We start from the raw sequence: 112,195 nt of genomic DNA on the forward strand, positions 1-112,195 counted from the left end.
CCGAGGGTAGCACGGTGCCGTCGCGCAGCACATCGGCGCCGCGGCCGGGGGCGGCGAGACCCATCGCCTCGTAGACCAGCAGTTCGGCGATGGTGAAGCAGTCATGGACCTCGGCGACGTCGATGTCGCTGACCTTGATCCCGGCGCTGGCATAGGCGCGCTGGAAGGCGGCGCGCGGGCCTTCGAAGGCGGTCAGGTTGCGGCGCGACATCGGCAGCAGGTCGTTGACCTGCTCGGCGGCGCGGAAGGCGACCGCGCGCGGGGCGGTCTTGGCCACGTCGGCCGAGGTGATGACCAGCGCGGCGGCGCCGTCGGAGACCAGCGAACAATCCGAGACCTTGAGCGGCGCGGCCACCATCGGGTTCTTCTCGCTCACCGCGCTGCAATGCTCGACGGTCAGCGGCTTGTGCATCTGCGCCAGCGGGTTGGCCATCGCGTTGCGGTGGTTCTTGGCGGCGATCATCGCCAGCGCCTCGGTGGCGTCACCGAATTCCTCGAAATAGGCCCGGGCGAAGCCGGCGAAGACCTGCGGGAAGGTCAGCCCGGCCTCCTCGGCCTGGTAGGAGGCGTGGCCGAGCGCGGTGCCGACATCGGCGGTGCCCAGATGGGTCATCTTCTCGGCCCCGATCACCAGCGCGACCCTTGCCTGGCCGGCGAGGATGGCGTTGCGGGCGGCATGGACGGCGGCCGAGCCCGAGGCACAGGCGTTTTCCAGCCGCGTCGCCGGCTTGAAGCGCAGGTCGGGATGGATGTTCAGCGCCAGCGAGGACGGAAAGCCGTCGCCGACCATGCCGCCGTTGAAATGGCCGACGTAGATCGCGTCGACGTCCGCGGGCGCGATGCCGGCATGGGCCAGCGCCTCGCCGCCGGCCTCGACGATCAGATCCTCGAGCGTCTTGTCGGAAAGGCGGCCGAACTGGGTATGCCCCCAGCCGATGATGCGTGTCATGGATGTCTCCTCCGTTTGCATGGTGATGCCGCGTTGGCGCGCGCCGATCAATTGGTAGAACTACGAAGGGCATCGGGCTGGGGGCTTGGCCTTCGCCGCCGGACGGGCCAAGGTTCGGCATGGATATCGCCACGCTCGCCTTCACCCACGCCCCGGTCGGCCTGGCCTATGCCGAGGACCGGACCATTCGGCGCTGCAACCTGCGTTTCGCCGAGATCTTCGGCGGGGCGCCGGAGGATTTCGCCGACCTGCCGCTGAAGCGGCTCTACCCCAGCGCCGAGGACTATGAACGGATCGGGGCGCAGGGGCTGGAGGTCATGCGGGCGACCGGGCGCTACGACGACGAGCGGATCATGCAGCGGCTGACGGGCGTCGCGTTCTGGTGCCGGGTACGCGGCGAGTCGCTGACCCCGGAGGCGCCGTTCCGGCGCTCGGTCTGGTCGTTCTCGGACCTGTCGGCGGCGCGGCCGGTGGTCGAGTTGACGGCGCGCGAGCGCGAGGTGGCGATGCTGACGGCGCAGGGCCGGACCTCGAAGGAGATCGGCCGCGAGATCGGGCTGTCCTACCGCACGGTCGAGCTCTATCGGGCGCGGCTGCAGGAGAAGTTCGGGGCGAGGAACCTGGCCGACCTGGTGGCCAAGTTCTCGGGCCTGCCCCATTAGGGCGCGCACCGCGCGGCTCCATCCGCGGCACGCGATGCCTCGAAGGCGGGCACGTATTGGCCCGGAATCAAGGGCGTAGCCCGCCGGGCCGCGCCCTCCCTTCCCCTTGGGAGGGCGTAATGGCGATGTCGTTTGCCGTTCAAGCGTGGTTCGGGGTGTCGGGATAGTGCGCGGACCACCAGCGGCGCGGGCGCCCCCCCGAGGGAGGGCACGGCCCTCTGTTGGGAACCTCCTGACGGGCGCCGCCCCGTCACGGTCCCGAAACGCAAACGGGCGCCCGAAGGCGCCCGCGCGGTCCACCGAGAGGCAGAGATCAGATCAGCTTGCCCATCGCCACGGCGGTGTCGCCCATGCGGTTCGAGAAGCCCCATTCGTTGTCGTACCAGCTCAGGATCCGGCACATGTTGCCTTCCATCACCTTGGTCTGGTCCATGTGGAAGATCGACGAATGGCTGTCGTGGTTGAAGTCCATCGACACGTTGGGCTGGTCGGTATAGCCGAGGATACCCTTGAGCGGGCCGTCGGCCGCGGCGCGGATGGCGGCGTTGATCTCCTCGACGGTGGTGTCGCGGGCGGCCTCGAACACCAGGTCGACGACCGAGACGTTCGGCGTCGGCACCCGGATCGAGACGCCGTCCAGCCTGCCGTTCAGCTCGGGCAGCACCAGGCCGACGGCCTTGGCGGCGCCGGTCGAGGTCGGGATCATGCTCAGCGCCGCGGCGCGGGCGCGGTAGAGATCCTTGTGCATCGTGTCCAGCGTCGGCTGGTCGCCGGTATAGCTGTGGATCGTGGTCATGAAGCCCTTGGCGATGCCGATCGAATCGTTCAGCACCTTGGCCACCGGCGACAGGCAGTTGGTGGTGCAGGAGGCGTTCGAGACCACCAGGTCGTCCTTGGTCAGCGTGTCGTGGTTGACGCCGTAGACGATGGTCTTGTCGGCACCCTTCGACGGCGCCGAGACCAGCACCCGGCTGGCGCCGTTCTCGAGATGGATCTTGGCCTTCTCCTTGTCGGTGAAGATGCCGGTGCATTCCATCGCGATGTCGATGTGATCCCAGGGCAGCTCGGCCGGGTTGCGGATCGCGCTCACCTCGATCGGGCCGCGGCCGACATCGATGGTGTTGCCCTTGACGGTCACCTCGGCCGGGAAGCGACCGTGCACGGAGTCGAAGCGCAGCAGGTGGGCGTTGGTCTCGACCGGGCCGAGATCGTTGATCGCCACGACCTCGATATCGTCGCGGCCCGACTCGATGATCGCCCGCAGAACATTGCGCCCGATGCGCCCGAACCCGTTGATGGCTACTTTGACAGTCATTCTCTCTCCCTCTGGCAAGGTGGCCCGAAAAAGGGCCGTTGTGGCACCCGAATTCGGCGCGCGACAGCGCGTCATCTGGGTGTTTGACGCCAGACTAGGGAAAAGATCAACCGCTGGGGATGCGACCTAACGCCAAAATTCCAGATAATCGACCAGATCGGCGACTTTCCGGAGCAGGAAGATGGTGGCGTCCCCGTGGTTCAGGCCGAAATCGAGCCCGAAGGCGGCCAGGACCACGATGGCGAGGATGAGGGCGAGGCGATCGGTAATGAAACTGCTCCGTTACTGCGCAAGCCTCCCCATTGCGCCGGCCACGTCGGCCATGCGGCAGGAAAAGCCCCATTCGTTGTCGTACCAGGCCAGCACCCGGACGGTGCGGCCGCCGACCACCTTGGTCTGGTCGGGGGCGAAGATAGACGAATGCGGCGTATGGTTGAAGTCGATCGAGACCTTGGGTTCCGGGTCGTAGGCCAGCACCGCGCCCATGTGGCCGGCGGCGGCCTCGGCGACGATCTCGTTGACATCGGCGACGGTGACGTCGCGGCCGGCCTCGAAGGTCAGGTCGACGGCCGAGACGTTCGGCGTCGGCACACGCATCGCGGTGCCGTCGAGCCGCCCGGACAGTTCCGGCAGCACCTCGCCCAGGGCCTTGGCGGCGCCGGTCGAGGTCGGGATCATCGCCATCGCGGCCGAGCGGGCGCGGTAGAGATCGTTGTGGCGCCGGTCCAGCGTCGGCTGGTCGCCGGTATAGCTGTGGATCGTGGTCATGATGCCGCGCTCGATGCCGATGGCGTCGTTGAGCACCTTGGCCAGCGGCGCGAGGCAGTTGGTGGTGCAGGAGCCGTTCGAGACGACAAGGTGCTCGACGCCCAGGTCGCGGTGGTTGACGCCGTAGACCACGGTCTTGTCGGCGTTCTTGGCCGGGGCCGAGACCAGCACCCGCTTGGCGCCGCGGCCGAGGTGGACGGCGGCCTTGTCGCGGGCGTTGAACTTGCCGGTGCATTCGAGGACGACGTCGACGCCGTCCCAGTCGAGTTCTTCCGGGTCGTAGGTCGACATCATCTCGATCGGGCCGCGGCCGAGGTCGAGGGCGCCGTCGCGAACGCTGACCTCGCCGGCGAAGCGGCCATGGATGCTGTCGTATTTCAGCAGGTGGGCATTGGTCTCGACCGGGCCGGTGGCGTTGATCTTGACGACCTGGACGTCGTTGCGCGCCGCTTCCGCGATATGGGCGAGGGTGCAGCGCCCGATGCGGCCGAAGCCATTGATGCCGAGGGTGACGGTCATGTTCGCTCTCCGTAATGCGGAGGCCACGCGGGCCGGGTCGGTTTTCGGCGGTATACGCAGGCATACCGTTTAGGGAAAGCCCAAAAATCGCTTGTTATCAGCATGTTAGCGATAACATGCGGTGATGGCGCTAACGGGGCGCCAGGGCGTTCTGCCCCTTGCCTTGGCGCCGGGAAGCGGCGACCCTGCGACAGGGAACACAGGACGGACAGGCATGAGCGGATTGCTGGCATTGCTGGACGACGTGGCGACGATCGCCAAGGTGGCGGCGACCTCGGTCGACGACATCGCCGGTCAGGCGGCCAAGGCCGGGGCCAAGGCGGCGGGGGCGGTGATCGACGACGCGGCGGTGACGCCGCGCTACCTGCACGGCTTTCCCGCGGCGCGCGAATTGCCGATCGTCGGCCGCATTGCGATGGGCTCGGTACGCAACAAGTTGGTGATCCTGCTGCCGCTGGCGCTTCTGCTCTCCGCCTTCGCGCCGGGCGCGATCCAGCCGCTGCTGATGCTGGGCGGGCTCTATCTCAGCTACGAGGGGGCCGAGAAGCTCGCCCATGCCTTCTCCGGCGGCGGACACGCGGCGGGGCACGGCGGCAAGCCGGCCGATGCCGCCCATCTCGAAGAGGCCAAGGTGGCCGGCGCGATCAAGACCGATTTCATCCTCTCGGCCGAGATCATGACCATCATCCTCGCCGCGCTGCCCAAGAGCAATTTCTGGTACGAGGCGGGGGGGCTGGCGCTGGCCGGGCTCGGCATCACCGCGGTGGTCTATGGCGGCGTCGCGCTGATCGTGAAGGCCGACGATGTCGGGCTCTACATGGCGCAGACCGGCCGCTTCGCCGTCACTCGCAGGGTGGGCCGTGCCGTCGTGCGCGGGATGCCGCATTTCCTGACCACCCTGGCCAATGTCGGCACGGCGGCGATGCTCTGGGTCGGCGGCGCCATCATCGTCCACGGACTGGAAAGCTTCGGCCTCACCGCCCCGGGGCATGTCATCGAGACCTGGGCCGAGGCCGCCGCCCATCTGGGGCCGGAGATGCTGGCCGGGACGGTGCACTGGACCGTCACCGCCGTTTGCGACGGGGCGATCGGCGTGGTGCTGGGCTTCGTGCTGCTGCCGGTGGTCGGTTTGGCCGGCCGGGGCTGGCGGGCGCTGCGCGGGCAGGGCGGCGCCGGGCACTGAGGGGGGCGAGCGCAACAGGGGGCGCGGCCCGGCGGGCGACGCCCCTGGGGCCGGGCCATTGGGGCGCCTCTCCGGCGCCTCGGCAAGGAAAAAGCCGCCGCACCCCTCGGCGCGGCGGCTTTCCGTCTCGCTCAGACCGGGCTCAGCCCAGCAGTTCCTTGACCTTGGCGGCGGCGGCTTCGGCGGTGATGCCGAACTCCTTGTAGAGCGTCGGCGCCGGGGCCGAGGCGCCGAAGCCGTCCATGCCGATGAAGGCCGCCTTCGCCGCCCGGCCGCGTTCGCCGCTCAGCCAGCGGTCCCAGCCGAAGCCGGTCGCCGCCTCGATCGCCACCCGCACCGGGCCGGCGGGCAGCACCCGCTTGCGATAGCTCTCGGGCTGTTCGGCGAAGAGCTCCTGGCACGGCATCGAGACGACGCGGGTGCCGATGCCCTCGGCCTCGAGCAGCGCGCGCGCGGCCAGGGCGATCTCGACCTCCGAACCGGTGGCGATCAGGATCGCCTGGCGCTTGGCCGTCGCCTCGGCCAGGACATAGGCGCCCTGGGCGGTCAGGTTCTTCGTCGTGTGCTTGGTGCGCACCGTCGGCAGGCCCTGGCGGCTGAGCGCCAGCACCGAAGGCGTCTTGGTCGAAGTCAGCGCCAGTTCCCAGGCCTCGGCGGTCTCGACCGTGTCGGCGGGGCGGAACACCCAGGTGTTCGGCGTCGCCCGGCTGATCGCCAGGTGCTCGACCGGCTGGTGGGTCGGGCCGTCCTCGCCCAGGCCGATCGAGTCATGGGTCATGACATAGACCGTCGGCACGCCCATCAGCGCCGACAGCCGCATCGCGCCGCGGGCATAGTCGGTGAAGCACATGAAGGTGCCGCCATAGGGCCGGATGCCGCCATGCAGGGCGAGACCGTTCATCGCCGCGGCCATGCCGTGCTCGCGGATGCCGTAATGGATGTAGCGTCCCTTGCGGTCCTCGGGGCCGAAGATGCCGAGATCGGCGGTCTTGGTGTTGTTCGAGCCGGTCAGGTCGGCCGAGCCGCCCATGGTCTCGGGCATGATCGGGTTGACGACCTCCAGCACCAGCTCCGACGACTTGCGCGTCGCCACCTTGGGCGCGGCTTCCGAGATCTGCTTCTTCAGCGCGCGGATCGTCGGCGCCAGCTTCTTCGGCGCCTCGCCGGCCATCATCCGGGCGAACTGCTTCCGGCGCATGTCCGACAGCCCGGCCAGCCGGGCCTCCCACTCGGCCCGGGCGGCGGCGCCGCGGCTGCCGATCGCTTCCCACTGGCCCTTGATCTCGGCCGGGATCTCGAAGGCCGGGTAGGGCCAGCCGTAGATCTCGCGCACCTTGGCGATCTCTTCCGGGCCCAGCGGCGAGCCGTGGGCGCCCGAACTGTCCTGCTTGGCCGGCGAGCCGAAGCCGATATGGGTCTTGCAGTCGATCAGCACCGGGCGGGCGGATTTCTTGGCCTCGGTCAGGGCGCGGTCGATATCGGCCGGGTCATGGCCGTCACAGGACAGCACTTTCCAGCCCGAGGCGGCGAAGCGCGCCCGCTGGTCGGTGACGTCGGACAGGCTGATCGAGCCGTCGATCGAGATGTCGTTGTTGTCCCACAGCACGATCAGCTTCGACAGCTTCTGCTTGCCGGCAAGGCCGATGGCCTCCTGGCTGATGCCCTCCATCAGGCAGCCGTCGCCGGCGATGACATAGGTGTAGTGATCGACCAGTTTCCTGCCGAAGCGCGCCCGCAGCGCCTCTTCCGCCATCGCGAAGCCGACCGCGTTCGAGATCCCCTGGCCGAGCGGGCCGGTGGTGGTCTCGACGCCCTTGGCATGGCCGTATTCCGGATGACCGGCGGTGATCGCGCCCCATTGGCGGAAGTTCTTGATCTGCTCGATCGTCATGTCCTCGTAGCCGGTCAGATGCAGCAGCGCGTAGAGCAGCATCGAGCCATGGCCGGCCGAGAGGATGAAACGGTCGCGATCAGCCCAGTCGGGATTGGAGGCGTCGAACTTGAGGTGCTTCTCGAACAGCACCGTGGCGACGTCGGCCATGCCCATCGGCATGCCGGGATGGCCCGAATTGGCGGCCTGAACCGCGTCCATGGCAAGCACTCGAATGGCGCAGGCCTTCATCCAGTGATCGGGGTGCGTCTCACGCAGGGTCGCGATATCCAAGGGCTGGCTCCTCCGCTGGTGGTTTTCGCCGTTTCGGGCGGTTTACAGGGCCTGATAGCAGGCCTGAACGATAGATCAAGCGCGCGGGACGCCGCAGGGGCCGATCCGGGACACGTTTTCGGGGGGCGCAATCGGTTTCCGCTTTGGTTTAAGATCGCGGAAGGGGGCGCCGGGCTGCGATTCGCCGCGCGGACGCCCCCGACCTGCGCGAGACAGGGACAGGAGGATCAGGCAGATGACCGAGATTGCCGAGCTCGAGCGGCGCATCACCGCCGCGCTGGAACGGATCGGGCAGGGGGTGGCCGCGCTGTCGGCCACGCCCGGAGAGGCGTCCGCCGGCACGTCCGACGGGGCCGCGATGGCCGAGGCGACCGCCAAGATCGCCGCGCTGGAACAGGCGCTGGCGGCCGAACGCGGCGCCAATGCCCAGCTGACCGAGCGCGTCGGCGCGATCAGGCAGACGCAGGAGACCACCGTTTCCCAGCTCGAACAGCGGGTCCAGGACCTGACCCGCCAGCTCGACGTCCAGGGGCTCGAGCTGCAGCGGATGAAGAAGACCAACGTGCAGTTGCGCGAGACCGCCCGCACCCTGCGCGAGGCGCTGGAAGCCCAGGTCGCCGAGCCGCAGCTGATCAACAAGACCATGGTGGCCGAGCTTGAGGCCCTGCGCGCCTCGCGCCTGTCCGAGATCGCCGAGATGGACGAGATCCTCGACGGGCTGGCGCCGCTGATCGGAGAGGTTGCCGCCGCCGGGTCGCAGACGGGGGAGCAGAGCGATGCCTGACGTCACGATCGCCATCGCCGGGCGCGAATTCGCCGTCGGCTGCCAGGAGGGCGAGGAGCATTTCCTCCAGGCCGCCGCCAAGATGCTGAGCACCGAGGCCGAGGCGCTGGCGGCCCAGACCGGGCGGCTGCCGGAAAGCCGGATGCTGCTGATGGCCGGGCTGATGCTGGCCGACCGCACCGCCGGGGCTGAGGACCAGCTGCGCGCCGCCGAGACCCGGATCTCGCGGCTCGAAGCCGAACTGGCGCAGCTCAAGGCCAAGCCAGCGCCGCCGCCCGAGAAGGTCGAGGTGCCGGTGATCCCGCAAGCGGTGGGCGACACCCTGGCCGAGATCGCCGCCCGTGCCGAGGCGCTGGCCGACGCGGTCGAGGAGAAGGCAGCGGGGTAGGGGACGCACGACACTTGGCAACTTGGGTGCACCGGTCTGCCTTGGAGGGCAGTGCCACTGAATGTCGATGCTGGTACATCTCGGCCACCGCTGCTTCCGAGCGGGGGCTGGTTTAAGGTGATCCGTCTTCGCGAGGCATGACAGTGGGCAGCGGCTTGGCGCGCTTTCCCCTTCTCTGGGTACGGCGATACTGGCTCTGATATTCGCGCCTCTGCTTGGCAACCTCGTAAAGCACGATCCCGGAGCTGGTTCCGAGATTGAGGCTCTCGATCATTCCGAACATCGGGATCGACACGCACATATCGCTGTGATCGACGGCGATCTCGCTGATGCCGCGACGCTCGTTGCCGAACCAGACGGCGAGTTTCGTGTGCTGGGTATAGTCCCCCTCGCTCAAAAGGACGTTGGTCTTTCCCTTGACGTGGGGCGAGGTGACGATCGAGACGAAGCCAAGATTTTCCAGATGAGCAATGCAGGCTTCGGTGCTGTCGAAGCGTTTCACGAATGTCCATTTGCTCGCGGACACGGATGTCCTCGAGAGCGATTTCCATTCGCGCATTTCCTGCCAGTCCTCGGGAAGGGACTGGCGTGGATCAACGACGTACACTCTCTCGACACCGAGCGCGTTTGCGTTTCGGACCACTGTTCCGATGTTCTTGATGTCACTGGGGTCTTCTATGACAGCGATCAGGTTCTTGCAACGAAACGGCTTGATCGCATCGGCACGTTCGCGCACCGAAGACTTGGATTTCTTGTGCTCAACATTGTCCATGATCGTTTCGTAGCACGGGACACATGAGCTTCAAGATACAATCCGGGGTGGAATGCCGAAAGCAGGGCGGAAAATGGCTTTTGGGAAGCACCGCAACGAAAAGGCCCGGCAGGCTCTCGCCCCCGGGCCTTGACCTCGCGCCGCGCGTCCCGCTCAGGCGTTGGCTTCGCGGATCTTGTCGGCGGCGTCCTTGTTGTAGGTCACGCCCTTGCTGTCGAAGAGCTGGTCGAGCTCGCCCGACAGCGTCATCTCGGTGATGATGTCGCAGCCGCCGACAAACTCGCCCTTGACGTAGAGCTGCGGGATCGTCGGCCAGTCCGAGAACTCCTTGATCCCCTGGCGGATCTCCGGATCCTCCAGCACGTTGATATCGGCGAACTCGACGCCCATGAAATTCAGCACCCCGGCGACGCGGCTGGAAAAGCCGCATTGCGGCATCGACTTGGTGCCCTTCATGAACAGCACCACGTCGTTGCTGCCGATGGTCTCGCGGATCTGGTCTTCAGCGCTCATGAGAGCCCCTTTCTGCTTGGCGCGCCGCGGCGGGCGGGCCGGTGTTCGTTGAAATCAGTCGGGCGCCTTGGTGGTCAGCGCCAGCGCGTGCAACTCGCCATGGGCGCCGTCCATCTTGCCCTTCAGGCTGGCATAGACCGCGCGCTGCTGCTGGACCCGGTTCATGCCGCGGAAGCTCTCGTCGATCACCTCCGCCGCCCAGTGATTGCCGTCGCCGGCCAGGTCGGTGATCGTGATCTTGGCCTCGGGAAACTTCTCCCGGATCAGGGCCTCGATGTCATGCGCTTCCATCGCCATGTTCTGCTGCGTCCTCCTGCTGCTGGTGCAAATCTAGGCCGGGCCATCGCCGCCTTCAAGCGGTTCCGAAAACCCGGCCTCTCGGCACTTTCTGTTCGAAAATATCCTCGGGGGTGAATTGGCCGTCAGGCCAAGAGGGGGCAGACAGCCCCCTCCGCCCGCTTTCGGTCAGCCGACCGCCGCTTCGAAGGCGCCGCGGTAGAGCGCCGACAGCTCGGCCAGCGGCGCCTCGCTCGACCCGAACTTGACCACATCGCCGCCGAAGCGGCCGACCATGTGCAGCGGCACCCCGGCCTGGCCGGCGGCGACCATCAGCGCCTCGGCCTGGTCGAAGGAGCAGGCGACGAGGTAGCGCGCCTGGTCCTCGCCGAAGAGCTGGGCCATGTCGTCGCCGTCCAGGGTGACGCCGATCCCGGCGGCCTCGGCCATCTCGAAGGCGGCCAGCGCCAGGCCACCGTCGGAGAGGTCGGTCGCCGCGGTCACAAGGTCGCGATTGGCGCGCAGGAACTCGCCGTTGCGGCGCTCGGCCGCCAGGTCGACCGCGGGGGCGTCGCCCTCTTCGCGGTTGAAGACCTCGGCCAGCAGCGCCGACTGGCCCAGATGGCCCTCGGTGTCGCCGATCACCACCGCCAGGTCGCCCTCGACCGGCAGGCCGGCGATCAGCTCGTCCAGCGTTTCCAGCAGGCCGACGGCGCCGATGGTCGGGGTCGGCAGGATGCCCTCGCCGTCGGTCTCGTTATAGAGCGAGACGTTGCCCGAGACGATCGGCATGTCGAGCGCGATGCAGGCCTCGCCGATGCCTTTGATGGCGCCGACGAACTGGCCCATGATCTCGGGCTTCTCGGGATTGCCGAAATTCATGTTGTCGGTCGAGGCCAGCGGCCGGGCGCCGCAGGCGGTGAGGTTGCGATAGGCCTCGGCCACGGCCTGCTTGCCGCCCTCGAACGGGTTGGCCTTGACGTAGCGCGGGGTGACGTCGGAGGTGAAGGCCAGCGCCTTGCCGGTGTCGTGGACCCGGACGACGCCGGCGCCGAGGCCGGGCGCGCGCACCGTGTCGGCCATCACCGAGGTGTCGTATTGCTCCCAGACCCAGCCCTTCCAGGCGTAGTTGGGCGAGGAGATCAGCGCCTTGAGCCCGTCGATCAGGTCGACCGCCGGCACCGGGGCCAGTTCCTCGGCCGGGGCGGTTTCCTGCCACGGCCGGTCGTATTCCGGCGCGGTGCCCGACAGCGCCTTGAGCGGCAGGTCGGCCTTGGTCTCGTTGCCGTGCAGGATCAGGAAGCGGTCCTCGGCGATGGTCTCGCCGACGATGGCGAAGTCGAGGTCCCACTTGTCGAAGATCGCCTTGGCCTCGGCCTCCTTCTCGGGCTTGAGCACCATGAGCATCCGCTCCTGGCTTTCCGACAGCATCATCTCGTAGGCGGTCATCGCCTCTTCGCGGCAGGGCACGCGGTCGAGGTCGAGACGGATGCCGAGATCGCCCTTGTCGCCCATCTCGACCGCCGAGCAGGTCAGGCCGGCGGCGCCCATGTCCTGGATCGAGATCACCGCGCCCGAGGCCATCAGCTCGAGGCAGGCCTCCAGCAGGCGCTTCTCGGTGAAGGGGTCGCCGACCTGCACCGTCGGGCGTTTCTCCTCGATCGTGTCGTCGAATTCGGCCGAGGCCATCGTCGCCCCGCCGACGCCGTCGCGGCCGGTCTTGGCGCCGAGATAGACCACCGGCATGCCGACGCCCGAAGCGGCGGAATAGAAGATCTTGTCGGCATCGGCGAGGCCGGCAGCGAAGGCGTTGACCAGGCAGTTGCCGTTATAGGCGGGGTGGAAACGGACCTCGCCGCCCACGTTCGGCACGCCGAAGCAGTTACCGTAGCTACCGACGCCCTCGACCACGCCCTTCACCAGATGGGCGGTCTTGGGGTGATCGGGCGCGCCGAAGGACAGGCTGTCCATCGCCGCGATCGGCCGGGCGCCCATGGTGAAGACGTCGCGCAGGATGCCGCCGACGCCGGTCGCCGCGCCCTGGTGCGGCTCGATGTAGCTGGGGTGGTTGTGGCTCTCCATCTTGAAGACCACCGCCTGGCCGTCGCCGATATCGACGACGCCGGCATTCTCGCCCGGGCCGCAGATCACCTGGCTACCCTCGGTCGGCAGCGTCCGCAGCCATTTCTTCGACGACTTGTAGGAGCAGTGCTCGTTCCACATCGCGCTGAAGATGCCCAGCTCGGTGAAGGTGGGCTCACGGCCGATGATCTCGAGGATGCGCTGGTATTCGTCGGGCGTCAGCCCGTGCGCGGCGATCAGATCCTCGGTGATCTTCGGTTCGTCCATCTTCCATCCCCTGGCTGGCCTGCGGCCGGCGCCGGCCGCGCAGATAGGGGCCTCATAAGATATGGGGGCCGCGCGGGAAAGGGTCGAATTGGCGCAAGGGCCGCGAAACGGGCGCCATTCGCCCCGTTCGTGGCCCGTCTGTCCCCCGTCTGTCCCCCGTCTGTCACCCGTCTGGGGCCGCTCTGGGCCCCGGACCCGTCCGCGCGCCGCTCGCTTCTTGGCCGTCGCCGCTCTGCGTTGCGGAAAAAACGGGCAAGAGAGGTCTGGGCGAAAAAAAAGGCCGAGCAAAGCTCGGCCTAAGTCCAACAGGGAGGTAAAAGACGCTAGGAACAGTCTCCGTTGCGCCTTCGAGAGTGCATCTAGGGGCTGGGCCTCATCGGATCAAGAGGAAACATGCTGCGGGCGCAGCATGTCCGCCATGCGTTGCGCGCATGTCTCAATCCTGGTGCCGTTCCTGCTGCCTTTTGCGGTAGGCGAAAATCTCTTCGGTGACGAAATCCCGGAAGGCGGCGATCCGCTTGGAGTGGCGCAATTCCTCGGGATAGGCGAGGAAAACCGGCACCTCGTTCGATTCCACATCCGGCAACACGCGCTGAAGATTGGGAAAATCATGCGTCAGGTAGTCGGGCAACACCCCGATGCCGAGATTGCTGAGCACCGCCTGCAGCACGCCGAAATAGTTGTTCACCGTCAGCGTCGAGGGCACGTCGAAGGCCAGCAGTTGCTGGACCAGCGCGGCGCCGGCGGCGACCTGGTTGGAATTGGTGTTCTGGCAGATCAGCCGGTGATGCGACAGATCGTCCAGCGTCTCGGGGATGCCGCGCTCCTCGAGATATTCATGCGAGGCGTAGAGGCGCATGTTGACCCCCATCAGCCGCTTGCGGATCAGGTCGGCCTGGCTCGGCTCCTTCATCCGGATCGCGACATCGGCCTCGCGCATCGGCAGGTCGAGCACGCGCTCTTCCAGCATCAGGTCGATCTTGAGGTCGGGATACTTGGCATAGAGCGCCGACAGCCGCGGCGCCAGCCACAGGGTGCCGAAGCCGGTCGTCGTCGTCACCCGCAGCTCGCCGAAGACCTCGTCCTCGCTGTCGCGGATGCGGGCGGCAGCGGCGTCGAGCCGTTTGACCATCGCCGAGGTGGCGTCGAACAGCAGCTCGCCCTGCTCGGTGAGAATCAGTCCCCTGGCGTGGCGGTGGAACAGGGTCGCCGAAAGGCTCTCCTCCAGCGCCCGGATCTGGCGCGAGACCGCCGATTGGGACAGGTGCAGCGCCTCGCCGGCATGGGTCAGGCTGCCCGCATCGGCCACCGCGTGAAAGATTCTGAGCTTGTCCCAATCCATTTCGAAACCATTTCACGTTTGGCGGAGCCGTTGCTTTAAGGCTCTTATAAGGGCGCATATCTGGCATGTAAAAGACGCATAGGTAAAAATATTTCTTTGTAGGTCAGTAATTGTGACCTATAATGGGCCATGGCTCAGACAGCGACGGGAGGTGCCCAATGAGCAGGCAGGACGTGAAACTGTCGGATCGTTTCGATCTTGAGAAATCCCCGGTTCTGCTCAACGGAACGCAGGCCCTGGTGCGGCTGATGCTGATGCAGAAGGCGCGCGACAAGGCGGCGGGGCTGAACACGGCCGGCTACGTCACCGGCTATCGCGGCTCTCCGTTGGGCGCGGTCGACCTGCAGATGGGGCGGGCGCAGAAGGTGCTCGAGGCCTCGGACGTGCTGTTCCAGCCCGGCCTCAACGAGGACCTGGCGGCGACCGCGATCTGGGGCAGCCAGCAGGCCGAGCTGCGCGGCGAGGGCAAGTATGACGGCGTCTTCGCGCTGTGGTACGGCAAGGGGCCGGGCGTCGACCGCTCCGGCGACGTGATGCGCCACGCCAACATGGCCGGCACCGCGCCCAATGGCGGCGTGCTGATGGCGATGGGCGACGACCATACCGGCGAAAGCTCGACCACGCTGCACCAGTCCGACTGGGCCATGGTCGATGCCTACATGCCGGTGGTCAGCCCGGCCGGGGTGCAGGAGATCCTCGATCTCGGCCTCTACGGCTGGGCGCTGAGCCGCTTCGCCGGCGTCTGGGTCGGCCTCAAGACGATGAAGGACACGATCGAGGCGACGGCCGTGGTCGACGGCGATCCCTTCCGCCTGAACTTCGTCACCCCCGATTTCAAGATGCCCCAGGGCGGGCTCAACATCCGCCTGGCCGACACCCCGGTCGCCCAGGAAACCCGGATGATCGACTACAAGCGTTTCGCCGCCGAGGCCTTCGCGCGGGCGAACAAGATCGACCGCCGCGTCTTCGGCAAGCCCGGGGCCAAGATCGGCCTCGTCGCCGCCGGCAAGAACTGGCTCGACCTGACCCACGCGCTGTCGCTGCTCGGCATCGACGCGGCCGAGGCCGAGCGGCTGGGCATCACCACCTACAAGGTGGCCCAGACCTTCCCGCTCGACATGGCGTCGTTCCACGAATGGGCCGAGGGGCTCGACCTGGTCATCGTCGTCGAGGAAAAGCGCAAGCTGATCGAGGTCCAGGTCAAGGAGGCGATCTTCGACGACCGCCGCGGCCGCCGCGTCTATGGCTGGCACAAGGGCGACAGCTGGGAGAACGGCCGCCAGGTCGAGCTGTTCCCGACCCGCTACGCGCTCGACCCGATCATGATCGCCGAGAAGCTGGGCCGGATTTTCATCGAGGAGGGCCGCGGCACCGAGCGGATCAAGGCCGGGCTGGAAAGCCTCGACCAGGTCCGCAAGGCCGACAACGCCCAGGATTTCGCCGCCCGGCTGCCCTATTTCTGCTCGGGCTGCCCGCATAACAGCTCGACCAAGGTGCCCGACGGCAGCCGCGCCTATGCCGGCATCGGCTGCCACTACATGGTGCAATGGATGGACCGCAACACGCTGGGCTTCACCCAGATGGGCGGCGAGGGTGCCAACTGGGTCGGCGAGGCGCCGTTCTCGAAACGCGACCACGTCTTCCAGAACCTCGGCGACGGCACCTACAACCATTCCGGCGTCCAGGCGATCCGGGCGGCCTTGGCGGCCGGCACCAACATCACCTTCAAGATCCTGTTCAACGACGCCGTGGCGATGACCGGCGGCCAGCATAACGAGGGCGACCTCTCCGCCGACCGCATCGTGCGCGAGATCCAGGCGATGGGCGTCGAGCACATCGCCGTGGTCTATGACGAGAAGGAAGACGTCGACCCGAAGAAATTCCCCGCCGGGGTCGAGACCCATGAGCGGGCCGAGCTCATGCCGGTGCAGGAGAAGTTCAGCAAGATCAGGGGCGTGTCGGCCATCGTTTACATCCAGACCTGCGCCGCCGAGAAGCGCCGCCGGCGCAAGCGCGGCACCTTCCCGGACCCGGACAAGCGGGTCTTCATCAATACCGATGTCTGCGAGGGCTGCGGCGATTGCGGCGTCCAGTCGAACTGCGTCTCGATCGTCCCGGTCGAGACCGAGCTGGGCCGCAAGCGGGCCATCGACCAGTCGAGCTGCAACAAGGATTTCTCGTGCCTCAAGGGCTTCTGCCCGTCCTTCGTGACGCTGGAGGGGGCCAAGGTGAAGAAGGCGGCGACGGTCGAGATCGACCTGCCGGACCTGCCCGAGCCCGAGCTGCCGAAGATCCACGGCACCCATAACGTGGTCATCACCGGGGTCGGCGGCACCGGCGTCGTCACCATCGGCGCGATCATGGCGATGGCGGCCCATGTCGACGGCAAGGGCGCGGGGATGATGGAGATGGCGGGCCTGGCCCAGAAGGGCGGCGCGGTGCATATCCATTGCCGCATCGCCGAGCGGCCGTCCGACATCAGCGCCATCCGCGTCGCCGTCGGCGAGGCCGATGCGGTGATCGGCGGCGACCTCGTCACCACCGCCGGCTCGAAGACGCTGGGCCTGATGACGACGGGCCGTACCGGCGCCGTGGTCAACAGCCATAGCATCATCACCGGCGAGTTCACCAAGAACACGGAATTCCGTATTCCTGTCGATAGGTTGGAGCTTTCTCTTGAGGCAAAGCTGAAAGCGGATCTGGCGCTGTTCGATGCCTCGGAACTGGCCCGGGCGCTGCTTGGGGACTCGATCTACTCGAACATGATGATCTTCGGCGCCGCCTGGCAGCGCGGGCTGGTCCCGATCAGTCACGAGGCGATCATGACGGCGATCGAGCTCAACAAGGCCGCCGTCGACGGCAACAAGCGCGCCTTCGAGATCGGTCGCTGGGCGGTGACCCATCCCGAGGAGGCCGCGAAGCTGCTGACGCCGAACGTGGTCGAGAAGCCGAAGACGCTGGAGGACAAGATCGCCTTCCGCGCCGACCACCTGACCGCCTACCAGTCCGGCCGGCTGGCCAACCGCTACCGCAAGCTGGTCGACAAGGCTGCCGATCCGCGGCTCAAGGAAGCGGTCGCCAAGGGCTACCACAAGCTGCTGAGCTACAAGGACGAATACGAGGTCGCCCGGCTGCACCTGGAGACCGAGGCCAAGGCGCGGGAGCAGTTCGACGGCGATTTCCGCATGACCTTCCACCTCGCCCCGCCGATCCTGTCGAAGGAGGGCCCCGAGGGCCGTCCGGTGAAGCGCGAATTCGGCCCCGGCGTGATGCGGCTCTACCGCATGTTGGCGAAGATGAAGAAGCTGCGTGGCACGCCGCTCGACATCTTCGGTCGCTCCGAGGAACGCAAGATGGAGCGGGCGCTGATCAGGCAATACGAGGCCGACATGGCCGAGGTGCTGGACAAAGTGACGCCCGAGACCATGGATGTCGCGGTCGCGCTGGCCGAACTGCCGCTGCAGATCCGCGGCTTCGGCCCGGTGAAGATGGCGAACGCGGAAAAGGCCGCCAAGCGCCGCGAGGAGATGCTGGCGACGTTCCGCTCGGGCGGCGCGCCGCTGAAGCAGGCGGCGGAGTAGGGGGCGCCCACAGCGTTCCAGGACGACACTGGCTCCGCCCGGCCTTCGCGCCGGGCGTTGCCTTTGGATGGCACGCTGCAGTGTCCCCGGGGGGGGGCGTCGCGAAACTGTGATCTTCGCTGGCCAGACTCGGCAAAACCCGCTATGGCCGCGCGCGACGGCGGCGGCGCAACGAGGAGCCGGGATGGACAGACGAGCCACGCGCGAGATCAGCTATGCCTATTCGGCGCAGAGCCGCGGCGGCCGGGCGCTGATCCGGGCGATCGAGAACACGACCGGCCGGATCGGCCTGATCCGCCGCGCCGAGGGCTACGAGCACGAGGTCGCGCGGGGCCGCAGCTTCTGGGAGGTGATCGCCGACCGCTACGGGCTGAGCCTCGAAGTCACCGGCGGCGCGCTCGATCACATCCCGGCCAACGGCCCGCTGGTGCTGATCGCCAATCACCCCTACGGCATCCTCGACGGGCTGATGATGGGGCTGCTGCTCGACCGGGTGCGCGGCGATTTTCGCATTCTCGCCCATAACGTCTTCCGCCGCGCCGAGGAACTCGACCGCGTCGTGCTGCCGATCTCCTTCGACGAGACCAAGGAGGCGATGAAGCTCAACCTGCAGACCCGGGCGACGGCGCTGAGCTACCTCGGCGAGGGCGGGGCGATCGGTATTTTCCCGGGCGGCACCGTCTCGACCTCGGCCCGGCCCTTCGGCCGGCCGATGGACCCGGGTTGGCGCAATTTCACCGCCAAGATGATCGCCCGGTCGAACGCCACCGTCGTCCCGGTGTTCTTCGAGGGCCATAACAGCCGGCTGTTCCAGCTGCTCAGCCACCTCCACCCGACGCTGCGGATGGGGCTGCTGATCAAGGAGTTCCGCCGCCGCATCAACCGCCCCGTCCGCATCGTCGTCGGCGCGCCGATCGCCTCGGCCCGGCTCGACGCCTTGAAGCCCGACCCGAAAGCCATGATGGATTTCCTGCGCCGGGCGACGTATGACTTGTCCCCGACTCCCTTGAAGTCCGACGAATACGGCTTCGAGTTCGAGGAGAAATACAAGGCCTGACAGGGTCTTGGCGGATTTTCAGGGGGCGTGGCCCCGGTTTGGCGGGATTGGGCAGATGGCGGTTGGCGTTTTCGATTCTGGCCTCGGCGGGCTGACCGTGCTCGACGCGGTGGCCAAGCGGCTGCCCGAGATCCCCTTCGTCTATTTCGCCGACAGCGCCCATGCGCCCTATGGCGTGCGCGATGCCGACGACATCTTCAACCTGACCTGCGCCGCGGTCGAACGGCTGTGGGACGAGGGCTGCGACCTCGTCATCCTCGCCTGCAACACCGCCTCCGCCGCTGCCCTGCGCCGGATGCAGGAGACCTGGCTGCCCGAGGGCAAGCGCGTGCTCGGCGTCTTCGTGCCGCTGATCGAGGCGCTGACCGAGCGGCAATGGGGCGACAATTCCCCGCCGCGCGAGGTGGCGGTCAAGCATGTCGCGCTGTTCGCCACCCCGGCCACCGTGTCGTCCCGCGCCTTCCAGCGCGAGCTGGCCTTCCGTGCCATCGGCGTCGATGTCGAGGCCCAGCCCTGCGGCGGCGTCGTCGACGCGATCGAGGAGGGCGACGAGATCCTGGCCGAGGCGCTGGTGCGATCCCATGTCGAGGCGCTCAAGCGGCGGATGCCGACGCCCGAGGCGGCGATCCTCGGCTGCACCCATTACCCGCTGATGAAGGCACAGTTCCAGGATGCGCTGGGGCCGGAAGTCACCCTGTTCTCGCAGGCCGACCTGGTGGCCGACAGCCTGGCCGATTACCTCGACCGCCATCCCGACATGCTGGGCAGCGGCACCGAGTCGAAGTTCCTGACCACCGGCGATCCGCGCCGGGTGTCGGACAAGGCGGTGCAGTTCCTGCGACGAAAGATCGAGTTCCAGGCCGCCTGATTGCCGCGGCCGCCGCTTTGATCTAAACAACACCCCGACTTTGCAGAGGGCATGAGATGACCCACAAGATCGCCATTCTTGGCGCCTCCGGCTATACCGGCGCCGAACTCGTCCGGCTGATTGCCACCCACCCGTCGATGGAGATCGTCGCGCTGACCGGCGACCGCAAGGCCGGGATGGCAATGGCCGAGGTCTTCCCCTTCCTGCGCCACCTCGACCTGCCGACGCTGTGCAAGATCGAGGAGGTCGATTTCTCGGGCGTCGACCTCGCCTTCTGCGCCCTGCCGCATGCCACCAGCCAGGCGGTGATCTCCAAGCTGCCGCGCGACCTCAAGGTCGTCGACCTGTCGGCCGATTTCCGGCTGCGCGATCCGGCGGAATATCAGAAATGGTACGGCAAGCCTCATTCGGCGGTCGAGCTGCAGAAAGAGGCCGTCTACGGCCTGACCGAGTTCTACCGCGACGAGATCCGCGCCGCCCGGCTGGTCGCGGGGACGGGCTGCAACGCCGCCACCGGCCAATATGCGCTGCGGCCGCTGATCGCGGCCGGTGTCATCGACCTCGACCAGATCACCATCGACCTCAAGGCCGGGGTCTCGGGCGCGGGCCGCAGCCTGAAGGAGAACCTGCTCCATGCCGAGCTCTCCGAGGGCACCCATGCCTATGCCGCCGGCGGCAAGCACCGGCATCTGGGCGAGTTCGACCAGGAGTTTTCCAAGGTCGCCGGCCGGCCGGTGCTGGTCCAGTTCACCCCGCACCTGCTGCCGATGAACCGGGGCATCCTGGCGACGGTCTATGTCCACGGCGATGCCGAGGAGATCCACGCCACCCTGGCCGCGGCCTACGAGCGCGAGACCTTCCTCGAGGTGCTGCCTTTTGGCGCACTCCCCTCGACACGGGATGTCCGCGGCTCCAATTTCGTTCATATCGGTGTGACTGCGGACCGGATCCCGGGCCGTGCCATCGTGGTCGCCGCGCTTGACAACCTTGCCAAGGGGTCGTCAGGTCAAGCGATCCAGAACGCGAACCTTATGCTGGGGGCGGAGGAGACCGCGGGCCTGATGCTGGCGCCGGTGTTCCCGTGAGGAGGCCATGAAGGGACTGAAGAAGAAACGGCGGGTGCAGATCATCATCGTCGCGGCGGTGGCGCTGGTCCTGTCGACGGCGATGATCGGCTACGCGATGCGCGACGGGATCAATTTCTTCCGCTCGCCGACCCAGGTGGCCGAACACATGCCGCCCGCCAACGAGGTGTTCCGCATCGGCGGGCTGGTCGAGAAGGGCAGCCTGGTGCGCGGCCAGGGCAAGACGATCACCTTCCGCGTCACCGACACCAAGTCCTCGATCCCGGTCCATTACACCGGTGTGCTGCCCGACCTGTTCTCGGAAGGCACCGGCATGGTGGCGACCGGCCGGATGCAGGACGGCGTCTTCAACGCGACCGAGATCCTTGCCAAGCATGACGAGAACTACATGCCCAAGGAAGTCATCGACGCGCTGAAGGAGCAGGGCGTCTACGAGGCGCCGGGCGGCTCGAGCTGAGTCCGCGGATCAGCTGAGAAATCGAATAGTGAAGGGGGTGCGGGAAACCGCGCCCCTTTTTCATCTTCACCCAAATATCCCCGCCGGAGGCATCCGGCCTCTTCGCCGCGCCGCCGCCTGGCCACCGCACGCCGCTCTCAGCTGATCTTAACCGTCGCGCCGCAGCCTTCCCCGCAGCCACCAGCCGGGGAAGCCCATGCAGACCGTCCAGGACATCGCCGCCGAAATCGTCGCCCGCGAGGGCGGCTACGTCAACGATCCCGCCGATCCCGGCGGGGCGACGAAATACGGGGTAACGCTGGCGACGATGCGCCGGCTCGGCATCGACCTGACCGGCGACGGCCAGGTGACCGAGGCCGATGTCCAGCGCCTCAGCCGCGGCCGGGCGACCGAGATCTTCGTCGATCACTATTACAAGGGACCGCATCTCGACGCGCTGCCGCCGGTGCTGCAGCCCTCGGTCTTCGACATGTATGTCAATGCCGGTGCCAACGCGGTGCGCATCCTGCAGCGGCTGGTGACGCGGATGGGTTATGCCTGCGCCGATGATGGGGCGATCGGGCCGAAGACGACCGCCGCCGTGCAGGCGGCGGCGCGGGCGGCGCCGGATCACATCGCCGACGCCTATGCCATCGCGAGGCGCAACTACTACTTCCGCCTCGCCGATGCCCGCCCGGCGAGCCGCAAATACGCCCGCACCAGGGCGGGCGGCAAGGGCGGGTGGATCACCCGGGCCGAAACCTTCATGGCGCCGAAATACCGCCTGACCGCGGCCCAGTTCCAGGAAAGGACAGCGCAATGGGGCTGATCTCGCGCCTTTTCGGCGGCCCGGCCGCCACCGCCGCCCTCGGCAACGCGATCACCGGTGTCGCCGAGACCTTCACCCCCAGCGCCACCAAGCGCATGGAGTTGAGCCAGCAGGCCTATCTGGCGGCACAGCAGGAGGCCGGGGCCGAGTTCGCCAGCCCCGGCGCCGGCGGTTTCGACCGCTTCGTCAACGGCCTCAACCGCCTGCCGCGGCCGCTGCTCGCCTTCGGCACGCTCGGCCTGTTTGTCGACGCGATGGTCGATCCGGCCGGCTTCGCCACCCGCATGACCGGGCTCGCCGCGGTGCCGCAGCCGCTGTGGTGGCTGCTCGGCGCCATCGTCTCGTTCTATTTCGGCGCCCGCGAGGCGCATTACTTCCGCCTCGACCGCAGCGCGCGCCCCGGCGTGCCGGCCTCCGCCGCCTCGCGCCCCGTCGCGGAAGACGAGCCAAACGCCGCCCTCGACAACTGGCGCAACGACCAGGGGCGCTGAGCTCTCTCTTCCAACCCCTTTCATCTTCATGCAAATATCCCGCGGGGGCCCGGGGGTGCGAACCCCCCGGCGCCCTCCGCCGGCGCCACCGGCAGTCCTTGTCAATCACCCCGACAAAATCGTGATCCGAGCCTTGCGACATCGGCGCGCAGGGATATTGGCGGGATGCGCGAGAACGAATATGATCGCCGCATGTTTACAGAACTCGGCCACTTCGCCCTCGCCCTGGCGCTCGTCGTAGCGATCGTCCAGACCATCGTTCCCCTGATCGGCGCCCACAAGGGGTGGTCGGGCTGGATGGCGGTGGCCGATCCCGCCGCCACCACGCAGTTCCTGCTGGTCGCCTTCTCCTTCGTCGCGCTGACCTGGGCCTTCGTCAGCGACGACTTCTCGCTCAAGCTGGTGGCCGACAACTCGCACACGCTCAAGCCGTTGATCTACAAGATTTCCGGCGTCTGGGGGAACCACGAGGGCTCGATGCTGCTCTGGGTGCTGATCCTGTCGATGTTCGGCGCCTGCGCAAGCTGGTTCGGCGGCAACCTGCCGCCGTCGCTCAAGGCCCGCGTGCTCTCGGTCCAGGCGCTGATCGGGGTGGCCTTCTACTTCTTCATCCTGCTGACCTCGAACCCGTTCCTGCGCCTCGCCGTGCCGCCGATGAACGGGCAGGGGATGAACCCGCTGCTGCAGGACCCGGGCCTCGCCTTCCACCCGCCCTTCCTCTATCTCGGCTATGTCGGCCTCTCGATGTCCTTCTCCTTCGCCATCGCGGCGCTGATCGAGGGCCGGGTCGACGCCGCCTGGGCGCGCTGGGTGCGGCCGTGGACGCTGGCGGCCTGGCTGTTCCTGACCATCGGCATCGCGCTCGGCTCGCTCTGGGCCTATTACGAACTCGGCTGGGGCGGGTTCTGGTTCTGGGACCCGGTCGAGAACGCCTCGTTCATGCCGTGGCTGATCGCCGCCGCGCTGCTGCACAGCGCCATCGTGGTCGAGAAGCGCGAGGCGCTGAAAAGCTGGACCATCCTGCTTGCCATCATCGCCTTCGGCTTCTCTCTCATCGGCACCTTCATCGTCCGTTCCGGCGTCATCACCTCGGTCCATGCCTTCGCCTCGGACCCGCGGCGCGGCGTCTTCATCCTGGCGCTGGTCGCCATCTTCATGGGCGGGGCGCTGACCCTCTATGCCGCCCGCGCCAGCAGCATGGAGGCCAAGGGCGTGTTCTCGACCGTCAGCCGCGAGACGGCGCTGGTGATGAATAACGTGCTGCTGGCCGTCGCCGCCTTCGTCGTCTTCATCGGCACGATCTGGCCACTGGTGGCCGAGATGGTGTTTCACCGCAAGCTCTCGGTCGGCGCGCCGTTCTTCGATCTCGCCTTCACCCCGTTCATGGTGGCGCTGGCGATGATCCTGCCCGTCGGCGCCCTGCTGCCGTGGAAGCGCGGCCGGCTCGACCGGGCGATGCGTCCCTTGTGGGGCGTGCTGGCGCTGTCGCTGGCGCTCGGCGCGCTGGTCTGGGCGCTGCAGACCGACCGCTCGGCGCTCGGACCGCTTGGCGTCATCCTCGGCATCTGGCTGGTCGGCGGCTCGCTGGCCGACCTGTGGCAGCGTTCGGGCCGCGGCGACCTGGGCAGCAAGCTGCGCCGCGTCACCCGCCTGCCGCGGGCCGACTGGGGCAAGGCCGTGGCCCATGCCGGGCTCGGCATCACCATCTTCGGCATCGCCGCCATCCTGGCCTGGCAGACCGAGGATATCCGGGTGGCCAAGATCGGCGAGACCTTCAGCGTCGGGCCCTATGACATCACGCTCAAGGACGTGCGGCCGGTCCAGGGGCCGAACTACCGTTCGAGCATGGCCGACATGGTGGTCAGCAAGGCCGGGCGCAAGGAATTCACCCTGCATCCCGAGAAACGCTTCTACCCGGTCGCCGGCATGCCGACCACCGAGGCCGCGATCAAGAGCGGGCCGTTCGGCGACGTCTACCTCGTCGTCGGCGATCCGCAGGATGGCGGCGGCTACGCGGTCCGGACCTATATCAAGCCCTTCGCCGACTGGATCTGGGGCGGGGCGATCATCATGGCCTTCGGCGGCTTCCTCAGCCTGTCCGACCGGCGCTACCGCGTCGCCGCCGGCGCGCGCAAGACGGCGCCTGCCAATGCGGTGGCGGCGGAATGAGCGCCCTTGCCCTCCTGCGTCGCGCGGCGCTGATCCTGGCGCTGCTGCTGCCCGGCGTCGCCGTGCTGCCGGTGGTCACCGCGACCCCGGCTCTGGCGGTGCAGCCGAGCGAGATGCTCAAGGACCCCAAGCTGGAAGCGCGGGCGCGCGAGATCTCGGCCGGGCTGCGCTGCCTGGTCTGCCGCAACGAGTCGATCGACGATTCCAACGCCAAGCTGGCGCATGACCTGCGGGTGCTGGTGCGCGAGCGGCTCACCGCCGGCGACACCAACCAGCAGGTCGTCGATTACATCGTCGCCCGCTACGGCGAATACGTGCTGCTCAAGCCGACGACCCGGGGCGCCAACCTGATCCTGTGGATCGCCGGGCCGGTGATGCTGCTGCTGGGGCTGCTCATTGCCTTCCTCTACCAGCGCCAGCGGCGCGGCAAGGGCGAGGGCGCGGCAGAGCTGAGCCCCGAGGAAGAGGCGCGGCTGGCCGAGCTCCTGAAAGAGTGAGCCAGCGACTGAATCGTCCCATGTGACGCGCCGTTCCCCTTTCCTCTGGCGCCCGGGGGCCTATTCTGGCCACCGGTTTGCGGGAGGAACGGATGGCCTATAAGACGATCAGCTACGCGGCGGAGAACGGCATCGGGGTGCTGACCCTGAACCGGCCCGACGTGATGAACGCCCTCAACAGCACGATGCGGGCCGAGATGCGGGCCGCGGTCGAGGCCGCGCCCGAAACGGCGCGGGTGCTGGTGATCACCGGTGCCGGGCGCGGCTTCTGCGCCGGCCAGGACCTGACCGACCGGGCCGGGGACGAAGAGCTCGATCTCGAGACCACGCTGCGGGACGAATACGAGCCGCTGTTGCGGGCGATCGCCGACAGCCCGATCCCGACCATCGCCGCGGTCAACGGCGCCGCCGCCGGGGCGGGGGCGAATATCGCGCTGGCCGCCGACGTGGTGATCGCGGCGCAGAGCGCGGTGTTCCTGCAGGCCTTCACCCGGATCGGGCTGATCCCCGATGCCGGCGGCACCTATACCCTGCCGCGGCTGATGGGGATGGCGCGGGCGATGGGGGCGGCGCTGTTCGCCGACAAGATCACCGCGCGCCAGGCGGAAGACTGGGGCATGATCTGGGAATGCACCGCCGACGACGATTTCGAGGCCCACTGGCAGGCCCGGGCCGCCCATCTGGCGAACGGCCCGACCGGCGCCTATGCCCGCGTCAAAGAGGCGCTGCGGGCCAGCCTGGGAAACGACCTCGACGCGCAACTGGCGCTGGAGGCCAGGCTGCAGGGCGAATGCGGCCGCAGCGACGATTTCCGCGAGGGCGTCGCCGCCTTCCTGGAAAAGCGCAAACCGCGCTTCACCGGGCGCTGAAACCCGCTGACCGCCCAGTGACCGCCTTGTGACGCCGCCGGCCCCTTGTGTGGGGCGGCGGCCTTCCCATCTTGTGGGCAAGGAGGTGCGGCAATGAAATCACCGATCGTAGAGAGTTTCTGGGACGAGGCCACGGGCAGCTGGCAATATGTCTTCCACGACCCGGCGACGATGCAGGGCGCCGTGGTCGACCCGGTATGGAACTTCGACCCGCTGGCCTGCGCCACCCGCACCGACAGCGCCGCGGAATTGCTGGACTACATCCGCGCCACCGGCATCGAGGTGGCCTGGATCCTCGACACCCATCCCCATGCCGACCATTTCTCGGCCGCGCCCTGGCTGAAGGAGAAGCTGGGCACGCCGACCGCGATCGGTGAACACGTGGTCAAGGTGCAGAAGCTGTGGCAGGAGATCTACCACCTGCCGGACCTCCCGGCCGACGGCGCGCAATGGGACCGGCTGTTCGCCGATGGCGAGGAATTCATGGTCGGCGAGATCCCGGTCAGGGTGATCCATTCGCCCGGCCACACCCTGGCCTCGGTCACCTATGTCGCCGGCGATGCCGCCTTCGTCCACGACACGCTGATGATGCCCGACAGCGGCACCAGCCGGGCCGATTTTCCCGGCGGTTCCTCGGCCGAGCTCTACGACAGCCTGCAGCGCATCCTGGCCCTGCCCGGAGAGACCCGGCTCTATGTCGGTCACGATTACGCCCCGGGCCGGCCGGCGCAGTGCATGGCGACGGTGGCCGAGCAGAAGGCGCGCAACATCCATCTCAGGGACGCCCCCGACGCCGCGACCTACCGCGCCCGGCGCGACAAGCGCGATGCGACGCTGCCGCTGCCCAAGCTGATGCTGGCGGCGCTGCAGGTGAATATCCGCGGCGGCCGGCTGCCCGAGCCGGAAAGCGACGGCCGCAGCTACCTCAAGCTGCCGCTGAACTATTTCGAGCCGCGCTGAGCGGGGGCTGCTCGTGCCCTTCTGGGCGGCGTCGCGCAGAGGCGCCGCAGGACAGCGATGAGCGGAACCCGTAACGAAAACGGCCGCCCCGGGGGGGCGGCCGCTGTCATTTCGAGATGTGCCGGTCAACGCTTGGCGACGTCGACATAGTCGCGCCGCGGGGCGCCGACATAGAGCTGGCGCGGCCGGCCGATCTTCTGGTGCTGGTCGGCGATCATCTCTTTCCACTGCGAGATCCAGCCGACGGTCCGCGACAGGGCGAAGATCGGGGTGAACATCGAGGTCGGGAAGCCCATCGCCTCGAGGATGATGCCCGAGTAGAAGTCGACGTTCGGGTAGAGCTTCTTGGAGACGAAATACTCGTCCTCGAGCGCGATCTTCTCGAGCTCCTTGGCGACCTTCAGCGTCTCGTTGTCGTGGATGCCGAGCAGTTCCAGCACCTCGTCGGCGCTTTCCTTCATCACCTTGGCGCGTGGGTCGAAGTTCTTGTAGACCCGGTGGCCGAAGCCCATCAGGCGGAACGGATCGTTCTTGTCCTTGGCCCGGGCGATGAATTCCGGGATCCGGTCGACGGTGCCGATTTCGCGCAGCATTTCCAGGCAGGCCTGGTTGGCGCCGCCATGGGCCGGGCCCCAGAGGCAGGCGATGCCGGCGGCGATGCAGGCGAAGGGGTTGGCGCCCGACGAACCGGCCAGGCGGACGGTCGAGGTCGAGGCGTTCTGCTCGTGATCGGCGTGGAGCATGAAGATGCGGTCCATCGCCTTGGCCAGCGCCGGCTCGATCTTGTAGGGCTCGGCCGGGACCGAGAAGCACATGTTGAGGAAGTTCGAGGCGTAGTCGAGATCGTTGCGCGGATAGACGAAGGGCTGGCCGATCGAATACTTGTAGGCCATCGCCGCGATCGTCGGCATCTTGGCGATCATCCGGATCGCCGCCACCTCGCGCTGCCACGGATCCGAGATGTCGGTCGAATCGTGGTAGAAGGCCGACATCGCGCCGACGACGCCGACCATGGTCGCCATCGGGTGGGCGTCGCGGCGGAAGCCGCGGAAGAAGTTGTGCATCTGCTCATGCACCATGGTATGGCGCGTGACGCGGGTCTCGAACTCTTCAATCTGGGTCGCATCCGGCAGCTCGCCGTAAAGCAGCAGGTAGCAGACTTCGAGGAAATGCGACTGGTCGGCGAGCTGCTCGATCGGGTAGCCGCGATAGAGCAGCTCGCCCTTGTCACCGTCGATATAGGTGATCGTCGAATCGCAGGACGCGGTCGAGGTGAAGCCCGGGTCGTAGGTGAAGACATCGCCCTGGGCATAGAGCTTGCGGATGTCGATCACCTCGGGGCCGGCCGTCGGCGCGTAGATCGGCAACTCGATCTTCTTGTTATCGAGCAGCAGGGTCGCAGTCTTGTTGGTTTCCGCCATCGTCATCCCTCTTCTGGAAGCCGCCGCGGACGGTCCGCGCGGCTGTGAACGTCTCAGTCCGGGGCGCGAGGCGGAGATCCGCCTCAGCCCGCCGCGTCGGTCAGCCGCGCGATGGTTTCCTCGCGGCCGATGACGAGCATCATATCGAAGACGCTGGGGGTCACCGTTCGGCCGGCAAGCGCGGCCCGAAGCGGTCCGGCGATCTTGCCAAGGCCGAGCTCATGCGCCTCGGCCACGGCGGCGACGACAGCCTCCAGCCCGTCCCGCGTCCAGCTAGCATTTTGCAGCTGCGGCGTCAATTCTGTCAGTATACCACGGGATACAGCATCCAGCGCCTTGGCCGATTTCGCATCCGGCTCGATCGGGCGCGAGGCGAGGACAAAGTGGCCCTTTTCAAGAAGTTGCGGGAAGGTTTTCGCGCGATCCTTGAGGTGCGGCATGGCCCGCAACAGGCCATCACGTTGTGGTTCCGTCAGCGCCGGAAGCCCCGCCGCGACCAGGTAGGCCTCGATCTCGCGCAGCAGCGCGGCATCTTCCGTCACCGCGATATGCTGGCCGCAGATGTTTTCCAGTTTCTTGAAGTCGAGCCGCGCCGGCGCGCGGCCGATTCCGTCGAGATCGAACCAGTCCAGCGCCTGCTCGGTGGTGAAGAACTCGTCGTCGCCATGGCTCCAGCCGAGTCGCGCCAGGTAGTTGCGCATCCCCGCCGCCGGGTAGCCCATCGCCTGGTATTCCTCGACCCCGAGCGCGCCGTGGCGCTTCGACAGCTTCTTGCCGTCGGGGCCGTGGATCAGCGGGATATGGGCCCAGACCGGCTCGTCCCAGCCCATCGCGCGGTAGACCATCGCCTGGCGCGCGGAGTTGTTCAGGTGGTCGTCCCCGCGGATCACGTGGGTCACGGCCATGTCATGGTCATCGACGACAACGGCCAGCATGTAGGTCGGCGTGCCATCGGACCGTAGACAGATCATGTCGTCGAGCTGGTCGTTGCGGAATTTCACCGTGCCCTGAACCTTGTCCTCGATCACCGTCTCGCCGTCGCGCGGGGCCTTCATCCGGATCACGTAGGGCGCGTCGGGGTGGGTCGCCGGATCGGCGTCGCGCCACGGGCTGCGGAACAGGGTCGAGCGGCCCTCGGCCCGTGCGGCCTCGCGGAAGGCCTCGATCTCGTCCTGGGTCGAGAAGCACTTGTAGGCGGCGCCGCTGGCCAGCATCTGCTGCGCCACCGCGACATGGCGGTCGGCGCGGGCGAACTGGCTGATCGGCTCGCCATCCCAGTCCAGGCCGAGCCAGCGCAGCCCGCGCAGGATCGCCTCGGTCGCCTCGGGGGTCGAGCGGGCGCGGTCGGTATCCTCGATCCGCAGCAGGAACTTGCCGCCGCGGCCGCGGGCATAGAGCCAGTTGAACAGCGCCGTGCGGCCGCCGCCGATATGCAGGTAACCGGTCGGCGAGGGCGCGAACCGGGTGACCACAGGCTTGTCGGAAGACCGCCGGGGCGCGGCGTCGGACATCGGGGCGGACGTCGAGGCGGACATGGGAATTAACCTTTCGGAAACCAGGGGAGAGCTAGCGTCGGCGCTTGTCTAGGCAATAGGGGGGGCGAGAACAAGGGTGCCGCGCTGGAGCCATCCGCTCGACGCGCTGCTGGCGGCGCGGGGGCTGTTATTCCCCTGGCTGGCGGTCTGCCTCGGGCTCGGCATCGGCGGCTATTTCGCCCTGCCGCGCGAGCCGACGGGCCGGGAATGGGCCGGGCTGGCCCTGGCCTGGGCCGCGGCAGTGGCAATCTGGCGCTTGGCGGGCGCGCGCTGGCAGGCGCCGGCGCTGGGGCTGGCGGCGCTGCTCGCCGGGGCGCTGGCGGCCGGGGCGCGGGCCCATCTGGTGGCGGCGCCGGTGCTCGGCCACCCCTATTACGGCGCGGTGCAGGGCCGGATCGTCGCCATCGACCGCGCCGCCAGCGGCAAGCTGCGGCTGGTGCTGGACCAGGTCGTCCTCGACGGCCCGGACCGGGGCGCGACCCCGGCGCGGGTCCGGATCGCGCTGTCCGACCCGCCGCGCCACCTTTCGCCGCTGCCGGGCCAGGTCGTTCTGCTGACCGCTCACCTGTTGCCGCCGCAGGGCCCGGCCGAGCCCGGCGGCTTCGATTTCCGCCGCCTCGCCTGGTTCCGGCAGCTCGGCGCGGTGGGCGATACGCGGGTGCCGGTGCTGCTCTGGGCCCCGGCCGGGCGCGGCCTGCTGTCGGGCGGCTGGCTGGCGCGGCAGCGGCTGGGGCTGGCGGCGGCGATCCGGGCCCGGATCCCGGGCGATCCCGGCGCCTTTGCCGCCGCGGTGGCGACCGGCGACCGGTCCGGCATCGGCGCCCAGGCCGTCACCGATCTGCGCGCCGCCAACCTGGCCCATCTGCTGGCCATTTCCGGGCTGCATATGGGGCTGCTGGTCGGCTTCGTCTTCGCGGTGCTGCGCTACGGCCTGACCCTGGTGCCGCCGCTGACGCTGCGGCTGCCGGTGAAGAAGATCGCGGCCGCCGGGGCGCTGCTGGCCGCCACAGCCTACCTGGCGCTGTCGGGTGGCAATATCGCGACCCAGCGGGCCTTCGTCATGGTCGCGGTGATGCTGGGCGCGGTGCTGGCCGACCGGCAGGCGCTGACCCTGCGCGCGGTCGCCATCGCCGCCTGCCTGCTGCTGCTGACGCGACCCGAGAGCCTGCTGTCGCCGGGTTTCCAGATGTCCTTCGCCGCCACCACCGCGCTGGTCGCCGCCTTCGGCGCGCTGCGCGGCCTGTTGAGCGCCGTGCCCCGGGTCCCGCGCACGGTGCTGGCGATGGCGCTTTCCTCGGCGGTGGCCGGGCTGGCGACGGCGCCGATCGCGGCGGCCACCTTCGGCCGGGTGGCGGAATACGGGTTGCCGGCCAACCTGCTGGCGGTGCCGGCGATGGGGTTGATCGTCATGCCGGCGGCGGTCGCCGCCGCGCTGCTCGCGCCGCTCGGGCTGGCGGGGCCGGCGCTCTGGCTGATGGGGCGGGGCGCGGCCTGGGTGCTGGCGGTCGCCGCCTGGGTGGCGGGGCTGCCCGGCGCGGTGCTGCCGGTGAAGCAGCCCGGTGCCGTCGTCTTGCCGTTGCTGGCGCTGGCGGGGCTTTGGCTGGTGCTGTGGCGCGGCTGGCCGCGCTGGCTCGGGCCGCCGGCGATGGCCGCGGCGCTGCTGTTGTGGAGCCAGGCCGGCCGGCCGCTGCTGCTGGTCGCGGCCGATGGCGGGCTGGTCGGGCTGATGACCCCGGCTGGCCGCGTGCTGTCGAAACCCTCCGGCGCCGGCTTCGTCGCGCGAAGCTGGCTGCAGGCCGATGGCGATGGCGCCAGCCAGGGCGCAGCGGCGGCCCGGCCGGGCCTGTCCGGACCGCCGGGCCGACGCCGGTTCCGCCTTGCCGGACTGCCGGTGGCGCAGCTGACCGGGCGTGGCGCGGCCGAAGCCTTCGACGCGGCCTGCGCGCAGGCACGGCTGGTGATCCTGTCGGTCGAGGCGCCCGATCGCCCGGCACCGGTGCCCCGAAGGGCCGCGCATCCGGCCGCAATCCCGTCCGTCCGGCCGGGGCAGGGAGAGGCCACCGCCGGGCGCTGCCGCGTCATCGACCCGCGCCTGCTGCGCCGCAGCGGCGGCCTGGCGCTTTCGGTCGCGGCGGGAACGCTCACCTTTACCAGCGCCGCACAACTGGCCGGCCGCCGGCTCTGGACCCCGGCCATGCGCCAGGGGAGTGGGAGCACGGCCGCCCTGGCCCCGCTGCGGCTGCCGGGCAGGGAGCGCGGGCCGCCCCGGGATGGCCCGGCGGCTCAGTAGCTGCGGATCAACCCGACCAGCCGGCCCTGCACCTTGACCTGGTGGTCGGGCAGCATCCGGGTCTCGTAGGCCGGGTTGGCGGCCTCGAGCGCGATCATGCCGCCCTTGCGCCGGAAGCGTTTCAGCGTCGCCTCTTGATCCTCGATCAGCGCGACCACGATATCGCCGTTATCGGCGGTGTTCTGTGAGCGGATCACCACGATGTCACCATCGTTGATCCCGGCCTCGATCATCGAGTCGCCGCGCACCTCGAGCGCGTAATGCTGGCCCGCGCCCGACAGCATGCTGCCCGGCACCGCGACGTGATGCGAGACATGCTCGATCGCCTCGATCGGCGTGCCGGCGGCGATGCGCCCCATCACCGGCAGGTCCAGCGCCGCCGCCTCGACCGGCCGCGCGGCGGCCGGCGTTTCGGGCCGACTGCCCTCGACCAGCTGCGGCGTGAACCCCGGCGTTGTGGTGGCACCGGCGGCCCCGGCGAGGGACTCGGGCAGCTTGATCACCTCGATCGCCCGCGCGCGATGGGCGAGGCGGCGGATGAAGCCACGTTCCTCCAGCGCCGTGATCAGCCGGTGAATGCCCGATTTCGACTTCAGGGCCAGCGCGTCCTTCATCTCGTCGAAAGAAGGCGGCACCCCGTCCCGCTGCAACCGCTTGTTGATGAAATCGAGCAGTTCCAACTGCTTGCGGGTCAGCATAGGATGGCCTCCGGCATCGTGACATCTGGGTGTTCGGGGTATGTTCTAACCGCGTTCCCGTTTTGTGTCAATCCTGCCGCGAGTCGCGGCAACCGGCTCCGGCCGCCTTCGGCTTCTTCTTTGTGGAAATACTCCGGGGGTCCGGGGGCAGCGCCCCCGGCCTTGCCGGCGATTGAACTGGGGGCTGGAATCGGGTTGGCTGGGCCGGCTGCCCTGGGAGCGAACAAGATGACCGAGTTGCGCGATGTTCTCACCGTCACCCTGAACCCGGCGCTGGACCTGTCGACCATGGTCGACGAGGTCCGGCCGGGCCCGAAGCTGCGCTGCGCCCCGCCGCTGACCGATCCCGGTGGCGGCGGCACCAACGTCTCGCGCGCGATCCGCTTCCTGGGCGGCAGCAGCCGGGCGCTGGTGGCGGCGGGCGGGGCGACCGGCGAGCGGTTGTTGGACCTGCTGGCCGAGGCCGGGATCGGCACCCTGGCGCTGGCGGCGCCGGGCGAGACGCGGCAGAGCCTGTCGGTGACGGATCGCGGCACCGGCGAGCAGTATCGCTTCGTGCTGCCCGGGCCGGTCTGGGGGCCGGCGGATGTCGGCCAGGCGCTGGGGGCGATCGCCGGCGCTGCGCGCGACATCGTCGTGCTCTCGGGCAGCCAGCCGCCGGGCGTGCCGGAGGATTTCCCGCTCCGGCTGGCGCGCCGGCTGGCCGGGCGATCGGGGGGCCGGGTGCGGCTGATCGTCGACACTTCGGGCGGACCGTTGCGGGCGCTGGCGGCGGCCGGCCGGGGGCCGGCGCCCTGGGTGCTGCGGATGGATGGCGAGGAGGCCGAGGAACTGGCCGGCCGGCCGCTGCCGAGCGATGACGAGGCGGCCCGTTTCGCCGCCGGGCTGGTCGATCGCGGCGTCGCCGAGGTGGTGATCCTGGCCCGCGGTGGCGACGGCGCGGTGCTGGCGGCGCCCGGGCTTCGGCTGCACGCGGCCTCGGCCCCGGTCAAGGTGGTCAGCAAGGTCGGCGCCGGCGACAGCTTCGTCGGCGCCCTGACCCTGGCGCTGGCCCGGGACGAGGGGCTGGAGATGGCGCTGCGCAAGGGCAACGCGGCGGCCAGCGCGGCGGTGATGACCGAGGCGACCCGTCTGTGCCGGCGCGAGGATGCCGAGGCGCTGCTCGCGGCCTGCGTCGCCCGCCGGCTGCCGGACTAGGGTCTGGCCGGCCGGGCAGGGGCGCTGGCCCTGTCCCGGACCGGGGGGCCGGGATCCCCCCGCGGGACTTTCTGTCCGAAAAGGGCCGGAACCGTCAGGTGCCGAGGCTGTCCAGCCGGGCCTGCTGGCGGTCGATCAGGGTGGCGATCTCGGCGAGCGTGTCGGGGCTGAGCGCGGGACCGGGCCGGCGCAGGGTCGGATGGGCGATGGCGCCGCGCAGGGCCAGGATATGCTTGCGGATCGCCAGGCCGAGGCCGGGCTGGGCTTCGTAGCGGATCAGCGGCAGGTAGGCGTCGAAGAGGTCGCGGGCACGGTCCGGGTCGCCGGCGGCATCGGCGGCGGTGACGCCCGCCATCATCTCGGGGAAGGCGAAGCCGGTCATCGCCCCGTCGGCGCCGCGGCCCAGCTCCTCGGGCAGGAACTGGCCGCCATTGCCGCACAGGATCGAGATCCGGCGGGCGCCTCCGGCCTCGGCCCGGCGCAGGGCGGCGATCTTGTCGAGCCCGGGCCAGTCCTCGTGCTTGAGCATGACGCAGCTCGGGATCTCGGCGAAGATCTTCAGCAGCACCGGGACCGGGATCGTCACCCCGGTGACCAGCGGGAAATCCTGCAGCACGAAGGGCGTGTCGCCCAGCACCTGCGCCACCTGGGCGTAGTAATCGAAGATCTGGGCGTCGGCGCGCAGGCTGGCCGGCGGCGCGACCATGACCCCGGCGGCGCCGGCCTCGACCGCGCCGCGCGCCAGCTCGGCCATCGCGGCGAAGCCGGGCGAGGAGACGCCGGCGACGATCGGCACGCGCCCCGCCACCGCCTCGGCGGCGCGGCGGATCACGGCGAGGCTTTCCGCCTGCGTCAGCTTGGGCGCCTCGCCCATGACGCCGAGCAGGGTCAGCCCGGTGGCGCCGCGGGCGAGGTAGAACTCGACCATCCGCCCGACGCTGTCGAGATCGAGCCCGCCATCGGGCAGGAACGGGGTGGCGGCGATGGTGAAGACGCCGCGGGCGGTCGCGTCGAGCATGTCGGCCTCCTGTCGCTGGCGCGATCATGCGGCAGGCGCGGGGATGCGGCAAGCGTCGGGGCGGCGGCAGGTGTCGGGGCGGCGGCGGGTGTCGGGACGGCGGCGGGTGTCAGGACGGCGGCGGGCGGGCCCGCGGCCCCCGGGTTGTGCCACCGGCCGCGCATCCCTATCTAGAACGAAACCCCGCCATTGGGACGCGCGGCGGGGAAGGGGACGCAGGATGAGAGCAGCAATGCAGCATTTCCGCTGGGCCTTCGTGGCCACGGCGGCCGGGCTTGTCCTGGCGTTCTGGCTCGGCTGGCGCTTCACCGGCACCCTGTCCGGCGCGATGTCGGCGCTGATCATCGGCGCGGTGCTGGCGGTGCTGGAAATCTCGCTGTCCTTCGACAACGCCATCGTCAATGCCAACAAGCTCAAGGACATGACGCCGGTCTGGCAGCGTCGTTTCCTGACCTGGGGCATCGTCATCGCCGTTTTCGGGATGCGGATCGTCTTTCCGCTCGCCATCGTGGCCGTCGCCGCCCATATCGGCCCGCTGGCGGCGATCAAGCTGGCCGCCACCGATCCCGAGACCTATGCCGACATCATCGGCCATGCCCACCTGTCGATCGCGGCCTTCGGCGGCACCTTCCTGATGATGGTCGGGCTGAGCTATTTCGTCGACGAGCACAAGGAGGTCGACTGGTTCTGCACCCTCGAATGCCGGCTGCGCCAATGCGCCAGCGTGCGCGGGCTGGAGATTGCCTTCGTGCTGGTGCTGATGCTGGGCTTCGCCTCGGCCCTGCCGGGGCCGGCGGCGCGCGAATTCCTGTTCGCGGCGCTGTTCGGGCTGCTGACCTTCACCGCGGTCGAGCTGCTGGGCCACGTGCTGGATGCCGGCGACGCGGCGCGCGACATCGCCCGCGCCGGCGGGCTCGGCGCCTTTCTCTATCTCGAGGTGCTGGACGCCTCGTTCAGCTTCGACGGCGTCATCGGCGCCTTCGCCCTGACCCAGAACCTGTTCCTGATCGCCATCGGTCTCGGCATCGGCGCGATGTATGTCCGCTCGCTGACGCTGATGCTGGTCGAGCGCAAGACCCTGGCCCAGTTCCGCTATCTCGAGCACGGCGCGTTCTACTCGATCCTGGCGCTGTCGGTGATCATGTATGCCCAGACGCTGATCCATATCTCCGAACTGGTGACCGGGGCGCTGGGGGCGGCGCTGATCGGGCTCTCGCTGTGGTCCTCGATCCGCTACAACCGGCGCATGATGGCCGCGGCCCGGAGCCATGACGCGGACGAGGAAAAGCCGCTGTCGCAGAAGGCCTGACGGGCGCTCCGCTGCCGCGGCGCTCACCGAGCGTTGAAAGCGGCCGCCGCCCGGAAGGCCGCATTCCGCTTGCAAACCGCGGCGAAGGACGGGATTCTGGCGCCATGAGCCAGGATGCGCCAGAGACATCTTCAGAGACTTCCCCGGACCGGCCCGACGCAAGGCAGGCCGAGACCGGGCAGGCCGAGACCGGGCAGGCCGACACGGCGACCGCAGCGGCCGCCGACCCGGAGGCGCCGCGGCTGCGGCTGCGGCTGGTCTTCGGCTCCGACCTCGTGCTCGGGCCGGGCAAGGCCGACCTGCTGGAACTGATCCGCGACACCGGCTCGATCTCGGCCGCCGGCCGGCGCATGCGGATGAGCTACAAGCGCGCCTGGCTGCTGGTCGAGGAGATGAATGCCGCCTTCCGCAGTCCGGTCGTCGAAAGCACGCGCGGCGGCGCCCAGGGCGGCGGCGCGCAGCTGACCGAGACCGGCGAAACGGTGTTGGCCGCCTTCCGCGGTTTCGAGGCCGAGGCGGCACGCGCCGGAGCCGAGCAGATCGCCGCCTTGCGCGGGTTGTTGCGGCCGGCAGAGGGCGACGCGGCCGGGGACGGCGGATCGGGCTGAACGGCGGCGGGACGACACTTCTTCACGAACAGGACTGTGGCGCGGTGGCGCCGGGAGGGTGAGATGCGCAGAGCAGGATGCGGGCTGATCGGAATTGTGCTGGCCGTGCTGGCCGCGATGCCGGGGCAGGCGGCTCAGCAGCCGCAAATGCAGCCGCAGGCGCAACAGCCGGCGGCCGCCGCGGCCAGGGTGGCGGTGGCGGCGGATTTCGCGCCCTGCGCCCGCGCCATCGCCGCTGCCTTCGCCAAGACGACGGGCGAGACGGTGACTGTGGTGGCGGCACCGACCGCCGAGCTGCGCCGCCAGATCCTCAAGGGCGCGCCCTATGACGTGCTGCTTTCGGCCGATGCGCGGACGCCGGAGGGGCTCGAGGCCGCCGGGCTGGTGGTGCCGGGCAGCCGCTTCACCTATGCCACCGGCAAGCTGGTGCTGTGGAGCCCGCGCCCCGGCGCCTTCGACAACGGCGCGATCGAGGCGCTGAGCGCACGGGGGATGGGCCGCGTCGCGGTCACCGATCCCAGGACCAGCCCCTACGGCGCCGCCGCGCGCGAAACGCTCGAGGCAATGGGGCTGTGGCGCAAGCTGCATTTCCGGCTGCGCCGCGCGCCGACGCCGGGCGCGGCCTTCGACCTGGCGCAGAGCGGCAAGGCCGGGGCGGCGCTGGTCCCGGCGGCCGAGCTGCGCGGGCCGCACAAGGGGGCGGGCGGCACCGCCTATCCCGTGCCCGCGGACGACTATGCCCCGATCCGCCAGGTGGCCGCGCTGCTCAAGCAGGGCCGGGGCAACCCGGCGGCGCAGGATTTCCTCGCCTTCCTCGCCGGCGCCGAGGGCCGCAAGATCGTGCGGCGCTTCGGCTTCGGCACCAGCTGACCGGGCTGCCGCCGGCGGGCTGGATAGACGCCCGACTGGCGGGATCGAGCGGCCGCGGTCTGCCGTCCGTGCGCGACGCTCGTATTGCGGAGGGGCGTGGCTGCCACAAACCGCGAAGCTCGACAGTCGGGAGCGCCATCCCACGGGCAGGCGCCCGCCCCGCTCACGTCTCGCCCCGCTCATGTCTCGCCAAGCGGAGCCGCCGCCAGGAGGCCGCCGTTTCCGGCCGCGGCCCGCCTCAGATCGAGGCCGGCACCGTCGCCAGCAGGTCGCGGATCTTGACCGGCACCTTGTCCATGTCGCGCAGCCCGCATTCCCGTGCTGCGGCGATGCCGGCGGGCAGGCCCGGCGGCAGCCGCTCGAGGATGCTGAAGGACAGCCGCCGCATCCCGATCAGCCGCCGCCGGGTCAGGAACGAGATCCCGCCGAGGAAATCGGGCCGGCCGCCGAGGCTGTATTCGAAGAAACCGATCGACATCATCCGCGCCGCATGGGTCGCGCAATAGAGCGATACCCCGTCGTCATGCTGCAGGAAGACGCCGTAATAGACCGATTCCGCCGGGGTCTGGCGCGCCGCCTGGCTCAGCATCGGGTTGGGCAGCTCGTAGCCCTTGAACAGCTTGACCCCATCCTGGGTGTAGACCCGGCACATGTCCGAGATCACCTTGTCGGGGAAATTGAAGGAATTGCGCCAGAACCGGTAGAGCCCGTCCGGCAGCCGCTCGTGATCGATGCCGAAATCGTTCTTCGACAGCACCAGATCGGCGGCGACCCCGGCGATCATCTCGGCCGGGCCGGGGCGCTGCACTTCGAGCGGTTCGAGCAGGATGCGGGCGTCGACATCGAAGTAGCGGCAGATGCGGTCGAGCACGTCGGGGCGCGGGAAGGTCTCGCCGGCGAGGTAGCGGTTGAACTGGGTGCGGTTGATTCCCAGCTTGGCGCAAAGCGCGGTGACCGATTCCTCGGCCGCGGCGAGTCGGCGCAGGTTGGTGCCGAAGACCGACCGCAGGTCGGCGGGTGTCGACGAGGCCCGCTTTCTTGATACGCTCATCTCTCTTTCCGTTTTCGCGGCAAGGTTGTGGCCGGAATCGCGCCTGACGCTAATTAACGTCACCCTGACGCTTTTCGCAATTCCCTGCGGTGCCGCGTGACACAAAATCGTGGCGCATCAGCCGAAATGCGACCTCGGCAGCCGTCTCCCCCGGCGCTAGCCTTTTCGACAAGCGAAGTGCTTGAGCGGCGAGAAGGAGAACGGTGATGAACGGTATCGTGCTTTGGAGCTGCCCTGAGACCTGGCGGGCGATTATCTGGTGCGAGGATCATGCGGATCTGGTCCAGGCGCGGGGCGAGGCGTGTTTCGTGGCCGGTGCGGCCTTTCCGGAAGAGGGCGACCTGATCGCCTGCGAGCTGTCGGCAGGCGCGGGCGGTTACCAGGCCAGCGCGGTGCGGGTGCTGCTGCGCGGCGCCATCCCCGACGCCGCCGCCATCCTGCGCGCTGCGGTGCCGCAAGCGTCGGAAGAGGCCGGCCATGCCGCCGTCCCGGCGCCGGTCACGGCCCCGGTTCCGGCCTCCGAGACGCGCCCGGAGATGCGCCCCGGGGCCCATCTGGCCGTGGTTTCCTCGGCGCCTGGCCGCCGGCCGCGCCTCGCGGCGACGGCCAAGGGGCCGCGGCCGGCCCTGCAACTGGCCGTGGCCAGCTGAGGCCGGGAAGGCGCGGCGCCCTGCCGGAGGCCGGGGCCGCGCCTAGCAGCCGCGCGACAGCGCCGCGACGCCGGTGCGGGCGATCTCCTTCAGGCCGAGCGGCCGCATCAGGTCGGCGAAGGCGTCGATCTTGTCGGCGGTGCCGGTGATCTCGAAGACGAAGCTCTCCAGCGTCGAATCCACCACCGAGGCGCGGAAGATGTCGGCCAGCCGCAGCGCCTCGACCCGCTGGTCGCCCTTGCCACAGACCTTGAACAGCGCCAGTTCGCGCTGCACCGCCGGGCCCTCGACCGTCAGGTCGTGGACCTCGTGCACCGGCACCATGCGGGCAAGCTGGGCCTTGATCTGCTCGATCACCTGCGGCGTGCCGCTGGTGACGATGGTGATCCGGCTGCGATGGCCCTTGTGGTCGACCTCGGCCACGGTCAGGCTCTCGATATTGTAGCCCCGGCCCGAGAACAGCCCGATGACGCGGGCCAGGACCCCGGCCTCGTTATCGACCACCACGGCCAGGGTATGGACCTCGATCACCTCGGCATTGGGATCGCGCAGGTCATAGGCGGAATGGCTGCTCGCGCCCTTCTTGATGTTCAGTGCCGACATCTTCTGCCCTTCATCTTCACAAATTGTCCCGAAAGGGCCGGGGGCGGGCCCCGGCCTCGGTCTTAAACCAGCGCCGCGCCCTGGCCCGAGATCACCCCCTGGGTCTCGGCCTCGCCCAGCAGCATCTCGTTATGCGGCTTGCCCGAGGGGATCATCGGGAAGCAGTTCTCGTGCTTCTCGACCAGGCAATCGAAGATCACCGGACCGTCATACTCGATCATCTCCATGATCGCGTCGTCCAGGTCCTTGGGGTCCTTGCACTGGATGCCCTTGCAGCCGAAGGCCTCGGCCAGCTTGACGAAATCGGGCAGGCTCTCGCTCCAGGAATGGCTGTAGCGCTCGCCATGCAGCAGTTCCTGCCACTGCCGGACCATGCCCAGCCGCTCGTTGTTGAGGATGAACTGCTTGACCGGGGCGCGGAACTGCATCGCCGTGCCCATCTCCTGCATGTTCATCAGCCACGAGGCCTCGCCCGCGACGTTGATCACCAGCGCCTCGGGATGCGCCACCTGCACCCCGATCGAGGCCGGCAACCCGTAGCCCATCGTGCCCAGCCCGCCCGAGGTCATCCAGCGGTTCGGCTCCTCGAAGCCGAGGAACTGGGCCGCCCACATCTGGTGCTGGCCGACCTCGGTGGTGATGTAGCGGTCGCGGCCCTTGGTCAGGGCTTCCAGCCGCTGCAGCGCGTATTGCGGCTTGATCAGCGTTTCCGAGCCGCGATAGGCGAGGCAGTTGACCTTCTTCCACTCGCCGATCCGGCTCCACCATTTCGCCAGGCCGTCCTTGTTCACCTTGCGGCCGCGCGCCTTCCAGATCCGCAGCATGTCCTCGAGCACATGGGCGACGTCGCCGACGATCGGGATGTCGACATGGATCGTCTTGTTGATCGACGAGGCGTCGATATCGACATGGGCCTTGCGCGACCGCGGGCTGAAATCGGCGACGCGGCCGGTGATCCGGTCGTCGAACCGCGCCCCGATATTGATCATCAGGTCGCAATCATGCATCGCTAGGTTGGCCTCGTAGAGCCCGTGCATCCCCAGCATGCCCAGCCACTTGTCGCCCGAGGCCGGGTAGGCGCCCAGCCCCATCAGGGTCGAGGTGATCGGAAAGCCGGTGGCCTCGACCAGCTCGCGCAGCAACTGGCTGGCGGCGGGGCCCGAGTTGATGACGCCGCCGCCGGTGTAGAAGATCGGCCGCTCGGCGGTCTCCATCAACTCGACCAGCGCGGTGATCGCCTCGGTGTCGCCCTTGACCCTGGGCTGGTAGTGGTCGGTCTGCGCCTTCTGCGGCGGGGTATAGGCGCCGGTGGCGAACTGCACGTCCTTGGGAATGTCGACCAGCACCGGGCCGGGGCGGCCCTTGGTGGCGACATGGAAGGCCTGGTGGATGGTCTCGGACAGCTTGTTGGGATCCTTGACCAGCCAGTTGTGCTTGGTGCAGGGCCGGGTGATGCCGACCGTGTCGGCCTCCTGGAAGGCGTCGTTGCCGATCAGGAAGGTCGGCACCTGGCCCGACAGCACGATGACCGGGATCGAATCCATCAGCGCGTCGGTGATGCCGGTGACGGCGTTGGTCGCGCCCGGGCCCGAGGTGACGATGACCACGCCGGGCTTGCCGGTCGAGCGGGCATAGCCCTCGGCCATGTGCACCGCGCCCTGCTCGTGGCGGACGAGGACGTGGCGGATCTCGTTCTGCTGGAAGATCTCGTCATAGATCGGGAGTACGGCGCCGCCGGGGTAGCCGAACACCACCTCGACCCCCTGGTCCTTCAGAGCCTGAACAACCATCCTCGCGCCGGTCATCGCCTTCGTCATCGTCTTCTCCATCCGCCGCACCGCGCGGCTCTTCGGCAATCGCTCATCTTCGCAACAAAAAGCCCCCGGTTTTGAAGCGGGGGCGCATGGGGGGATATTCAGGTGTCCGTTACCGGCCCATGCACCACGTTCCCACAAGTACGAGAATGACGTTCATTCCCCGAGTCCTTTCGCTGCTGCGCGGCGGAGACTAGGGGGCCGGCCAGAGGCCGTCAACCGCGAAAACGCCGCTTGTCGATAACGAATATGTCGCACCGGGCGGGTTCGCTTGCCGAATCTTGCGTGAGGTGGCGGAAATGACGCAAGAAGCGTAAAAAATGCTGACCTATTTTGCGGCTGCGACAGCGGCTTCCGCGGCGGTCCTTTCCGAAGCCGGCCGCTGCGAAGCCGGGATCGCGAAACCGGGATCGCGAAACCGGGGATGTGACCGGAGCGGGCCGCGGGCGATGCCCTGTGAGGGGCAACTGCCGTTTTGCTTTGCGCCGTCGGGGCCGGCGGGCGGCGGCCGACCTCGGGGAAATACGTGGTTTCGGGGCGCAAAAGTATGTAATTGTCGTGCCGTGCTGGACAGGCGAAAAGGGGTGTGTAAAGTGCGGGCCATCAGTCGAAGCCCGGGCAGCAAGTCCTTGGGCCGTCTGGCCAAAGCTAAACTCAGGGGAGGAACCCAATGGATCGTCGTTCATTTCTGAAGAAGGCCGCCGTCGGTGGCGTGGGCGCCGCCGGTGCCGCCACGCTGGCCGCGCCCGCGGTCGCTCAGTCGATGCCGAAGATCAACTGGCGTATGACCTCGTCGTTCCCGAAATCGCTCGACACCATCTACGGTGCCGCGGAAACGATGGCGAAATACGTCGAAGCCATGACCGATGGCAATTTCAAGATCCAGGTCTTCGCCGCGGGCGAGATCGTCGGCGGCCTGCAGGCGGCTGACGCGGCCGCCGCCGGCACCGTCGAGGCTTGCCACACCGCCTCGTACTACTACTGGGGCAAGGACCCGACCTGGGCCCTGGCCACCGCGGTGCCGTTCAGCCTGAACTACCGTCAGATGAATGCCTGGTACTACTACGGCAACGGCATCGACCTGACCAACGAGTTCTTCAACGCCCAGGGCCTGCAGGCCTATCCGTGCGGCAACACCGGCGCCCAGATGGGCGGCTGGTACCGCAAGGAGATCAACTCGCTGGCCGACGTCAAGGGCCTGAAGATGCGGATCGGGGGCTTCGGCGGCAAGGTCATGGAAGCCATCGGCGCCGTGCCGCAGCAGATCGCCGGCGGCGACATCTACCCGGCGCTGGAAAAGGGCACGCTCGACGCCTGCGAATGGGTCGGCCCCTATGACGACGAGAAGCTCGGCTTCTACAAGGTCGCGCCCTACTACTACTACCCGGGTTTCTGGGAAGGTGGCCCGACGCTGTCGTCGATGTTCAACCTGGACGCCTGGAACAAGCTGCCCGACGGCTACAAGGCCGTGCTGAAGACCGCCTGCGAGGCGGCCAACGGCAACATGATGGCCAGCTACGACTGGAAGAACCCGCCGGCGCTGAAGCGTCTGGTGGCCAAGGGCACCAAGCTGCGCCCGTTCTCGGTCGAGATCCTGTCGGCGGCCTACGATGCGTCGCAGTCGATCTACTCGGACATCTCGGCCAAGAACGCGTCGTTCAAGAAGATCCGCGACAGCCAGGTCGCCTTCATGCGCGACTCGTTCCTGTGGACCCAGCTGTCGGAGTACAACTACGACACCTTCATGATGCAGATGGACAACGCCGGCAAAATCTGAGCCGACGTTCCCGACTGACACGGATCCCGGGGAGGCGACTCCCCGGGGTTTTTCTTTGCCGATGTCACAAACGCGCGCTGGCCGGCTTCGAACCCATAGCGGGCTTTGGCCTGCCCTCCTTGGCCTGCCCCCCGGCCCGGAAACAAGGCGCTCCGCGCCGTCGTGCCGGGGCGGGGAACCGGGTCGTTCCGTTGAACCGGCCAATGCAGAGGTGTCGCCGGCGTGTCAGCCCGTGCCGCCAAAGGCATGTCGACGATCGGCGGCGCAGCTTGCTGCGCGCGACGGGCAGGCGCTGACCGGCCGCCTAGAACCCCAGCCGGTCGCGCAGGGCGAACCAGGTCATCGCCAGCACCAAGAGCGGCGTGCGCAGGGCCGGGCCGCCGGGGAAGGCGGGCATCGGCAGCCGCGCCATCAGGTCGAATCGTTCCGACTGGCCGGCGATCGCCGCGGCCATCACCTTGCCCGCCAGCGTCGCCAGCGCGACGCCGTGGCCGGAATAGCCCGAGGCCGACAGCACGTTGGGCCGCGGCCGGATGAAACAGGGCATCCGGTTCATGGTGATCGCCAGCGTCCCGCCCCAGGCATAGTCGATCCGGGCGTCGGCGAGCTGGGGATAGACCTGCAGCATCGGCTTGCGCACCGTCCTGACGATGTCGGGGAAGCGGTAGCCATAGCTCTCGCCGCCGCCGAAGAGCAGCCGGCCATCCTCGGACAGGCGCCAGTAATTGACCACGAACTTGGTGTCATGCGCGGCGACGTTCTGCGACAGGATTTCCTGCGCGCGGTCGCCCAGCGGCTCGGTGGCGATGACGAAGTTGTTGATCGGCATCACCCGGGCGGCGACCTTCGGCTCCAGCCCGCCGAGATAGCCGTTGGCGGCGAGGATGACGTGATCGGCCACCACCCGGCCCTCGGCGGTGTGGATCACCGGCCTGGTGCCGTCCTCGATCCGCGTCACTTCGCTCAGCTCGTGCAGTTTCGCCCCCGCTTTCGCCGCCGCCGCGGCAAGGCCGATGGCGAAGTTGAGCGGGTGGACATGGCCGGCGCCATGGTCGAGATCGCCGCCCTGATAGGCCTCGGAACCGATCAGCGCCCGGATGCCGGCGCGGTCGAGCGGCTCGATCTGGTCGTAGCCGTAATCGCGCGCCATCTTCTCGGCATAGGCGTGGGTGTGGCCGACCTCGCGCGCGCGCCAGCAGCCATGGGCGATGCCGGAATGGTATTTGCACGCCATGTCGTGGCTGTCGATCAGCTCGCGCACCAGCGCCTTGGCGTCCTCGCCCATCTGCCACAGCCGGCGGGCATCGTCGAGGCCGACCATCTTTTCCAGCGTGTCCTGCTCGAGCCGCTGGCCCGAGCCGACCTGGCCGCCATTGCGCCCCGAGGCGCCGAAGCCCATGCGATGGGCCTCGAGCAGCACCACGTCATAGCCGCGCTCGGCCAGGTGCAGCGCCGCCGACAGGCCGGTGAAGCCGCCGCCGACGACGCAAACATCCGCCCGAACCTCGCCCGCCAGCGCGGGGAAGGGGGCGAGCGGGGTGGCGGTGGCGGCATAGTAGCTGCCGGGATATTCGCCGCGTCGGTCGTTGCTGTGCAGGAGATTCATACGTTCAACAGCAGATGTTCGCGTTCCCAGGGGCTGATGACCTGAAGGAACTCTTTGTATTCGTTGCGTTTCACCGCCTCGTAGACGGCGCAGAAATCGGGCCCCAGCACCTCGCGCATCGGCGCGCTCTCGGCCATGGTGTCCAGCGCGTCGCCAAGGTTGGTCGGCAGTTCGTCGGCCGACATGTAGGCGTCGCCGACGCATTCCGGCCGCGGCGGCATCTTGCCGTCCTTGAGCCCGAGATAGCCGCAGGCGAGCGAGGCGGCGATGCCGAGATAGGGGTTGCAGTCCATTCCGGCCAGCCGGTTCTCGAGCCGCCGCGCCTCGGGGCCCGAGATCGGCACCCGCAGCCCGGTGGTGCGGTTGTCGCGGCCCCATTCGAGGTTGATCGGCGCGGCGAAGTCGGGGACGTAGCGGCGGTAGCTGTTGACGTAAGGTGCCAGCAGCGCGATCACCGCCGGCAGGTGGTTCTGCATCCCGGCGATGAAATGCATGAAGGCCGGGGTCTCGCCGCCCTCGGCATCCGCGAAGATGTTCTTGCCGGTCACGCTGTCGACCACCGAGTGGTGGATATGCATGGCGCTGCCCGGCTCGCCCTCGATCGGCTTGGCCATGAAGGTGGCGAAGCAGTCATGGCGCATCGCCGCTTCGCGGATCAGCCGCTTGAAATAGAAGATCTCGTCGGCCAGCTTGATCGGATCGCCGTGGTTGAGGTTGATCTCGATCTGGCCGGCGCCGCCCTCCTGCAGGATGCCGTCGATCTCGAAGCCCTGGAGTTCGGCGAAATCGTAGATGTCGTCGATCACCTTGCCGTATTCGTCGACGGCGGACATCGAATAGGCCTGCTTGGCGGCGGCGCGGCGGCCCGAGCGGCCCATCGGCGGGATGATCGGCTGGTTCGGGTCGGTGTTGCGGGCGACGAGGAAGAACTCCATCTCGGGCGCGACGATCGGGGCCCAGCCCTCGGCGGCATAGAGCTCGACCACCCGGCGCAGCACGTTGCGCGGGGCGTAGGGCACCGGGTTGCCGGCCTGGTCCTGGGCGTCGTGGATGATCTGCAGCGTCCAGTCGGCGGTCCAGGGCGCGGCGGTGGCGGTCGAGAAATCGGGCACCAGCACCATGTCGGGCTCGGTGAAATTGCCGACGGGGTTCTCGGCCCATTCGCCGGTGATGGTCTGGAGGTAGATCGAGTTGGGCAGGAAGAACGACGATTGCTTGGCGAATTTCGAGGCCGGCATGGCCTTGCCGCGCGCCACCCCGGCGATGTCGGAGATGATGCATTCGACCTCGTCCAGCCGCCGCCCGGCGACGTAATCGCGGGCGGCTTGCGGCAGTTTCTCGGTCCAGTCTGACATGGTTTGCCTTTCGGGCTTTGCCCCGGTCGGGGGCGGTCTGGTTTCGCGCGGCCCGCCTTGATCGGTGCGGGCCGGCGGGGGCGGGGCAGGGGAACCGCCGCCGCCCGCCTTACTGGGTCGCCGCCGCTTCCTCGCGCAGCCGCCGCGACACCTGGCGCCGCGACATCAGCGAGGCGGTGACCACGGCGACGGTGACGATCGCGATCATGATCGTCGACAGCGCGTTGATCTCGGGATTGACGCCCAGCCGCACGGCGCTGAAGATCTTGATCGGCAGCGTGGTCGAGGACGGGCCGGTGGTGAAGGAGGCGATCACCAGGTCGTCGAGCGACAGGGTGAAGGCCAGCAGCCCGCCCGAGATCACCGCCGGGGCGATGTTCGGCAGGGTGACGAGGAAGAAGGCGCTGAAGGGCGAACAGCCGAGGTCGAGCGCCGCCTCCTCCAGCGAGCGGTCGAAGCTGGTCAGCCGGGCCGAGATCACCACTGCGACATAACACATGCAGAAGGTGGTATGGGCCAGGACGATGGTCAGGATGCCGCGGTCGAGGCCGATGGCGATGAACAGCAGCAGGAGCGACAGGCCGATGATGACGTCGGGCATCACCAGCGGCGCGTAGATCATGCCCGAGAACAGCGTCCGGCCCCGGAAGCGGCCGTAGCGCACCAGCGCCATCGCCGCCATCGTGCCCAGCACGGTGGACAGGATCGCCGTCGAGAAGGCGACCCGCAGCGTCACCCAGGCGGCATCGAGGAAGGCGGTGTCGTGGAACAGCTCGACATACCACTTGGTCGAGAAGCCGGCCCAGACCGTCACCAGCTTGGATTCGTTGAAGCTGTAGATCACCAGGATGACGATCGGCAGGTAGAGGAAGGCGAAGCCGAGCGCCAGCGCGGAGCCGTTGAACCAGCTGAAGCGATGTCTCATTGCTCGGCCTCCCGCTGCGCCTGCTCGTTGCGCTGGAACAGGATGATCGGGATGATCAGGATCGCCAGCAGCACCACCGCCACGGCCGAGGCCGTCGGCCAGTCGCGATTGGCGAAGAACTCGTCCCACAGCACCTTGCCGATCATCAGCGTGCGCGAGCCGCCCAGCAGCGACGGGATGACGAATTCGCCGAGCGCCGGGATGAAGACCAGGAAGCAGCCGGCGATGATGCCGGGCCGTGACAGCGGCAGCGTGATCAGCCAGAAGGCGGACAGGCGCGAGCAGCCCAGGTCCTCGGCCGATTCCAGCAGCGAGACGTCCATCTTCTCGATCGTCGAGTAGATCGGCAGGATCATGAAGGGCAGGTAGGCGTAGATGATGCCGATGAAGACCGCGATATTGGTGTTGAGGATGGTCAGCGGATGGTCGATGACGCCGATCCATTCGAGGAAGTTGTTGAGCAGCCCGTCGCGGCTGAGGATGCCCATCCAGGCGTAGATCCGGATCAGGAAGCTGGTCCAGAACGGCAGGATCACCAGCATCAGCAGCGTCGGCCGCCATTCCTGCGGCGCCCGCGCCATGCCATAGGCGATGGGATAGCCGATCAGCAGCGTGCCCGCCGTCGCCAGCAGGGCGATCCGCAGGCTCGAGACATAGGCGCGCCAGTAGAGATCGTCCTCGGTCAGCAGCTTGAAGCTGTCGAGGGTCAGGCCCTCGAAGAAGTGCTTGATCCCTGCCCAGCCGGCGGTGATGTCGAGCGTCGGGGTATAGGGCGGGATCGCCAGCGCGATCTCGGAAAACGAGATCTTCACCACGATGATGAAGGGGATCAGGAAGAGCGCGATCAGCCACAGGTAGGGAACGGCGATGACGAGGGCGCGGCGGAAGTTCATGGCATCCCCCTCAGCTCGTCAGGAGGACGCCGGCGGTGGCGGTCCAGGACAGCCAGACGGTGTCTTCCCAGGTGAAGCTGCGTCGGGCGACGCGGCGCGAGTTGGCGGTCTGCGCCTTGATCACCGTGCCGTTGGGCAGCTCGACGTGGTAGGTCGAGAGGCTGCCGAGATAGCCGATGTCGAGCACCTTGCCCTGGAAGGCGTTGGCGGCGTCGGCCGGGCGTTCCTCGCTCAGCGTGATCTTCTCGGGCCGGATGGCGAAATAGACCTGGCTGCCGGGGGCGATCTTCTCGGCCGCGGCGCCGTTGGTCCGGCGGGCATGGATCGGCTCGTAGCCCTCGGCCCAGGCGATGTCGTAGGCGGCCTCGTCCTCGCTGGCGTCGGGGCGCGGCGTGGCGCGGCCCTCGAGGATGTTCACCGCGCCGATGAAGTCTGCGACATAGCGGCTGTTCGGGGTCTCGTAGATGCGGTCGGGCGTCGAGGTCTGGACCAGCTGGCCCTCGTTCATCACCCCGATCCGGCTGGCGACGGTCATCGCTTCTTCCTGGTCGTGGGTGACGATGACGAAGGTCGTCCCGGTCTTCTCCTGGATGTCCATCAGCTCGAACTGGGTGTCCTCGCGCAGCTTCTTGTCGAGCGCGCCGAGCGGTTCGTCGAGCAGCAAGAGCTTGGGCGACTTGGCGAGGGAACGGGCGAGGGCGACGCGCTGGCGCTGGCCGCCCGACAGCTGGTGCGGCTTGCGCTTGGCGAAGCGGCCGAGCCGGGTCAGGGTCAGCATCTCCTCGACCCGGGCCGCGATCTCGTCCTTGGGCTTCTTCTCGCGCCGCAGTCCGAAGGCGATGTTGTCCCAGACCGACAGGTGCGGGAACAGCGCGTAGGACTGGAACATCATGTTCACCGAGCGTTTGTTCGGCGGCACCGCGCCGATATCCTTGCCGTCGAGCAGGATCGTGCCCTCGGTCGCGTCCTCGAAGCCGGCCAGCATCCGCATCAGCGTGGTCTTGCCGCAGCCCGAGGGGCCGAGCAGGGCGAAGAACTCTCGCCGGTAGATGTCGAGATTGAGATTGTCGATCGCGGTATAGGTGCCGAACCGCTTGGTCACGCCCTTGAACTGGATCAGCGGCTTTTCGTTCGCGTCTTCCCAGGGGGCAAAGATTTTCTGGCCTGTCGCTTGCGCCATCTTGTCCTCGTTGTGCTCGTAGAGATGCCCGGGTCGTCGCTGGGACGGCCCGGGCGCAGATCGAGCGGGATGGCTCAGGTGCCCGACTTGATCCGGGTCCACAGACGCGTCACGACGCGCTGGACCTTCGGCGGGTAGGCCTTGATGGTGTAGAGGTTCTTCATCGTCGCGGCATCCGGGTAGATCGCCGGATCGTCGAGGACCTCCTTGTCGATGTATTTCTGCGACTCGAGGTTGCCGTTGGCGTAGTAGACGTAGTTCGACGCCAGGGCGATGTTGTGCGGGTCCATCATGAAGTTGATGAATTTCAGCGCGCCCGACGGGTTCGGGGCGTCGGCCGGGATCGCCATCATGTCGAACCACATCACCGCGCCTTCCTTCGGCGCGTGATACTGGATGTGGACGCCGTTATCCGCCTCGTCGGCGCGGTCGCGCGCCTGCAGCACGTCACCCGACCAGCCGACGGCGACGCAGATGTTCCCGTTGGCGAGGTCGTTGATGTATTCCGAGCTGTTGAATTTCTGGACGTAGGGGCGCACCTTCTCGATCACCTCGGCGGCCTTTTCCAGGTCGGCCTTGTCGGTGCTGTTGGGATCGAGCCCGAGATACTTGAGCGCCGCCGGGAACATTTCGGCCGGGGCATCGAGGAAGTCGACGCCGCAGGATTTCAGCTTCTTCATGTTCTCGGGGTTGAAGACGAGGTCGAGCGAGTTGACCGGCGCGTCTTCGCCCAGCGCCGCCTTGACCTTGTCGATGTTCACGCCGATGCCGGTGGTGCCCCACATGTAGTTGACGGCATATTTGTTGCCCGGATCGAACTTGGCCGTCTGGTCGGTGATGTCCTTCCACATGTACTTGGCGTTCGGCAGCTTCGAGTAATCGAGCGGTTGGAACACGCCGGCGGTGATCTGGCGCTCGAGGAACGAGGCCGAGGGCACGACCACGTCATAGCCGGTCGAGCCGGCCAGCAGCTTGGTCTCGAGCACCTCGTTGGAGTCGAAGACGTCGTAGATGACCTTGATGCCGGTTTCCTTCTCGAACTTCGTCAGCAGCGACGTGTCGATGTAGTCCGACCAGTTGTAGACATGAATTTCCTCGGCCGACGCGACGCCGGCCCCCATCAATACGGCCGCGGCCAGCGGCAACCACTTCATCTTCATGTCGGGAACCTCCTGTTGGTTCTGTTGATTGTTGTTGGGAGACTCGCGCTCCCCTTCTTTCAATTTGATCAAATTAGGGGTTAAATACAATGAAAATGTGTTGGGCCAGCCCCGGGCGTCCCTCGGACCCTATGCTCCGGGGCCGCCCGGACGGCGGATCGAGGACGGGAGCGAGCGAAAATTGAGCGATACGACGGCAAAACTGCCTGCGCATGAACTCGTTTACCGCCGGCTGCGCGAAATGATCCTGTTCGGCGAGTTCGCGCCGGGGCAGGGGGTGACGATCCAGGGAATCACCGCCGCGCTGAACAGCGGCATGACCCCGGTGCGCGAGGCGATCCGCCGCCTGACCGCCGAGGGGGCGCTGGAATTCATGGGCAACCGCCGGGTCTGCGTGCCGCTGCTGACGCCCGAGGGGCTTGACGAGCTGAGCTTCGCCCGGCTGTCGATCGAACCGCACCTGGCGCGGCTGGCGACCGGCCATGCGACCGAGGCCGATATCGACTACCTGGCCGGGATCGACGCGCTGGTGAACCTGGCGATCCAGATGGGCGACGTCGGCGCCTACCTGCAGCACAATTACCGCTTCCACGCCGGGCTGTACGAACTGGCCGAAGCGCCGATGCTGATGTCGATCGCCAACATGCTGTGGCTGCGCGGCGGGCCGTCGCTGCGCGTCGTCTGCGGCCGCTACGGCACGCTCAACCTGCCCGACAAACATGCCGAGGCGTTGCAGGCGCTGCGCGACGGCGATGCCGACGGGGTCGGGCAGGCGATCTCGGACGATATCACCCAGGGGCTCGAGCAGATCCGGGTGTCGCTCGCCGGCTGATCGTCGCGGCGACGGCGCAGGAGGGTTCGGGATAATATTTGATCAAATTGATTGACGGCGCCGTCGCCGGTCCTATGCTGGCCCTCGATCCGCCCCGCCCGGGGATGGAAAAAAGACGCGATTCACGGCGGATTCCTCGCCCGACCCGCAACACAACGCACGCCAGGATGGAGGCCAGGGATGGTGTATGTCTCGAATCAAATGCGCACGGAGGAGCTGGCCGCGCTGGATGCGGCGCATCACCTGCACCCGTTCACCAACGGCGACGAGCTCAACGCCAAGGGCGCCCGGGTCATCCTGCGCGCCAAGGGCGTGACGCTGACCGATTCCGAGGGCAACGACATCCTCGACGCCATGGCCGGGCTGTGGTGCGTCAACATCGGCTACGGCCGCGAGGAACTGGCCGAGGTCGCCGCCCGCCAGATCCGCGAACTGCCCTATTACAACACCTTCTTCCAGACCACGCATGTGCCGGCCATCGCGCTGGCGACCAAGCTGGCCGAGCTGGCGCCGGGCGACCTCAACCATGTCTTCTTCGCCATGGGCGGCTCGGACGCCAACGACACCAATATCCGCATGGTGCGGCGCTACTGGGCGGCCAAGGGCAAGCCCGAGAAACAGGTCATCATCTCCCGCAAGAACGCCTATCACGGCTCGACCATGGGCGGCGCCTCGCTTGGCGGCATGGCGGCGATGCACAAGCAGGGCGGGCTGCCGATCCCGAATATCGTCCATATCGGCCAGCCGCACTGGTATGCCGAGGGCGGCGAGATGAGCCCCGAGGAATTCGGCCTGATGCGGGCGCGCGAGCTGGAAGAGAAGATCGCCGAGCTGGGCGAGGGCAAGGTCGCCGCCTTCATCGCCGAGCCGATCCAGGGCGCCGGCGGCGTGGTGATCCCGCCCGAGAGCTACTGGCCCGAGATCCAGCGCATCTGCGACGCCCACGAGATCCTGCTGATCGCCGACGAGGTCATCACCGGTTTCGGCCGCACCGGCAACTGGTTCGGCAGCCAGACGCTCAACATCCGCCCGCATATCATGACCATCGCCAAGGGCCTGTCGTCGGGCTACGCCCCGATCGGCGGCTCGCTGGTCTGCGACGAGGTCGCCGAGGTGCTGAACGGCTCGGGCGAGTTCGCCCATGGCTATACCTATTCGGCCCATCCGGTGGCGGCGGCGATCGCGCTGGAGAACCTGCGCATCCTCGAGGAGGAGAAGATCGTCGAGCATGCCGGCACCGTCGCCGGCCCCTACCTGGCCGAGAAATGGGCGGCGCTGGCCGACCACCCGCTGGCCGGCGAGGCGCGCTCGATCGGGATGATGGCGACGCTGGCGCTGACGCCGGACAAGGCCAGCCGCGCCGCCTTCGCCTCGGACGAGGGCACGATCGGCCTGATCTGCCGCGAGCGCTGCTTCGCCAACAACCTGGTCATGCGCCATGTCGGCGACCGGATGATCATCGCCCCGCCGCTGATCATGCAGCCCTCGGACATCGACGTGATGATCGAGCGCGCGGTCAGGTCGCTCGACGAGACCTATGACAAGGTCAAGGCCGAAGGGCTGTTGAAGGCCAGGTGAGGCCCGGACAGCGCGGGCAGTCCCGCCGGATCGGAGCGGCCCCCGGGCCGCTCTTTTCATTGCCGCCGGGATCACGTTCCCGTGTGCCGGCCGGTCCCCGGGGCGTGAGGACGGCGGATGGCGGATGCGGTCGGCTTTTCAGCCTTGCGCAAGCCGGCGCCGCGGTGGCACCTTGGCCGGAAGGGTCCGGACAAGGCCGCGCCGCGCGCGGGGCCGGGCCAGTTGTCCCGGCCAGAGCGGCGATCCGGCGCGACGGCCCCGTAGAATGGATGCGAATGGATGCGTGTCATGACCAAGCCTTCCCTCTCTGCCCTGGCCACCGCCGTCCTGGTCTCGGCCAGCCTGCTTTCCGCGCCCGCCGCCGAGGCCGGCAGCAAGAAAATGTGGGACAACCTGTCGACCGGGCTGGCGCTTGGCGTCGGCGCGGTGGCCGGGGTCACGACGCTGAAGAAGCAGGACAACACCGGCCTCAAGCAACTGAGCTGGACCCTGGGCTCGACCCTGCTGATTACCGAGGCGCTGAAGGCGACGGTGCATGAAAACCGCCCCGACGGCTCGGGCAATGACGGCTTCCCCTCGGGCCATACCTCGATGGCCTTCGCCGCGGCGACCTATTTCGGCATCCGCTACGGCGACCAGTACCCGCAATACGTGCCCTACGTCTACGGCGCCGCGGCGCTGACCGGCATCGCCCGGGTCGAGGCCAAGAAGCACTATGCCCGCGACGTGCTGGCCGGCGCCCTGCTGGGCTGGGGCATGGGCAAGCTGATCACTACGCCGCAGAATGCCGAGCTGATGGTCGCCCCGACCGCCGGCGGCGCCTCGGTCACCTACACCAAGCATTTCTGAGCTGCATGGACTGGCTGCGCGCCCGGGCATCTTCCTTCGTTTATGCCGCGCGCGGGCTGGTCGTGCTGGCGCGCCAGCCCAACGCGCAGATCCACCTGGCGGCGACCTTCGTGGTGGTCTTCGCCGGCTTGGCGTTGGGGGTCGGCGCCCGGGACTGGATCGTGCTGGTCTTCGCCATCGCCCTGGTCCTGGCCGCCGAGGCGATCAACACCGCGCTGGAGCGGGTGGTCGACCTTGCCAGCCCCGACTGGAGCCCGCTGGCCCGCGATGCCAAGGACGTCGCTGCCGCCGGTGTGCTGATCTGCGCCATCGGCGCGGCCGTCATCGGCTGCGTGGTGTTCTGGCCCTATCTCTTCGGCTGACGTTGCCCGGCGCCGGACGCGGCTGGCGAGGGTTGACAGCGCCTCCCGTATTTAACAAGTTAAGGTAATTCCGAGGGGAGGCGGGATGCCGCATCTGAGCATAGACTATTCGCCCGGGCTCGAAGCGCGGGCCGATATCGCCGCTTTGTGCCGCGAGCTGCATGGCGCGATGGTGGCGGCGGGGATTTTCCCGCGCGCCGGCATCCGCGTCCGCGCCCATCGCGCCGACCATGCCATCACCGCCGACGGTCTGGCCGAGAACGATTACGCCGCGCTGACCCTCTCGGTCGGGGCGGGGCGGACGAAGGAGGCGCTGGCGGCCGCCGGCGACCGGATCTTCGCCGCCGCGCAGGCGGCGCTGGCCGGGCCGCTCTCGAGCCCGCATTTCGCCCTGTCGCTCGAGATCCGGATCATCGACCCGGATCTGAGCTGGAAGGACACGCCGATCCACGCCCGGCTGTCCGGCAGGACCTGAGAAAAGGACCGTAAATGACCGTTCTGGAAGACAATATCGCCCGCGCGCAAGGCTACCTCGCGCGCTTCCGCGAGACCGGCGTGCTGAACCATATCGCCGGCGTATCGGTCCCGGCGGCCTCGGGCGCAACCTTCGACAGCCTGTCGCCGGTCGACCTGACGGTGCTGGCGCCGGTGGCGCGCGGCGGGGCCGAGGATGTCGACCGGGCGGTCGCGGCGGCGCAGGCGGCGTTCAGGGGTTGGTCGCAGACCCCGGGGGCCGAGCGGCGGCGGATCCTGATCAAGGTGGCGGAAGCGATCGAGGCGCGGGCCGAGGAGATCGCCTTCACCGAATGCCTCGATACCGGCCAGGCGCTGCGCTTCATGTCCAAGGCGGCAATCCGGGGTGCGGCCAATTTCCGCTATTTCGCCGACCAGGCGCCGGGGGCCGAGGACGGCGCGGTGACGCGGACGCCGACCCAGATGAACACAACCTCGCGCCGGCCCATCGGCCCGGTCGGCGTCATCACGCCGTGGAACACGCCTTTCATGCTGTCGACCTGGAAGATCGCCCCGGCGCTGGCGGCGGGCTGCACCGTGGTCCACAAGCCGGCCGAGTTCTCGCCGCTGACCGCCAAGCTCTTGGTCGAGATCGCCGAGGCGGCCGGGCTGCCGCCGGGGGTGCTCAACGTCGTCAACGGGGTCGGCGAGGAGGCCGGCAAGGCGCTGACCGAGCATCCCGGCATCCGGGCCATCGCCTTCGTCGGCGAGAGCCGGACCGGCAGCCGGATCATGGCCCAGGGGGCGGCGACGCTGAAGCGGGTGCATTTCGAACTCGGCGGCAAGAACCCGGTCATCGTCTTCGACGACGCCGATCTCGACCGCGCCGTCGATGCCGCCGCCTTCATGATCTACTCGCTCAACGGCGAACGCTGCACCTCGTCCTCGCGCCTGCTGGTGCAGGAGACGATCTACGACGCCTTCACCGCCCGCGTCGCCGAGGTGGCGGGGCGGATCAAGGTTGGCCATCCGCTCGACCCCGAGACGGTGGTCGGGCCGCTGATCCACCCCGAGCACGAGGCCAAGGTGCTGTCCTATTTCGACACCGCCCGGAAAGAGGGCGCCACCATCGCCGCCGGCGGGGAGAAGCTGGGCGCGGAAGGCTGCTACGTCGCGCCGACGCTGTTCACGCAGGCCCGCAACGACATGGCCATCGCGCAGGAGGAGATCTTCGGCCCGGTCCTGACCGCGATCCCTTTCGCCGACGAGGCCGAGGCGCTGGCGCTGGCCAATGGCACGGACTACGGGCTGGCCGCCTATCTCTGGACCGACGACCTCAACCGGGCGATCCGGATGACGGACGCGCTGGAAGCGGGCATGATGTGGGTGAATTCCGAGAATATCCGCCACCTGCCGACCCCCTTCGGCGGCGTCAAGGCCAGCGGCATCGGCCGCGACGGCGGCGACTGGTCGTTCGATTTCTACATGGAAACCGTCAATGTCTGTTTCCCGCGCCAGCCGCACCGGATCCCGAAACTGGGCGGCTGAGCCCGCGCCGGACCGAACACCCGAGGGAGTGAGACCATGCCGATACCGCCCGCCAACCTCTATCCGCCCTTCAACATCGTCCGGCTGAGCCATGTCGTCTTCGGCGTCACCGACCTGGCGGCGTCGAAGGCGTTCTATGTCGACCTGCTCGGGCTGCAGGTCACCGACGAGGACGACGACCACGTCTACCTGCGGGCGATGGAGGAGCGCGGCCACCATTGCGTCGTGCTGCGCCGCTCGGCCGAGGCCAATGTCCGCTCGCTCGCCTTCAAGGTCTATGACGAGGGCGAGCTCGACAAGGCGCATGACTGGTTCAGGGCCAAGGGCCATGACGTGGGCTGGGTCGAGCGTCCGTATCAGGGCCGGACGCTGCGAACCCATGACTGTTTCGGCATGCCGATCGAGCTCTATTTCCAGATGGAACGCCTGCCGCCGATCCACCAGAAATACGCGCTCTACAAGGGCGTCAAGCCGCTGCGCATCGACCATTTCAACGTCTTCGCCTCGGATGTCGATCAGGCGGTGGCGTTCTACAACGAGATCGGCTTCCGGGTCACCGAATATACCGAGGACGAGGAGACCGGGCGGCTCTGGGCGGCCTGGACCCACCGCAAGGGCGGGGTGCATGACATCGCTTTCACCAACGGCAGCGGGCCGCGGCTGCACCACACCGCCTTCTGGGTGCCGACGCCGCTCAACATCATCGACCTGCTCGACCTGATGGCGACCACCGGCTACCTGGCGAATATCGAGCGCGGGCCGGGGCGGCACGGCATTTCCAACGCCTTCTTCCTCTATATCCGTGACCCGGACGGCCATCGGATCGAGATCTACTGCTCCGATTACCAGACCGTCGATCCCGATCTCGAGCCGATCAGGTGGGACCTGAAGGACCCGCAGCGTCAGACCCTGTGGGGCGCCCCGGCGCCGCGGTCGTGGTTCGAGGAGGGCTCGCTGTTCCAGGGCATCGACCCGGTCGCGGCGACGCTGAAGGCGACGCCCATCGTCGCGCCGTGAGGGGGAAGGAATGACCGAAATCGCCCGCATCGCCGCCTTCCGGGCCAACGGCGCCAACCGCTACGGCGTCGTCACCAAGGCCGGAATCGTCGACCTGACGCCCGAATTCGGAAGCCGTTTCAAGGGGCTGAAGGAGGTTGTTGAAGCCGGGGCGCTGGAAGAGCTGATCGCCGCGGCCGCGGGCCGCGCACCGACCTACCGCACCGAGGACGTCACCTGGCAGATCCCCGTCGCCAACCCGGAAAAGATCCTCTGCGTCGGCGTCAACTTTCCCGACCGCAATGCCGAATACAAGGACGGGCAGGAGGCGCCCGGCCGGCCGTCGCTGTTCATCCGCTTCCCGCGCAGCTTTACCGGCCATGGCGAGAACCTGGTCCGGCCGCCGGAAAGCGAGAAGCTCGACTACGAGGGCGAGATTGCCATCGTCATCGGCAAGGCCGGCCGCCGGATCGCGCGCGAGGACGCCTATGACCACATCGCCGCCCTGACCCTGTGCAACGAGGGCACGATCCGCGACTGGGTGCGGCACGCCAAGTTCAACGTCACCCAAGGCAAGAACTGGGACCGCTCGGGCGCGATGGGGCCGTGGCTGGTGCCGTTCCGCGAGGCCGCCCAGCTCGACGATGTCGCCCTGACGACGCGGGTCAACGGCGAGGTCCAGCAGCAGGACCGGACCGGCCGGATGCTCTACGATTTCCGCTACATCGTGAACTACGTCTCGACCTTCACCACGCTGGTGCCGGGCGACATTCTCGTCTGCGGCACGCCGACCGGGGCGGGGGCGCGGTTCGATCCGCCGCTCTGGCTGAAACCGGGCGACGTGATCGAGGTCGAGGCCGAGGGGATCGGCGTGCTGCGCAACGGCGTCGAGGACGAGCCATGCTGAGCCCGGACCAGATCGAGCGGGCGGCGGCGGACCTGCTGCAGGCCGAGGATACGCGGCGCCAGGTCGGCCTGCTGACCCTGCGCCATCCCGGCATCACGCTCGACGACGCCTACGCGATCCAGACCGCGCAGATGGCGCGCAAGCTGGCGGCGGGGCGGACGATCCTGGGCTGGAAGATCGGCCTGACCTCGAAGGTGATGCGCGACGCGCTGGGGATCGACACGCCGGATTCCGGCGTGCTCTACGACGACATGGCCTTCGATGACGGCGCCGAGGTGCCGGCCGGCCGCTTCATCCAGCCGCGGATCGAGGTCGAGATCGCCTTCGTGATGAAGGCGCCGCTGGAGGGGGCGGTGACGCGGGACGAGGTGCTGGCGGCGACCGATTACGTCGCCCCGGCGCTGGAAATCCTCGACACCCGCATCCTGCGCCAGGACCCCGAGAGCGGCCAGCCGCGGCGGATCTGCGACACCGTCGCCGACAACGCTGCCAATGCCGGTATCGTGCTGGGGTCGCAGCGCCACGCTCCGGACGCCTTCGACCTGCGCTGGATCGGGGCCATCGTCAAGGCGGGCGGAGAAGTAGCGGCGACCGGGCTGGGCGCGGCGGTGCTGGACGATCCGGCAATGGGGCTGGTCTGGCTGGCGCGGCGGATGGGACAATACGGCCAGCGGATCGAGGCCGGACAGGTGGTGCTGTCGGGCTCCTTCATCGGGCCGATCGAGTGTCCGCCGGGGACCGAGATTGCCGCTGACTTCGGAGCGTTCGGCGGCGTGTCGGTTAAATTTCAATAACCTGACGGAATAAGCTAATCTTTCGCGTTAGGTTCGGACCACCCACGGTGCATGCGACAGGGCAGCGTCCCAAGCCTTCGCTCCGCCGGCGAGCGTGCCGCGCACATTCCCGTGTTCTCCATTGATTTCCGCCGTGCGCAGGCGGACATTCTGCGGTGCAGCAACGGCCTTCCGGCCGAGTCGCCCGGAGGGCGGAAATGAGCAAGGCGCAGCAGAAGAAATACGAGCATAGCGTGCCCTGGTTCTGGCCGATGGCGGCCGGGCTCGAGATGGAGGAGGCCGGGCTCCAGGCCTTCCAGGACAACCTGAAATTCCTCGAGGTCGCGGCCGAGGTCGAGGCGCCGCCGGAACCGGACTGGGCGACGGAGAACACCGTCCTTGCCGAACTCGACACGATGCGGCTGCGCGATTTCTCTCCGGGCGCGCCCGGAGACACCGTGCCGGTGCTGGTCGATGCGCCCTATGCCGGCCACAGCTCGACCATCGCCGATTACGAGAAGGGCCAGAGCCTGGTCGAGGTGCTGTTGAAGGCCGGGCTGGGCCGGGTGCTGGCGACCGACTGGAAGCCGGCGACGGCCGAGATGCGCGATTTCGACATCGACAAGTACCTCGCCGAGATCAACGTCGTGGTCGACGACCTGGGCGGGCAGGTCAACCTTGTCGGGCTGTGCCAGGGCGGGTGGATGTCGGCGATGTATGCCGCCCGATTCCCGCACAAGGTGCGCTCGCTGGTGCTGGCCGGGGCGCCGATCGACACCGATGCCGGCGACGGCCCGATCAAGCGCCTCGCCCACAAGACGCCGCTGAGCTTCTACCAGGAGATGGTCGCCTCGGGCGGCGACCGGATGCTGGGCCGTTACATGCTGGCGGGCTGGAAGGACATGCACCCGGCGGTGCAGTATGTCGGCAAGTTCGTCGACCTCTACCAGCATATCGAGGACGAGAATTACATCGAGCGGACCGAAGCCTTCGAACGCTGGTACGAGAACCCGATCGACCTGCCGGGGCGCTATTACCTGCAGGCGATCGAGCTGCTGTTCAAGGAGAACCGTTTTGCCAAGGGGCGGTTCACCGGGCTCGGCCGGACCCTGTCGCTGAAAGACGTCACCTGCCCGGTCTACCTGCTGGCCGGGGCGGGGGACGACATCACCACCAAGGAACAGGTCTTCGCCGCCGAGCATCTGCTCGGCACGCCGCGGGCGAAGATCGCGAAACGGCTGGTCGAAGGCGGGCATATCGGCCTGTTCATGGGCCGCCGGACCCTGACCGAGGCCTGGCCCGGCATCGCGGACTGGATCGCGCGGGAGGGGCGCGCTTAAGCTGGCGGAAGGATGGCGAGATGAAGACCATGGCCAAATCCGAAACCGAGACTGCCACCGAGGCGGCGCTGGCCGCGCTGCCCAAGACCGATCCGACCACGGGGCTGAGCGCCGCCGAGGCCGCCAAGCGGCTGGAACAGTTCGGGCCCAACGTCCTCGAAGAAACCCATGTCAGCCTGCTGGCCCGGATCGCCGGCTATTTCTGGGGCCCGATCCCGTGGCTGATCGAGGCGGCGGCGGTGCTGTCGCTGACGCTGTCCGACTGGGCCGATTTCGCGGTGATCTTCGCCATGCTGCTGATCAACGCCACCGTCGCCTTCTTCGAGGAGAACAAGGCCGACAACGCCATCGCCCTGCTCAAGCAACGTCTGTCGCCCTCGGCCCGGGTGCTGCGCGACGGCGACTGGCAGACCCTGCCGGCGCGCGAGGTGGTGCCGGGCGACGTGGTCGACCTCGAGATCGGCAATATCGTCCCCGCCGACATGGTGCTGACCGGCGGCGACTACCTCAGCGCCGATGAGGCGGCGCTGACCGGCGAATCCCTGCCGGTCGACAAGACCGCGGGCGACACGGTCTATTCCGGCTCGGTGGTCAAGCTGGGCCAGATGAGCGGCGTGGTCACCGCCACCGGCATGCACAGCTATTTCGGCCGCACCGCGGCGCTGGTCCAGAGCGCCGGGCACCATTCGCATTTCCAGCAGGCGGTGATCCGGATCGGCAATTTCCTCATCGTCAGCGCGCTGGCGCTGGTGGCGCTGATCCTCGCGGTCTCGATCCTGCGCCACGATCCGTTCTGGAAGACCGTCGAATTCGCCCTGATCCTGACCGTCGCGGCGATCCCGGTGGCGCTGCCGACGGTGTTGTCGGTGACGATGGCGGTCGGGGCCGAGCGGCTGGCGAAGATGAAGGCGATCGTCGCCCGGCTGGTCTCGATCGAGGAGATGGCGGGGGTCGATGTGCTGTGCTCGGACAAGACCGGGACGCTGACGCTGAACGAGCTGACGGTCGAGGCGCCGCGCCCGGCCGAGGGCGTTGCCGAGGCCGAGCTGCTGCTGGCCGCCGCGCTGGCCTGCAACGGCACCGAGCCCGACGCCATCGACCGCGCCGTGCTGGCCGCCGCCAGTGAGATCGCGGCGAAGGGGGCGTATGAGGTCACCGGCTTCACCCCCTTCGATCCGGTCTCGAAACGGACCGAGGCGACGGCCCGGCACGGCGATCAGACCTGGCATTTCGCCAAGGGCGCGCCGCAGGTGATCCTTGATCTGGCCGGGCTCGACGGCGCGCGGCGGGCCAAGCTGGAAGCCGAGGTCGAAGGGCTGGCCGAACAGGGCTTCCGGGCGCTCGGCGCGGCGCGGCGGCAGGGCGAGGACGGCTGGGAGTTCCTCGGTCTGATCCCGATCTTCGACCCGCCGCGCCCCGACGCCGCCGAGACCATCGCCACGGCGCGCGCGATGGGGCTGTCGGTGAAGATGATCACCGGCGATCACGAGGCCATCGCCCGCCAGATCGCGGGCCAGCTCGGCCTTGGCGACCATATCGCCCCGGCCGCCGACCTGCTGGAGGGCTCGGACGGCGACGTCTCCGACCGGATCTATGCCGCCGACGGCTTCGCCCGGGTCCTGCCCGAGCACAAGTTCCGCATCGTCGAGGCGTTGCAGGCGCGCGGCAGCATCGTCGCCATGACCGGCGACGGGGTCAACGACGCCCCGGCGCTGAAACAGGCCGATGCCGGCATCGCGGTCAGCGGCGCCACCGATGCCGCCCGGGCCGCCGCCGACCTGGTGCTGACCGACAAGGGGCTGTCGATCATCACCGAGGCCATTGCCGAGGCGCGGCGGATCTTCGAGCGGATGTCGAGCTATGCCACCTTCCGCATCGCCGAGACGGTGCGGGTGCTGCTGTTCATGACCCTGACCATCCTCGCCTACAATTTCTTCCCGGTCTCGGCGATCATGATCGTGCTGCTGGCGGTGCTGAACGACTTCCCGATCATGATGATCGCCTATGACAACGTCGCCGTGGCGCCGAGGCCGGTGCGCTGGGACATGCGCCGGCTGCTGACCGTCGCCGCCACCCTGGGGATCATGGGCGTGGTGGAAACCTTCCTGCTGTTCTGGGCGCTCGACTCGGTGTTCCATGTCGGCCGGGCCGAGATCCAGACCGTGATCTTCCTCAAGCTGCTGGTCTCGGGCCACATGACGCTTTACGTCACCCGCAACCAGGACTGGTTCTGGCGCCGGCCGTGGCCGGCAATGCGGCTGTTCCTGACTACCGAGACGACGCAGGTGATCGGCACGCTGGTCGCGGTCTACGGCGTGCTGGTGACACCGATCGGCTGGTCGATGGCGCTGATCGTCTGGGCCTATTGCCTGGCCTGGTTGCCGATCGAGGGCGGGCTGGCGATGCTGGCCCGGCGCCTCTACGACCGCCGGGCAGGGCGGCCGGCCACCGCCTGAACACGGCGGCCGGGCAGGGCGCTATTCGACGGTCACCGACTTGGCGAGGTTGCGCGGCTGGTCGACATCGGTGCCCTTGGCGATGGCGGTGTGATAGGCCAGCAGCTGCGCCGGGATGGCATAGAGGATCGGCGCCAGCATCGGGTCGACCTCGGGCAGGGTGAGGCTGGCCCAGATGCCGTCGCCGGCCTCGTGAACGCCGCGCGCATCGCTGATCAGCAGCACCTGGCCGTGGCGCGCCATCACCTCCTGCATGTTCGACACGGTCTTGTCGAACAGCGCGTCGCGCGGCGCCATCACGATCACCGGGACATGGGAATCGATCAGCGCGATGGGGCCGTGCTTGAGTTCGCCCGATGCATAACCTTCGGCATGTATGTAGCTGATTTCCTTCAGCTTCAGGGCACCCTCCAACGCCAGGGGGAACATCTGGCCGCGACCCAGGAACAGGATGTCCTGCGCCTCCGCCAGCTGGCCGGCAATGCGGGCGACGTCATCGCCCATCTGCAGCGCGTGGTTCATCACCCCGGGCAGGTTGCGCAGCGCCGCAAGCCGGGCCGCCAAGGCCTCGGGGCTGAGCCGGCCGCGATCGGCCGCCGCCTTCAGCGCCAGCAGCGCCAGCAGGGTCAACTGGCAGGTGAAGGCCTTGGTCGAGGCGACGCCGACCTCGACGCCGGCCAGCGTCGGCAGCGCCAGGTCGCTTTCGCGCGCGATCGAGGAGGTCGGCACGTTGACCACCGAGACCACCTTGGCGACCTTGCCCTGGACATGGCGCAGGGCGGCGAGGGTGTCGGCGGTCTCGCCCGACTGACTGACGAACAGGGCCCAGGACTTGGGCGACAGCACCGGGTCGCGATAGCGGAATTCCGAGGCGATATCGACATCGACCGGCAGGCCGGCGATCTGCTCGAACCAGTATTTCGCCACCTGGCAGGCAAGGAAGGCGGTGCCGCAGGCGACCAGCGTGACACGGTCGACGCCGGTGAAATCGACCTCCGCGGGCAGGGCGAGGCCGCTGTCGTCACTCGCCAGGTAATGGTTCAGCGCGTCGGCCAGCACGCCCGGCTGCTCGGCGATCTCCTTGGCCATGAAATGCTTGTAGCCGCCCTTCTCGACCTGGGTCGCCTCGCGCGTGATGGTGGCGACGGCGCGGTTGACATGGCGGCCGGCGGCATCGAGGATCTCGACGCCCTTGCGGGTGACGACGGCGCGGTCGCCCTCTTCCAGATAGGTGATGCGGTCGGTCATCGGCGCCAGCGCGATCGCGTCCGAACCGACGAACATCTCGCCCTCGCCATGGCCGACGGCCAGCGGCGAGCCCTTGCGGGCGGCGATGATCAGGTCGTCCTCGCCATCGAACAGGAAGCACAGGGCGAAGGCGCCCTCGAGCCGGTCGAGGGTGGCCATGGCGGCGGCACGGGCGTCCAGGCCCCGGTCCATGTAATGCCGGGCGAGCAGGGCGACGACCTCGGTGTCGGTCTCGGTCTCGCAGCCGATGCCCTGCTCGGTCAGCTCTGCGCGCAGCTCGCGGAAATTTTCGATGATGCCGTTATGGACGATGGCGACCGGCCCGGCCTTGTGGGGATGGGCGTTGCCGACCGTGGCGGCGCCATGGGTGGCCCAGCGGGTGTGGCCGATGCCGGCCTTGCCGGGCAGCGGTTCGTGCACCAGCAGGTCCGACAGGTTGGCCAGCTTGCCCACCGCGCGGCGGCGGTCGAGCCGGCCGCCATTCACCGTGGCGATACCGGCGCTGTCATAGCCGCGATACTCGAGCCGCTTCAGCGCCTCGAGCAGGATCGGGGCCGCTTCGTGGTTGCTCAGGACGCCGACAATACCACACATCAGGATTTATCCTTGTTCTGCTCTGCCTTGCGGGCCCGCAAGCGCGCGAAGAAGCGGGTCGCGAAGCCGGGTTTGTTGACCTGCTTGGCGCGGGCCACGGCCATGGCGCCCTCGGGCACGTCCGCCGTCACCACCGCGCCGGTCGCGGTCATCGCCCCGGCCCCCACCGTGACCGGCGCCACCAGCATTGTATCCGATCCGATGAAGGCGCGGGCACCGATTTCGGTGCGGTGCTTGAAGACGCCGTCGTAATTGCAGGTGATGGTGCCGGCGCCGATATTGCTGTGCTCGCCGATATGGGCGTCGCCGAGATAGGTCAGGTGGCCGACCTTGACCCCCTCGTCGAGCACCGCATTCTTGATCTCGACGAAATTGCCGACATGGACGTCTTCGGCCAGCTCGGCGCCCGGGCGCAGCCGGGCGAAGGGGCCGACATCGGCGCCGCGGCTGATATGGCAGCCTTCGAGATGGCAGAAGCCCTTGATCTCGGCGCCCGATTCGACGGTGACGCCGGGGCCGAAGATCACGTTGGGGCCGACCACGGCGTCGCGGCCGATCACCGTGTCGAGGGCGAAGAACACCGTTTCGGGCGCGGTCAGGGTGACGCCGTTGTCGAGCGCCTCGACCCGGGCGCGGGCCTGGAAGGCGGCCTCGGCCTCGGCCAGCTGGGCGCGGGTGTTGACCCCCATCGTCTCGGCCTCGTCGCAGATCACCACCCCGGCCGAAAGGCCGCGGGCGCGGGCCAGTTCGACGACGTCGGTAAGGTAGTATTCGCCCGAGGCGTTGGCGTTGCCGACCTGCTCGATCAGTTCGGAAAGCACCTTGCTGTCTGCGCAGAGAACGCCGCTGTTGCAAAGGGTTATGGCGCGCTCTTCATCCGTCGCATCCTTGAACTCGACGATCCGCTGCAGCACGTCGCCCTCGGCGACGAGGCGGCCGTAGCGACCCGGATCGGCGGCCTGAAAGCCCAGCACGACCACCGCGTGACGCGCCCGCGCCTCGGCCATCGCCGCCAGGGTCTCGGGCCGGATGAAGGGCGTGTCGCCGTAGAGCACGACCGCATCGCCCGCGGCCCCGGCCAGCGCCGGCAGGGCCTGGGCGACGGCATGGGCGGTGCCGAGCTGCTCTTCCTGCACCACCACCGTGGCTTCGGGGTCGATTGCCGCGACCGTCGTGGTCACCGCCTCGGCACCGTGGCCGGCGACGACGACGGTGCGCTCGGGCGCCAGAGCGGCGCCGGCTCTCATGGCATGGGCGACCAGCGGCGCCCCGGCGACGCGGTGCAGCACCTTGGGCAGATCGGAATTCATCCTGGTCCCCTGTCCGGCGGCGAGGATGATGAGGGATATGGCCATCGTTACGCTCTTTTCTTCCTGTCGCGCCCGTTTTACCCAGTGGCAGGGGCGTCGCAAGGCCGCAAGGCTTCAAAAGACCTTTCGCTTTGTTGCAGGACGCGGGACAAGACGGCGAATACCCGCCGGAGGGATGCGATGCGCACGGTAATCTTCGATCTTGACGGCACGCTGGCCGATACTTCCGCCGACCTGATCGCGTCGGCGAACAGTTGCTTCCGGGGCCTCGGCTATGGCGACGTGCTGAGCGTGCCCGAGGATGCTTCGACCGCCTTCCACGGCGGCAAGGCGATGCTGCGGCTGGGGTTCGGCCGCGTTCTGCCGGGCTGGAGCGAGGCCGATGTCGAGGCCCAGTATCCCCGCCTGCTGGCCGCCTACGAGGCCGATATCGACCGCCATACAACGCTCTACCCCGGCGTTGTCGCGGCCGTCGAGGCGCTGCTCGCGGCGGGCTACGTCACCGGCATCTGCACCAACAAGCCCGAGCGGATGGCCGACACCCTGCTGACCCGGCTCGGCATCCGCGACCTCTTCGCCTCGCTCGTCGGCGCCGACACGCTGCCGGTGCGCAAGCCGGACCCGGCGCCTTACCGCGCCGCGGTGGCGGGGGCGGGCGGCAGCCTGGCCCGCTCGATCCTGATCGGCGACACCGAGACCGACGCCAAGACCGCCCGCGCCGCCGGGGTGCCGGTCGCGCTGGTCACCTTCGGCCCCGAGGGGCGCGGTGTCGAGCGGTTCGCCCCCGACGCGCTGCTCGATCATTTCGACGCGCTGCCGGCGCTGATGGCGCGGCTGCTGCCGGAGGGCTGAGGATGGAACGCTTCGAAGGCAGCTTCACCCAGCAGGAGCCGATCCCCGAGGACGCCATCGCGGCCGCCGTCGCGGTGATGCGCCACGGCCGGCTGCACCGCTACAATACCGAACCGGGCGAGGCCGGCGAGGCGGCGCTGCTGGAACAGGAATTCGCCGCCGCGATGGGGGCGAAATACGCCCTTGCCGTCGCCTCGGGCGGCTATGCCATGGGCTGCGCCCTGCGCGCCCTCGGCGTCCGGGCCGGCGAACCGGTGCTGACCAACGCCTTCACCCTGGCCCCGGTGCCCGGCGCCATCGCCGGCATCGGCGCCCGCCCGGTCTATGTCGAGACCACCGCCCAGCTGACCATCGACCTCGACGATCTTGCCGCCCGGGCCGGTGACAGCGGCGCCAGGGTCCTGCTGCTCAGCCACATGCGCGGCCATATCTGCGACATGGACCGGCTGATGGCGATCTGCGACGGCGCCGGGATCGCGGTGGTCGAGGATTGCGCCCATACCATGGGCGCGGCCTGGCGCGGCACGCCGTCGGGACGGCACGGGCGGGTCGCCTGCTACTCGACCCAGACCTACAAGCACCTCAACTCGGGCGAGGGCGGGCTCATGATCTCGGACGATGCCGACCTGATGGCGCGGGCGATCCTGCTCTCGGGCTCCTACATGCTCTACACGCGCCACCGCGCCGCGCCGCCGCCCGAGGCGTTCGAGCGCGCCAAGTGGGTGACGCCGAACATCTCGGGCCGGATGGACAACCTGCGCGCCGCGATCCTGCGGCCGCAGCTGCGCCGCCTGGCCGCGCAATGCGCCGCCTGGAACGACCGCTACCGCACGGTCGAGGCCGGGCTGCGCGGCACGCCGGGCCTGACCATCATCGAGCGGCCCGAGGCGGAGGCCTATGTCGGCTCCTCGATCCAGTTCCTGCTGCAGGGCTGGTCGGCCGAGGCGGTCAACGCCGTCATCCGCCGCTGCGCCGGCCGCGGGGTCGAGCTGAAATGGTTCGGCGCCGAGGAACCCGCCGCCTTCACCTCGCGCTATGACAGCTGGCGCTACGCCGAGGCGCCGCGCCTGCCGCAGACCGACCGGGTGCTGGCCAGCCTGCTCGACATGCGGCTGCCGCTGACCTTCAGCCTCGACGATTGCGCCCTGATCGCCCGCATCATCCGCGCCGAGGTCTCGGCGGTGTTCCAGGCGGAGGGGCAGGGCGGCTGAGCCCTGCTTGCTTCCGCAAGGATTTGTCCTCCGGGGGCGGCGGACGTTACCGTCTTGTGATTTCTGAGCATGGGGCGTCGGGGGGGTACGTGGGACGAAGCGGGCATTCGTGCAGCGCGCCACTTCCGCCCGGTGCGCGTGTGAAACACGCAGGGCGCGCGCCTGCCCGTCCCGGTGGGCTGGCGCTTTGGGCACCCGCGCGCAACGCCAAGATTTGGGAGGGATTTGGCTGCCATCAAGCGCGAAGCTCTTCGGTTGCGAGCGCCACTCCACGGGCAGGCGCGCGCCCTGCGTCTGGCGTTCTGGGGGCAATGCTGGATCAGGGCCCGATGCCGTCCGTTCCTCAACGCCAGCGAGCGAAGAGACAGGCAGCCGGCGGCCCCCTGACGCCGCGTCCCGCGACGCGACCCCATTGACCCGACTCGCCCATGTCGCTAAGGAACTGAACAAGCGTTCAATAAATTTCGGAGGAGGCCCCCATGTTCACCGCATCGCTGCGTTTCGACCTGGGCGAGGACATCGACGCCCTGCGCGACATGGTGCATCGCTGGGCACAGGAGCGGGTCAAGCCGATGGCGGCCGAGATCGACGGCTCGAACACCTTCCCGCCCGCGCTGTGGCAGGAGATGGGCGAGCTCGGCCTGCTCGGTATCACCGTGCCCGAGGAATATGGCGGGGCCGGGATGAGTTATCTCGCCCATGTCATCGCCACCGAAGAGATCGCTCGCGCCTCGGCCTCGGTCTCGCTCAGCTACGGCGCCCATTCCAACCTCTGCGTCAACCAGATCAAGCTCAACGGCACCGACGAGCAGAAGCGGAAATACCTGCCCGGGCTGATCTCGGGCGAAAACGTCGGCGCGCTGGCCATGTCCGAGGCCGGGGCCGGTTCCGATGTCGTCGGCATGAAGCTGCGGGCCGAGAAGAAGAACGGTTACTACACGCTGAACGGCAACAAGTACTGGATCACCAACGGGCCGGATGCCGACACCCTCGTCGTCTACGCCAAGACCGATCCCGAGGCCGGCTCGAAGGGCATCACCGCCTTCATCGTCGAGAAGTCGATGAAGGGCTTTTCCACCTCGCCCCATTTCGACAAGCTGGGCATGCGCGGCTCGAACACCGCCGAGCTGATCTTCGACGATTGCGAGGTGCCGTTCGAGAACGTGCTGGGCGAGGAGGGCAAGGGCGTCCGCGTGCTGATGTCGGGGCTGGACTACGAGCGCGTGGTGCTGTCGGGTATCGGCACCGGGATCATGGCCGCCTGCCTCGACGAGGTCATGCCCTACATGCACGAACGCAGGCAGTTCGGCGAGAAGATCGGGAACTTCCAGCTGATGCAGGGCAAGATCGCCGACATGTATGTCGCGATGAACACCGCCCGCGCCTATGTCTACGAGGTCGCCCGCGCCTGTGATCGCGGCCAGGTGACCCGCCAGGACGCCGCCGGCTGCGTGCTCTACGCCTCCGAACAGGCGATGGTGCAGGCCCACCAGGCGGTGCAGGCGATGGGCGGGGCCGGCTTCCTGAACGACAGCGCCGTCAGCCGGCTGTTCCGCGATGCCAAGCTGATGGAGATCGGGGCAGGGACCTCGGAAATCCGCCGGATGCTGATCGGGCGCGAACTGATGGGGGCGACGGGGTGAACCTCGCCTCCCGCATCGCCGGCTATGCCTGCCCGGCCTGCGGCGCCGAGCTGCCGTTCCGCGCGGTCAACAAGACCATGCGGCGGCCGCTGGGCGGGCGGCCGGGACAGGCGCCGCCGCTCTGCACCTGCCCGGGCTGCGGCGCCAGGGTGCGGATCGCCGATACCGGCGCGCAGGCGGTGGTGAAGTTCCTGCTGCTGCAGGCGCCGGTGGCGCTGGCGCCGCCCTTGCTGCTGGCCGACATGCTGCGCCGGCTGCCGGTCTTCGGTTCCGTCGGCGCCGAGGGCGGCCATGACCTCGCCCTGCCGGGGCTGCTGGTGGTGCTGCCCGTGTTCCTTCTCTTCGGCCTGCTGTCGCGCCGTTTCACCACGCTCGAGGTCGTGCCCTAGGCCCGGCCCTCTTCCGACGATGACAAAGGGGACGTCATGAGCCGTCTTGTATCGCAAGCCCTGCCGACATCCGAAACCTTCCGCGCCAATGTCGCGGCGCATGAGGAGATGCTCGACCGGATCGCCGAGGCCGCCGCGGCGGCGGCTGCCGGCGGCGGCGAACGTTCGCTCGCCCGCCATGTCGCCCGCGGCAAGCTGCCGCCGCGCGAACGGGTCGCCGACCTGCTCGATCCCGGCTCGCCCTTCCTCGAGATCGGGGCGACGGCGGCGCATGGCATGTATGACGGCGCCGCGCCCTGCGCCGGGGTGATCGCCGGCATCGGCCGGGTCGAGGGCCAGGAAGTCATGGTGGTGTGCAACGACGCCACCGTGAAGGGCGGCACCTATTACCCGATGACGGTCAAGAAGCACCTGCGGGCGCAGGAGATCGCCGAGGAATGCAACCTGCCCTGCATCTACCTCGTCGACAGCGGCGGCGCCAACCTGCCCAACCAGGACGAGGTCTTCCCCGACCGCGACCATTTCGGCCGCATCTTCTACAACCAGGCCCGGATGTCGGCCAAGGGCATCCCGCAGATCGCCGTCGTCATGGGGTCCTGCACCGCCGGCGGCGCCTATGTCCCGGCGATGTCGGACGTCACCATCATCGTCAAGGAACAGGGCACGATCTTCCTCGCCGGCCCGCCGCTGGTGAAGGCGGCGACGGGCGAGGTGGTCAGCGCCGAGGACCTCGGCGGCGGCGACGTCCATACCCGGCTCTCCGGCGTCGCCGATTACCTGGCCGAGGACGACGCCCACGCGCTGGCGCTCGCCCGCCGCGCCGTCGCCGCGCTCAACCGGGCCAAGCCCGAGACGGTGGTCTGGCAGAGCCCGGAAGACCCGGCCTACGACCCGGCGGAAATCCTCGGCGTCGTCCCGCCCGACCTGCGCACCCCCTACGACATCCGCGAGGTCATCGCCCGGGTGGTCGACGGCAGCCGCTTCGACGAGTTCAAGCCGCGCTTCGGCGAGACGCTGGTCACCGGCTTCGCCCATGTCATGGGCTGCCCGGTCGGCATCGTCGCCAATAACGGCGTGCTGTTCTCGGAAGCCGCCGTCAAGGGCGCCCATTTCGTCGAGCTCTGCTCCCAGCGCAATATCCCGCTGGTCTTCCTGCAGAACATCACCGGCTTCATGGTCGGCCGCAAATACGAGAACGAGGGCATCGCCCGCCACGGCGCCAAGATGGTGACGGCGGTGGCGACGACCAACGTGCCCAAGATCACGATGCTGGTCGGCGGCAGCTTCGGCGCCGGCAATTACGGCATGGCCGGCCGCGCCTATTCGCCCCGCTTCCTGTGGAGCTGGCCCAACAGCCGCATCAGCGTGATGGGCGGCGAGCAGGCGGCGGGCGTGCTGGCGACGGTGAAACGCGACGGCATCGAGCGTTCGGGCGGCAGCTGGTCGGCCGAGGAAGAGGCCGAGTTCAAGCGCCCGACCATCGAGATGTTCGAGCGCCAGAGCCACCCGCTCTATGCCTCGGCGCGGCTCTGGGACGACGGCATCGTCGACCCGCGCCGCACGCGCGAGGTGCTGGCGCTGTCGCTTTCCGCCGCGCTCTGCGCGCCGATCGAACCGACGCGCTTCGGCGTGTTCCGGATGTAACTTTCTTGCCTCCGGCGGGAATATTTGGACAAAGAAGAAGCCGCCTTTTCTTCTTTGCGAAAATACTCCCGGGGGTGCGGGGGCAGGCAGCCCCCGCCGACCGAGGCCACAGGGAGATGAGGATAGGATGTTTGCCAAGATCCTGATTGCGAACCGGGGCGAGATCGCCTGCCGCGTCATCGACAGCGCGCGCCGGCTCGGCGTCGCCACCGTTGCCGTCTATTCCGACGCCGACCGCGCCGCGCGCCATGTCGCGCTGGCTGACGAGGCCGTGCATATCGGCGGCCCGGCGCCGGCCGACAGTTACCTCAAAGGCGGTGAGATCATCGCGGCCGCGCTCGCCACCGGGGCCGAGGCGATCCACCCGGGCTACGGGTTCCTCAGCGAGAACCCCGATTTCGTCGACGCGGTCGAGGCGGCCGGGCTGGTCTTCATCGGGCCGTCGGCCAGGGCAATCCGGGCGATGGGCCTCAAGGACGCCGCCAAGGCGCTGATGGAAAAGGCCGGGGTGCCGGTGGTGCCGGGCTATCACGGCGACAACCAGGACGACGCCCATCTCGCCGGCGCGGCCGAGGCGATCGGCTATCCGGTGCTGATCAAGGCGGTCGCCGGCGGCGGCGGCAAGGGCATGCGCAAGGTCGACCGGGCCGAGGAATTCGACGAGAAGCTGCAAAGCGCGCGGGGAGAGGCGCGGACGGCCTTCGGCAACGACGCCGTGCTGATCGAGAAATTCGTCGCCAAGCCGCGCCATATCGAGGTCCAGGTCTTCGGCGACGGCACCGACGCCGTCCACCTGTTCGAGCGCGACTGCTCGCTCCAGCGCCGGCACCAGAAGGTGATTGAGGAGGCGCCGGCGCCGGGCATGACCGAGGCGATGCGTGCGGCGATGGGCGAGGCGGCGGTCAAGGCCGCCCGCGCCATCGGCTACAAGGGCGCCGGCACGGTCGAGTTCATCGTCGACGGCTCGCAGGGGCTGCACCGCGACCGGTTCTGGTTCATGGAAATGAACACAAGGCTGCAGGTCGAGCATCCGGTCACCGAGGCCGTCACCGGCATCGACCTGGTCGAGTGGCAGCTGCGGGTGGCGGCGGGCGAAGCCCTGCCGGCGACGCAGCAGGATCTGACCCTCACCGGCCATGCCTTCGAGGCCCGGCTCTATGCCGAGGACGTGCCGGCGGGCTTCCTGCCGGCGACCGGCACCCTGTCGCACCTGGCCTTCGCGCCCGGCGCCCGGGCCGATACCGGGGTGCGGACGGGCGACACGATCAGCCCGTGGTACGACCCGATGATCGCCAAGATCATCGTTCATGGCCCGACCCGCGCCGCCGCGCTGCAACAGCTGTCGCGGGCGCTGGCCGAGACCCAGGTGGCGGGCTCGGTCACCAACCTCGCCTTCCTCGGCGCGCTGGCCCGCCATCCCGGCTTCGCCGCCGGCGATGTCGATACCGGGCTGATCGAGCGCGACCTCGACGCGCTGGTCGCGGAACCGGAACTGCGGCTGCCGGTCAAGGTGGCGGCAGTGCTTGCGGCGGCCGGGCTGTGGCAGGGCGGCGAGGCGCTGACCGGCTTCTCGCTCTGGGCGCCGCTCAGGCGCAAGATCGGGCTGAAGCGCGGCGATGACGAGCTTTCGGCGCTGGTCGCCGTCACCGGGCCGGATGCGGCGCGGGTCGAGCTGGACGGCATGCTGTGCCTTGCCGAGCGGCGCGACGGCAGCTGGTGGATCGACGGCGAGAAGGCGCCGGCGCTGGTCCGGGCCGGCGGCCTGATCCATGTCTTCTGCGGCGGCAGCGCGGCCAGCTTCGCGCCGCTCGATCCGCTCGACCGGGCGGCGGCAGCGGCCGAGGGCGGCGACGTCACCCTGTCGCCGATGCCGGGGCTGGTGAAGGCGGTCTTCGTCGCGCCGGGGCAGAGTGTGGCGCAGGGCGACAGGCTGGCCATCCTCGAGGCGATGAAGATGGAGCACACGCTGGTCGCCGGCCGCGACGGTGTCGTCGCCGAGGTGCTGGCGGCGCCCGGCACCCAGGTCGAGGCCGGGGCGGCGCTGGTCCGGCTGGAGGACGCGGCATGATCCGACTGCATCACTGCGCCCAGGCGCGCTCGTTCCGGATCCTCTGGCTGCTGGAGGAGATGGGGCTGAAATTCGAGCTCGTGCCGCACAGCTTCTTCGACAAGTCGCTGCGGGCGCCCGAGTACCTCGAGCTGTCGCCGGCCGGCCGCGTGCCGGCGCTCGAGATCGACGGCATCGTCATGCACGAGAGCGGCGCCATCGCCGAGTACCTGTGCGAGACGCGCAACCGTCTCGGCCGCTTCCCGGGCGAGGACGAGCGGGCGGAATGGCTCGAATGGCTGCATTTCTCGGAAACCGTCGGCCAGCATATCGCGGCGCTGACCCAGCAGCATATCGTGCTGCGCGAGGACTGGATGCGCAGCCCGACGGTGATGCAGCTCGAGGCCAAGCGGCTGGAGAAGGTGCTGGGCGTGGCCGACAGGGCGCTGGAGGGGCGGAACTACCTGCTCGCCTCGGGCTTCTCGGCGGTCGACGTGACGATGGGCTACGGCGCCCTGATCGGCCGGCGCTTCGTCCGGCTCGACGCCATGCCGAACCTGACCGCCTGGCTTGCCCGGCTCGAGGCGCGGCCGGGCTACCAGCGGGCGCTGGCCCGCGACGGCAAGGCCGAGATCTACATCCGCGACTTCTACGAGGTGCCCGATGCCTGAATTCGTCGAGATCTTCGAAGTCGGCCCCCGCGACGGGCTGCAGAACGAGAAGCGCCAGATCCCGACCGCCGACAAGATCGCGCTGATCGACCTGCTGTCGACGGCCGGCTTCCGGCGGATCGAGGTGGCCAGCTTCGTCAGCCCGAAATGGGTGCCGCAGATGGCCGACAGCGCCGAGGTGCTGGCCGGGATCAAGCGGGCGCCGGGCATCTCCTATGCCGCGCTGACGCCGAACATGAAGGGCTACGAGCGGGCGCGGGCGGCCCGGGCCGACGAGGTGGCGATCTTCGGCGCCGCCTCGGAAGGGTTTTCCCGGGCCAACCTCAACTGCACCATCGCCGAGAGCCTCGACCGTTTCGCGCCCGTCGCCGAGGCGGCGCGGGCCGACGGCATCAGGGTGCGCGGCTACATCTCCTGCGTCACCGATTGTCCCTATGACGGGCCGACGCCGCCGGCGAAGGTGGCCGAGGTGGCGGCGCGGCTGCGCGACATGGGCTGCTACGAGATCAGCCTGGGCGACACGATCGGGCAGGGGACGCCGGAAAGCATCACCGCGATGCTGGAGGCGGTGCTGGCCGAGGTGCCGGCGCCGCAGCTGGCCGGCCATTACCACGACACGGCGGGCCGGGCGCTGGCCAATATCGAGGCTTCGCTGGCGCTCGGGCTGCGGGTCTTCGATGCCGCCGTCGGCGGCCTGGGCGGCTGCCCCTACGCTCCCGGCGCGGCAGGCAATGTCGCGACCGAGGCGGTGGCGGCGCGGCTGGCGGCGCTCGGCTACGAGACCGGGCTGGATCTGGAGGTGATTGTGCGCGCCGGAGAGATGGCGCGGGCGATGCGCGAGGGAGAGTGACGATGTACGAGACGATCAAGATCGAGAGCGACGACCGCGGGGTCGTCACGCTGCGGCTGAACCGGCCGGAGAAGCACAATTCGCTGTCGGCGACGATGATCGGCGAGCTGACCGCGGCGGCCGAGCGGCTGGGCCGCGACCCGGCGGTGCGCGTCGTCGTGCTGACCGGCGCCGGCGAGAGCTTCTGCGCCGGCGGCGACCTGGGCTGGATGAAGGAGCAGATGGCCGCCGATGCCGCGACCCGCGGCCGCGAGGCGACGCGGCTGGCGATGATGCTGAACGCGCTCAACGAGATGCCCAAGCCGCTGATTGGCCGGGTCCAGGGCCAGGCCTTCGGCGGCGGCATCGGCTTGATCTCGGTCTGCGACGTCGCCATCGGCGTCACCGGGCCGAAATTCGGCCTGACCGAAACCCGGCTCGGGCTGATCCCGGCGACCATCGGGCCCTACGTCGTCGCCCGCATGGGAGAGGCGATGGCGCGGCGGGTCTTCATGTCGGCGCGCCTCTTCGGCGCCGAGGAAGCGGTGACGCTGGGGCTGCTGGCCAAGACGGTGGCGCCGGAAGAGCTGGAGGCGGCGGTCGAGGCCGAGGTGAAGCCCTATCTGGGCTGCGCCCCCGGCGCCGTCGCCGAGGCCAAGAAGCTGACCCGGACCCTGGGGCCGCGAATTGACGAAAGCGTGATCGCCGAGACGATCTCGGCGCTGGTGACGCGCTGGGAGAGCGCCGAGGCCGAGGAGGGCATCGCCGCCTTCTTCGAACGCCGCAAGCCGAGCTGGAGCCGCAAGCCCTGAGCCCGCGCAAGCCTGCGGCCGCAATCGCCCGGCCCCGGCCGGGACGCGCCCGCCCCGCAGACCGGGGCGGGCGTTTGCTATCGGTGGGCCGGGCCTGCCACGGGCCTTGTTCGCAAGGCCGGGCAGGGCACAGTGCCGCAGCCAGGCGGGACGGGGAGGCGCCGCCGCCCGGCATTTCCGCACCCGCATCCTGCCGGAGCGGGCAGTAGCCGTTCGGCCCGGCGAACCCGTCGGCCCGGCGCCAATGAGTCGCTTCCGGCCGCGAAACCCGTCCGATCCGCCTCCGCAGTGAGTCGTCGCGACAAAGCCGCACTGCGGCAATTGGGGCCGATTCCTTTGAACACAATAGTATACAAAGGATGCAAAGGCCTTGTTTCACGAGGGGCTTTCCGGGCCAGCTTCGGTTGACCACGCCGGGGTGGAAGAGTAAACGGGGCGGGCCAACGCGACGGTGCGGGTCCGGTCCCGTGAGCCGCCCGCCAACCCGAAGGAGCCGCCAGTGGACGATCTGCTGAGACAATACCTTCCCATCCTTATTTTCCTTGCTATGGCGGTCGGGCTTGGCCTTGTGCTGATCCTCGCCGCGGTGGTCCTGGCGGTGCGCAACCCGGACCCCGAGAAGGTTTCCGCCTATGAGTGCGGCTTCAACGCCTTCGACGACGCACGGATGAAATTCGACGTGCGCTTCTACCTGGTCTCGATCCTGTTCATCATCTTCGACCTCGAGGTCGCCTTCCTGTTCCCCTGGGCGGTGGCCTTCGGCGGCCTCAGCATGGTCGCCTTCTGGGCGATGATGATCTTCCTGGCCATCCTGACCATCGGCTTCGCCTATGAATGGAAGAAAGGAGCGCTGGAATGGGAGTGAGCACCGCTGCCAACCACGCGGGCGCCGACCGCGAGGTCGCGACCGAGGCGCTGAACCGCGAGCTGCAGGACAAGGGCTTCCTGCTGACCTCGACCGAGGACATCATCAACTGGGCCCGCACCGGCTCGCTGCACTGGATGACCTTCGGCCTGGCCTGCTGCGCCGTCGAGATGATGCAGACCTCGATGCCGCGCTACGACGTCGAACGCTTCGGCACCGCGCCGCGCGCGAGCCCGCGCCAGTCCGACCTGATGATCGTCGCCGGCACCCTGACCAACAAGATGGCGCCGGCGCTGCGCAAGGTCTACGACCAGATGCCCGAGCCGCGCTACGTCATCTCGATGGGCTCCTGTGCCAATGGCGGCGGCTACTACCACTACAGCTATTCGGTGGTCCGCGGCTGCGACCGGATCGTGCCGGTCGATGTCTACGTCCCCGGCTGCCCGCCCACCGCCGAGGCGCTGCTTTACGGCATCCTGCAGCTGCAGCGCAAAATCCGCCGCACCGGCACCATCACCCGCTGAGGAGGCGCCCGCATCATGAGCGTAGCCCTGAAAGAGCTGGCCGCCCATATCGAGATGAAGCGCCCCGAGGCGGTGCTCTCGACCCAGGTGGCCTTCGGTGAGCTGACCGTCGAGGTCACCCTGGCCTCGATCCCGTCCTTCATCGAGTTCCTGCGCAGCGACAGCGCCTGCCAGTTCTCGACCCTGGTCGACGTCACCGCGGTCGACCACCCCGAGCGCCCGGCGCGCTTCGACGTCGTCTACCACTTCCTGTCGATGTACCAGAACCACCGCATCCGGGTGAAGGTCGCGGTGCGCGAGGACGAGATGGTGCCGTCGATCACCGGCGTCCATCCCTCGGCCGGCTGGTTCGAGCGCGAAGTCTTCGACATGTTCGGCATCCTGTTCTCGGGCCATCCCGACCTGCGCCGGCTGCTGACCGATTACGGTTTCCGCGGCCACCCGCTGCGCAAGGACTTCCCGACCACCGGCTATACCGAGGTCCGCTATGACGAGGCCGAGAAGCGCGTCGTCTACGAACCGGTCAGCCTGGTGCAGGAATACCGCCAGTTCGACTTCATGAGCCCGTGGGAGGGTGCCGAATACATCCTGCCGGGCGACGAGAAGGAAGGGGCCGCGAAATGATGGACGGCAAGTTCGGCGACGCCCAGACCGGCGAGCAGAAGATCCGCAACTTCAACATCAACTTCGGGCCCCAGCACCCGGCCGCCCACGGCGTGCTGCGCATGGTGCTCGAGCTCGACGGCGAGATCGTCGAGCGCGCCGACCCGCATATCGGCCTGCTGCATCGCGGCACCGAGAAGCTGATGGAAAGCCGCACCTACCTGCAGAACCTGCCCTATTTCGACCGCCTCGACTACGTCGCGCCGATGAACCAGGAACACGCCTGGTGCCTGGCGATCGAGCGGCTGACCGGGGTCGAGATCCCGCGCCGCGCCTCGCTGATCCGGGTTCTGTTCTCCGAGATCGGCCGCGTCCTCAACCACCTGCTCAACGTCACCACGCAGGCGATGGACGTCGGCGCGCTGACGCCGCCGCTGTGGGGCTTCGAGGAGCGCGAGAAGCTGATGGTGTTCTACGAGCGCGCCTGCGGGGCGCGGCTCCACGCCGCCTATTTCCGCCCCGGCGGCGTCCACCAGGACCTGCCGCCCGAGCTGCTCGACGATATCGAGGAATGGGCCCACGCCTTCCCGAAGGTGATCGACGACCTCGACGGCCTGCTGACCGAGAACCGGATCTTCAAGCAGCGCAACGCCGATATCGGCGTCGTCAGCGAAGAGGAAATCCAGCAATGGGGCTTCTCGGGCGTGATGGTGCGCGGCTCGGGCCTGGCCTGGGACCTGCGCCGCGCCCAGCCCTACGAATGCTACGACGAGTTCGAGTTCCAGATCCCCGTCGGCAAGAACGGCGACTGCTACGACCGCTACCTGTGCCGGATGGAGGAGATGCGCCAGTCGACCAGCATCATCCTGCAGGCGATCGAGAAGCTGCGGGCGCCGGAAGGCAAGGGCGACGTGCTCGCCCGCGGCAAGCTGACGCCGCCGAAGCGTGGGGACATGAAGACCTCGATGGAGGCCCTCATCCACCACTTCAAGCTCTATACCGAGGGCTTCCACGTCCCCGAGGGCGAAGTCTATGCCGCCATCGAGGCGCCCAAGGGCGAGTTCGGCGTCTATCTCAAGGCCGACGGCAGCAACAAGCCGTACCGCGCCAAGATCCGCGCCCCGGGCTACCTGCACCTGCAGGCGATGGACCATGTCGCCAAGGGCCACCTGCTGGCCGACGTCGCCGCCATCATCGGCACCATGGATATCGTGTTCGGAGAGGTCGACCGGTGATCCGCTGCGCCGCCCTTGTCCTGATGCTCACCGCGGGCACGGCCGTCGCCGAAGGCGGGCCGACGCCGGCGCAGGTGAAGGCGTTGGCCGATGCCATCGCCTCCGCCGGCTGCGTGGTGAACGAGGACAACCAGGCGCAGGTGCTGAAGGCCGCCGGCATGACCGAGGATCAGGGCGCGGCGGTGATCGACCGGCTCGCCTGGGAGGGCCGGATCAAGCCGGTCGGGGTCAAGCAGCTCAGGCTGGTCGGCGGGGAGGTGTGCAAATGAGCGTGCTGACCGTTGCCACCACCGCCGGCGCCGTCGGCGGCGTGCTGGTCACCGGCACGCTGGCCGGGCTGTTCCTGCGCGACCCGCAGCGCGGGCTGGAGCTGACCACCCACCGGGCCGAGAAACTGCCCGAGGTGATGACCGACCGCTACATCGCCTTCACCGTGCTGGCGGTGCTGGCACTGATCTACCAGGATCTCAAGGTGATCACGGCGCTCTATGCCGTCTTCGCCTATGTGGCCTTCCATGACGCGGTGATCTACGCCCGCGCCGGCCACCCCATGTTCAAACACCTGATCGCGGGCATCGCGGCGGCAGTGGTCGCCGTCATCGCCCTTGCCGCGATCGTCCAGACCGGAGCCGCCGCCTGATGCTACGCCGCCTGCATAGTGAACAGCCCGAGAGCTTCGCCTTCACCCCGGCCAACCAGGCCTGGGCCGAGGCGCAGATGACCAAGTATCCGGAGGGCCGGCAGGCCAGCGCGATCATCCCGCTGCTGTGGCGCGCGCAGGAGCAGGAAGGCTGGCTGTCGAAGCCGGCGATCGAATATGTCGCCGACATGCTGGGCATGCCCTATATCCGGGCCCTGGAAGTCGCCACCTTCTACTTCATGTTCCAGCTGCAACCCGTTGGTTCCGTTGCGCATATCCAGGTCTGCGGCACCACGTCCTGCATGATCTGCGGCGCCGAGGACCTGATCGGCGTCTGCAAGGAGAAGATCGCGCCGAACCCGCATCAGCTGTCGGAAGACGGCAAGTTCAGCTGGGAAGAGGTCGAATGCCTGGGCGCCTGCGCCAACGCGCCGATGGCCCAGATCGGCAAGGACTACTACGAGGACCTGACCGCCGAGCGGCTGGGTGAGATCATCGACGAGCTTGCCGCCGGCAAGGTGCCGACCCCGGGGCCGCAGAACGGCCGCTATGCCTCGGAACCGCTGGCCGGGCTGACCGCGCTGAAGGAATTCGAGAGCGGCCGGACCCAGTTCAACGCCTCGGTCGAGGCGGCGACGCGGATCGGCGACACGGTCAAGCGGATCGACGGCACCGAGGTGCCGCTGGTGACGCCGTGGCTGGGCAAGGGCGCCAAGACCGCCGCCAAGACCGCCGCCAAGCCGGCGGCCGAAAAGGCGGCCCCGAAAGCCGCGCCCAGGGCCGAGGCCAAGCCGGCGGACGCCGCGGCCGAGACCGCGACCAAGCCGGCGCTGCTGAGCGCGGCGCGCGAGGGCGGGCCGGACGACCTGAAGCGGATCAAGGGCGTCGGCCCCAAGCTCGAGGCGCTGCTGCACGAGATGGGCATCTTCCATTTCGACCAGATCGCGGCCTGGACCGAGGCCGAGGTCGCCTGGGCCGACGAGAACCTCGTCGGCTTCAAGGGACGGGTATCGCGCGACGACTGGGTCGCGCAGGCGAAACTCCTTGCGGCGGGTGGCGAGACCGAGTTCTCCAAGCGCGTCGACAAGGGCGATGTGTATTGAGGCCTGACGGGGGATGAAACCGGAGACCGACCCACAGGAAAAGGCCATGGCCGCGCAGGCGCGGCTGGCGGCGATCGTGATCGCCGTCACCATGGTGCTCTGGGTCGGGTTGAGCTGGATCGGCGGCAAGCTGGGCTGGGACCCGCGCTACGCCTTCCTGTTCGACTTCGCCGCGCTGGCGGCGTTCTTCTGGGCCCTGGTGGTGGTCTGGCGGGTCTGGCGCAAGCGCCAGTGAAACAAGGGATGGACGGATGCTGAAGGATCAGGATCGGATCTTCACGAACCTCTACGGGATGCATGACCGCACCCTTGCGGGGGCGAAGAAGCGCGGCCATTGGGACGGCACGGCGGGCATCATCGCCCGCGGCCGTGACAAGATCGTCGAGGAGATGAAGGCCAGCGGCCTGCGCGGCCGCGGCGGCGCCGGCTTCCCGACCGGTCTGAAATGGTCCTTCATGCCGAAGGAGAGCGACGGCCGGCCTTCCTATCTGGTGGTCAATGCCGACGAATCCGAGCCCGGCACCTGCAAGGACCGCGAGATCATGCGCCACGATCCGCATACGCTGATCGAGGGCTGCCTGATCGCCTCCTTCGCCATGGGCGCCCACACCGCCTATATCTACCTGCGCGGCGAATATATCCGCGAGCGCGAGGCGCTGCAGGCGGCGATCGACGAATGCTACGACGCCGGGTTGCTGGGCAAGAACGCCGCCGGCTCGGGCTGGGATTTCGATCTCTACCTGCATCACGGCGCCGGCGCCTATATCTGCGGCGAGGAGACCGCGCTGCTCGAAAGCCTCGAGGGCAAGAAGGGCATGCCGCGGATGAAGCCGCCGTTCCCGGCCGGCGCGGGCCTCTACGGCTGCCCGACCACGGTGAACAACGTCGAGAGCATCGCCGTCGTCCCGACCATCCTGCGCCGCGGCGCCGAGTGGTTCGCGGGCTTCGGCCGGCCGAACAATGCCGGCACCAAGATCTTCGCCGTCTCGGGCCACGTCAACAATCCCTGTGTCGTCGAGGACGCGATGTCGATCTCGTTCGAGGAACTGATCGACAAGCATTGCGGCGGCATCCGCGGCGGCTGGGGCAACCTCAAGGCGGTGATCCCGGGCGGCTCGTCCGTGCCCTGCGTGCGCGGCGAGAAGATGAAGGACGCGGTGATGGACTTCGACGCCCTGCGCGAGGTCGGCTCGTCGCTCGGCACCGCCGCGGTGATCGTCATGGACAACTCGACCGACATCATCAAGGCGATCTGGCGGCTGTCCAAGTTCTATAAGCACGAGAGCTGCGGCCAGTGCACCCCGTGCCGCGAGGGCACCGGCTGGATGATGCGGGTGATGGACCGGCTGGTGCGCGGCGAGGCCGAGATCGAAGAGATCGACATGCTGTTCGACGTCACCAAGCAGGTCGAGGGCCACACCATCTGCGCCCTCGGCGACGCGGCGGCCTGGCCGATCCAGGGCCTGATCCGGAACTTCCGGGACGAAATCGAAGACCGCATCAAGGCTCAGAAGACGGGCCGGATCAGCGCGGTGGCGGCGGAATGATGGGTGGACGAGAAATGTCCATACTGCGGCGGCCGAGAGCCGAACAGGAGCCCGGAACCCGGGGAAGAGTTGCGATGCGGCCACTGCGGCGAACCGATGGACGGGGAGGATACGAAAACCGTGTCCTTTCGCGTGTGGACCATCTTGGGGGCGATCGTGCTGTTCGCGGTGCTGCTCTCGATTCCGTTCGTTGCGGATCGGATGGGGCTGTAGTGACCGGAATGAAATCAATCGGCCACATGAACGCGGTGGCGGCGGAGTAAGATCATGAGCGACCTGAAGAAAATCGTCATCGACGGCCAGGAACTCGAGGTCGACGGCGCGATGACCATCATCCAGGCGGCCGAGCAGGCGGGGATCGAGATCCCGCGCTTCTGCTACCACGAGCGGCTGTCCATCGCCGGCAACTGCCGGATGTGCCTGGTCGAGGTCGTCGGCGGTCCGCCCAAGCCCGCTGCCTCCTGCGCGATGCAGGTGCGCGACCTGCGGCCGGGCAAGAACGGCGAGCCGCCGGTGGTCAAGACCAACAGCCCGATGGTCAAGAAGGCCCGCGAGGGGGTGATGGAGTTCCTGCTCATCAACCATCCGCTCGACTGCCCGATCTGCGACCAGGGCGGCGAATGCGACCTGCAGGACCAGGCGATGGCCTATGGTGTCGACTTCAGTCGCTACCGCGAGCCGAAGCGGGCGACCGAGGATCTCGATCTCGGCCCGCTGGTGGCGACGACGATGACGCGCTGCATCTCCTGCACCCGCTGCGTCCGCTTCACCACCGAGGTCGCCGGCATCACCCAGATGGGCCAGACCGGCCGCGGCGAGGATGCCGAGATCACCAGCTACCTGAACCAGACGCTGGACAGCAACCTGCAGGGCAACATCATCGACCTCTGCCCGGTCGGCGCGCTGACCTCGAAGCCCTACGCCTTCACCGCCCGTCCCTGGGAGCTGCGCAAGACCGAGACCGTGGACGTGATGGACGCGCTCGGCTCGAACATCCGGGTCGACACCAAGGGCCGCGAGGTGATGCGGGTGCTGCCGCGCAACCATGACGGCGTCAACGAGGAGTGGATCAGCGACAAGACCCGCTTCATCTGGGACGGGCTGCGCCGCCAGCGCCTCGACACGCCCTACATCCGCGAGAACGGCAAGCTGCGCAAGGCGAGCTGGCCCGAGGCGTTGTCCGCTGCCGCCAAGGCGCTGAAGGGCAGCAAGGTTGCCGGCCTGGTCGGCGATCTGGCCCCGACCGAGGCCGCCTTCGCGCTCAAGCAGCTGGTCGAGGGGCTGGGCGGCAACGTCGAATGCCGCACCGACGGCGCGCGGCTGCCGGCGGGCAACCGCTCGGCCTATGTCGGCACGGCGGCGATCGAGGATATCGACGCGGCCCGGGCGATCTGGATCGTCGGCTCGAACCCGCGCGACGAGGCGCCGGTGCTGAACGCCCGCATCCGCAAGGCCTGGGCCAACGGCGCCGATGTCAGCCTGATCGGCGAGGCGGTCGACCTGACCTACGATTACAGCCATCTCGGCACCGACCGGGCGGCGCTGGTGAAAGCCGCCGCCGAGGCCGGCAAGCTGGACGTGCCGGGCGTGGTCATCGTCGGGCAGGGCGCCCTGAACGAGGCCGACGGCGAGGCGGTCCTGGCCCAGGCGATGAAACTGGCCGAGGCCACCGGCGCCGGGCTGCTGGTGCTGCACACCGCGGCGAGCCGGGTCGGCGCGATGGATGTCGGTGCCGTCACCGAGGGCGGCATGGCCGCCGCCATCGACGGGGCCGAGGTGATCTTCAATCTTGGCGCCGACGAGGTCGACATCGCCGCCGGACCGGTCGTGATCTACCAGGGCAGCCACGGCGACCGCGGCGCCCACCGCGCCGACATCATCCTGCCGGCCGCCGCCTATCCCGAGGAGAACGGCCTCTTCGTCAATACCGAGGGCCGGCCGCAGCTGGCCTTCCGCGCCGGCTTCCCGCCGGGCGAGGCGAAGGAGAACTGGGCGATCCTGCGGGCGCTGTCGGCCGAGCTCGGCGCGACCCAGCCCTGGGACAGCCTGGCCGAGCTGCGCCGCGAGATGGTCGCCGCGCATCCGCTGCTGTCCGGCATCGACGAGGTGGCGCAGAACGACTGGCAGCCGCTGGAGCTGCGCGAACCGGCCAAGGCCGACTTCCGCAACGCGGTGGGGGATTTCTACCTCACCAACCCGATCGCCCGCGCCTCGGCCCTGATGGCCGAGCTGTCGCGGCTGGCAGCGGCGCGCCAGGCGCCGCAGATCGCGGCGGAGTGAGAGCGATGGCGCGCGCCCAACCCATCGCGGCCGGCCTGACCGCCCTGGCGGTCATGGGCGGCTGCGCGGGCGGCGCCGAGGTTTCGAAGGGGTCGTTCAAGCCGGATTACCTGGGCATCGACACGGTGCTTCTGGACGGCAGCCTGGTGAATATCCGCGTCGCCATGAAGGGCGCGCGCGGTGACAAGGATGTGATCGCCTATGCGCGTTGCGGGGCGGCTCAATATGCGTTGATCCGGGGCTTCGGATTTGCGCGCAACGTCCGCACGACGGTGGCGGAACGGGGTGGAATCTGGCGGGGCGATGCGGTTTACACCATCTCGCCTGCGCTGCCCAAGGGAGTCGACACGATCGACGCCGAAGTGACGGTGAGCGATTGCGGCGCCCAGGGCATACCAACAGTTTAAGGACGGGCGGTCTGAAGGTGAGGCAAGATGGCTGAATTTCTGCAAACGGGACTGGGGACGGCGCTGCTGATCGCGCTGCAGGGCCTGCTGATCATCGCTTTCGTGATGATCTCCCTGCTGTTCCTCGTCTATGGCGACCGCAAGATCTGGGCCGCGGTCCAGATGCGCCGGGGGCCGAACGTCGTCGGCGCCTTCGGGTTGCTGCAATCGGTGGCCGACGCGCTGAAATACGTGGTCAAGGAGATCGTCGTGCCGGCCGGCGCCGACAAGCCGGTGTTCTTCCTCGCCCCGATGCTCAGCTTCGTGCTGGCGATCCTCGCCTGGGCGGTGATCCCCTTCGCCGACGGCTGGGTGCTCAGCGACATCAACGTCGCCATCCTGTTCGTCTTCGCCGTCTCCTCGCTCGAGGTCTACGGCGTGATCATGGGCGGCTGGGCCTCGAACTCGAAATACCCGTTCCTCGGCTCGCTGCGCTCGGCGGCGCAGATGATCTCCTACGAGGTCTCGCTCGGCCTGATCATCATCGGCATCATCATCTCGACCGGCAGCATGAACTTCTCGGCCATCGTCGAGGCGCAGCGCGGCCATCTCGGGCTGCTGAACTGGTACTGGCTGCCGCACCTGCCGATGGTGGTGCTGTTCTTCGTCTCGGCCCTGGCCGAGACCAACCGCCCGCCCTTCGACCTGCCGGAGGCGGAATCGGAGCTGGTCGCCGGCTTCATGGTCGAATACGCCTCGACCCCCTACCTGCTGTTCATGGCCGGCGAATACATCGCCATCTTCCTGATGTGCGCGCTGATCTCGCTGCTGTTCTTCGGCGGCTGGCTGAGCCCGATCCCGGGCCTGCCCGACGGCGCGCTGTGGATGGTCGGCAAGATGGCGTTCTTCTTCTTCATGTTCGCCATGGTGAAGGCCATCGTGCCGCGCTACCGCTACGACCAGCTGATGCGGATCGGCTGGAAGGTGTTCCTGCCGCTGTCGCTGGGCTGGGTGGTGATCGTGTCGTTCCTGGCGAAATACGAAGTGCTCGGCGGCCTGTGGGCGCGCTGGACGATCGGAGGCTGAGATGGGCATCGATATCAACCGCGCCGTCAAGTATTTCTTCCTGGCGGATTTCATCAAGGGCTTCGGTCTGGGGATGCGCTACTTCTTCGCCCCCAAGGCGACGCTGAACTACCCGCACGAGAAGGGCCCGCTGTCGCCGCGTTTCCGCGGCGAGCACGCGCTGCGCCGCTATCCCAGCGGCGAGGAACGTTGCATCGCCTGCAAGCTGTGCGAGGCGATCTGCCCGGCCCAGGCGATCACCATCGACGCCGAGCCGCGCGACGACGGCAGCCGCCGGACCACGCGCTACGACATCGACATGACGAAATGCATCTATTGCGGCTTCTGCCAGGAGGCCTGCCCGGTCGATGCGATCGTCGAGGGGCCGAATTTCGAATTCTCGACCGAGACCCGGGAAGAGCTGTTCTACGACAAGCAGAAGCTGCTCGATAACGGCGAACGCTGGGAAGCCGAGATCGCCCGCAACCTGGAACTGGATGCGCCCTACCGATGAACGAGGAATTCACCAAACTGTTCCAGGCGATGGTTGAGCAGGGCCAGGAGATGGTCCGCAACTTCAACCCTGCGCTCGAGAACATGCAGGTGAAGGGGTTCGAGAACTACTTTCCGACCATGTCCAAGGACATGATGGAAATGTGGTTCGGCCGCACCTTCAACCGCGAGGGGCTGGACGCCAAGACGCGTCTGCTGGTCACGCTCGCGGCGCTGGTGGTGCTGGGATCGCAGGCCGAGCCGCAGATGCGGCTGACCATTCGCCACGCCGTCGCGGCGGGCGCGACCAAGCGGGAGATCGCGGAAGTGATCTACCAGATGAGCATGTTCGGCGGGATGCCCGCCATGACCAAGGCGCTGGAAATCGCCCAGAGCGTCTTTGACGAATCCGAGGAGGACAGCGAATGACTGTCGCGGCTTTCACCTTCTACGTTTTCGCCATCACCGCGGTGGCGTCCGGGCTGTTCGTGACGATCTCGCGCAACCCGGTCCACTCGGTGCTGTGGCTGATCCTGGCCTTCCTGTCCTCGGCCGGCCTCTTCGTGCTGCTGGGGGCCGAGTTCGTGGCGATGCTGCTGATCATCGTCTATGTCGGCGCCGTCGCGGTGCTGTTCCTCTTCGTCGTCATGATGCTCGATGTCGATTTCTCCGAGCTCAAGGCGGAGATGGCGAAATACATGCCGCTGGCGCTGCTGATCGGGGTCATCCTGCTGATGCAGTTCGGCATGCTCTACGGCAGCTGGGTCAGCGCCGACGGCGCCATGGGCTTGCGCAAGGCGGTCACGCCCGATCTGGCCCAGGTCCAGAACACCAGGGCGCTGGGGCTGCTGATCTACGACAAGTACGTCTACCTGTTCATGGCCGCGGGCCTGATCCTGCTGGTCGCGATGATCGGTGCGATCGTGCTGACCCTGCGCCACCGCACCACCGTCAAGCGCCAGAACGTGCTGCAGCAGATGTGGCGCGATCCGGCCAAGGCGATGGAACTGAAGGACGTGAAGCCGGGGCAGGGGCTGTAAGCCCCCCGCCAGGGACAAGAAATTGATGGGCTTCCGCCCGGGCGGGAGCGACAGGACGAAAGACAACGGGCAAGGGCCCGGAGGGACGCGAATGATCGGATTGACACATTACCTGGCGGTGGCGGCGGCTTTGTTCGTCATCGGCATCTTCGGCATCTTCCTCAACCGGAAGAACGTGATCGTCATCCTGATGTCGATCGAGCTGATGCTGCTGGCCGTGAACATCAACTTCATCGCCTTCTCCAGCGCCCTCGGCGACCTGGTCGGGCAGGTCTTCACCATGTTCGTCCTCACCGTCGCCGCGGCCGAGGCCGCCATCGGCCTCGCCATCCTCGTCTGCTTCTTCCGGGCGAAGGGCACCATCGACGTCGAAGACGTCAACGTCATGAAGGGGTAAGAGACCATGACAAGCATCATCCTCTTCGCCCCGCTCGTCGGTGCGATCATCGCCGGCTTCGGCTGGCGCCTGATCGGCGAGAAGGGCGCGCAGCTGGTCACCACCGGGCTGCTGTTCCTCGCCTGCCTGCTGTCCTGGATCACCTTCCTGACCTTCGACGGCCATACCCACACCGTCGAGATCCTGCGCTGGATCAACTCGGGCAGCCTCGACGCCAGCTGGGCGATCCGGCTCGACCGGCTGACGACGATCATGCTGGTCGTGGTCACCACGGTCTCGGCGCTGGTCCATCTCTACTCGTTCGGCTACATGGCCCATGACGAGAACTGGACCGAGACCGAGAACTACAAGGCGCGCTTCTTCGCCTACCTGTCCTTCTTCACCTTCGCGATGCTGTCGCTGGTGACCTCGGACAACCTGATCCAGATGTTCTTCGGCTGGGAAGGCGTCGGCGTCGCCTCCTACCTGCTGATCGGCTTCTACTACAAGAAGCCCTCGGCCAACGCCGCCGCGATCAAGGCCTTCGTCGTCAACCGGGTCGGCGATTTCGGCTTCGCGCTGGGGATCTTCGGGCTCTACTTCCTGACCGACAGCGTCAACTTCGCCGACATCTTCCCCAAGATGCCCGACCTGGCGAGCACCAACATCACCTTCCTCTGGACCCAGTGGAACGCGGCCAACCTGATCGGCGTGCTGCTGTTCATCGGCGCCAGTGGCAAGTCGGCCCAGCTGTTCCTGCACACCTGGCTGCCGGACGCGATGGAAGGCCCGACCCCGGTCTCGGCCCTGATCCACGCCGCCACCATGGTCACCGCCGGCGTCTTCCTGGTCTGCCGGATGTCGCCGCTCTACGAATACGCGCCGGCCGCGGCGACGCTGATCCTGGTGATCGGCGCCTCGACCGCCTTCTTCGCCGCCACCGTCGGCCTGGTGCAGAACGACATCAAGCGCGTCATCGCCTATTCGACCTGTTCGCAGCTGGGCTACATGTTCGCCGCCGCCGGCGCGGGCGTCTACGGCGCGGCCATGTTCCACCTGCTGACCCACGCCTTCTTCAAGGCGATGCTGTTCCTCGGCGCCGGCTCGGTCATCACCGCGATGCATCACGAGCAGGACATGCGGAGCTATGGCGGTCTGCGCAAGAAGGTGCCCTTCACCTTCTGGGCGATGATCATCGGCACCCTGGCCATCACCGGCGTCGGCATCCCGTTCTCGGGCGAGGTCTTCGGCATCCCGATCGGCTTCGCCGGCTTCGACAGCAAGGACGCGATCATCGAGGGCACCTGGGGCGCGGCCGGGGCCGGCTATGCCTTCTGGCTGCTGGTGATCGCCGCCGCCTTCACCGCCTTCTATTCCTGGCGGCTGATCTTCATGACCTTCTACGGCGAGCCCAAGGGCGACAAGCATGCGCATGACCACGCCCATGAAAGCCCGATGGTGATGCTGATCCCGCTCGGCGTGCTGGCGCTGGGGGCGACCTTCGGCGGCATGATCTGGTACAACAGCTTCTTCGGCGACCATGCCAAGATGACCAGCTTCTTCGGCTTGCCGCACCAGGTCGAGATGGCGGCCGAGGGCCATGCGGCGCCGGCCGAGGGCACGGCGACGACCGAAGGTCATGCGACCACCGAGGCGCCGGCCGAGGGCGGCCATGCCGCCGCGGCGGTGCCGGGGCAGGGGGCGATCTTCATCGCGCCGACCAACCACGTCATCGAGAAGGCGCACGAGGCGCCGACCTGGGTCAAGCTCTCGCCCTTCATCGCCATGCTGCTGGGCTTCCTGACCGCCTGGGTGATGTATATCCGCAAGCCGGAGCTGCCGGCCAAGATGGCCGAGACCAACCGGCCGCTTTACCTGTTCCTGCTCAACAAGTGGTACTTCGACGAGATCTACGATGCGGTCTTTGTCCGCCCGGCGCTGGCCCTCGGCCGGTTCCTGTGGCGGCGCGGCGACGGCAACGTGATCGACGGCACCATCAATGGCGTCGCGCTGGGGATCGTTCCGTTCTTCACCCGGCTCGCGGGGCGGCTGCAGTCCGGCTACCTGTTCCACTACGCCTTCGCCATGGTGATCGGCATCACCGCTCTCGTTACCTGGATGACGCTCACCGGAGGGGCGCACTAATGGACAACCTGCTCTCCATCATCACCTTCCTCCCGCTGGTCGCGGCGCTGGTGCTGGCCGTCTTCCTGCGTGGTGACGACGAGGCGGCGCGCCGCAACGCCAAGCTGATCGCGCTGCTGGCGACCACGGCGAGCTTTCTGGTCTCGCTGTTCCTGTGGGCGGGCTTCGATCCCGCCAACACCGGCTTCCAGTTCGTCGAGAGCCGGCCCTGGATTCTCGGCCTCAACTACAAGATGGGCGTCGACGGCATCTCGATCCTGTTCGTGCTGCTGACCACCTTCCTGATGCCGCTGACGATCCTGGCCTGCTGGAATGTCGAGCACCGGGTGAAGGAATACATGATCGCCTTCCTCGTGCTCGAGACGCTGATGCTGGGCGTGTTCTGCGCGCTCGACCTGGTGCTGTTCTACCTGTTCTTCGAGGCCGGCCTGATCCCGATGTTCCTGATCATCGGCATCTGGGGCGGGGCGAACCGGATCTACGCCTCGTTCAAGTTCTTCCTCTACACCTTCCTCGGCTCGGTGCTGATGCTGGTGGCGATGATCGCGATGTATTACGACGCCGGGACCACCGATATCCCGACGCTGCTGAACCACCAGTTCAGCGCGACGCCGATCACGCTCTTGGGCTTCCACATCGCCGGCGGGCTGCAGACCCTGCTGTGGCTGGCCTTCTTCGCCAGCTTCGCGGTCAAGATGCCGATGTGGCCGGTGCATACCTGGCTGCCCGACGCCCACGTCCAGGCGCCGACGGCCGGTTCCGTGGTGCTGGCGGCGATCCTGCTGAAAATGGGCGGCTACGGCTTCCTGCGCTTCAGCCTGCCGATGTTCCCGGTCGCCTCCGAGCAGCTCTCGACCTTCGTCTTCGTGCTCTCGGCCGTCGCCATCGTCTACACCTCGCTGGTGGCGCTGGCGCAGGAGGACATGAAGAAGCTGATCGCCTATAGCTCGATCGCCCACATGGGCTATGTCACCATGGGCATCTTCGCCGCCAACCAGCAGGGCGTCGACGGCGCCATCTTCCAGATGCTCAGCCACGGCTTCGTCTCGGGCGCGCTGTTCCTCTGCGTCGGCGTGATCTACGACCGGATGCACACCCGCGAGATCGCGGCCTATGGCGGTCTGGTCAACCGGATGCCCGCCTATGCGCTGGTCTTCATGCTGTTCACCATGGCCAACGTGGGCCTGCCGGGTACCAGCGGGTTCGTCGGCGAATTCCTGACCCTCGCCGGCATCTTCCAGGTCAACACCTGGGTCGCCGCCTTCGCCGCCACCGGCGTGATCCTGTCGGCCTCCTACGCGCTGTGGCTCTATCGCCGGGTCGTCTTCGGCCAGCTGATCAAGGAGAGCCTGAAGGGTATCACCGACATGACCACGCGCGAGAAGGCGATCTTCGCGCCGCTGGTGGCGATGACCCTGCTGCTGGGCGTCTATCCGAGCCTGGTGACCGACGCGATCGGCCCCTCGGTGCAGGCGCTGGTCTCGAACTATGACACGGCCGTCGCCCAGGCGCAGACGGCGCCGGCCGCCACGCAACTGGCGCAGAACTGAAGGACCCCGAGATGACTTCTGCCGATTTCTCCACTGTCCTGCCCGAGGTTGCGATCGCCGTCTACGCGATGGCCGCGCTTCTGTTCGGCGTCTACACCAACAAGGACCGGACGACGGGCCTGCTGGTCTGGGGCACCGCCGCGGTCTTCGCGCTGGTCGCGATCTGGATCGGGCTGGCCCCGCCCGGCACCCATACCGCCTTTGGCGGCATGTTCATCGATGACGGTTTCGCCCGTTTCTCGAAGGTGGTGATCCTGCTCTCGGCCGCCGCCGTGCTGCTGATCGGCCAGGATTACATGATCCGCCGCGGGCTGGGCCGGTTCGAATACCCGATCCTGATCTCGCTGTCGGTGGTCGGGATGATGATGATGATCTCGGCGGGCGACCTGATGGCGCTCTACATGGGGCTGGAGCTGCAATCGCTGGCGCTCTACGTCGTCGCGTCTCTGCGCCGCGACAGCGCCAAGTCGACCGAGGCGGGCCTGAAATACTTCGTCCTCGGCGCGCTGAGCTCGGGCCTGCTGCTCTACGGCGCCTCGCTGGTCTACGGCTTCGCCGGCACGACGCTGTTCTCGGGCATCATCACCACCGTGCATGGCGGCCAGATGTCGCTCGGCCTGCTGTTCGGCATGGTCTTCCTGCTCTCGGGCCTCGCCTTCAAGGTCTCGGCGGTGCCGTTCCACATGTGGACGCCCGACGTCTACGAGGGCTCGCCGACCCCGGTCACCGCCTTCTTCGCCACCGCGCCCAAGGTCGCGGCGATGGGGCTGATCGCGCGGCTGGCGCATGACGCCTTCGGCACCGCGCCGGGCGACTGGGGCCAGATCCTGGCCGCGCTCGCCGTGCTGTCGATGTTCCTCGGCGCCTTCGCCGCCATCGGCCAGCGCGACATCAAGCGGCTGATGGCCTATTCGTCGATCGCCCATATGGGCTATGCCATGATGGGCCTCGCCTCGGGCACCGCCGAGGGCGTGCAGTCGATGCTGGTCTACATGGCGATCTACGTCACCATGAACGTCGGCACCTTCGCCTTCATCCTGTCGATGGAGAAGGACGGCCGGCCGGTGACCGATATCGGCGCGCTGAACATGTATTCGAAGAAGGAGCCGCTGAAGGCGCTGGCGCTGCTGGTGCTGATGTTCAGCCTCGCCGGGGTGCCGCCGATGGTCGGCTTCTTCGCCAAGTTCTACGTGCTGAAAGCGGCCGTCGATGCCGGGCTGACCTGGCTGGCCATCGCCGGCGTGATCGCCTCGGTGATCGGTGCCTTCTACTACCTGCGCATCGTCTTCTACATGTATTTCGGCGAAGAGCGCGAAGGCCTCGACAGCGGCACCATGGGGCTGATGCCCTGGCTGGCGCTGATGGGCTCGGCCGCGGTGATGGTGCTGGGCGTCATCAACTTCTTCGGCATCGACGGGCTGGCGCAGGCCGCCGCGGCGACGCTTGTCCCGTAATCCGGACTGGCCCGAGGGCGTGGCGCGCCACGTCCTCGCCTCGGTCGACAGCACGCTGACCGAGGCCGCCCGCAGGGCCCCGCATCTCGCGGGGCCTGCATGGATTCTGGCCCATGAACAGACTGCCGCCCGCGGCCGCCGCGGCCGCGCCTGGAGCATGCCGAAGGGCAATTTCGCCGCCACCCTGGTGATGCGCCCGACCGAGCGGCCCGAGCAGGTGGCGCTGCGCAGCTTCGTCGCCGCGCTGGCGCTCGACGACGCCTTCGCCGCCGCCAGCGGCCGGCCGCAGAGCTTCGCGCTGAAATGGCCCAACGACGTGCTGCTCAACGGCGGCAAGGTCGCCGGCATCCTGCTGGAAAGCGCCGGGCAGGGCGGGGCGGTCAGCCACCTCGCCATCGGCATCGGCATCAACCTGGTCGCCGCGCCCGGCGCCGACCAGGTCGAGCCCGGGGCGCTGCGCCCGGTCAGCCTGCTGTCCGAGACCGGGGCGATGGTGACGCCGGAGGAGTTCCTCGACCTGCTCGCCCCCGCCTATGCGGCGCGCGAGGCGCAGTTCCGGACCTACGGCTTCGAGCCGATCCGCACCGCCTGGCTGGCCCGTGCCGCCCGGCTGGGCGAGCGCATCGTGGCCCGCACCACGTCGGAAAGCCACGAGGGCACGTTCGAGACGGTGGACGCCGCCGGCAACCTTGTCCTAAACACCGCCCAGGGCCGCCGGGCGATCCCGGCCGCCGAGGTCTTTTTCTGAAGGGGAGATGCCGATGCTCCTGTGCATTGACTGCGGCAATACCAACACCGTCTTCTCGGTCTGGGACGGGAGCCAGTTCCTCTGCACCCTGCGGACCTCGACCGAACACCAGCGCACCGCCGACCAGTATTACGTCTGGTATTCGACCCTGATCGCCCATCACAAGATCGACGCGATGATCACCGATGTCATCATCTCGTCGACGGTGCCGCGCGTCGTCTTCAACCTGCGCGTCTTCGCCGACCGCTATTTCAACACCCGGCCGCTGGTCGTCGGCCGGCCCGACTGCCTGCTGCCGGTGCCGCCGCGCGTCGATCAGGGCACCTCGGTCGGACCCGACCGGCTGGTCAACACCGCCGGCGCCTACGACCGCCATGGCGGCGACCTGATCGTCGTCGATTTCGGCACCGCCACCACCTTCGACGTGGTGGCCGAGGACGGCGCCTATGTCGGCGGCGTCATCGCGCCGGGCGTCAATCTCAGCCTCGAGGCGCTGCATGCCGCCGCCGCCGCGCTGCCCCATGTCGACGTCACCAAGCCGCAGGCCGTGATCGGCACCAACACCGTCGCCTGCATGCAGTCGGGCATCTTCTGGGGCTATATCGGCCTGGTGCGCGGTATCACCGACCGGATTCGGGGCGAATATGACCGGCCGATGCAGATCATCGGCACCGGGGGGCTTGCGCCTCTGTTCGCGACGGGCGATGTGCTGTTCGACACCATCGAAGACGACCTGACGATGCACGGCCTGACCGTGATCCACGCCTACAACAAGGAAAACGGCACGCTATGAGCCCCAAGAACCGCCTGATCTATCTTCCCCTCGGCGGCGCCGGCGAGATCGGGATGAACTGTTACGTCTACGGCTACGGCCCGGCCGGCAAGGAACGGCTGATCGTGGTCGATCTGGGCGTGACCTTCCCCGACATGGACACCACGCCCGGGGTCGACCTGATCATGGCCGATGTCGACTGGCTGGAGCAACGCGCCGACCGGATCGAGGCGATCTTCATCACCCATGCCCACGAGGACCATGTCGGCGCGCTCGGCCTGCTCTGGCCCAAGCTCAGGGCGCCGGTCTATTGCCGCCGCTTCACCGGCCTGCTGGCCGCGATGAAGATGGAGGAGCGCGGGCTGCCGGTCGACGACCTCCACATCGTCGACCCGCGCCCGGAGACGGTCGCGGCCGGGCCGTTCAAGGTGCAATATGTCCCCGTCGCCCACTCGATCCCGGAAAGCGCCGGGCTGCTGATCGAGACCCCGGCGGGCAAGGTGTTCCATAGCGGCGACTTCAAGCTCGACCGCGACCCGGTGGTCGGCGAGGCCTACGCGCCCGAGGTCTTCACCGCGATCGGCGACGAGGGCATCAAGGCGCTGGTCTGCGACTCCACCAACGTCTTCTCGCCCGCGCCGGGGCGCAGCGAAAGCTCTCTGCCCGAGGCGATCACCGGGCTGGTGGCGAATGCCGAGGGCATGGTGGTGGCGACCACTTTCGCCTCGAACGTCGCCCGGCTGAAGACGCTGGCCGAGGCCGGCCAGGCCGCCGGGCGCTCGGTCTGCCTGCTGGGCCGGGCGATGAACCGGATGGTCAAGGCGGCGGTCGAGTCCGGCGTGCTGAGCGACTTTCCCCCGGTGCTCACGCCGGAACAGGCGGCGGAGGTGCCGCGCGAGCATCTGATGCTGATCGTCACCGGCAGCCAGGGCGAGCGCCGGGCCGCCAGCGCCCAGCTGGCGCGCGGCAAGTATCTCGGCCTGAAGATGGCGGCGGGCGACCTGTTCCTGTTCTCCTCCAAGACCATCCCGGGCAACGAGCGCGGCGTGATCCGGATCATGAATGCCTATTCCGAGATGGGTGTCGACGTCGTCGATGACAGCGGCGGCAAGTACCACGTCTCGGGCCATGCCAACCGGCCCGATCTGGAAGAGATCCACGCCGCGCTGCGGCCCGAGATCCTGCTGCCGATGCACGGCGAGCACCGTCACCTGCGCGAGCATGCGAAGATCGGCAGCGACAAGGGCATCGCCAGCGCCGTCGTCACCAACGGCACCATGGTCGAGATCGGCGGCGAGGCGCCGAAGGTGGTCGAGCATGTCGAGGCCGGCCGCGTCTATCGCGACGGCCAGGTGCTGATCGGGGCGATGGACGGGGTGGTGCGCGACCGCATCCGCATGGCGCTGAACGGCCATGTGCTGGTGACCGTGATCGTCGACGAGGATGGCGAGCTTCTGGGCGATCCCTGGGCCGAGCTGATGGGCCTGCCCGAGACCGGCAAGTCCGGCACCGCGCTGGTCGAGGCGATGGAGGGCGAGATGGTCGAGTTCCTTGACCGCGCCGGGCCCAAGGTGATGACCGACGACGACAAGATCGACGACGCCCTGCGGCGCATCGCCCGCCAGGTGGCGATGGAGCAGATCGGCCGCAAGCCCGAGGTGACGGTGGTCGTCAGCCGGCTGTCGGAATAGGCGCACGCGGGGCGGTCGCGAACCGCCCGGCAGACGGCAAGGGGCGGGCAGCCGCCAAGGTGACCGCCTCGAGGTTTTCGCGATCTTGGGGGCGGGCCTGTGTCGCGCGGGGTCAAGCCTCTGCGCGGCTCGCGGTCCATCTGCTGCAAGACCGACGGCCTCGTCCGGCCTCGTCTCCGGCCTCGTCTCCGGCCTCGTCTCGGGGCGCGGGCCGAGGGAATTTCGCGATCCGGAAACGAAAAAGCCCCGCACCGGGCGGGGCTCTCCGGTCGTGAACCGCGGGCCGCTTACTCGCTTTTCACCTTGGCGAAGCTGCGGGTCAGGAATTCGGGCACGTGATCGCCCATGCCGACCACGACCTCCTCGTCGCGGCCGCCGCGGCGGCCACGGCCGCCCTTGCGCTCTTCGCGACGGTCTTCGCGGGGCGCGCGGCGCGGCTCTCGCGCCGGGCGCTCTTCCTGCGGCTCCGGCGCCGCGGCCTGAACCTGCTGCTCCTCACCGCTTTCCGGCGCCTCGCCGTCCTTGCGCCGGCTCCGGCCGCCGCGGCTGCGCTTGCCCTTCTCGCGCTCGCCGTCCTTGCGCCCGTCGTTGCGGTCGTCGCGCTTGCGGCGCTCGGGCGAGGCCTCGAATTCCGGCACCTCGCCGCGCGGGATCTCGGCCTTGATCAGGCTCTCGATCGCCGAGAGATACTTGTCGTCGGCCGGCGTCGCGATGGTGATCGCGCGGCCCTCGCGCCCGGCCCGGCCGGTGCGGCCGATGCGGTGGACGTAATCCTCGGCATGGCTGGGCACGTCGAAGTTGAAGACGTGGCTGACCGCCGGGATGTCGAGCCCGCGGGCGGCGACGTCGGAGGCGATCAGGAACTGGATCGTGCCGTCGCGGAACCCGTCCAGGGTCCGGGTGCGCACCGACTGGTCGAGGTCGCCATGGATCGGCGCGGCGTTGAAACCGTGCTGTTTCAGCGACTTGGCGACGACATCGACATCCATCTTGCGATTGCAGAAGACGATGGCGTTGGTGCAGGCCGCGCCCTCGGCCCTGATCAGTTCGCGCAGCACGGCCCGTTTTTCGGCGAAGGAACGGTCGCGGCGGCTGGGGGTGAAGGCGATCAGCCGCTGCTCGATGGTTTCCGAGGTGGTCGACTGGCGCGCGACCTCGACCCGGACCGGGTTGTGCAGGAAGGCGTTGGTGATGCGCTCGATCTCGGGCGCCATGGTGGCCGAGAAGAACAGCGTCTGGCGGGTGAACGGGGTGAGCTGGAAGATCCGCTCGATATCCGGGATGAAGCCCATGTCGAGCATCCGGTCGGCCTCGTCCACGACCATGATCTGGACGCCGGTGAGCAGCAGCTTGCCGCGCTCGAAATGGTCGAGCAGGCGGCCCGGCGTCGCGATCAGGACGTCGACGCCGCGGTCGATCAGCTTGTCCTGTTCGGCGAAGCTCACGCCGCCGATCAGCAGCGCCTTGGTCAGCTTGGTGTGCTTGGCATAGATGTCGAAATTCTCGGCCACCTGGGCGGCCAGTTCGCGCGTCGGGGCGAGGACCAGCGAGCGCGGCATCCGGGCCCGGGCCCGGCCCTTGCCCAGCATGGTGATCATCGGCAGCGTGAAGCTGGCGGTCTTGCCGGTGCCGGTCTGGGCGATGCCCAGCACGTCGCGGCCTTCGAGCGCCGGCGGAATGGCCTGGGCCTGGATCGGAGTCGGGGTTTCGTAGCCGGCATCGGCCACGGCCTTCAGCACCTTGGGGTCAAGGGCAAGATCGGTAAACTTCGTCATTCGCGTCCTGTCGGCGCGGCGTCGGACCGCGCGGGGTTCAAGGGACGCATACTCCCGGGCGTCCCGGCGTCATTCAGCCTCCAGATGAGGCAGGGTCGGGGTAACGGAAATTTGCCACCGCGTCAATGTGCCGGGGAATTGGTCCGCAAATTGGGCCGGTTGCGGCCGAAACCTCACCGGCTGCGGCAAGGATGACGGATCACCGGCGCGGGCTATGTTGAAGCGGGGCGCCGCAGGGCGCGCTGCAAGGGGAGGCTACCATGATCGAGAAATCCGGATCGGCGGTGTGGAGCGGCGGGCTGAAGGCCGGCAGCGGCACCGTCTCGACCGAGAGCGGGGCGCTGGACGGGATCGCCTACAGCCACGCCAGCCGTTTCGAGGGCAAGGCGGGCTGCAATCCCGAGGAGCTGATCGGCGCCGCCCATGCCGCCTGCTATGCGATGTTCCTGTCGGCGCTGATGGAAGGCGCCGGGATCAAGCCCGGCACGATCGCCACCACCTCGACCGTCACGCTCGACGCGACGACCGAGGGCGGGCCGACCGTGGTCGCCGCACATCTGGTCGCCACGGTGACCGGCGACGCGCCGGAGGAGAAGCTGCTCGAGCTGGCCGAGCAGGCCAAGGCGGGCTGCCCGATCTCGAAGCTGCTCAGGGCCGAGGTGACGCTCGAGGTTAGCGTCGGCTGAGGCGGGGCGGGCGGGTCGCTCGGGGCCGCGCGAGGGGCTGTCTGCCCCGCCGCCATTGCGCTTGGGCTATGGCGCAAGGAAAGGGCGAGGGGCTTTCTGCCCCGCCGCCATTGGCCTTGGACAATGGCGCAGGAAAGGGCGAGGGGCTGTCTGCCCCGCCGCCATTGGCCTTGGACAATGGCGCAAGGAAAGGGCGAGGGGCTGTCTGCCCCTCGCGCTCCCCGAGAGTATTTTGGCAAAGAAGACGGGGACGCGCGCTTCTGTCTTCTTCCGAGCTGAAGATGTCCCGCGGGTCCGGGGGCCGCGCCCCCGGCCTTGGCTCAGACCATCATTTCCTTGGTCGCGCTGAGTTTCAGCTCGGGATAGTCGCGCTCGACGCGGTCGATGTCCCATTGCAGCCGCGTCAGGTAGACGATGTCGCCGTCGTGGTCATGGGCGATATGGCCCTTGTTGACGTTGATGAACTTGTCGAGCTCGGCCTTGGGGCCGGTGACCCAGCGCGCCGAGGTGAATTGCGACGGCTCGAAGCGGACCGGCAGCGAGTATTCCTGCTCGATCCGGCTGGCGAGGACGTCGAATTGCAGCGCGCCGACGACGCCGACGATGAAGCCCGAGCCGACCGAGGGCTTGAACACCTTGGCCGCGCCTTCCTCGGCGAATTGCATCAGCGCCTTCTCCAGGTGCTTGGCCTTCATCGGATCGCCGGCGCGCACGCCCTGCAGCAGTTCCGGCGCGAAGCTGGGGATGCCGGTGAAGCGCAGTTGCTCGCCCTCGGTCAGCGCGTCGCCGATGCGCAACTGGCCATGGTTGGGGATGCCGATGATGTCGCCGGCCCAGGCCTCTTCCGCCAGCTCGCGGTCGGAGGCGAGGAACAGCACCGGGTTCGAGATCGCCATCGGCTTCTTCGACCGGACATGCAGCAGCTTCATGCCGCGGGTGAAATGGCCCGAGGCGAGGCGGACGAAGGCGACCCGGTCGCGGTGCTTGGGGTCCATGTTGGCCTGGACCTTGAAGACGAAGCCGGTGACCTTGGGCTCCTCGGGCGCGATCTGGCGCTCGCCGGCGTTCTGGGGCTGCGGCGGCGGGCCGTAGTTGCCGATCCCGTCCATCAGCTCCTTGACGCCGAAGCTGTTGATCGCGGACCCGAACCAGATCGGCGTCAGGTGACCTTCGAGGAAGCTCTGGCGGTCGAAGGGCGGCAGCAGGGCGCGGGCCATCTCGACCTCCTCGCGCAGCTTCTCGAGCTGGTCGGCGGGGACGTGCTCGGCCAGCTTGGGGTCGTCGAGCCCGTCGATCTTGATCGATTCCGCCACCTTGTTGCGGTCGGCCCGGTCCATCAGCTCGAGCCGGTCGTTGAGCATGTCGTAGCAGCCGAGGAACTCGCGGCCCATGCCGATCGGCCACGACGCCGGGGTGACGTCGATGGCGAGGTTTTCCTGGATCTCGTCGATGATCTCGAAGGTGTCGCGCGCCTCGCGGTCCATCTTGTTGCAGAAGGTGAGAATCGGCAGGTCGCGCAGGCGGCAGACCTCGAACAGCTTGCGGGTCTGGCTTTCCACCCCCTTGGCGCCGTCGATCACCATGATCGCGGCGTCGACCGCGGTCAGGGTGCGATAGGTGTCCTCGGAGAAATCCGAGTGGCCGGGGGTGTCGACGAGGTTGAAGCGGTAGTTGCCGAAATCGAAGGACATCGCCGAGGCCGAGACCGAGATGCCGCGATCCTGTTCCAGCTTCATGAAGTCCGAGCGGGTCCGCCGGGCCTCGCCCTTGGCGCGGACCTGGCCGGCCATCTGGATCGCGCCGCCGTAGAGCAGGAACTTCTCGGTCAGCGTGGTCTTGCCCGCATCCGGGTGCGAGATGATCGCGAAGGTCCGGCGGCGGCCGATCTCCGGGGGCAGGGCGGGGCGGTTCGATTGGTCCAGCATGGCCGCGCCTATAGCGTGGTGCGCGGCGCCGGGCAAGCAGCCGTGGCGCGCCTTTCCGCCGGCGGTGGCGGTGCGTTCACGCAATCGCGCGTTGATCGTTCCGTGGCGACCTCTAGGGTCAGGACGCGGCTCCGCGACTGGGGCGGGTCGCGTTCCGGGGTGCGAGTGGGGGAATGTGCGATGGCGCTTGGCGCGGGCAAAGTGATCTCGGGCGCGGGCAACGTGATCTGGATGGTCTTGGCGGCGGCCGCTCTGGCCGGATGCGGCGGCGGTGGCACGCCGACGGCGCAATCCAGTCCGGCAACCTATTACGACAGTTTCCTGCAGCCCGGATACGAGGCGCAGCGCGTATTCCTGGACGGCGACAGCGCGACCGGGCAGGCGGCGCTGCCGAACACCGCCTACAAGCGGATGCCGACCAGCGGCCACGCGACCTACAAGGGCTATGCCCTGCTCTATGCCAACCAGACCGGCGCGGTCGGCGCCGCGCCGCGCATCAGCCTCATCGGCGAGACCACGCTGACTGCCGATTTCGCCAATGCCAGGATGACCGGTGAGGCCAAGAACTTCGTCGGCGGCGAGATCACCGACAATGCCACGAACAGCAGCTATGTCTTCACCCGCCCCCCGGTCTACTACGACGGCAAGTTGACGATGTCCGACGGTTGCATCGGGACGTCGGGTGGGTGCGCCGACGTCACCCGTCCGAACCAGTTCGCCGGCACCATGAAGGGCAAGCTGACCGGCACGGATGGCAACACCGTCGTGACCACGGCGCGGGTCCAGGGCGATTTCCGCGGCACCCCGATCAAGGGCGTCTTCGGCCAGGCGATCAACGGTCCGATTACCGTCAACGGCACCCCGGTCAGCGGCGCGCTGACGATCACCGGAAAGCCGTGAGCGGCGGCCTTCGCGCTAGCCCGCCCGGCGCTTGAACAGCGCCGCGGGGCCAACCGTGTCGAGCATCCGCCGCCCGGCCTCGGTGCCGAAATGCTGGTGCTGGGACAGGCCGGGGAAGCGTGCCTTGACCTCCTCGGCCAGCTCGTCGGGCAGGTGGGTCAGGGTGGCGTCGTTGATCATCAGGCTCTCGGCCGGGATGCCCTCGGCATAGACGATCTCGTGGCGGTCGAAGACCAGGCTGAAATAGTCGACGAAGCCGCCCTCGCGCAGGAAGACCCGCTCGCCGTCGACCAGGTGCTTGGCCTGGACCAGCAGCTCGGCGGTCTCGGTCAGGCGCTGGCCGCGCTGGTAGAGGAACATGCGATGATGCTGGCCGACGATCAGGTCGCCGGCATTGCCGAGCGTCCCGGCGGTGATGACGACGGGGGCGAAGGCGCCGACGGCGCGCAGCGTCGCCTGGCCGAGCCAGCGCAGCGGCTGGGCCCCGTGATCGCGGGTCAGGATGCGGTCACCGGGGGCCAGGCTCTCGATCGGCACCTGGCGGCCGCCGGCCAGCGCGATCATCGTGCCGCGGGCGAAGGAGATGCAGACCAGGTCGGCCAGTCGCACCTCGCCCGGGTCGGCGGTCGCCCGGATCAGCGTGTAATCGGTGCGCGGCGCCATCGGCGACAGCGGCAGGGCATAGGTGTCCGAGGCCGTGGCGCGACTCCCGGCTTCGGCCGGGCAGGACCGGTGGCGCAGCACCAGCAGCTCCACGGTATCGCCGTCGGGCGCCATCAGCGTCATCCGCCCGCTCAGCGTCACCGGTTCGCCGGGGCGGCCGATCGAGGATCCCTCCAGCAGCCGCAGCCCGCGGCCCGGCGCCTCGGCTTCCGGGGCCAGCACCAGCCGCAAGGGCCGGGACTCGGGCGCAAGCTGGTAGACATCGCCCGGGCAGACCGCGTCGACCTCGCCGATCGGGTCGCCCAGATTGGCGCCCGACTGGACGTAGATGTCGTCGGCCCGGAACACCTGGCAGGCATAGCCGGGAACGGGGGCGGGTCTGTCGGTCGAGCGGGGCTCGGAACGCGTCATCGGGGTCGTCCGTCGGTTGTCGGTCTTCGCGGCCGGGATAGCTTTCGAATGCGGCGGGATAAAGTCAACGTCGGGGCGGTTTTGCACCGCACCGGGCGACTGTGGCGCCGGAAGCGCCGGCAGGGCCTTCCCGTGCCCCGGCGGCGATGCTAGGCCATGGGGCGCCGGCCGCGGCGGCCGGGCAGAACGAGGGAGGATGCGATGGATCTGGGAATTCGCGGCAAGAGGGCGCTGGTCTGCGCCTCGTCGAGGGGACTGGGCCGGGGCTGCGCCGAGGCGCTGGCCGCGGCCGGGGTCGAGCTCGTGCTCAACGCCCGTGGCGCCGAGGCGCTCGAGGCCACCGCCGCCGGGCTCGGCGCCGATCACGGCGTCTCGGTCACCGCCGTCGCCGCCGACATCACCACCGAGGACGGCCGCGCCAGGGTGCTCGAAGCGGCGGGCGATATCGACATCCTCGTCACCAATGCCGGCGGCCCGCCGCCGGGCCTGTGGTCGGACTGGGACCGCGACGATTTCATCGCCGCGCTCGACGCCAACATGCTGACGCCGATCGCGCTGATGCAGGCGGCGCTGCCGGGGATGATGGAACGGGGCTGGGGCAGGGTGGTCAACATCACCAGCCAGTCGGTGAAATCGCCGATCCCGGTGCTCGGCCTGTCGAACTCGGCCCGCGCCGGGCTGACCGGCTTCGTCGCCGGCACCGCGCGCCAGGTCGCGCCCTCGGGCGTCACCATCAACAACCTGCTGCCCGGCATCCACGCCACCGACCGCGCCGATGCGCTCGACGGCGGGGTGGCCAAGGCGGAAGGCATCAGCCTCGACGAGGCCCGCGCCCGCCGCGCCGCCACCATTCCCGCCCGGCGCTACGGCACGGCGCAGGAGTTCGGCGCCGCCTGCGCCTTCCTGTGCTCGCAGCACGCCGGCTTCATCGTCGGCCAGAACATCCTCCTCGACGGCGGCGCCCTCAACTACACGCTCTGAACCCGACCGCTCTTCCTTTCTGCTCGCAAATATCCTCGGGGGGGGGCGGGGGGCAGACAGCCCCCCGCCTTCCTTGCGCGCGCCATTGTCCAAGGCCGCTGGTGCCGGGCCGGGCAGCCCGCCGGCCGCGCGGCGCTTGCCGCCCGGGTCGCGCCCTGCTATGCGGAATAATCCCGAGGGAATTGATCGGATTAAAGGCAGGCCGGCGTGAGCAGCACCCCATCCAACCCGTCCCCGCGGCTGCAGGTCGAGGGTCTGACGCGGCGCTTCGGCGGCACCGCGGTGGTCGATGACGTCTCGCTGACCGTGGCGCCGGGGCAGGTCACCTGCCTGCTCGGCCCCTCGGGCTGCGGCAAATCGACGACGCTGCGGATGATTGCCGGGGTCGAGCATCCCGATGCCGGCCGGATCGCGCTCGACGGAAGGGTGGTGTCGGAAGGCGGGCTGCACCTGCCGCCGGAGCAACGCGCCGTCGGGCTGATGTTCCAGGACTTCGCCCTGTTCCCGCATCTGACGGTGGCCGGCAACGTCGCGTTCGGCCTCGGCGGCAGCCGCGACGACAAGGCGCGGCGGGTCGGCGAGCTGCTCGAGAAGGTCGACCTCTCCGGCTTCGGCGACAAGCACCCGCACGAGCTGTCGGGCGGCGAGCAGCAGCGGGTGGCGCTGGCCCGGGCGCTGGCGCCGCGGCCGCGGATCATGCTGATGGACGAGCCGTTCTCGGGCCTCGACAATCGGCTGCGCGACGGCATCCGCGACGCCACCCTGGAGGTGCTGAAGGAAGAGGGCACGGCGGTGCTGCTGGTCACCCACGAGCCGGAAGAGGCGATGCGCATGGCCGACGAGATCGCGCTGATGCGGGCCGGGAGGATCGTCCAGCGCGGCGCGCCCTACAATGTCTACAACGCGCCGGTCGACCGGGCGGCGGCGGCCTTCTTCTCGGATATCAATGTGTTGCGCGGCGAAGTTCGGGGCGCGCTGATCGAGACCGCCTTCGGTCGCTTCCTCGCGCCCGGCCATGCCGATGGCAGCGCGGTCGAGATCGTGATCCGGCCGCAGCACCTCAAGATCGACTTCGACCGCAGCGGCCGCGGCCCCGACCCGACGCCCGAACATGGCAGCCCGGCGCGCGGGGTGGTGGCGCGGGCGCGGTTCCTCGGCGGCCAGAGCCTGGTCGAGTTCCGGCTGGAATTCGACGGCTCGCTGCTCAAGGCCACGGTTCCGGGCGTCTTCCTGCCGCGGCCGGGCACCGCGCTGTGGCTGATGTTCCGCCGCGACCGCTGTTTCGTCTTCCCCGCCGGCTGAGGGGCGAGCTGAGGCGCCGGCAGCGAGGCAACGGGCGCACGGCCGGCCCGCGCCGGAACACATTCGCGTGAGACGGCCGCATCGCCGGGCCGGCTGCGACCTTTCGGCGCTGCGGCGCGGCGCGGTCGGCTTCCGGTGGCGGGCGGGCCGCGTTCCAACGGCAGATCGCGAGAAGTCGGCGAAAATCCGGTGCTTCGCCCTTGGGCAGCGGCCGCGCCGCAGCGCCGAAACGGGCATCACGGGCACAAAGAAATGCGTCCGGCGGACGGATTCGGGCTTTGATCTTGGCGCGCAAGTCAATAAATGGAAGCAACGTGAACCATAAGGGGGCGGGTCCGCACCGGGCCCGCGAAGGGAGAAATCCATGCTCAACAACATCGGCATTCCCGGCCTGCTGCTGATCGCCGTGGTCGTTCTGGTCCTGTTCGGACGCGGCAAGGTCAGCTCGCTCATGGGCGAAGTCGGCAAGGGCATCACCGCCTTCAAGAAAGGCATGAAGGACGGCACCGAGGAGCTCGAGAAGGCCGACGCCGAGAGCGCCCGCGACGTGACGCCGGAAGAAGAAAAGAAAGACAAGGTCTGATTGTCCGGAGCCGTGGCGCGGCCCGCGAGGGCGCGCCGGCCGGCGGGCGCGGAGTGAGATCGCATGTTTGATATCGGCGGGTCCGAGCTTCTCGTAATCGGTGTGGTGGCGTTGATCGTGGTCGGTCCCAAGGACCTGCCGCGGATGTTCCATGCGCTCGGCCAGGTGACCGCCAAGGCGCGGAGCATGGCGCGCGACTTCCAGCGCGCGATGGAGAGCGCCGCCGACGAGGCCGGCGCCGGCGACGTCGCCCGCGACCTCAAGGCGCTGACCTCGGCCAAGTCGTTCGGTCTCGACGCGATGAAGTCGGCGAGCGAGCGGCTGGAAAGCTGGGACGAGGTCAAGCGGTCGAACAAGGACGGGCTCAAGCCCGATCCCGAGGCGCCGCGCGGCCCGGCCACCGAGGCGCTGGCCAAGGAACGGGCCGAGAAGGCCGAGGCCGAGATGGCCAAGCTGGACGAGCGCCGCAAACCCGGCGAACAGCTGGACGGCGATCCCGAACCGGCCAAGCCGGCGCGCAAGCCCGCGGCCAGGAAATCGACCGCCAAGGCGGGCACCAGGTCGACCACCGCGAAAGCTTCGTCGGCGAAGTCGACGGCCTCGAAGTCGGCGGCCTCGAAAGCGACGGCGACGAAGAGCGCCGCGGCCAAGACCGCGACCCGCAAGACGACCGGCGCCGCGGCCAAGCCGGCGGCGAGCAAGGCAACCGCCGGCAAGGCGACCGCCAGCAAAACGGGCGCCAAGACGACCAAGACCGCCTCCACCCGGGCCAAATCCACCAAGCAGAGTGACGCATGAGCACCGAAGAGATCGACGAAAGCAGCGCGCCCCTGATCGAACATCTGGCCGAGCTGCGCACCCGGCTGATCTACTCGGTGCTGGCCTTCGTCGTGGGCATCGTGATCTGTTACACGGTCGCCAACCCGATCTTCAACTTCCTCACCCGGCCGGTCTGCGGCGCGCTCGCCGATCGCGGCCAGGATTGCAGCCTGACGATGATCAAGCTGCAGGAGGGCTTCTTCGTCGCCATCCGCATCTCGGCCTTCGGCGGCTTCGTGCTGGCCTTCCCGGTCATCGCCTACCAGCTGTGGCGCTTCATCGCCCCGGGGCTCTACAAGTCCGAGCGCGGCGCCTTCCTGCCGTTCCTGATCGCCTCGCCGGTGATGTTCTTCTTCGGCGCGGCCTTCGCCTATTACGTCATCCTGCCGATGGCCTTCCGCTTCTTCCTCGGCTTCCAGCAGGGCTCGCCGGTGCCGATCGACGATGGCACGGTGGCGGCCGGTAAGGCGGCGGCGAGCCATGCCGGCAAGATGCTCGAGACCGCGGGCATCACCTTCCACGGCTCGATCGAGGAATACCTGGCGCTGACGACCAAGTTCATCATCGCCTTCGGCCTCTGCTTCCAGCTGCCGGTGCTGCTGACGCTGATGGGCAAGGCCGGGCTGGTGACCGCCAAGGGCCTGGCCGGCGTGCGCAAATGGGCCGTCGTCGGCATCCTGGTGCTGGCTGCCGTCGTCACCCCGCCCGACGTCGTCTCGCAGTCGATCCTGTTCGTCGTCGTCTACGGGCTCTACGAGGTCTCGATCTTCCTGGTCGGCCGGGTCGAGAAGCGGCGCGAGGCTGAGCTGCGCGCTCAGGGCCTGTGGTTCGACGAGAGCGAGTTCGACGAGGACGAGGACGAAGAGGGCGAAGAGGCCGCTGAGGGCGGCGACACGGACGACGACGCGGACCGCAAGGAATGATTGATCCGCTGATCCGCATCGCCGAGGCGCTCGAGCGTCTGAGCCCGCCACCGCAACAGGCGCCGGATTTCTCGGGCGCCGAGGCCTTCGTCTGGCATGTCTCGCCCGACCGGCTGGCGCCGGTGCCCGATGTGGCGCGGGTCGAGATCGGCCTGCTGATCGGCGTCGACCGGGCGCGCGACATCCTGCTCGAGAACACGCTGCAATTCGCCCGCGGCCTGCCGGCCAACAACGCGCTGCTCTGGGGCGCGCGCGGCATGGGCAAGTCGAGCCTGGTCAAGGCGGTCCATGCCGAGGTGCTGGCACGCGGCGAGAAGCTCAAGATCGTCGAGATCCAGCGCGAGGATCTCGGCTCGGTCTCGCGCCTGCTCCACCTGTTGCGCGACAGCGAGGAACGCTTCCTGCTGTTCTGCGACGACCTGTCGTTTTCCCATGACGACCAGCATTACAAGAGCCTCAAGGCGGTGCTCGATGGCGGCATCGAGGGCCGGCCGGCGAACGTGGTGTTCTACGCCACCTCGAACCGCCGCCACCTGATGCCGCGCGACATGATCGAGAACGAACGCTCGACCGCGATCAGCCCGTCCGAGGCGACCGAGGAGAAGGTCTCGCTGTCGGACCGCTTCGGGCTCTGGCTGGGCTTCCACCCCTGCAGCCAGGACGACTATCTCGACATGATCCGCGGCTATTGCGACGCCTATGGCGTCGAGATCAGCGACGCCGATCTGCGCGCCGAGGCGATCGAGTGGCAGGCGACGCGCGGCGCCCGTTCGGGCCGCGTCGCCTGGCAGTATTTCACCGATCTCGCCGGCCGCCGCGGCGTGCGGCTCTAGCGGCCAGCCTCGCCCGGTCCAGCCTTTCGCCCGGCGCCCCGCCGGGCGGCATCCGACCCTTCCCCCGAGAGGGCGCATTCCGTGATCGGCCAAGGGGCACGGCTGGCAGGCGGGTCTTGACCGACCTCTCAAGGCGACCGTTGCAAGCGCCCACCCGGGGTCGGGCGTCACCCGTCACCGTGGCGTGTCCGCCCCGGACAACTCCAAGGCCCCTTGAGAGTCGCCCCGATAAGCCTTATCGGAGAGCCCTGATTTCTCAGGGGCCCATCATGAAATTCCTCGATCTCGCCAAAGTCTACATCCGCTCGGGCGGCGGCGGCTCCGGTTGCGTCAGCTTCCGGCGCGAGAAATATGTCGAGTTCGGCGGCCCGGATGGCGGCGACGGCGGCACCGGCGGCTCGGTCTGGGCCGAGGCGGTCGAGGGGCTCAACACCCTGATCGACTTCCGCTACCAGCAGCATTTCTTCGCCAAGTCCGGCCAGCCCGGCATGGGCAAGCAGCGCACCGGCAAGTCGGGCGACGACATCGTGCTGCGGGTGCCGGTCGGCACCGAGATCCTCGAAGAGGACGAAGTCACCCTGATCGCCGACCTGACCGAACCGGGCCAGCGCGTGCTGCTGGCCAAGGGCGGCAATGGCGGCTGGGGCAACCTGCATTTCAAGACCGCGACCAACCAGGCGCCGCGCCGCGCCAATCCCGGCCAGGAGGGTATCGAGCGCACGATCTGGCTGCGGCTCAAGCTGATCGCCGATGCCGGCCTCGTCGGCCTGCCCAATGCCGGCAAGTCGACCTTCCTCGCCGCGACCTCGAACGCCCGGCCCAAGATCGCCGATTACCCGTTCACCACCCTGGTGCCGAACCTCGGCGTCGTCGGCGTCGACGGCAAGGAATTCGTCATGGCCGACATTCCCGGCCTGATCGCCGGTGCCAGCGAGGGCCGCGGGCTGGGCGATTTGTTCCTCGGCCATGTCGAGCGCTGTTCGGTGCTGCTCCACCTCGTCGACGGCACCTCCGAGACGATGATGGAGGATTACCGCACCATCCTCGCCGAACTCGCCGCCTATTCGCCGGCGCTGGCCGAGAAGCCGCGCATCACCGCGCTCAACAAGATCGACGCGCTCGATCCCGAGACGCTGGCCGAGCGCCGCGCCGCGCTCGAGGCCGAGGCCGGTCGGGTGATCCCGATGTCGGGGGCGAGCGGGCAGGGCGTGCAGGACGTGCTGCGCGCCCTCTGGGCCCGGATCGCCGAGGGCCGCGAGGTCGACGGGGATCAGGAGGACGCGCCGTGGCGGCCGTGACGGCGGCCCGGCCGCAGCTGGCTCAGGCCAGGCGGCTGGTGATCAAGATCGGTTCGGCCCTGCTGGTCGAGGGCAAGCCCGGCGAACGCGAGGCCGGGCCGCTGCGCGCCGCCTGGCTCAGGGCGCTGGCCGAGGACGTGGCGATGCTGCGCGCTCGCGGCACCGATGTCATCCTGGTCTCTTCCGGCTCGATCGCGCTCGGCCGCGCCGTGCTCGGCCTGCCCGCCGGCGCCCTGCCGCTGGAGCAGAGCCAGGCCGCCGCCGCTGTCGGCCAGATTCGCCTCGCCCGCGCCTACGAGGAGGCGCTGGCGCCGCATGGCATCACCACCGCCCAGGTGCTGATGACGCTCGAGGACACCGACAGCCGCCGCCGCTACCTCAATGCAAGGGCGACGCTGGAGACGCTGCTGGGGCTGGGCGTGGTGCCGATCGTCAACGAGAACGACACCGTGGCCACCGACGAGATCCGCTTCGGCGACAACGACCGGCTGGCGGCCCAGATCGCGGTGACGGTGGGGGCCGACCAGCTCGTGCTGCTGTCGGATGTCGACGGCCTCTACAGCGCCAATCCGCAGACCGACCCGCACGCCCGGCATTTCGACCTGATCGACGAGATCACGCCCGAGATCGAGGCGATGGCCGGCGATCCGGTCTCGGGCGTCTCGAAGGGCGGGATGAAGACCAAGCTTTTCGCCGGCAAGACGGCGACGGCGGGGGGCTGCGCCATGGCGATCACCGCCGGGATGGGGATGCGCCCGCTCCAGGCGCTGGAGGCGGGCGCGCCCTGCACCTGGTTCCTGCCGCAGGGCGATCCTCATGCCGCCCGCAAACGCTGGATCGCGGCGATGAAGCCGCGCGGCGCGCTGGTGGTCGATGCCGGCGCCGCCCGGGCCCTGGCCCAGGGCAAGTCGCTGCTGCCGGCCGGGGTGACCGCCGTCACCGGTGCCTTCGGCCGTGGCGATCCGGTCGAGATCCAGGGCCCGGACGGCGCGGTGCTGGGCAAGGGCCTGACCCGCTACACCGCGCCCGAGGCCCGGGCGATCAAGGGCCACCGCTCGGGCGAGATCGAGGCGCTGCTCGGCTACCCGGGCCGTGCCGCGCTGGTCCACCGCGACGACATGGTGGTCTGAGCCGGAGATCTGCGCTATCTAGCCTGGCGCAGGGAACGCCCGCCACGGCGGGCGTGGGCCTCCGGCGGGAGGATTTGGACAAGGAAGAAGGGCAGGGGCGCTTCTGATTTCTTCTTTGTCCAAATACTCCGGGGGTCCGGGGGCAGCGCCCCCGGCCTTGGCAGCTTGTGGGACGGCGGGGCCTTCGATGGAGACGGCGATGAAGGACATGGATGACGTGACGGCGATGATGGCCGGGATCGGGGCGCGGGCGAAGGCGGCGGCGGCGGAACTGGCCTTTGCCCCGGCCGAGGCCAAAACGGCGGCGCTGAATGCCGCCGCCGACGCGGTCTGGGCGGCGCGGGCCGAGATCATCGCGGCCAATGCCAGGGATCTCGAGTTCGGCCGCGCCAAGGGGCTATCGGCCGCGATGATGGACCGGCTGATGCTGGACGAGGGCCGGATCGAGGGCATCGTCGCCGGGCTGCGCGCGGTGGCGGCGCAGGCCGACCCGGTCGGCGCGGTGATCGCCGAATGGGACATGCCCTCGGGCCTGCATATCCGGCGCGTGCGCACGCCGCTCGGCGTCGTCGGGGTGATCTACGAGAGCCGGCCCAACGTCACCGCCGATGCCGGCGCGCTCTGCCTCAAGGCCGGCAACGCGGTGATCCTGCGCGGCGGCTCGGAGAGCTTCCATTCCTCGACCGCGATCCATGCCTGCCTGGTCGCGGGGCTCAAGGCCGCCGGCCTGCCCGAAGACGCGATCCAGCTGGTGCCGACCCGCGACCGGGCGGCGGTGGCCGAGATGCTGAAGATGACCGACTTCATCGACGTCATCGTGCCGCGCGGTGGCAAGGGGCTGGTCGGGCTGGTCCAGCGCGAGGCGCGGGTGCCGGTCTTCGCCCATCTCGAGGGCATCGTCCATGTCTATGTCGACAAGTCGGCCGACCCGGAGAAGGCGCGCAAGGTGGTGCTGAACGCCAAGACAAGGCGGACCGGGATCTGCGGCGCCGCCGAATGCCTGCTGATCGACCGTGCCATCGCCGGGACGCTGGGCGCGCAGCTGGTCGCCGACCTGGTCGCGGCCGGGGTGCGGGTCCATGCCGACGCCACGCTGGCACAGGTGCCCGGCACCGTGCCGGCGACCGAAGAGGACTGGGGCCGGGAATATCTCGACATGGATATCGCGGCCAGGGTGGTCGACGGCGTCGACGCGGCCATCGCCCATATCCGGCGCTACGGCTCGAACCATACCGACGCGATCCTGGCCGAGGACGATGCGACGGCCGAGCGTTTTTTCGCCCGGCTCGATTCGGCGATCCTGATGCGCAACGCCTCGAC

The 112,195-nt window shown here is 68.4% G+C and carries 102 protein-coding genes (2 of these 102 only partly in view); 75 read left to right on the forward strand and 27 right to left on the reverse strand.

What is annotated here, in order from left to right:
* A protein-coding gene (locus ACFOES_RS03530) for an acetyl-CoA acetyltransferase (protein ID WP_377831793.1) crosses the window boundary here: on the reverse strand, positions 1-949 show its 5' portion. It extends 215 nt beyond the left edge of the window; 949 of the gene's 1,164 nt are visible here — the first part of the coding sequence; it begins with the start codon at positions 947-949; the stop codon falls past the left edge of the window.
* 119 nt (positions 950-1,068) lie between these two features.
* Here ACFOES_RS03530 and ACFOES_RS03535 point away from each other — a divergent pair, with 119 nt between their 5' ends.
* Positions 1,069-1,611, forward strand: coding sequence for a LuxR C-terminal-related transcriptional regulator (locus tag ACFOES_RS03535; RefSeq protein ID WP_377831794.1), 543 nt, complete (start codon positions 1,069-1,071; stop codon positions 1,609-1,611).
* Between the two features lie 313 nt (positions 1,612-1,924).
* Here ACFOES_RS03535 and gap (ACFOES_RS03540) read toward each other — a convergent pair whose 3' ends face one another.
* Together gap (ACFOES_RS03540) and gap (ACFOES_RS03545) are read right to left on the reverse strand one after the other, a co-directional pair.
* Positions 1,925-2,926, reverse strand: a complete 1,002-nt coding sequence (gene gap / locus ACFOES_RS03540; protein ID WP_377831795.1) for a type I glyceraldehyde-3-phosphate dehydrogenase — start codon at positions 2,924-2,926, stop codon at positions 1,925-1,927.
* 282 nt (positions 2,927-3,208) lie between these two features.
* Complete coding sequence (gene gap, locus ACFOES_RS03545; RefSeq protein WP_377831796.1) at positions 3,209-4,213, reverse strand: type I glyceraldehyde-3-phosphate dehydrogenase; 1,005 nt, start codon at positions 4,211-4,213, stop codon at positions 3,209-3,211.
* Between the two features lie 214 nt (positions 4,214-4,427).
* Between gap (ACFOES_RS03545) and ACFOES_RS03550 the strand changes: the two genes are divergently transcribed.
* Positions 4,428-5,396 (forward strand): DUF808 domain-containing protein, encoded by a 969-nt coding sequence (locus tag ACFOES_RS03550; protein WP_377831797.1) that lies wholly within the window; start codon positions 4,428-4,430, stop codon positions 5,394-5,396.
* 142 nt (positions 5,397-5,538) lie between these two features.
* Here ACFOES_RS03550 and tkt read toward each other — a convergent pair whose 3' ends face one another.
* Entirely contained in the window at positions 5,539-7,560 is a 2,022-nt protein-coding gene (tkt, locus tag ACFOES_RS03555; RefSeq protein ID WP_377831798.1) for a transketolase, read from the reverse strand.
* A 235-nt stretch (positions 7,561-7,795) separates the two neighbouring features.
* Between tkt and ACFOES_RS03560 the strand changes: the two genes are divergently transcribed.
* Positions 7,796-8,344 carry a hypothetical protein gene (locus tag ACFOES_RS03560; RefSeq protein ID WP_377831799.1) on the forward strand — a complete coding sequence of 183 codons (549 nt, stop codon included), beginning with the start codon at positions 7,796-7,798 and terminating at the stop codon, positions 8,342-8,344.
* Positions 8,337-8,732, forward strand: a complete 396-nt coding sequence (locus tag ACFOES_RS03565; RefSeq protein ID WP_377831800.1) for a cell division protein ZapA — start codon at positions 8,337-8,339, stop codon at positions 8,730-8,732. The genes ACFOES_RS03560 and ACFOES_RS03565 overlap by 8 nt, the downstream gene beginning before the upstream one ends.
* Before the next feature lie 112 nt (positions 8,733-8,844).
* On the opposite strand, the gene ACFOES_RS03570 is transcribed toward ACFOES_RS03565, so the two are convergent.
* The 5 genes from ACFOES_RS03570 to ACFOES_RS03590 all read right to left on the reverse strand — a co-directional run bounded on the left by ACFOES_RS03570 (position 8,845) and on the right by ACFOES_RS03590 (position 13,984).
* Positions 8,845-9,504, reverse strand: a complete 660-nt coding sequence (locus ACFOES_RS03570) for a TrmH family RNA methyltransferase (RefSeq protein WP_377831801.1) — start codon at positions 9,502-9,504, stop codon at positions 8,845-8,847.
* 153 nt (positions 9,505-9,657) lie between these two features.
* Positions 9,658-10,017 carry a Grx4 family monothiol glutaredoxin gene (grxD, locus tag ACFOES_RS03575; protein WP_377831802.1) on the reverse strand — a complete coding sequence of 120 codons (360 nt, stop codon included), beginning with the start codon at positions 10,015-10,017 and terminating at the stop codon, positions 9,658-9,660.
* A gap of 54 nt (positions 10,018-10,071) precedes the next feature.
* Positions 10,072-10,314: a BolA/IbaG family iron-sulfur metabolism protein gene (locus ACFOES_RS03580; RefSeq protein WP_377831803.1), complete on the reverse strand. Its 243-nt coding sequence runs from the start codon at positions 10,312-10,314 to the stop codon at positions 10,072-10,074.
* A 168-nt stretch (positions 10,315-10,482) separates the two neighbouring features.
* A complete protein-coding gene (gene purL / locus ACFOES_RS03585) occupies positions 10,483-12,642 on the reverse strand; it encodes a phosphoribosylformylglycinamidine synthase subunit PurL (protein ID WP_377831804.1) in 2,160 nt (719 codons plus the stop codon).
* A 436-nt stretch (positions 12,643-13,078) separates the two neighbouring features.
* Positions 13,079-13,984 (reverse strand): LysR family transcriptional regulator, encoded by a 906-nt coding sequence (locus ACFOES_RS03590; protein ID WP_377831805.1) that lies wholly within the window; start codon positions 13,982-13,984, stop codon positions 13,079-13,081.
* Positions 13,985-14,142: 158 nt separating this feature from the next.
* Here ACFOES_RS03590 and ACFOES_RS03595 point away from each other — a divergent pair, with 158 nt between their 5' ends.
* From ACFOES_RS03595 to ACFOES_RS03645, 11 genes are all read left to right on the forward strand, one after another.
* Positions 14,143-17,565 (forward strand): indolepyruvate ferredoxin oxidoreductase family protein, encoded by a 3,423-nt coding sequence (locus ACFOES_RS03595; RefSeq protein WP_377831806.1) that lies wholly within the window; start codon positions 14,143-14,145, stop codon positions 17,563-17,565.
* 184 nt (positions 17,566-17,749) lie between these two features.
* Positions 17,750-18,622, forward strand: a complete 873-nt coding sequence (locus ACFOES_RS03600; RefSeq protein WP_377831807.1) for a lysophospholipid acyltransferase family protein — start codon at positions 17,750-17,752, stop codon at positions 18,620-18,622.
* A gap of 55 nt (positions 18,623-18,677) precedes the next feature.
* Positions 18,678-19,490 (forward strand): glutamate racemase, encoded by an 813-nt coding sequence (locus ACFOES_RS03605; protein ID WP_377831808.1) that lies wholly within the window; start codon positions 18,678-18,680, stop codon positions 19,488-19,490.
* Between the two features lie 56 nt (positions 19,491-19,546).
* Positions 19,547-20,575, forward strand: coding sequence for an N-acetyl-gamma-glutamyl-phosphate reductase (gene argC / locus ACFOES_RS03610; RefSeq protein WP_377831809.1), 1,029 nt, complete (start codon positions 19,547-19,549; stop codon positions 20,573-20,575).
* Positions 20,576-20,582: 7 nt separating this feature from the next.
* Positions 20,583-21,032: a cytochrome c maturation protein CcmE gene (ccmE, locus tag ACFOES_RS03615; protein WP_377831810.1), complete on the forward strand. Its 450-nt coding sequence runs from the start codon at positions 20,583-20,585 to the stop codon at positions 21,030-21,032.
* 196 nt (positions 21,033-21,228) lie between these two features.
* Positions 21,229-21,840: a holin-associated N-acetylmuramidase gene (locus ACFOES_RS03620; protein WP_377831811.1), complete on the forward strand. Its 612-nt coding sequence runs from the start codon at positions 21,229-21,231 to the stop codon at positions 21,838-21,840.
* Complete coding sequence (locus tag ACFOES_RS03625; RefSeq protein ID WP_377831812.1) at positions 21,831-22,331, forward strand: holin family protein; 501 nt, start codon at positions 21,831-21,833, stop codon at positions 22,329-22,331. The genes ACFOES_RS03620 and ACFOES_RS03625 overlap by 10 nt, the downstream gene beginning before the upstream one ends.
* Before the next feature lie 192 nt (positions 22,332-22,523).
* Positions 22,524-24,500, forward strand: a complete 1,977-nt coding sequence (locus ACFOES_RS03630) for a heme lyase CcmF/NrfE family subunit (RefSeq protein ID WP_377831813.1) — start codon at positions 22,524-22,526, stop codon at positions 24,498-24,500.
* A 14-nt stretch (positions 24,501-24,514) separates the two neighbouring features.
* Positions 24,515-24,997 (forward strand): cytochrome c-type biogenesis protein, encoded by a 483-nt coding sequence (locus tag ACFOES_RS03635; RefSeq protein WP_377832997.1) that lies wholly within the window; start codon positions 24,515-24,517, stop codon positions 24,995-24,997.
* A gap of 92 nt (positions 24,998-25,089) precedes the next feature.
* Positions 25,090-25,866, forward strand: a complete 777-nt coding sequence (locus ACFOES_RS03640) for an enoyl-CoA hydratase-related protein (protein ID WP_377831814.1) — start codon at positions 25,090-25,092, stop codon at positions 25,864-25,866.
* A 93-nt stretch (positions 25,867-25,959) separates the two neighbouring features.
* A complete protein-coding gene (locus tag ACFOES_RS03645; protein WP_377831815.1) occupies positions 25,960-26,826 on the forward strand; it encodes an MBL fold metallo-hydrolase in 867 nt (288 codons plus the stop codon).
* A gap of 125 nt (positions 26,827-26,951) precedes the next feature.
* Here the strand turns inward: ACFOES_RS03645 and gltA are convergent, their stop codons facing one another.
* Both gltA and gltX read right to left on the reverse strand, forming a co-directional pair.
* Positions 26,952-28,247: a citrate synthase gene (gene gltA, locus ACFOES_RS03650; RefSeq protein ID WP_377831816.1), complete on the reverse strand. Its 1,296-nt coding sequence runs from the start codon at positions 28,245-28,247 to the stop codon at positions 26,952-26,954.
* Between the two features lie 83 nt (positions 28,248-28,330).
* Positions 28,331-29,758: a glutamate--tRNA ligase gene (gene gltX / locus ACFOES_RS03655; RefSeq protein WP_377831817.1), complete on the reverse strand. Its 1,428-nt coding sequence runs from the start codon at positions 29,756-29,758 to the stop codon at positions 28,331-28,333.
* A 100-nt stretch (positions 29,759-29,858) separates the two neighbouring features.
* Between gltX and ACFOES_RS03660 the strand changes: the two genes are divergently transcribed.
* Positions 29,859-32,072, forward strand: a complete 2,214-nt coding sequence (locus tag ACFOES_RS03660) for a ComEC/Rec2 family competence protein (protein ID WP_377831818.1) — start codon at positions 29,859-29,861, stop codon at positions 32,070-32,072.
* Here the strand turns inward: ACFOES_RS03660 and lexA are convergent.
* A complete protein-coding gene (lexA, locus tag ACFOES_RS03665; RefSeq protein ID WP_377831819.1) occupies positions 32,066-32,770 on the reverse strand; it encodes a transcriptional repressor LexA in 705 nt (234 codons plus the stop codon). The genes ACFOES_RS03660 and lexA overlap by 7 nt on opposite strands.
* A 237-nt stretch (positions 32,771-33,007) precedes the next feature.
* On the opposite strand from lexA, the gene ACFOES_RS03670 reads away from it, so the two are divergent.
* The gene (locus ACFOES_RS03670) at positions 33,008-33,967 is read left to right on the forward strand and encodes a 1-phosphofructokinase family hexose kinase (protein WP_377832998.1); all 960 of its coding nucleotides are present in this window, start codon (positions 33,008-33,010) and stop codon (positions 33,965-33,967) included.
* Between the two features lie 94 nt (positions 33,968-34,061).
* Here ACFOES_RS03670 and ACFOES_RS03675 read toward each other — a convergent pair whose 3' ends face one another.
* The gene (locus tag ACFOES_RS03675) at positions 34,062-34,985 is read right to left on the reverse strand and encodes a dihydrodipicolinate synthase family protein (protein WP_377831820.1); all 924 of its coding nucleotides are present in this window, start codon (positions 34,983-34,985) and stop codon (positions 34,062-34,064) included.
* 220 nt (positions 34,986-35,205) lie between these two features.
* Between ACFOES_RS03675 and ACFOES_RS03680 the strand changes: the two genes are divergently transcribed.
* The 3 genes from ACFOES_RS03680 (at position 35,206) to modA (ending at position 37,772) form a co-directional block, all read left to right on the forward strand.
* Entirely contained in the window at positions 35,206-36,294 is a 1,089-nt protein-coding gene (locus ACFOES_RS03680) for a DUF475 domain-containing protein (protein ID WP_377831821.1), read from the forward strand.
* Between the two features lie 104 nt (positions 36,295-36,398).
* On the forward strand, positions 36,399-36,902 hold the full coding sequence (locus tag ACFOES_RS03685; RefSeq protein WP_377831822.1) for a winged helix-turn-helix domain-containing protein: 504 nt from the start codon (positions 36,399-36,401) through the stop codon (positions 36,900-36,902).
* 63 nt (positions 36,903-36,965) lie between these two features.
* On the forward strand, positions 36,966-37,772 hold the full coding sequence (gene modA / locus ACFOES_RS03690) for a molybdate ABC transporter substrate-binding protein (protein ID WP_377831823.1): 807 nt from the start codon (positions 36,966-36,968) through the stop codon (positions 37,770-37,772).
* Between the two features lie 238 nt (positions 37,773-38,010).
* Here the strand turns inward: modA and ACFOES_RS03695 are convergent, their stop codons facing one another.
* Complete coding sequence (locus ACFOES_RS03695) at positions 38,011-38,823, reverse strand: helix-turn-helix domain-containing protein (protein WP_377831824.1); 813 nt, start codon at positions 38,821-38,823, stop codon at positions 38,011-38,013.
* A gap of 206 nt (positions 38,824-39,029) precedes the next feature.
* Between ACFOES_RS03695 and ACFOES_RS03700 the strand changes: the two genes are divergently transcribed.
* Entirely contained in the window at positions 39,030-39,473 is a 444-nt protein-coding gene (locus ACFOES_RS03700; RefSeq protein ID WP_377831825.1) for a hypothetical protein, read from the forward strand.
* 42 nt (positions 39,474-39,515) lie between these two features.
* Here the strand turns inward: ACFOES_RS03700 and ilvN are convergent, their stop codons facing one another.
* Together ilvN and ACFOES_RS03710 are read right to left on the reverse strand one after the other, a co-directional pair.
* The gene (gene ilvN, locus ACFOES_RS03705; protein WP_377831827.1) at positions 39,516-40,076 is read right to left on the reverse strand and encodes an acetolactate synthase small subunit; all 561 of its coding nucleotides are present in this window, start codon (positions 40,074-40,076) and stop codon (positions 39,516-39,518) included.
* Between the two features lie 62 nt (positions 40,077-40,138).
* Entirely contained in the window at positions 40,139-41,905 is a 1,767-nt protein-coding gene (locus tag ACFOES_RS03710; RefSeq protein ID WP_377831828.1) for an acetolactate synthase 3 large subunit, read from the reverse strand.
* 655 nt (positions 41,906-42,560) lie between these two features.
* Here ACFOES_RS03710 and ACFOES_RS03715 point away from each other — a divergent pair.
* Entirely contained in the window at positions 42,561-43,667 is a 1,107-nt protein-coding gene (locus tag ACFOES_RS03715) for a TRAP transporter substrate-binding protein (RefSeq protein WP_377831829.1), read from the forward strand.
* 304 nt (positions 43,668-43,971) lie between these two features.
* Here ACFOES_RS03715 and ACFOES_RS03720 read toward each other — a convergent pair whose 3' ends face one another.
* From ACFOES_RS03720 to ACFOES_RS03745, 6 genes are all read right to left on the reverse strand, one after another.
* Positions 43,972-45,273 (reverse strand): NAD(P)/FAD-dependent oxidoreductase, encoded by a 1,302-nt coding sequence (locus tag ACFOES_RS03720; protein WP_377831830.1) that lies wholly within the window; start codon positions 45,271-45,273, stop codon positions 43,972-43,974.
* Complete coding sequence (locus ACFOES_RS03725; RefSeq protein ID WP_377831831.1) at positions 45,270-46,628, reverse strand: glutamine synthetase family protein; 1,359 nt, start codon at positions 46,626-46,628, stop codon at positions 45,270-45,272. The genes ACFOES_RS03720 and ACFOES_RS03725 overlap by 4 nt, the downstream gene beginning before the upstream one ends.
* A gap of 109 nt (positions 46,629-46,737) precedes the next feature.
* Positions 46,738-47,553: an ABC transporter permease gene (locus ACFOES_RS03730; protein ID WP_377831832.1), complete on the reverse strand. Its 816-nt coding sequence runs from the start codon at positions 47,551-47,553 to the stop codon at positions 46,738-46,740.
* On the reverse strand, positions 47,550-48,446 hold the full coding sequence (locus tag ACFOES_RS03735; RefSeq protein WP_377831833.1) for an ABC transporter permease subunit: 897 nt from the start codon (positions 48,444-48,446) through the stop codon (positions 47,550-47,552). The genes ACFOES_RS03730 and ACFOES_RS03735 overlap by 4 nt, the downstream gene beginning before the upstream one ends.
* Positions 48,447-48,456: 10 nt before the next feature.
* Entirely contained in the window at positions 48,457-49,626 is a 1,170-nt protein-coding gene (locus ACFOES_RS03740) for an ABC transporter ATP-binding protein (protein ID WP_377831834.1), read from the reverse strand.
* Between the two features lie 74 nt (positions 49,627-49,700).
* Positions 49,701-50,786 (reverse strand): extracellular solute-binding protein, encoded by a 1,086-nt coding sequence (locus ACFOES_RS03745; protein WP_377831835.1) that lies wholly within the window; start codon positions 50,784-50,786, stop codon positions 49,701-49,703.
* 97 nt (positions 50,787-50,883) lie between these two features.
* Here ACFOES_RS03745 and ACFOES_RS03750 point away from each other — a divergent pair, with 97 nt between their 5' ends.
* The 11 genes from ACFOES_RS03750 (at position 50,884) to ACFOES_RS03800 (ending at position 62,880) form a co-directional block, all read left to right on the forward strand.
* Positions 50,884-51,618, forward strand: coding sequence for a GntR family transcriptional regulator (locus ACFOES_RS03750; protein WP_377831836.1), 735 nt, complete (start codon positions 50,884-50,886; stop codon positions 51,616-51,618).
* A gap of 180 nt (positions 51,619-51,798) precedes the next feature.
* The gene (locus tag ACFOES_RS03755) at positions 51,799-53,196 is read left to right on the forward strand and encodes an aspartate aminotransferase family protein (RefSeq protein WP_377831837.1); all 1,398 of its coding nucleotides are present in this window, start codon (positions 51,799-51,801) and stop codon (positions 53,194-53,196) included.
* Positions 53,197-53,484: 288 nt separating this feature from the next.
* Positions 53,485-54,045: a phosphatase PAP2 family protein gene (locus ACFOES_RS03760; protein ID WP_377831838.1), complete on the forward strand. Its 561-nt coding sequence runs from the start codon at positions 53,485-53,487 to the stop codon at positions 54,043-54,045.
* Between the two features lie 5 nt (positions 54,046-54,050).
* The gene (locus ACFOES_RS03765; RefSeq protein ID WP_377831839.1) at positions 54,051-54,407 is read left to right on the forward strand and encodes a diacylglycerol kinase family protein; all 357 of its coding nucleotides are present in this window, start codon (positions 54,051-54,053) and stop codon (positions 54,405-54,407) included.
* 85 nt (positions 54,408-54,492) lie between these two features.
* The gene (locus ACFOES_RS03770; protein ID WP_377831840.1) at positions 54,493-54,882 is read left to right on the forward strand and encodes a 5-carboxymethyl-2-hydroxymuconate Delta-isomerase; all 390 of its coding nucleotides are present in this window, start codon (positions 54,493-54,495) and stop codon (positions 54,880-54,882) included.
* A 14-nt stretch (positions 54,883-54,896) separates the two neighbouring features.
* Positions 54,897-56,408 (forward strand): 5-carboxymethyl-2-hydroxymuconate semialdehyde dehydrogenase, encoded by a 1,512-nt coding sequence (hpaE, locus tag ACFOES_RS03775; RefSeq protein ID WP_377831841.1) that lies wholly within the window; start codon positions 54,897-54,899, stop codon positions 56,406-56,408.
* A 36-nt stretch (positions 56,409-56,444) separates the two neighbouring features.
* Positions 56,445-57,425 (forward strand): 3,4-dihydroxyphenylacetate 2,3-dioxygenase, encoded by a 981-nt coding sequence (gene hpaD / locus ACFOES_RS03780; protein WP_377831842.1) that lies wholly within the window; start codon positions 56,445-56,447, stop codon positions 57,423-57,425.
* 10 nt (positions 57,426-57,435) lie between these two features.
* On the forward strand, positions 57,436-58,311 hold the full coding sequence (locus tag ACFOES_RS03785; RefSeq protein ID WP_377831843.1) for a fumarylacetoacetate hydrolase family protein: 876 nt from the start codon (positions 57,436-57,438) through the stop codon (positions 58,309-58,311).
* Positions 58,305-59,105 (forward strand): 2-oxo-hept-4-ene-1,7-dioate hydratase, encoded by an 801-nt coding sequence (gene hpaH, locus ACFOES_RS03790; RefSeq protein ID WP_377831844.1) that lies wholly within the window; start codon positions 58,305-58,307, stop codon positions 59,103-59,105. The genes ACFOES_RS03785 and hpaH overlap by 7 nt, the downstream gene beginning before the upstream one ends.
* Positions 59,106-59,302: 197 nt before the next feature.
* Positions 59,303-60,424, forward strand: coding sequence for an alpha/beta fold hydrolase (locus ACFOES_RS03795; RefSeq protein WP_377831845.1), 1,122 nt, complete (start codon positions 59,303-59,305; stop codon positions 60,422-60,424).
* 20 nt (positions 60,425-60,444) lie between these two features.
* Positions 60,445-62,880: a plasma-membrane proton-efflux P-type ATPase gene (locus ACFOES_RS03800; RefSeq protein ID WP_377831846.1), complete on the forward strand. Its 2,436-nt coding sequence runs from the start codon at positions 60,445-60,447 to the stop codon at positions 62,878-62,880.
* 21 nt (positions 62,881-62,901) lie between these two features.
* On the opposite strand, the gene glmS is transcribed toward ACFOES_RS03800, so the two are convergent.
* Positions 62,902-64,722, reverse strand: a complete 1,821-nt coding sequence (glmS, locus tag ACFOES_RS03805) for a glutamine--fructose-6-phosphate transaminase (isomerizing) (protein WP_377831847.1) — start codon at positions 64,720-64,722, stop codon at positions 62,902-62,904.
* The gene (glmU, locus tag ACFOES_RS03810) at positions 64,722-66,077 is read right to left on the reverse strand and encodes a bifunctional UDP-N-acetylglucosamine diphosphorylase/glucosamine-1-phosphate N-acetyltransferase GlmU (RefSeq protein WP_377831848.1); all 1,356 of its coding nucleotides are present in this window, start codon (positions 66,075-66,077) and stop codon (positions 64,722-64,724) included. Before glmU ends, glmS begins: the two co-directional genes overlap by 1 nt.
* A gap of 135 nt (positions 66,078-66,212) precedes the next feature.
* Here glmU and ACFOES_RS03815 point away from each other — a divergent pair, with 135 nt between their 5' ends.
* The 31 genes from ACFOES_RS03815 (at position 66,213) to ACFOES_RS03965 (ending at position 96,646) form a co-directional block, all read left to right on the forward strand.
* Positions 66,213-66,884: an HAD-IA family hydrolase gene (locus ACFOES_RS03815; protein ID WP_377831849.1), complete on the forward strand. Its 672-nt coding sequence runs from the start codon at positions 66,213-66,215 to the stop codon at positions 66,882-66,884.
* A 2-nt stretch (positions 66,885-66,886) separates the two neighbouring features.
* Entirely contained in the window at positions 66,887-68,095 is a 1,209-nt protein-coding gene (locus ACFOES_RS03820; protein ID WP_377831850.1) for a DegT/DnrJ/EryC1/StrS family aminotransferase, read from the forward strand.
* A gap of 479 nt (positions 68,096-68,574) precedes the next feature.
* Positions 68,575-69,738 carry an isovaleryl-CoA dehydrogenase gene (locus ACFOES_RS03825; protein WP_377831851.1) on the forward strand — a complete coding sequence of 388 codons (1,164 nt, stop codon included), beginning with the start codon at positions 68,575-68,577 and terminating at the stop codon, positions 69,736-69,738.
* The gene (locus ACFOES_RS03830; RefSeq protein ID WP_377831852.1) at positions 69,735-70,127 is read left to right on the forward strand and encodes a hypothetical protein; all 393 of its coding nucleotides are present in this window, start codon (positions 69,735-69,737) and stop codon (positions 70,125-70,127) included. Before ACFOES_RS03825 ends, ACFOES_RS03830 begins: the two co-directional genes overlap by 4 nt.
* Positions 70,128-70,163: 36 nt before the next feature.
* A complete protein-coding gene (locus ACFOES_RS03835; RefSeq protein ID WP_377831853.1) occupies positions 70,164-71,771 on the forward strand; it encodes a carboxyl transferase domain-containing protein in 1,608 nt (535 codons plus the stop codon).
* Positions 71,772-71,898: 127 nt separating this feature from the next.
* Complete coding sequence (locus ACFOES_RS03840) at positions 71,899-73,839, forward strand: acetyl/propionyl/methylcrotonyl-CoA carboxylase subunit alpha (RefSeq protein WP_377831854.1); 1,941 nt, start codon at positions 71,899-71,901, stop codon at positions 73,837-73,839.
* Positions 73,836-74,489: a glutathione S-transferase family protein gene (locus tag ACFOES_RS03845; protein ID WP_377831855.1), complete on the forward strand. Its 654-nt coding sequence runs from the start codon at positions 73,836-73,838 to the stop codon at positions 74,487-74,489. The genes ACFOES_RS03840 and ACFOES_RS03845 overlap by 4 nt, the downstream gene beginning before the upstream one ends.
* On the forward strand, positions 74,482-75,339 hold the full coding sequence (locus ACFOES_RS03850; protein WP_377831856.1) for a hydroxymethylglutaryl-CoA lyase: 858 nt from the start codon (positions 74,482-74,484) through the stop codon (positions 75,337-75,339). The genes ACFOES_RS03845 and ACFOES_RS03850 overlap by 8 nt, the downstream gene beginning before the upstream one ends.
* 2 nt (positions 75,340-75,341) lie before the next feature.
* A complete protein-coding gene (locus ACFOES_RS03855; protein WP_377831857.1) occupies positions 75,342-76,130 on the forward strand; it encodes a crotonase/enoyl-CoA hydratase family protein in 789 nt (262 codons plus the stop codon).
* Between the two features lie 499 nt (positions 76,131-76,629).
* Positions 76,630-76,995: an NADH-quinone oxidoreductase subunit A gene (locus ACFOES_RS03860; protein ID WP_377831858.1), complete on the forward strand. Its 366-nt coding sequence runs from the start codon at positions 76,630-76,632 to the stop codon at positions 76,993-76,995.
* Positions 76,986-77,519 (forward strand): NuoB/complex I 20 kDa subunit family protein, encoded by a 534-nt coding sequence (locus ACFOES_RS03865; protein ID WP_377831859.1) that lies wholly within the window; start codon positions 76,986-76,988, stop codon positions 77,517-77,519. Before ACFOES_RS03860 ends, ACFOES_RS03865 begins: the two co-directional genes overlap by 10 nt.
* A gap of 15 nt (positions 77,520-77,534) precedes the next feature.
* Entirely contained in the window at positions 77,535-78,143 is a 609-nt protein-coding gene (locus ACFOES_RS03870; RefSeq protein ID WP_377831860.1) for an NADH-quinone oxidoreductase subunit C, read from the forward strand.
* Positions 78,143-79,357: an NADH-quinone oxidoreductase subunit D gene (locus ACFOES_RS03875; protein ID WP_377832999.1), complete on the forward strand. Its 1,215-nt coding sequence runs from the start codon at positions 78,143-78,145 to the stop codon at positions 79,355-79,357. The genes ACFOES_RS03870 and ACFOES_RS03875 overlap by 1 nt, the downstream gene beginning before the upstream one ends.
* Positions 79,354-79,626 (forward strand): hypothetical protein, encoded by a 273-nt coding sequence (locus tag ACFOES_RS03880; RefSeq protein WP_377831861.1) that lies wholly within the window; start codon positions 79,354-79,356, stop codon positions 79,624-79,626. The genes ACFOES_RS03875 and ACFOES_RS03880 overlap by 4 nt, the downstream gene beginning before the upstream one ends.
* Positions 79,623-79,997 (forward strand): hypothetical protein, encoded by a 375-nt coding sequence (locus tag ACFOES_RS03885; RefSeq protein WP_377831862.1) that lies wholly within the window; start codon positions 79,623-79,625, stop codon positions 79,995-79,997. Before ACFOES_RS03880 ends, ACFOES_RS03885 begins: the two co-directional genes overlap by 4 nt.
* On the forward strand, positions 79,997-81,100 hold the full coding sequence (gene nuoE, locus ACFOES_RS03890) for an NADH-quinone oxidoreductase subunit NuoE (RefSeq protein ID WP_377831863.1): 1,104 nt from the start codon (positions 79,997-79,999) through the stop codon (positions 81,098-81,100). Before ACFOES_RS03885 ends, nuoE begins: the two co-directional genes overlap by 1 nt.
* A gap of 13 nt (positions 81,101-81,113) precedes the next feature.
* Positions 81,114-81,335, forward strand: a complete 222-nt coding sequence (locus tag ACFOES_RS03895) for a DUF5337 family protein (RefSeq protein ID WP_377831864.1) — start codon at positions 81,114-81,116, stop codon at positions 81,333-81,335.
* A gap of 16 nt (positions 81,336-81,351) precedes the next feature.
* Positions 81,352-82,647, forward strand: coding sequence for an NADH-quinone oxidoreductase subunit NuoF (gene nuoF, locus ACFOES_RS03900; protein WP_377831865.1), 1,296 nt, complete (start codon positions 81,352-81,354; stop codon positions 82,645-82,647).
* Between the two features lie 267 nt (positions 82,648-82,914).
* A complete protein-coding gene (gene nuoG, locus ACFOES_RS03905) occupies positions 82,915-84,927 on the forward strand; it encodes an NADH-quinone oxidoreductase subunit NuoG (RefSeq protein WP_377831866.1) in 2,013 nt (670 codons plus the stop codon).
* Positions 84,928-84,980: 53 nt separating this feature from the next.
* Positions 84,981-85,334: a hypothetical protein gene (locus ACFOES_RS03910; protein ID WP_377833000.1), complete on the forward strand. Its 354-nt coding sequence runs from the start codon at positions 84,981-84,983 to the stop codon at positions 85,332-85,334.
* Positions 85,335-85,361: 27 nt separating this feature from the next.
* Positions 85,362-86,399, forward strand: coding sequence for an NADH-quinone oxidoreductase subunit NuoH (nuoH, locus tag ACFOES_RS03915; RefSeq protein ID WP_377831867.1), 1,038 nt, complete (start codon positions 85,362-85,364; stop codon positions 86,397-86,399).
* 1 nt (position 86,400) lies between these two features.
* Positions 86,401-86,892: an NADH-quinone oxidoreductase subunit NuoI gene (nuoI, locus tag ACFOES_RS03920; protein WP_377831868.1), complete on the forward strand. Its 492-nt coding sequence runs from the start codon at positions 86,401-86,403 to the stop codon at positions 86,890-86,892.
* Complete coding sequence (locus ACFOES_RS03925) at positions 86,889-87,299, forward strand: carboxymuconolactone decarboxylase family protein (protein WP_377831869.1); 411 nt, start codon at positions 86,889-86,891, stop codon at positions 87,297-87,299. The genes nuoI and ACFOES_RS03925 overlap by 4 nt, the downstream gene beginning before the upstream one ends.
* Positions 87,296-87,910, forward strand: coding sequence for an NADH-quinone oxidoreductase subunit J (locus ACFOES_RS03930; RefSeq protein ID WP_377831870.1), 615 nt, complete (start codon positions 87,296-87,298; stop codon positions 87,908-87,910). The genes ACFOES_RS03925 and ACFOES_RS03930 overlap by 4 nt, the downstream gene beginning before the upstream one ends.
* Before the next feature lie 91 nt (positions 87,911-88,001).
* Complete coding sequence (gene nuoK, locus ACFOES_RS03935) at positions 88,002-88,307, forward strand: NADH-quinone oxidoreductase subunit NuoK (protein WP_377831871.1); 306 nt, start codon at positions 88,002-88,004, stop codon at positions 88,305-88,307.
* Positions 88,308-88,313: 6 nt separating this feature from the next.
* Entirely contained in the window at positions 88,314-90,431 is a 2,118-nt protein-coding gene (gene nuoL, locus ACFOES_RS03940; RefSeq protein WP_377831872.1) for an NADH-quinone oxidoreductase subunit L, read from the forward strand.
* Positions 90,431-91,981: an NADH-quinone oxidoreductase subunit M gene (locus ACFOES_RS03945; RefSeq protein ID WP_377831873.1), complete on the forward strand. Its 1,551-nt coding sequence runs from the start codon at positions 90,431-90,433 to the stop codon at positions 91,979-91,981. The genes nuoL and ACFOES_RS03945 overlap by 1 nt, the downstream gene beginning before the upstream one ends.
* 11 nt (positions 91,982-91,992) lie before the next feature.
* Positions 91,993-93,435, forward strand: coding sequence for an NADH-quinone oxidoreductase subunit NuoN (gene nuoN, locus ACFOES_RS03950; RefSeq protein WP_377831874.1), 1,443 nt, complete (start codon positions 91,993-91,995; stop codon positions 93,433-93,435).
* Positions 93,425-94,183: a biotin--[acetyl-CoA-carboxylase] ligase gene (locus tag ACFOES_RS03955; RefSeq protein ID WP_377831875.1), complete on the forward strand. Its 759-nt coding sequence runs from the start codon at positions 93,425-93,427 to the stop codon at positions 94,181-94,183. Before nuoN ends, ACFOES_RS03955 begins: the two co-directional genes overlap by 11 nt.
* A gap of 13 nt (positions 94,184-94,196) precedes the next feature.
* The gene (locus ACFOES_RS03960) at positions 94,197-94,976 is read left to right on the forward strand and encodes a type III pantothenate kinase (RefSeq protein WP_377831876.1); all 780 of its coding nucleotides are present in this window, start codon (positions 94,197-94,199) and stop codon (positions 94,974-94,976) included.
* On the forward strand, positions 94,973-96,646 hold the full coding sequence (locus ACFOES_RS03965) for a ribonuclease J (protein WP_377831877.1): 1,674 nt from the start codon (positions 94,973-94,975) through the stop codon (positions 96,644-96,646). The genes ACFOES_RS03960 and ACFOES_RS03965 overlap by 4 nt, the downstream gene beginning before the upstream one ends.
* A gap of 287 nt (positions 96,647-96,933) precedes the next feature.
* Here ACFOES_RS03965 and ACFOES_RS03970 read toward each other — a convergent pair whose 3' ends face one another.
* Positions 96,934-98,421, reverse strand: a complete 1,488-nt coding sequence (locus ACFOES_RS03970) for a DEAD/DEAH box helicase (protein WP_377831878.1) — start codon at positions 98,419-98,421, stop codon at positions 96,934-96,936.
* A 260-nt stretch (positions 98,422-98,681) separates the two neighbouring features.
* On the opposite strand from ACFOES_RS03970, the gene ACFOES_RS03975 reads away from it, so the two are divergent.
* A complete protein-coding gene (locus ACFOES_RS03975; protein WP_377831879.1) occupies positions 98,682-99,107 on the forward strand; it encodes an OsmC family peroxiredoxin in 426 nt (141 codons plus the stop codon).
* Positions 99,108-99,427: 320 nt separating this feature from the next.
* On the opposite strand, the gene ACFOES_RS03980 is transcribed toward ACFOES_RS03975, so the two are convergent.
* Entirely contained in the window at positions 99,428-101,032 is a 1,605-nt protein-coding gene (locus ACFOES_RS03980; protein ID WP_377831880.1) for a peptide chain release factor 3, read from the reverse strand.
* Between the two features lie 180 nt (positions 101,033-101,212).
* On the opposite strand from ACFOES_RS03980, the gene ACFOES_RS03985 reads away from it, so the two are divergent.
* Positions 101,213-101,932, forward strand: a complete 720-nt coding sequence (locus tag ACFOES_RS03985) for a hypothetical protein (RefSeq protein WP_377831881.1) — start codon at positions 101,213-101,215, stop codon at positions 101,930-101,932.
* A 15-nt stretch (positions 101,933-101,947) separates the two neighbouring features.
* Here the strand turns inward: ACFOES_RS03985 and ACFOES_RS03990 are convergent, their stop codons facing one another.
* The gene (locus ACFOES_RS03990) at positions 101,948-103,006 is read right to left on the reverse strand and encodes a Hint domain-containing protein (protein WP_377831882.1); all 1,059 of its coding nucleotides are present in this window, start codon (positions 103,004-103,006) and stop codon (positions 101,948-101,950) included.
* Positions 103,007-103,207: 201 nt separating this feature from the next.
* Between ACFOES_RS03990 and ACFOES_RS03995 the strand changes: the two genes are divergently transcribed.
* The 9 genes from ACFOES_RS03995 to ACFOES_RS04035 all read left to right on the forward strand — a co-directional run.
* Entirely contained in the window at positions 103,208-103,987 is a 780-nt protein-coding gene (locus tag ACFOES_RS03995; protein WP_377831883.1) for an SDR family oxidoreductase, read from the forward strand.
* 207 nt (positions 103,988-104,194) lie between these two features.
* Entirely contained in the window at positions 104,195-105,289 is a 1,095-nt protein-coding gene (locus tag ACFOES_RS04000; protein WP_377831884.1) for an ABC transporter ATP-binding protein, read from the forward strand.
* Positions 105,290-105,653: 364 nt separating this feature from the next.
* Positions 105,654-105,872: a twin-arginine translocase TatA/TatE family subunit gene (gene tatA / locus ACFOES_RS04005; RefSeq protein WP_377831885.1), complete on the forward strand. Its 219-nt coding sequence runs from the start codon at positions 105,654-105,656 to the stop codon at positions 105,870-105,872.
* A 63-nt stretch (positions 105,873-105,935) separates the two neighbouring features.
* Complete coding sequence (gene tatB, locus ACFOES_RS04010; RefSeq protein ID WP_377831886.1) at positions 105,936-106,670, forward strand: Sec-independent protein translocase protein TatB; 735 nt, start codon at positions 105,936-105,938, stop codon at positions 106,668-106,670.
* On the forward strand, positions 106,667-107,614 hold the full coding sequence (tatC, locus tag ACFOES_RS04015; RefSeq protein ID WP_377831887.1) for a twin-arginine translocase subunit TatC: 948 nt from the start codon (positions 106,667-106,669) through the stop codon (positions 107,612-107,614). The genes tatB and tatC overlap by 4 nt, the downstream gene beginning before the upstream one ends.
* Positions 107,611-108,447 carry an ATP-binding protein gene (locus ACFOES_RS04020; RefSeq protein ID WP_377831889.1) on the forward strand — a complete coding sequence of 279 codons (837 nt, stop codon included), beginning with the start codon at positions 107,611-107,613 and terminating at the stop codon, positions 108,445-108,447. Before tatC ends, ACFOES_RS04020 begins: the two co-directional genes overlap by 4 nt.
* 269 nt (positions 108,448-108,716) lie before the next feature.
* The gene (gene obgE, locus ACFOES_RS04025) at positions 108,717-109,745 is read left to right on the forward strand and encodes a GTPase ObgE (protein ID WP_377831890.1); all 1,029 of its coding nucleotides are present in this window, start codon (positions 108,717-108,719) and stop codon (positions 109,743-109,745) included.
* Complete coding sequence (gene proB / locus ACFOES_RS04030; protein ID WP_377831891.1) at positions 109,733-110,875, forward strand: glutamate 5-kinase; 1,143 nt, start codon at positions 109,733-109,735, stop codon at positions 110,873-110,875. Before obgE ends, proB begins: the two co-directional genes overlap by 13 nt.
* 199 nt (positions 110,876-111,074) lie before the next feature.
* Positions 111,075-112,195, forward strand: partial view of a glutamate-5-semialdehyde dehydrogenase gene (locus ACFOES_RS04035; protein ID WP_377831892.1) — the 5' portion only. The gene runs 145 nt beyond the window's last position; 1,121 of the gene's 1,266 nt are visible here — the first part of the coding sequence; its start codon is at positions 111,075-111,077; its stop codon lies beyond the right edge, outside the window.

Origin of the sequence: Acidimangrovimonas pyrenivorans (assembly GCF_042643245.1) — a bacterium.
Taxonomy (GTDB): domain Bacteria; phylum Pseudomonadota; class Alphaproteobacteria; order Rhodobacterales; family Rhodobacteraceae; genus Acidimangrovimonas; species Acidimangrovimonas pyrenivorans.

Bases quoted from the DNA above. Each gene is read 5' to 3' on its own strand.
- ACFOES_RS03535 (WP_377831794.1), top strand. From the start codon at position 1,069: ATGGATATCGCCACGCTCGCCTTCACCCACGCCCCGGTCGGCCTGGCC.
- gap (WP_377831795.1), bottom strand. From the start codon at position 2,926: ATGACTGTCAAAGTAGCCATCAACGGGTTCGGGCGCATCGGGCGCAAT.
- gap (WP_377831796.1), bottom strand. From the start codon at position 4,213: ATGACCGTCACCCTCGGCATCAATGGCTTCGGCCGCATCGGGCGCTGC.
- ACFOES_RS03550 (WP_377831797.1), top strand. From the start codon at position 4,428: ATGAGCGGATTGCTGGCATTGCTGGACGACGTGGCGACGATCGCCAAG.
- ACFOES_RS03560 (WP_377831799.1), top strand. From the start codon at position 7,796: ATGACCGAGATTGCCGAGCTCGAGCGGCGCATCACCGCCGCGCTGGAA.
- ACFOES_RS03565 (WP_377831800.1), top strand. From the start codon at position 8,337: ATGCCTGACGTCACGATCGCCATCGCCGGGCGCGAATTCGCCGTCGGC.
- ACFOES_RS03570 (WP_377831801.1), bottom strand. From the start codon at position 9,504: ATGGACAATGTTGAGCACAAGAAATCCAAGTCTTCGGTGCGCGAACGT.
- grxD (WP_377831802.1), bottom strand. From the start codon at position 10,017: ATGAGCGCTGAAGACCAGATCCGCGAGACCATCGGCAGCAACGACGTG.
- ACFOES_RS03580 (WP_377831803.1), bottom strand. From the start codon at position 10,314: ATGGCGATGGAAGCGCATGACATCGAGGCCCTGATCCGGGAGAAGTTT.
- purL (WP_377831804.1), bottom strand. From the start codon at position 12,642: ATGGACGAACCGAAGATCACCGAGGATCTGATCGCCGCGCACGGGCTG.
- ACFOES_RS03590 (WP_377831805.1), bottom strand. From the start codon at position 13,984: ATGGATTGGGACAAGCTCAGAATCTTTCACGCGGTGGCCGATGCGGGC.
- ACFOES_RS03595 (WP_377831806.1), top strand. From the start codon at position 14,143: ATGAGCAGGCAGGACGTGAAACTGTCGGATCGTTTCGATCTTGAGAAA.
- ACFOES_RS03600 (WP_377831807.1), top strand. From the start codon at position 17,750: ATGGACAGACGAGCCACGCGCGAGATCAGCTATGCCTATTCGGCGCAG.
- ACFOES_RS03605 (WP_377831808.1), top strand. From the start codon at position 18,678: ATGGCGGTTGGCGTTTTCGATTCTGGCCTCGGCGGGCTGACCGTGCTC.
- argC (WP_377831809.1), top strand. From the start codon at position 19,547: ATGACCCACAAGATCGCCATTCTTGGCGCCTCCGGCTATACCGGCGCC.
- ccmE (WP_377831810.1), top strand. From the start codon at position 20,583: ATGAAGGGACTGAAGAAGAAACGGCGGGTGCAGATCATCATCGTCGCG.
- ACFOES_RS03620 (WP_377831811.1), top strand. From the start codon at position 21,229: ATGCAGACCGTCCAGGACATCGCCGCCGAAATCGTCGCCCGCGAGGGC.
- ACFOES_RS03625 (WP_377831812.1), top strand. From the start codon at position 21,831: ATGGGGCTGATCTCGCGCCTTTTCGGCGGCCCGGCCGCCACCGCCGCC.
- ACFOES_RS03630 (WP_377831813.1), top strand. From the start codon at position 22,524: ATGTTTACAGAACTCGGCCACTTCGCCCTCGCCCTGGCGCTCGTCGTA.
- ACFOES_RS03640 (WP_377831814.1), top strand. From the start codon at position 25,090: ATGGCCTATAAGACGATCAGCTACGCGGCGGAGAACGGCATCGGGGTG.
- ACFOES_RS03645 (WP_377831815.1), top strand. From the start codon at position 25,960: ATGAAATCACCGATCGTAGAGAGTTTCTGGGACGAGGCCACGGGCAGC.
- gltA (WP_377831816.1), bottom strand. From the start codon at position 28,247: ATGGCGGAAACCAACAAGACTGCGACCCTGCTGCTCGATAACAAGAAG.
- gltX (WP_377831817.1), bottom strand. From the start codon at position 29,758: ATGTCCGACGCCGCGCCCCGGCGGTCTTCCGACAAGCCTGTGGTCACC.
- lexA (WP_377831819.1), bottom strand. From the start codon at position 32,770: ATGCTGACCCGCAAGCAGTTGGAACTGCTCGATTTCATCAACAAGCGG.
- ACFOES_RS03675 (WP_377831820.1), bottom strand. From the start codon at position 34,985: ATGCTCGACGCGACCGCCCGCGGCGTCTTCACCATCGCCGCCACCCCG.
- ACFOES_RS03680 (WP_377831821.1), top strand. From the start codon at position 35,206: ATGAGAGCAGCAATGCAGCATTTCCGCTGGGCCTTCGTGGCCACGGCG.
- ACFOES_RS03685 (WP_377831822.1), top strand. From the start codon at position 36,399: ATGAGCCAGGATGCGCCAGAGACATCTTCAGAGACTTCCCCGGACCGG.
- modA (WP_377831823.1), top strand. From the start codon at position 36,966: ATGCGCAGAGCAGGATGCGGGCTGATCGGAATTGTGCTGGCCGTGCTG.
- ACFOES_RS03695 (WP_377831824.1), bottom strand. From the start codon at position 38,823: ATGAGCGTATCAAGAAAGCGGGCCTCGTCGACACCCGCCGACCTGCGG.
- ACFOES_RS03700 (WP_377831825.1), top strand. From the start codon at position 39,030: ATGAACGGTATCGTGCTTTGGAGCTGCCCTGAGACCTGGCGGGCGATT.
- ilvN (WP_377831827.1), bottom strand. From the start codon at position 40,076: ATGTCGGCACTGAACATCAAGAAGGGCGCGAGCAGCCATTCCGCCTAT.
- ACFOES_RS03710 (WP_377831828.1), bottom strand. From the start codon at position 41,905: ATGGAGAAGACGATGACGAAGGCGATGACCGGCGCGAGGATGGTTGTT.
- ACFOES_RS03715 (WP_377831829.1), top strand. From the start codon at position 42,561: ATGGATCGTCGTTCATTTCTGAAGAAGGCCGCCGTCGGTGGCGTGGGC.
- ACFOES_RS03720 (WP_377831830.1), bottom strand. From the start codon at position 45,273: ATGAATCTCCTGCACAGCAACGACCGACGCGGCGAATATCCCGGCAGC.
- ACFOES_RS03725 (WP_377831831.1), bottom strand. From the start codon at position 46,628: ATGTCAGACTGGACCGAGAAACTGCCGCAAGCCGCCCGCGATTACGTC.
- ACFOES_RS03730 (WP_377831832.1), bottom strand. From the start codon at position 47,553: ATGAGACATCGCTTCAGCTGGTTCAACGGCTCCGCGCTGGCGCTCGGC.
- ACFOES_RS03735 (WP_377831833.1), bottom strand. From the start codon at position 48,446: ATGAACTTCCGCCGCGCCCTCGTCATCGCCGTTCCCTACCTGTGGCTG.
- ACFOES_RS03740 (WP_377831834.1), bottom strand. From the start codon at position 49,626: ATGGCGCAAGCGACAGGCCAGAAAATCTTTGCCCCCTGGGAAGACGCG.
- ACFOES_RS03745 (WP_377831835.1), bottom strand. From the start codon at position 50,786: ATGAAGATGAAGTGGTTGCCGCTGGCCGCGGCCGTATTGATGGGGGCC.
- ACFOES_RS03755 (WP_377831837.1), top strand. From the start codon at position 51,799: ATGGTGTATGTCTCGAATCAAATGCGCACGGAGGAGCTGGCCGCGCTG.
- ACFOES_RS03760 (WP_377831838.1), top strand. From the start codon at position 53,485: ATGACCAAGCCTTCCCTCTCTGCCCTGGCCACCGCCGTCCTGGTCTCG.
- ACFOES_RS03765 (WP_377831839.1), top strand. From the start codon at position 54,051: ATGGACTGGCTGCGCGCCCGGGCATCTTCCTTCGTTTATGCCGCGCGC.
- ACFOES_RS03770 (WP_377831840.1), top strand. From the start codon at position 54,493: ATGCCGCATCTGAGCATAGACTATTCGCCCGGGCTCGAAGCGCGGGCC.
- hpaE (WP_377831841.1), top strand. From the start codon at position 54,897: ATGACCGTTCTGGAAGACAATATCGCCCGCGCGCAAGGCTACCTCGCG.
- hpaD (WP_377831842.1), top strand. From the start codon at position 56,445: ATGCCGATACCGCCCGCCAACCTCTATCCGCCCTTCAACATCGTCCGG.
- ACFOES_RS03785 (WP_377831843.1), top strand. From the start codon at position 57,436: ATGACCGAAATCGCCCGCATCGCCGCCTTCCGGGCCAACGGCGCCAAC.
- hpaH (WP_377831844.1), top strand. From the start codon at position 58,305: ATGCTGAGCCCGGACCAGATCGAGCGGGCGGCGGCGGACCTGCTGCAG.
- ACFOES_RS03795 (WP_377831845.1), top strand. From the start codon at position 59,303: ATGAGCAAGGCGCAGCAGAAGAAATACGAGCATAGCGTGCCCTGGTTC.
- ACFOES_RS03800 (WP_377831846.1), top strand. From the start codon at position 60,445: ATGAAGACCATGGCCAAATCCGAAACCGAGACTGCCACCGAGGCGGCG.
- glmS (WP_377831847.1), bottom strand. From the start codon at position 64,722: ATGTGTGGTATTGTCGGCGTCCTGAGCAACCACGAAGCGGCCCCGATC.
- glmU (WP_377831848.1), bottom strand. From the start codon at position 66,077: ATGGCCATATCCCTCATCATCCTCGCCGCCGGACAGGGGACCAGGATG.
- ACFOES_RS03815 (WP_377831849.1), top strand. From the start codon at position 66,213: ATGCGCACGGTAATCTTCGATCTTGACGGCACGCTGGCCGATACTTCC.
- ACFOES_RS03820 (WP_377831850.1), top strand. From the start codon at position 66,887: ATGGAACGCTTCGAAGGCAGCTTCACCCAGCAGGAGCCGATCCCCGAG.
- ACFOES_RS03825 (WP_377831851.1), top strand. From the start codon at position 68,575: ATGTTCACCGCATCGCTGCGTTTCGACCTGGGCGAGGACATCGACGCC.
- ACFOES_RS03835 (WP_377831853.1), top strand. From the start codon at position 70,164: ATGAGCCGTCTTGTATCGCAAGCCCTGCCGACATCCGAAACCTTCCGC.
- ACFOES_RS03840 (WP_377831854.1), top strand. From the start codon at position 71,899: ATGTTTGCCAAGATCCTGATTGCGAACCGGGGCGAGATCGCCTGCCGC.
- ACFOES_RS03845 (WP_377831855.1), top strand. From the start codon at position 73,836: ATGATCCGACTGCATCACTGCGCCCAGGCGCGCTCGTTCCGGATCCTC.
- ACFOES_RS03850 (WP_377831856.1), top strand. From the start codon at position 74,482: ATGCCTGAATTCGTCGAGATCTTCGAAGTCGGCCCCCGCGACGGGCTG.
- ACFOES_RS03855 (WP_377831857.1), top strand. From the start codon at position 75,342: ATGTACGAGACGATCAAGATCGAGAGCGACGACCGCGGGGTCGTCACG.
- ACFOES_RS03865 (WP_377831859.1), top strand. From the start codon at position 76,986: ATGGGAGTGAGCACCGCTGCCAACCACGCGGGCGCCGACCGCGAGGTC.
- ACFOES_RS03870 (WP_377831860.1), top strand. From the start codon at position 77,535: ATGAGCGTAGCCCTGAAAGAGCTGGCCGCCCATATCGAGATGAAGCGC.
- ACFOES_RS03875 (WP_377832999.1), top strand. From the start codon at position 78,143: ATGGACGGCAAGTTCGGCGACGCCCAGACCGGCGAGCAGAAGATCCGC.
- ACFOES_RS03885 (WP_377831862.1), top strand. From the start codon at position 79,623: ATGAGCGTGCTGACCGTTGCCACCACCGCCGGCGCCGTCGGCGGCGTG.
- nuoE (WP_377831863.1), top strand. From the start codon at position 79,997: ATGCTACGCCGCCTGCATAGTGAACAGCCCGAGAGCTTCGCCTTCACC.
- ACFOES_RS03895 (WP_377831864.1), top strand. From the start codon at position 81,114: ATGAAACCGGAGACCGACCCACAGGAAAAGGCCATGGCCGCGCAGGCG.
- nuoF (WP_377831865.1), top strand. From the start codon at position 81,352: ATGCTGAAGGATCAGGATCGGATCTTCACGAACCTCTACGGGATGCAT.
- nuoG (WP_377831866.1), top strand. From the start codon at position 82,915: ATGAGCGACCTGAAGAAAATCGTCATCGACGGCCAGGAACTCGAGGTC.
- ACFOES_RS03910 (WP_377833000.1), top strand. From the start codon at position 84,981: ATGGGCGGCTGCGCGGGCGGCGCCGAGGTTTCGAAGGGGTCGTTCAAG.
- nuoH (WP_377831867.1), top strand. From the start codon at position 85,362: ATGGCTGAATTTCTGCAAACGGGACTGGGGACGGCGCTGCTGATCGCG.
- nuoI (WP_377831868.1), top strand. From the start codon at position 86,401: ATGGGCATCGATATCAACCGCGCCGTCAAGTATTTCTTCCTGGCGGAT.
- ACFOES_RS03925 (WP_377831869.1), top strand. From the start codon at position 86,889: ATGAACGAGGAATTCACCAAACTGTTCCAGGCGATGGTTGAGCAGGGC.
- ACFOES_RS03930 (WP_377831870.1), top strand. From the start codon at position 87,296: ATGACTGTCGCGGCTTTCACCTTCTACGTTTTCGCCATCACCGCGGTG.
- nuoK (WP_377831871.1), top strand. From the start codon at position 88,002: ATGATCGGATTGACACATTACCTGGCGGTGGCGGCGGCTTTGTTCGTC.
- nuoL (WP_377831872.1), top strand. From the start codon at position 88,314: ATGACAAGCATCATCCTCTTCGCCCCGCTCGTCGGTGCGATCATCGCC.
- ACFOES_RS03945 (WP_377831873.1), top strand. From the start codon at position 90,431: ATGGACAACCTGCTCTCCATCATCACCTTCCTCCCGCTGGTCGCGGCG.
- nuoN (WP_377831874.1), top strand. From the start codon at position 91,993: ATGACTTCTGCCGATTTCTCCACTGTCCTGCCCGAGGTTGCGATCGCC.
- ACFOES_RS03960 (WP_377831876.1), top strand. From the start codon at position 94,197: ATGCTCCTGTGCATTGACTGCGGCAATACCAACACCGTCTTCTCGGTC.
- ACFOES_RS03965 (WP_377831877.1), top strand. From the start codon at position 94,973: ATGAGCCCCAAGAACCGCCTGATCTATCTTCCCCTCGGCGGCGCCGGC.
- ACFOES_RS03970 (WP_377831878.1), bottom strand. From the start codon at position 98,421: ATGACGAAGTTTACCGATCTTGCCCTTGACCCCAAGGTGCTGAAGGCC.
- ACFOES_RS03975 (WP_377831879.1), top strand. From the start codon at position 98,682: ATGATCGAGAAATCCGGATCGGCGGTGTGGAGCGGCGGGCTGAAGGCC.
- ACFOES_RS03980 (WP_377831880.1), bottom strand. From the start codon at position 101,032: ATGCTGGACCAATCGAACCGCCCCGCCCTGCCCCCGGAGATCGGCCGC.
- ACFOES_RS03985 (WP_377831881.1), top strand. From the start codon at position 101,213: ATGGCGCTTGGCGCGGGCAAAGTGATCTCGGGCGCGGGCAACGTGATC.
- ACFOES_RS03990 (WP_377831882.1), bottom strand. From the start codon at position 103,006: ATGACGCGTTCCGAGCCCCGCTCGACCGACAGACCCGCCCCCGTTCCC.
- ACFOES_RS03995 (WP_377831883.1), top strand. From the start codon at position 103,208: ATGGATCTGGGAATTCGCGGCAAGAGGGCGCTGGTCTGCGCCTCGTCG.
- tatA (WP_377831885.1), top strand. From the start codon at position 105,654: ATGCTCAACAACATCGGCATTCCCGGCCTGCTGCTGATCGCCGTGGTC.
- tatB (WP_377831886.1), top strand. From the start codon at position 105,936: ATGTTTGATATCGGCGGGTCCGAGCTTCTCGTAATCGGTGTGGTGGCG.
- tatC (WP_377831887.1), top strand. From the start codon at position 106,667: ATGAGCACCGAAGAGATCGACGAAAGCAGCGCGCCCCTGATCGAACAT.
- ACFOES_RS04020 (WP_377831889.1), top strand. From the start codon at position 107,611: ATGATTGATCCGCTGATCCGCATCGCCGAGGCGCTCGAGCGTCTGAGC.
- obgE (WP_377831890.1), top strand. From the start codon at position 108,717: ATGAAATTCCTCGATCTCGCCAAAGTCTACATCCGCTCGGGCGGCGGC.